The sequence below is a fragment of the Comamonas sp. SCN 65-56 genome (genome assembly GCF_001724135.1).
GTDB lineage: Bacteria > Pseudomonadota > Gammaproteobacteria > Burkholderiales > Burkholderiaceae_C > Comamonas_C.
The window spans coordinates 227,725-308,987 of the sequence record NZ_MEDS01000008.1; the positions used below are offsets into that span (position 1 = coordinate 227,725).

At 65.7% G+C, this 81,263-nt stretch carries 71 protein-coding genes, 2 tRNA genes, 3 pseudogenes and 1 riboswitch (1 of these 77 running past the window's edge); of the genes and pseudogenes, 32 read left to right on the forward strand and 44 right to left on the reverse strand.

The genetic code is table 11. The features are described 5' to 3' along the window. Nucleotides 1–18 carry the 5' portion of an alpha/beta hydrolase gene (locus ABS45_RS06335; protein ID WP_291554212.1) on the reverse strand. Its footprint begins 858 nt before the window's first position, so 18 of the gene's 876 nt are visible here — the first part of the coding sequence; it begins with the start codon at nucleotides 16–18; its stop codon lies off the left edge, out of view. Nucleotides 19–95: 77 nt separating this feature from the next. Between ABS45_RS06335 and ABS45_RS06340 the strand changes: the two genes are divergently transcribed. Together ABS45_RS06340 and ABS45_RS06345 are read left to right on the forward strand one after the other, a co-directional pair. Next, nucleotides 96–171 (forward strand) — tRNA-Lys (locus ABS45_RS06340). Nucleotides 172–324: 153 nt separating this feature from the next. Further along, entirely contained in the window at nucleotides 325–1,551 is a 1,227-nt protein-coding gene (locus ABS45_RS06345; protein WP_291554213.1) for a multidrug effflux MFS transporter, read from the forward strand. Nucleotides 1,552–1,563: 12 nt separating this feature from the next. Here ABS45_RS06345 and ABS45_RS06350 read toward each other — a convergent pair. The 3 genes and pseudogenes from ABS45_RS06350 to orn all read right to left on the reverse strand — a co-directional run bounded on the left by ABS45_RS06350 (nucleotide 1,564) and on the right by orn (nucleotide 5,448). Further along, nucleotides 1,564–2,933: pseudogene (locus ABS45_RS06350) on the reverse strand (GGDEF domain-containing protein). Between the two features lie 110 nt (nucleotides 2,934–3,043). Beyond that, complete coding sequence (locus tag ABS45_RS06355; RefSeq protein WP_291554216.1) at nucleotides 3,044–4,639, reverse strand: DEAD/DEAH box helicase; 1,596 nt, start codon at nucleotides 4,637–4,639, stop codon at nucleotides 3,044–3,046. A 230-nt stretch (nucleotides 4,640–4,869) separates the two neighbouring features. Then, nucleotides 4,870–5,448: an oligoribonuclease gene (gene orn / locus ABS45_RS06360; protein WP_291554218.1), complete on the reverse strand. Its 579-nt coding sequence runs from the start codon at nucleotides 5,446–5,448 to the stop codon at nucleotides 4,870–4,872. On the opposite strand from orn, the gene ABS45_RS06365 reads away from it, so the two are divergent. The 4 genes from ABS45_RS06365 to ABS45_RS06380 all read left to right on the forward strand — a co-directional run bounded on the left by ABS45_RS06365 (nucleotide 5,447) and on the right by ABS45_RS06380 (nucleotide 9,718). Then, nucleotides 5,447–6,769, forward strand: a complete 1,323-nt coding sequence (locus tag ABS45_RS06365) for a M48 family metallopeptidase (protein ID WP_291554220.1) — start codon at nucleotides 5,447–5,449, stop codon at nucleotides 6,767–6,769. The genes orn and ABS45_RS06365 overlap by 2 nt on opposite strands. An 8-nt stretch (nucleotides 6,770–6,777) precedes the next feature. Continuing rightward, the gene (locus tag ABS45_RS06370; RefSeq protein WP_291554222.1) at nucleotides 6,778–7,113 is read left to right on the forward strand and encodes a 4a-hydroxytetrahydrobiopterin dehydratase; all 336 of its coding nucleotides are present in this window, start codon (nucleotides 6,778–6,780) and stop codon (nucleotides 7,111–7,113) included. Then, the gene (gene rsgA / locus ABS45_RS06375; protein WP_291554224.1) at nucleotides 7,110–8,051 is read left to right on the forward strand and encodes a ribosome small subunit-dependent GTPase A; all 942 of its coding nucleotides are present in this window, start codon (nucleotides 7,110–7,112) and stop codon (nucleotides 8,049–8,051) included. The genes ABS45_RS06370 and rsgA overlap by 4 nt, the downstream gene beginning before the upstream one ends. Before the next feature lie 137 nt (nucleotides 8,052–8,188). Next, entirely contained in the window at nucleotides 8,189–9,718 is a 1,530-nt protein-coding gene (locus ABS45_RS06380; protein ID WP_291554225.1) for a catalase, read from the forward strand. Here ABS45_RS06380 and hisC read toward each other — a convergent pair. From hisC to rpsP, 7 genes are all read right to left on the reverse strand, one after another. Next, nucleotides 9,707–10,801, reverse strand: coding sequence for a histidinol-phosphate transaminase (gene hisC, locus ABS45_RS06385; RefSeq protein WP_291554226.1), 1,095 nt, complete (start codon nucleotides 10,799–10,801; stop codon nucleotides 9,707–9,709). The genes ABS45_RS06380 and hisC overlap by 12 nt on opposite strands. Before the next feature lie 69 nt (nucleotides 10,802–10,870). Beyond that, the gene (locus ABS45_RS06390; RefSeq protein WP_291554227.1) at nucleotides 10,871–11,851 is read right to left on the reverse strand and encodes a CobD/CbiB family protein; all 981 of its coding nucleotides are present in this window, start codon (nucleotides 11,849–11,851) and stop codon (nucleotides 10,871–10,873) included. A gap of 40 nt (nucleotides 11,852–11,891) precedes the next feature. Continuing rightward, nucleotides 11,892–12,584: a CoA pyrophosphatase gene (locus ABS45_RS06395; protein ID WP_291554228.1), complete on the reverse strand. Its 693-nt coding sequence runs from the start codon at nucleotides 12,582–12,584 to the stop codon at nucleotides 11,892–11,894. Nucleotides 12,585–12,672: 88 nt separating this feature from the next. Continuing rightward, nucleotides 12,673–13,059, reverse strand: a complete 387-nt coding sequence (gene rplS, locus ABS45_RS06400) for a 50S ribosomal protein L19 (protein WP_291554229.1) — start codon at nucleotides 13,057–13,059, stop codon at nucleotides 12,673–12,675. A 115-nt stretch (nucleotides 13,060–13,174) separates the two neighbouring features. Then, nucleotides 13,175–13,930, reverse strand: a complete 756-nt coding sequence (gene trmD / locus ABS45_RS06405) for a tRNA (guanosine(37)-N1)-methyltransferase TrmD (RefSeq protein ID WP_291554230.1) — start codon at nucleotides 13,928–13,930, stop codon at nucleotides 13,175–13,177. 10 nt (nucleotides 13,931–13,940) lie between these two features. After that, nucleotides 13,941–14,510, reverse strand: a complete 570-nt coding sequence (gene rimM / locus ABS45_RS06410) for a ribosome maturation factor RimM (RefSeq protein ID WP_291554324.1) — start codon at nucleotides 14,508–14,510, stop codon at nucleotides 13,941–13,943. A gap of 73 nt (nucleotides 14,511–14,583) precedes the next feature. Next, complete coding sequence (gene rpsP / locus ABS45_RS06415; protein ID WP_291554231.1) at nucleotides 14,584–14,835, reverse strand: 30S ribosomal protein S16; 252 nt, start codon at nucleotides 14,833–14,835, stop codon at nucleotides 14,584–14,586. 139 nt (nucleotides 14,836–14,974) lie between these two features. On the opposite strand from rpsP, the gene ABS45_RS06420 reads away from it, so the two are divergent. Further along, nucleotides 14,975–15,421, forward strand: a complete 447-nt coding sequence (locus tag ABS45_RS06420) for a hypothetical protein (RefSeq protein WP_291554232.1) — start codon at nucleotides 14,975–14,977, stop codon at nucleotides 15,419–15,421. A gap of 50 nt (nucleotides 15,422–15,471) precedes the next feature. On the opposite strand, the gene ABS45_RS06425 is transcribed toward ABS45_RS06420, so the two are convergent. Next, the gene (locus ABS45_RS06425; protein WP_291554233.1) at nucleotides 15,472–16,482 is read right to left on the reverse strand and encodes an inorganic phosphate transporter; all 1,011 of its coding nucleotides are present in this window, start codon (nucleotides 16,480–16,482) and stop codon (nucleotides 15,472–15,474) included. A 31-nt stretch (nucleotides 16,483–16,513) separates the two neighbouring features. Further along, on the reverse strand, nucleotides 16,514–17,161 hold the full coding sequence (locus ABS45_RS06430) for a DUF47 domain-containing protein (protein WP_291554234.1): 648 nt from the start codon (nucleotides 17,159–17,161) through the stop codon (nucleotides 16,514–16,516). A gap of 162 nt (nucleotides 17,162–17,323) precedes the next feature. Between ABS45_RS06430 and ABS45_RS06435 the strand changes: the two genes are divergently transcribed. From ABS45_RS06435 to ABS45_RS06450, 4 genes and pseudogenes are all read left to right on the forward strand, one after another. After that, entirely contained in the window at nucleotides 17,324–18,613 is a 1,290-nt protein-coding gene (locus tag ABS45_RS06435) for a patatin-like phospholipase family protein (RefSeq protein ID WP_291554235.1), read from the forward strand. Further along, on the forward strand, nucleotides 18,606–20,369 hold the full coding sequence (locus tag ABS45_RS06440; RefSeq protein ID WP_291554236.1) for a diguanylate cyclase: 1,764 nt from the start codon (nucleotides 18,606–18,608) through the stop codon (nucleotides 20,367–20,369). Before ABS45_RS06435 ends, ABS45_RS06440 begins: the two co-directional genes overlap by 8 nt. A 71-nt stretch (nucleotides 20,370–20,440) precedes the next feature. Next, a pseudogene (metG, locus tag ABS45_RS06445) lies at nucleotides 20,441–22,506 on the forward strand (methionine--tRNA ligase). A 59-nt stretch (nucleotides 22,507–22,565) separates the two neighbouring features. Continuing rightward, a complete protein-coding gene (locus ABS45_RS06450; RefSeq protein ID WP_291554237.1) occupies nucleotides 22,566–24,296 on the forward strand; it encodes a bifunctional metallophosphatase/5'-nucleotidase in 1,731 nt (576 codons plus the stop codon). Here ABS45_RS06450 and ABS45_RS06455 read toward each other — a convergent pair whose 3' ends face one another. Then, nucleotides 24,297–25,466, reverse strand: coding sequence for a pyridoxal phosphate-dependent aminotransferase (locus ABS45_RS06455; protein ID WP_291554238.1), 1,170 nt, complete (start codon nucleotides 25,464–25,466; stop codon nucleotides 24,297–24,299). 74 nt (nucleotides 25,467–25,540) lie between these two features. Between ABS45_RS06455 and rlmJ the strand changes: the two genes are divergently transcribed. Beyond that, on the forward strand, nucleotides 25,541–26,419 hold the full coding sequence (gene rlmJ / locus ABS45_RS06460; protein ID WP_291554239.1) for a 23S rRNA (adenine(2030)-N(6))-methyltransferase RlmJ: 879 nt from the start codon (nucleotides 25,541–25,543) through the stop codon (nucleotides 26,417–26,419). Between the two features lie 4 nt (nucleotides 26,420–26,423). On the opposite strand, the gene ABS45_RS06465 is transcribed toward rlmJ, so the two are convergent. From ABS45_RS06465 to ahcY, 3 genes are read right to left on the reverse strand one after another with little or no spacing between them, the layout of a single operon-like run. Next, nucleotides 26,424–27,122 carry a septal ring lytic transglycosylase RlpA family protein gene (locus ABS45_RS06465; RefSeq protein ID WP_291554240.1) on the reverse strand — a complete coding sequence of 233 codons (699 nt, stop codon included), beginning with the start codon at nucleotides 27,120–27,122 and terminating at the stop codon, nucleotides 26,424–26,426. Continuing rightward, nucleotides 27,122–27,958: a methylenetetrahydrofolate reductase [NAD(P)H] gene (gene metF, locus ABS45_RS06470; protein WP_291554241.1), complete on the reverse strand. Its 837-nt coding sequence runs from the start codon at nucleotides 27,956–27,958 to the stop codon at nucleotides 27,122–27,124. The genes ABS45_RS06465 and metF overlap by 1 nt, the downstream gene beginning before the upstream one ends. 11 nt (nucleotides 27,959–27,969) lie before the next feature. After that, on the reverse strand, nucleotides 27,970–29,397 hold the full coding sequence (gene ahcY / locus ABS45_RS06475; RefSeq protein WP_291554242.1) for an adenosylhomocysteinase: 1,428 nt from the start codon (nucleotides 29,395–29,397) through the stop codon (nucleotides 27,970–27,972). Between the two features lie 72 nt (nucleotides 29,398–29,469). Beyond that, nucleotides 29,470–29,551: riboswitch (S-adenosyl-L-homocysteine riboswitch) on the reverse strand. A 105-nt stretch (nucleotides 29,552–29,656) separates the two neighbouring features. On the opposite strand from ahcY, the gene ABS45_RS06480 reads away from it, so the two are divergent. Further along, nucleotides 29,657–31,312 carry a peptide chain release factor 3 gene (locus ABS45_RS06480; protein WP_291554243.1) on the forward strand — a complete coding sequence of 552 codons (1,656 nt, stop codon included), beginning with the start codon at nucleotides 29,657–29,659 and terminating at the stop codon, nucleotides 31,310–31,312. 3 nt (nucleotides 31,313–31,315) lie between these two features. Beyond that, nucleotides 31,316–32,140, forward strand: a complete 825-nt coding sequence (locus ABS45_RS06485) for an HAD-IIB family hydrolase (protein ID WP_291554244.1) — start codon at nucleotides 31,316–31,318, stop codon at nucleotides 32,138–32,140. A 42-nt stretch (nucleotides 32,141–32,182) separates the two neighbouring features. On the opposite strand, the gene ABS45_RS06490 is transcribed toward ABS45_RS06485, so the two are convergent. The 17 genes from ABS45_RS06490 to ABS45_RS06570 all read right to left on the reverse strand — a co-directional run bounded on the left by ABS45_RS06490 (nucleotide 32,183) and on the right by ABS45_RS06570 (nucleotide 51,537). After that, nucleotides 32,183–32,920, reverse strand: coding sequence for an amino acid ABC transporter ATP-binding protein (locus ABS45_RS06490; RefSeq protein ID WP_291554326.1), 738 nt, complete (start codon nucleotides 32,918–32,920; stop codon nucleotides 32,183–32,185). Nucleotides 32,921–32,942: 22 nt separating this feature from the next. Beyond that, nucleotides 32,943–33,611: an amino acid ABC transporter permease gene (locus ABS45_RS06495; protein WP_291554246.1), complete on the reverse strand. Its 669-nt coding sequence runs from the start codon at nucleotides 33,609–33,611 to the stop codon at nucleotides 32,943–32,945. Between the two features lies 1 nt (nucleotide 33,612). After that, the gene (locus ABS45_RS06500) at nucleotides 33,613–34,371 is read right to left on the reverse strand and encodes an amino acid ABC transporter permease (RefSeq protein WP_291554248.1); all 759 of its coding nucleotides are present in this window, start codon (nucleotides 34,369–34,371) and stop codon (nucleotides 33,613–33,615) included. A 113-nt stretch (nucleotides 34,372–34,484) separates the two neighbouring features. Beyond that, nucleotides 34,485–35,381 carry a transporter substrate-binding domain-containing protein gene (locus ABS45_RS06505; RefSeq protein WP_291554250.1) on the reverse strand — a complete coding sequence of 299 codons (897 nt, stop codon included), beginning with the start codon at nucleotides 35,379–35,381 and terminating at the stop codon, nucleotides 34,485–34,487. Nucleotides 35,382–35,554: 173 nt separating this feature from the next. Then, on the reverse strand, nucleotides 35,555–36,589 hold the full coding sequence (gene pyrC / locus ABS45_RS06510; RefSeq protein ID WP_291554252.1) for a dihydroorotase: 1,035 nt from the start codon (nucleotides 36,587–36,589) through the stop codon (nucleotides 35,555–35,557). Next, nucleotides 36,586–36,933 (reverse strand): arsenate reductase (glutaredoxin), encoded by a 348-nt coding sequence (gene arsC / locus ABS45_RS06515; protein ID WP_291554254.1) that lies wholly within the window; start codon nucleotides 36,931–36,933, stop codon nucleotides 36,586–36,588. Before arsC ends, pyrC begins: the two co-directional genes overlap by 4 nt. Nucleotides 36,934–36,966: 33 nt before the next feature. After that, nucleotides 36,967–38,259 (reverse strand): dihydroorotase, encoded by a 1,293-nt coding sequence (locus ABS45_RS06520; RefSeq protein ID WP_291554256.1) that lies wholly within the window; start codon nucleotides 38,257–38,259, stop codon nucleotides 36,967–36,969. A gap of 67 nt (nucleotides 38,260–38,326) precedes the next feature. Continuing rightward, nucleotides 38,327–39,289, reverse strand: a complete 963-nt coding sequence (locus ABS45_RS06525; RefSeq protein WP_291554258.1) for an aspartate carbamoyltransferase catalytic subunit — start codon at nucleotides 39,287–39,289, stop codon at nucleotides 38,327–38,329. Between the two features lie 2 nt (nucleotides 39,290–39,291). Then, on the reverse strand, nucleotides 39,292–39,801 hold the full coding sequence (gene pyrR / locus ABS45_RS06530) for a bifunctional pyr operon transcriptional regulator/uracil phosphoribosyltransferase PyrR (RefSeq protein ID WP_291554259.1): 510 nt from the start codon (nucleotides 39,799–39,801) through the stop codon (nucleotides 39,292–39,294). Next, a complete protein-coding gene (gene ruvX / locus ABS45_RS06535; protein WP_291554261.1) occupies nucleotides 39,798–40,211 on the reverse strand; it encodes a Holliday junction resolvase RuvX in 414 nt (137 codons plus the stop codon). The genes pyrR and ruvX overlap by 4 nt, the downstream gene beginning before the upstream one ends. Further along, the gene (locus ABS45_RS06540; RefSeq protein WP_291554263.1) at nucleotides 40,208–40,840 is read right to left on the reverse strand and encodes a YqgE/AlgH family protein; all 633 of its coding nucleotides are present in this window, start codon (nucleotides 40,838–40,840) and stop codon (nucleotides 40,208–40,210) included. Before ABS45_RS06540 ends, ruvX begins: the two co-directional genes overlap by 4 nt. A 72-nt stretch (nucleotides 40,841–40,912) precedes the next feature. Continuing rightward, nucleotides 40,913–42,079, reverse strand: a complete 1,167-nt coding sequence (locus tag ABS45_RS06545) for a PilT/PilU family type 4a pilus ATPase (RefSeq protein WP_291554265.1) — start codon at nucleotides 42,077–42,079, stop codon at nucleotides 40,913–40,915. Nucleotides 42,080–42,164: 85 nt separating this feature from the next. After that, entirely contained in the window at nucleotides 42,165–47,894 is a 5,730-nt protein-coding gene (locus ABS45_RS06550; protein ID WP_291554266.1) for an Hpt domain-containing protein, read from the reverse strand. A gap of 74 nt (nucleotides 47,895–47,968) precedes the next feature. Then, nucleotides 47,969–50,185, reverse strand: a complete 2,217-nt coding sequence (locus ABS45_RS06555; RefSeq protein ID WP_291554268.1) for a methyl-accepting chemotaxis protein — start codon at nucleotides 50,183–50,185, stop codon at nucleotides 47,969–47,971. 36 nt (nucleotides 50,186–50,221) lie between these two features. Then, on the reverse strand, nucleotides 50,222–50,749 hold the full coding sequence (locus ABS45_RS06560; RefSeq protein ID WP_291554269.1) for a chemotaxis protein CheW: 528 nt from the start codon (nucleotides 50,747–50,749) through the stop codon (nucleotides 50,222–50,224). 18 nt (nucleotides 50,750–50,767) lie between these two features. After that, nucleotides 50,768–51,133 (reverse strand): response regulator, encoded by a 366-nt coding sequence (locus ABS45_RS06565; protein ID WP_291554270.1) that lies wholly within the window; start codon nucleotides 51,131–51,133, stop codon nucleotides 50,768–50,770. Then, on the reverse strand, nucleotides 51,133–51,537 hold the full coding sequence (locus ABS45_RS06570; RefSeq protein WP_291554271.1) for a response regulator: 405 nt from the start codon (nucleotides 51,535–51,537) through the stop codon (nucleotides 51,133–51,135). Before ABS45_RS06570 ends, ABS45_RS06565 begins: the two co-directional genes overlap by 1 nt. Nucleotides 51,538–51,745: 208 nt before the next feature. Between ABS45_RS06570 and hemL the strand changes: the two genes are divergently transcribed. Next, a complete protein-coding gene (gene hemL / locus ABS45_RS06575) occupies nucleotides 51,746–53,053 on the forward strand; it encodes a glutamate-1-semialdehyde 2,1-aminomutase (protein WP_291554272.1) in 1,308 nt (435 codons plus the stop codon). A 2-nt stretch (nucleotides 53,054–53,055) separates the two neighbouring features. On the opposite strand, the gene ABS45_RS06580 is transcribed toward hemL, so the two are convergent. The 4 genes from ABS45_RS06580 to dusB all read right to left on the reverse strand — a co-directional run bounded on the left by ABS45_RS06580 (nucleotide 53,056) and on the right by dusB (nucleotide 56,955). Further along, the gene (locus ABS45_RS06580; RefSeq protein WP_291554328.1) at nucleotides 53,056–53,943 is read right to left on the reverse strand and encodes an EamA family transporter; all 888 of its coding nucleotides are present in this window, start codon (nucleotides 53,941–53,943) and stop codon (nucleotides 53,056–53,058) included. A 34-nt stretch (nucleotides 53,944–53,977) separates the two neighbouring features. After that, entirely contained in the window at nucleotides 53,978–55,579 is a 1,602-nt protein-coding gene (purH, locus tag ABS45_RS06585) for a bifunctional phosphoribosylaminoimidazolecarboxamide formyltransferase/IMP cyclohydrolase (RefSeq protein WP_291554273.1), read from the reverse strand. Between the two features lie 78 nt (nucleotides 55,580–55,657). After that, nucleotides 55,658–55,897, reverse strand: a complete 240-nt coding sequence (locus ABS45_RS06590) for a helix-turn-helix domain-containing protein (protein ID WP_291554274.1) — start codon at nucleotides 55,895–55,897, stop codon at nucleotides 55,658–55,660. Further along, on the reverse strand, nucleotides 55,894–56,955 hold the full coding sequence (gene dusB / locus ABS45_RS06595; protein ID WP_291554275.1) for a tRNA dihydrouridine synthase DusB: 1,062 nt from the start codon (nucleotides 56,953–56,955) through the stop codon (nucleotides 55,894–55,896). Before dusB ends, ABS45_RS06590 begins: the two co-directional genes overlap by 4 nt. A 99-nt stretch (nucleotides 56,956–57,054) precedes the next feature. On the opposite strand from dusB, the gene ABS45_RS06600 reads away from it, so the two are divergent. From ABS45_RS06600 to ABS45_RS06660, 13 genes are all read left to right on the forward strand, one after another. Continuing rightward, nucleotides 57,055–57,534 carry a YqaA family protein gene (locus ABS45_RS06600; RefSeq protein ID WP_291554276.1) on the forward strand — a complete coding sequence of 160 codons (480 nt, stop codon included), beginning with the start codon at nucleotides 57,055–57,057 and terminating at the stop codon, nucleotides 57,532–57,534. A gap of 143 nt (nucleotides 57,535–57,677) precedes the next feature. Beyond that, a complete protein-coding gene (locus ABS45_RS06605) occupies nucleotides 57,678–58,673 on the forward strand; it encodes a sulfate ABC transporter substrate-binding protein (protein ID WP_291554277.1) in 996 nt (331 codons plus the stop codon). Between the two features lie 2 nt (nucleotides 58,674–58,675). Next, nucleotides 58,676–59,548, forward strand: coding sequence for a sulfate ABC transporter permease subunit CysT (gene cysT, locus ABS45_RS06610; RefSeq protein ID WP_291554278.1), 873 nt, complete (start codon nucleotides 58,676–58,678; stop codon nucleotides 59,546–59,548). After that, a complete protein-coding gene (cysW, locus tag ABS45_RS06615) occupies nucleotides 59,545–60,417 on the forward strand; it encodes a sulfate ABC transporter permease subunit CysW (protein ID WP_291554279.1) in 873 nt (290 codons plus the stop codon). Before cysT ends, cysW begins: the two co-directional genes overlap by 4 nt. Beyond that, entirely contained in the window at nucleotides 60,414–61,496 is a 1,083-nt protein-coding gene (locus tag ABS45_RS06620; RefSeq protein ID WP_291554280.1) for a sulfate ABC transporter ATP-binding protein, read from the forward strand. Before cysW ends, ABS45_RS06620 begins: the two co-directional genes overlap by 4 nt. Before the next feature lie 151 nt (nucleotides 61,497–61,647). Continuing rightward, nucleotides 61,648–63,513 (forward strand): assimilatory sulfite reductase (NADPH) flavoprotein subunit, encoded by a 1,866-nt coding sequence (locus ABS45_RS06625; RefSeq protein ID WP_291554281.1) that lies wholly within the window; start codon nucleotides 61,648–61,650, stop codon nucleotides 63,511–63,513. Nucleotides 63,514–63,585: 72 nt separating this feature from the next. Further along, the gene (locus tag ABS45_RS06630) at nucleotides 63,586–65,301 is read left to right on the forward strand and encodes an NADPH-dependent assimilatory sulfite reductase hemoprotein subunit (protein WP_291554282.1); all 1,716 of its coding nucleotides are present in this window, start codon (nucleotides 63,586–63,588) and stop codon (nucleotides 65,299–65,301) included. 14 nt (nucleotides 65,302–65,315) lie between these two features. Beyond that, nucleotides 65,316–66,740: a siroheme synthase CysG gene (gene cysG, locus ABS45_RS06635; protein ID WP_291554283.1), complete on the forward strand. Its 1,425-nt coding sequence runs from the start codon at nucleotides 65,316–65,318 to the stop codon at nucleotides 66,738–66,740. A gap of 13 nt (nucleotides 66,741–66,753) precedes the next feature. After that, nucleotides 66,754–67,494 carry a phosphoadenylyl-sulfate reductase gene (locus ABS45_RS06640; RefSeq protein WP_291554285.1) on the forward strand — a complete coding sequence of 247 codons (741 nt, stop codon included), beginning with the start codon at nucleotides 66,754–66,756 and terminating at the stop codon, nucleotides 67,492–67,494. Nucleotides 67,495–67,496: 2 nt separating this feature from the next. Further along, a complete protein-coding gene (gene cysD, locus ABS45_RS06645) occupies nucleotides 67,497–68,414 on the forward strand; it encodes a sulfate adenylyltransferase subunit CysD (protein WP_291554287.1) in 918 nt (305 codons plus the stop codon). After that, nucleotides 68,414–69,718, forward strand: a complete 1,305-nt coding sequence (locus ABS45_RS06650; RefSeq protein ID WP_291554289.1) for a GTP-binding protein — start codon at nucleotides 68,414–68,416, stop codon at nucleotides 69,716–69,718. The genes cysD and ABS45_RS06650 overlap by 1 nt, the downstream gene beginning before the upstream one ends. A gap of 85 nt (nucleotides 69,719–69,803) precedes the next feature. Further along, nucleotides 69,804–70,043, forward strand: a complete 240-nt coding sequence (locus ABS45_RS06655) for a type II toxin-antitoxin system CcdA family antitoxin (RefSeq protein ID WP_291554290.1) — start codon at nucleotides 69,804–69,806, stop codon at nucleotides 70,041–70,043. Between the two features lie 3 nt (nucleotides 70,044–70,046). Continuing rightward, complete coding sequence (locus tag ABS45_RS06660; RefSeq protein ID WP_291554293.1) at nucleotides 70,047–70,361, forward strand: CcdB family protein; 315 nt, start codon at nucleotides 70,047–70,049, stop codon at nucleotides 70,359–70,361. Between the two features lie 421 nt (nucleotides 70,362–70,782). Here the strand turns inward: ABS45_RS06660 and ABS45_RS06665 are convergent. Next, nucleotides 70,783–70,859 (reverse strand) — tRNA-Met (locus ABS45_RS06665). Nucleotides 70,860–70,929: 70 nt separating this feature from the next. Here ABS45_RS06665 and ABS45_RS06670 point away from each other — a divergent pair. Continuing rightward, nucleotides 70,930–72,144: a low temperature requirement protein A gene (locus tag ABS45_RS06670; RefSeq protein ID WP_291554295.1), complete on the forward strand. Its 1,215-nt coding sequence runs from the start codon at nucleotides 70,930–70,932 to the stop codon at nucleotides 72,142–72,144. Between the two features lie 124 nt (nucleotides 72,145–72,268). Here ABS45_RS06670 and ABS45_RS06675 read toward each other — a convergent pair whose 3' ends face one another. From ABS45_RS06675 to ABS45_RS06690, 4 genes are all read right to left on the reverse strand, one after another. After that, entirely contained in the window at nucleotides 72,269–73,048 is a 780-nt protein-coding gene (locus ABS45_RS06675) for an enoyl-CoA hydratase (RefSeq protein ID WP_291554297.1), read from the reverse strand. Nucleotides 73,049–73,097: 49 nt separating this feature from the next. Beyond that, on the reverse strand, nucleotides 73,098–74,858 hold the full coding sequence (locus tag ABS45_RS06680; RefSeq protein WP_291554299.1) for a peptidase M61: 1,761 nt from the start codon (nucleotides 74,856–74,858) through the stop codon (nucleotides 73,098–73,100). 187 nt (nucleotides 74,859–75,045) lie between these two features. Next, the gene (locus tag ABS45_RS06685; RefSeq protein WP_291554301.1) at nucleotides 75,046–75,774 is read right to left on the reverse strand and encodes a DsbC family protein; all 729 of its coding nucleotides are present in this window, start codon (nucleotides 75,772–75,774) and stop codon (nucleotides 75,046–75,048) included. Nucleotides 75,775–75,809: 35 nt separating this feature from the next. Next, the gene (locus ABS45_RS06690) at nucleotides 75,810–76,934 is read right to left on the reverse strand and encodes an FAD-dependent monooxygenase (RefSeq protein ID WP_291554302.1); all 1,125 of its coding nucleotides are present in this window, start codon (nucleotides 76,932–76,934) and stop codon (nucleotides 75,810–75,812) included. Nucleotides 76,935–76,986: 52 nt separating this feature from the next. Between ABS45_RS06690 and ABS45_RS06695 the strand changes: the two genes are divergently transcribed. The 3 genes from ABS45_RS06695 to ychF all read left to right on the forward strand — a co-directional run bounded on the left by ABS45_RS06695 (nucleotide 76,987) and on the right by ychF (nucleotide 80,683). Beyond that, the gene (locus ABS45_RS06695) at nucleotides 76,987–77,856 is read left to right on the forward strand and encodes an MOSC N-terminal beta barrel domain-containing protein (protein WP_291554304.1); all 870 of its coding nucleotides are present in this window, start codon (nucleotides 76,987–76,989) and stop codon (nucleotides 77,854–77,856) included. A 65-nt stretch (nucleotides 77,857–77,921) separates the two neighbouring features. Beyond that, complete coding sequence (locus ABS45_RS06700) at nucleotides 77,922–79,526, forward strand: HDOD domain-containing protein (RefSeq protein ID WP_291554306.1); 1,605 nt, start codon at nucleotides 77,922–77,924, stop codon at nucleotides 79,524–79,526. Nucleotides 79,527–79,588: 62 nt separating this feature from the next. After that, nucleotides 79,589–80,683 carry a redox-regulated ATPase YchF gene (ychF, locus tag ABS45_RS06705; RefSeq protein ID WP_291554308.1) on the forward strand — a complete coding sequence of 365 codons (1,095 nt, stop codon included), beginning with the start codon at nucleotides 79,589–79,591 and terminating at the stop codon, nucleotides 80,681–80,683. Nucleotides 80,684–80,965: 282 nt separating this feature from the next. On the opposite strand, the pseudogene ABS45_RS06710 reads toward ychF, so the two are convergent. After that, nucleotides 80,966–81,263, reverse strand: a pseudogene (locus ABS45_RS06710) (alkene reductase); the annotation flags it as partial.

The following is an 81,263-nucleotide window of genomic DNA, read 5'->3' on the forward strand; positions in this document are numbered from 1 at the left end:
ATACCGTGGGTCCTGCATTGCGTGCCCCCTCTCTCTTCGTCGGGCATGCACCCGGAATTCGTGCATAATAGCGAGCTTCGCGTACATCCGTACTCGGGTTCTTAGCTCAGCTGGTAGAGCAGCGGACTCTTAATCCGTTGGTCGTAGGTTCGAATCCTACAGGACCCACCAGTTTCATCATCAAGCCCGCCAGGCAGCAGCTTGGGCGGGCTTTTTTGATCCGCATTTGCCGCCATCGGGGCAAACCGGCGCCAGTCAGCGGTTCAGAGTACAAACACATCCCGGACGTCCCGCGCCCATCCACCGCACAAGATCATGGCACCCATGCACCCTGACGCCCCCGTCGCCTGGCGCGGACCGCTCTGGGCCCTGTCCATCCTGCTCGCTTTGCTGGGCATGCTGGGGCCGTTTGCCATCGACACCTATCTGCCCGCATTCCCGGCGATTGCGGCTGGCCTGAACGCCACGCCGCTGCAGATGCAGCAGACGCTCTCGGCCTACCTGTTCGCCTTCGCCTTCATGGCGCTGTTTCACGGCTCGCTCTCCGACAGCTTCGGGCGCCGCCCCGTGGTGCTCTGGGGCCTTGGCATCTTCACTCTGGCCTCGGCCGGTTGCGCGCTGTCGCCGACGATAGGTTGGCTGGTGTTCTTCCGGGCGCTGCAAGGCCTGTCCGCCGGCGGCGGCATCGTCGTGGCGCGCGCCGTCATACGCGACCTGTTCCCTCAGGCACAGGCACAGAAGGTGATGAGTCAGGTGACGATCTTCTTCGGCATCGCACCGGCCATCGCACCGATGATGGGGGGCTGGGTTTCCGAGCACCTGCCGTGGCAGAGTGTGTTCTGGCTGCTGACGGTGATTGCCGCGCTGCTGCTGCTGACCAACTGGCGCCTGCTGCCCGAATCGCTGCCGCACGAGCGGCGCCAGCCGCTGCACCTGGGCCACCTGATGCGCGGCTACTGGCAGCTGGGCACCAATCCGCGCTTCGTGCTGCTGGCGCTGGCCAGCGGCGTGCCGTTCAATGGCATGTTCCTCTACGTGCTGGCGGCCCCGGCGTTTCTGGGTGAGCACCTGCATCTGCAGCCGGGCCAGTTCTTCTGGTTCTTCCTGCTGAACATTCTGGGCATCATGGGCGGTGCCTGGCTGAGCGGGCGCATGGCCGGCAAGGTGGCGCCCAAGCGCCAGATCCGCCACGGCTTCGTCATCATGCTGGCGATGGTGCTGCTGAACCTGGGGGCCAATCTGCTCTTCACGCCGCATGTCGCATGGGCGATGCTGCCAATCTGCATCTTCTCTTTCGGCTGGGCGCTGATGGTGCCGGTGATCACGCTGCTGGTGCTCGATCTGGTACCCACGCGACGCGGCATGGCGTCTTCGCTGCAGGCCTTCGTCGGCTCGACCGCCAACGGCTTTGTGGCCGGGGTGATTGCGCCGCTGGTGATGCATTCCACGGTAGCGATGGCTGCGGCATCGCTGCTCATGATGCTGATCGGGCTCGTGGCCTGGATCTGGCTGCACCACCGCTGGCCCGAAATCGGGCGCACCGTCACCTGACTGCCGTCGGGTTCAGCGCTGACGCCGGTCGGTTCCGTGCGATTCGTAGTAGCGCGCCTTGGCCTCGTACATGGCGATGTCGGCCTGGTGGACGGCGGCGCCGACGGCTGCTCCATCCCACGCCACGGCCACGCCCATCGCGAGGCTGAGCAGCTGCCCCGGATAGAACTGGTTGTTGAGCTCCTGCAGGCTCGTCACATGCTCCATCACCGCCTGCGCCGCACGCTCATCCGCACCCGACAGCAGAACCGCAAACTCATCGCCGCCGATACGGGCGGCGCAGCCGCTGCCGCCCACCGCCTTGGAGAGCACTTCGCCCGCCCGGCGCAGCAAGGCATCGCCCGCCACATGGCCGTGGTCATCGTTCACCGCCTTCAGGCCATTGAGATCGATAGCGATCACCGCCACCGGCCACGGCCCCTTGCGCGTCAGGCGATTGAGCTCTTCGACGTAATAGGCGCGATTGCGCAGGCCGGTCAGCACGTCGTGCTTGCCCAGATACTCCAGATAGGCCTCGGCAAGGGCTCGCCCGCCAGGGTGTAGTTCACCACCTCGCGCTGCTGCACCAACTTGCCGTCCCACAGATCCAGCAATTGATCGGCAAACGTCTCCAGCGCCTCGTCGCGGAACACCGCTGCCAGCTGCGTGTACAGCGCTTGCTTGTCTGCTGCGCCAAACAGGTGCAGCGTGGTGCGATTGACGTCCACGACACGGATTTCGTGCAGGCACTGTTCGACGAATTCCGGATGCACCTTCAGAAAGGTCTTCAGATCCGTGATGCCGCGCTCGCGCAGGTTGTCGAGCAGGCGCTTGATGGCGCTGAAATCCTCCACCCAGAGTGACACTGGCGAATGCTCGAACAGCAAGCGCGCATGGCGTTCGCTTTCCTGCAGCTGCACACGCGCACGCTCCTGCACCGTGTTGTCTTCCAGCGAGACCAGCACCCGATCCCAGCTGGCTTCATGCCCAGGCAGGATGCGCCCACGGATGAAAACATCCAGCCGCCTGCCATCAAGTGCATAGTTCACCGTCTGATTGGAAAACTCCAGCGCGCCGCCCCAGAGCTGGCGCAGTTCGGCAATCGCCGGCTCCAGCATGTCGTCGCGAAAAATGCGGTCCAGCGACGCCTCCAGCGACGCCTGGTCCGCAGCCGCGAACAGCGCCAGGGTTCTGCGGTTGACCTTGAGGATGCGGATCGCCGCACCGTACTCGCGCACCCGCTCGGGGTGCCCACGCAGGAACGCCTGCACATCGACCACGCCCTGGTTCTTCCAGCGCTGCAGCAGGGCCCGCACGCCGCTCCAGTCTTCCAGCCAGAGAGACACTGGAGCCAAGTCGAACATATGCTCAAAATCAGCGGCCGAAGACAAGGGGTTGGACATGCACGTTCTCCAGAAGCCCTGCATTATTGGCGAGAAGCCCTCGCTCCAGAACGGCAAAAGCCGGCCTGCCCCGATGGGGCAGGCCGGCTTTTTCTGATTTGCGTTGGGAATCAGCGCATGCCGCGTGAACGGGATGCACCGGCACGGCCACCGGTGCGTGGCCGTTCGCGGTTCTGCGATTCGCCGCGGCGGCCGGCCGGCGCAAACCGCCCTTCGCCAAAGGCCGCCTGCGGACCGCGTTGGTCGTCCCTACGATGGCTGAAACCTTCGCGGCGCTGGCCGCCGCCATACCCCGGCCGACCACCACCATGGCCCCGGCCTGCGCCTTCCGGCCGGCGAGCGTGCATCGGCTGCGGCGGGCGCTGCGTGGGCTCCAGCCCCGGCACCACGGCAGTTTCAAACGGCTGGCGGGTAAAGGCTTCGATATCGAAAATGCGGCGGCGATCGCGGAATTCAGCGAAGGTGACAGCCTGACCCTGGCGCCCGGCCCGGCCCGTGCGGCCGATGCGGTGCGTGTAGTCCTCGGCCTTCATCGGCAGGCCGAAATTAAAGACGTGGGTGATGGTGGGCACATCAATACCGCGTGCCGCGACGTCGGTGGCCACCAGAATCTGCACCTCGCCGCGGCGCAACGCCATCAGGCGGCGGTTGCGCAGACCCTGGCTGAGCGCACCGTGCAACGCGACAGCCGAAAAACCCGCCTGCTGCAAATCGCCAGCCAATGCGTCGCACTCGATCTGCGTGCTGGCAAAGACGATGGCCTGGTCCATCTGGGCATCGCGCAGCCAGTGATCGAGCAGCGCGCGCTTGTGCTGCGCGTTGTCCGCCCAGTAGAGCACCTGCTTGATGTTTTCGTGCTTTTCCTGCGGCGAGTCGATCTGCACGCGCTGCACGCCCGAGCCGCCGTCGTGCATCACGCGCATCGCCAGTTGCTGGATGCGCGGCGCAAAGGTGGCCGAGAACATCATGGTCTGATGGCGCTGCGCAGTGAGGCGGTGAACCTCGGCCAGATCATCGGAAAAGCCCAGATCGAGCATGCGGTCGGCCTCGTCGACGACGAGAAACTGCACCTCGTCCAGTTTGAGCTGGCCGGAGCGTTGCAGGTCCAGCAGGCGCCCGGGCGTGGCCACCACCAAGTTGGCATTCTGCAGTTGCGCAATCTGCCGCTGGTAGGGCATGCCGCCGACAACGCTGGCGATGCGCAGACCCTTGCAATGCTGCACCAGGTCAACCGCATCGTGCGCCACCTGCTGCGCCAGTTCGCGCGTGGGACACAGCACCAGCGCACCCGGCACAGCGGGCTCGAAATGGCGCGCCATCAGGGGATTCTTGCGCTTGGGGCGCTTGGGCAGCGGCTGGCCCTTGGCCTCGGCCTCGGCGCAGGCGCGTTCGAACGCGGCGCGCCCCTGGGCTGCTTTCTGCTCATGCTGCGCCAGCAGGGTATGGAGCACCGGCAGCAGGAAGGCGGCCGTCTTGCCGCTGCCCGTCTGGCTGGAAACCATGAGTTCAATGAAGCCATCCTGGCTGGCGCCCTGGCCCATGGCCAGCGGAATCACCTTGGCCTGCACGGCCGTGGGATCGGTAAAGCCAAGGCTGTTCACGGCCTGCAGCAGTTCGGGCGCAAGGCCCAGGGGAACGAAGCCGCTCGCGGCAACAGAAGGGGAAGCAGGCGCGTCAGCGCCCGCAAGGATTGCGGTGTCTGTCATGGTGATGGAGGCCGCGCGGATATTGCCCGCGCCAGCCGTCAGAGGGTCATGAAAAAACATCAACCATCTGACGGGAACCGAATGCTCGTCACGAGCGCCCGGATGGGCCGTTCATGCTGGCGGCTATGCCAGCGACCCGGTGTGAGAAGGGAGATGCACAAATTGCGCTGTTTCGCGCAAGCCGGCTATTGTCGCACGATCAGGGTTTACCCGCAAGTGCCAAACGCGGTTCAGGCCTGCAGAAAGTGCCTTCGGTAATGTTCCAGCTCGTCGATGGACTCATGCACATCCGCCAACGCGGTGTGCTTCTGCGCCTTCTTGAAGGACTCGGCAACGGCAGGCTTCCAGCGCTTGGCCAGTTCCTTGAGCGTGCTGACGTCGATGTTGCGGTAGTGAAAATACGCCTCCAGTTTGGGCATGTACTTCACCAGAAAACGCCGGTCCTGCCCTATGGTGCTGCCGCACATCGGGGTGCTGTTCTTGGGCACGTAGCGCTTGATGCATTGGAGTATCTCTTCCTCGGCTTGCGCTTCGGTGAGCGTGGAGGCGCGCACCTTGTCGATCAAACCACTCTTGCCATGCGTGCCTTTGTTCCAGGCGTCCATGGCGTTCAGCAGCGCATCGCTCTGGTGGATGACCAGCACCGGGCCCTCCACGCGGGGTGTGAGCTGCGGGCCGGTGATGATGATGGCAATCTCCAGCAGGCGCTCCTTTTCGGGCTCAAGGCCCGACATTTCGCAGTCCAGCCAGACCAGGTTCTGGTCGGATTTGGCCAATGCCGCTGATGCGGTCAAAGTGGGTTCAGTCATGGCCGCCATTGTCGCCCAAGGCATGCCCTACACTGGCACCCCCATGCCATCACTGCTCTCTCCTTCGCTGCTGTTCACCTACCTGTTTGCTGCGGCGCTCGTCGCCGGGCTGCTGCTCAAGGTCTGGCTGGCCAGTCGCCAGATACGATCGGTGGCGCAGCATCAGGGCGAAGTGCCGACCGCGTTCGCCGGCCACATCAGCCTTGCCGCCCACCAGCGCGCGGCGGGCTACACCATTGCCAAGACGCGCCTGGGCCTGCAGGAGCTGGCCGTCTCCAGCGCAGTGCTGCTGGGCTGGACGCTGCTGGGCGGCCTGAATGCGCTCAACCAGGCGCTACTCGGCTGGCTCGGCGGTGGCATGTGGCAGCAGCTGACGCTGCTCGCGTGCTTCGCCCTGATCGGCGGGCTCATCGACCTGCCCTTGGGCTGGTACAAGACCTTTGTGGTTGAGCAGCGCTGGGGTTTCAACCAGATGACCCCGGGACTGTGGCTTTCGGACCTCGCCAAATCGACGCTGGTGGGCGCGCTGATCGGCCTGCCGCTGGCCGCGCTGATCCTATGGCTCATGCAGGCGGCCGGCGCACTCTGGTGGCTCTGGGCCTGGGGCGTGCTGGTGGCCTTCAATCTGGTGATGATGGTGGTCTACCCGTTGTGGATCGCGCCGCTGTTCAACCGCTTCCAGCCGCTGGAAGATGAAAACCTCAAGAGCCGTATCGCGGCACTGATGCAGCGCTGCGGCTTCAAGGCCAGTGGTTTTTTCGTCATGGACGGCAGTCGGCGCAGTGCGCACGCCAATGCCTATTTCACGGGGCTGGGTCGCGCCAAGCGGGTAGTGTTCTTCGACACGCTGCTCAAGCAGCTCTCGCCCGACGAGGTGCAGGCAGTGCTGGCGCATGAGCTCGGCCACTTCAAGCACAAGCATGTGCTGCGCCGCATGGTCGGCCTGTTTGTCATCAGCCTGCTCGGCTTCGCGCTACTGGGTTGGCTTGCCACGCGTGGCTGGTTCTACACCGGCCTGGGCGTGCAGCCCAACCTCACGCTGGACGGCAGCGCACCGAACAACGCGCTGGCGCTGCTGCTGTTTATGCTGGCGCTGCCGGTGTTCACCGTCTTCGTCACGCCGCTGCTGGCCCAGCTCTCGCGCCGCGACGAGTTCCAGGCCGATGCCTATGCGTCAGCGCAGGCCAGCCGCAACGATCTGCGCAGCGCCCTGCTCAAGCTCTACCAGGACAACGCCTCCACGCTCACGCCCGACCCCGTGTACGCTTCGTTCTATTACTCCCACCCTCCGGCCAGCGAGCGCCTGGCGCATCTGGCCTGAGCCATACCATGACTTCTTCTTTCCCTAAAAAAGACTGGTCTACGCAGACCAGACGTGCGCTGACAGCTACGGAAGTCGTAACACAACTGGCGGACCTCAGCGGCTGGGCGCTGCAAGGCGACGGCGCGCAGGTGGCCATTGCCAAGACCTACCACTTCGCCAATTACTTTGAAACCATGGCCTTCGTCAATGCCGTAGCCTTCATCGCGCATGCGCAGGACCACCACCCTGACCTCTCTGTGCACTACAACCGCTGCGTCGTGAGCCTGAATACGCACGATGCAGGCGGCATCTCGGCGACTGACATCGAGTGCGCACGCAAGATGGACGCCTTGCTGGTGTGAGCGCCTCCACCGGCCTGGTGGTGGCCGCGCATGGCCGCCACTGCGTCGTCGAGACGCCCGACGGCAAGCGGCGCATCTGCCATCCGCGCGGCAAGAAAAGCCTGGCTGTCGTCGGCGATCAGGTGCTCTGGCAAAGCGCTCGCCACGGTGATGGCGAAGGCACGGTAGAGCAGGTGCTCGAACGCCGCAACCTGCTCTACCGCCAGGACGATGTCCGCAGCAAATCCTTCGCGGCCAACCTCGATCAGGTGCTGATCCTGCTGGCAGCCGAGCCCGTATTCTCCGAAGGCCTGCTGGCGCGCGCACTGATCGCCAGCGAGGCGGCCGGCGTCACCCCGTTGATCGCACTCAACAAAAGCGATCTGGTCACGCCATTCGCCACCGCCTGGGAACGGCTCTGGACCTACCGCCACATGGGAGGTGATGGCACAGGCGCGCACCATTACCGCGTGCTGCCGCTTTCGCTCACGCAGTCGGGCGCGGTCGATCGCAAGGCCCTGCTCGCGCTGCTCACGGGCAAGACCACGCTGGTGCTCGGCCCCTCGGGTGCGGGCAAGAGCACGCTGGTGAATCTGCTCGTGCCGGGTGCGGCGGCGCAAACGGGCGAGATCTCACAGGCCCTCGGCTCGGGCAAGCACACCACCACCACGACCACGTTGTACTGGCTGGATGGCGAGCGGCGCAGCGCGCTGATCGACTCGCCGGGCTTTCAGTCCTTCGGTCTTAACCACATCGCAGCCACGGATCTTGCGCGGCTGATGCCTGACATGGCCTTGCACCTGGGCGGCTGCCGCTTCTACAACTGCACCCACCTGCATGAGCCCGGCTGCGCGGTGCTGTCGCAAGTGGCCGAGGGGCGAACGCCAGGCCTCATCAGCCCGCTGCGCCATCGCATCTACCGCGAACTGTTCGCAGAGCTGGGCACCAGGCCCTATTGAGGGTAGTTCGCCGCACGCAAAGAGACTCTTGCCTATCGCAGCGATCAAGAATATTCAACCACCAGGCGCCCGCTTTTTCTTACGATGCTCCCATCGGTTTCGCCGATCTTTGCAAACCTTGTCTGTTGGAGCCACTCATGCAGGAAAAATCCCCCAAGTGCCCCGTCACCCACCTGACGACCGACTTTGGCGCCCCGGTGGCCAGCAACCGCGACAGCCTGACGGCAGGCAGCCGCGGCCCGCTGCTGGCGCAGGACGTCTGGCTGAATGAAAAACTGGCCAACTTCGTGCGCGAGGTCATCCCCGAGCGGCGCATGCATGCCAAGGGCTCGGGGGCTTTTGGCACCTTCACGGTGACCAAGGACATCACCCAGTACACCCGCGCCAAGATCTTCGAGAAGGTGGGCAAGCAGACCGAAATGTTCGCCCGCTTCACCACCGTGGCCGGCGAGCGCGGCGCGGCCGATGCCGAGCGCGACATCCGCGGCTTTGCCCTGAAGTTCTACACCGAGGAGGGCAACTGGGACATGGTGGGCAACAACACGCCGGTGTTCTTCATCCGCGACCCGCGCCAGTTCCCCGACCTGAACAAGGCCGTCAAGCGCGATCCGAAAACCAATCTGCGCAGCGCCACCAACAACTGGGACTACTGGACGCTGCTGCCCGAAGCGCTGCACCAGATCACCATCGTCATGAGCGAGCGCGGCATTCCGGCGAGCTACCGCCACATGCACGGCTTTGGCTCGCACACCTACAGCTTCTGGAACGCGGCCGGCGAGCGCTTCTGGGTCAAGTTCCACTTCAAGACGCAGCAGGGCATCAAGAATTTGACCGACGCCGAGGCCGAGGCGCTGATCGGCAAGGACCGCGAAAGCCACCAGCGCGACCTGTTCGACGCCATTGCCCGCGGCGACTTCCCCAAGTGGACGATGTACGTGCAGGTCATGCCCGAGGCTGATGCCGACAAGGTGGCCTACCACCCGTTCGACCTGACCAAGGTCTGGCCGCACGCCGACTACCCGCTGATCGAGGTCGGCGAGTTTGCGCTGAACAAGAACCCCGAGAACTTCTTCCTGGACGTGGAGCAGTCGGCGTTCTCGCCCAGCAACCTGGTGCCGGGCATCGGCGTCTCGCCAGACCGCATGCTGCAGGCGCGGCTGTTTAACTACGCCGATGCGCAGCGCTACCGCCTGGGCGTGAATCACCAGCGGATCCCGGTGAACAAGGCACGCTGCCCGGTGCACAGCAACCACCGCGACGGCAGCGGCCGGGTGGACGCCAACTATGGCGCAGCCCCGCACTACGAGCCCAACAGCTTTGGCCAGTGGCAGGCGCAGCCTGAATTTGCCGAGCCGCCTTTGCGCATCAGCGGCGACGCCCAGCATTGGAGCTTCCATGAGGACGACAGCAACTACTTCCAGCAGCCAGGCGACCTGTTCCGCCTGATGACTCATGCCCAAAAGCAGGCGCTGTTTGGCAACACTGGCCGGGGCATGGGCGACGCGCCCGAGTTCGTCAAGCACCGCCATATCCGCAACTGCCATGCCGCTGACCCGGCCTATGGCGCGGGCGTGGCCAAGGCGCTGGGGCTGGATCTGGCGCGCGCGCTGGCGTCGAAGAAGGACGACCCGATGTTTGGCAATTCGCTGGTAGCGCTACCGGTTTGACCCCAGAAGCGCCGTCAACGCCTGCACCAGCGCATCGCACTGCGTCGGCGTGCCGATGCTGATGCGCAGATAAGGTGCAATGCGCTGCGGCCGCGCGAAGTGGCGCACCAGCACCGCGCGCTCGCGCAGCTGCGCCGCCAGCTGCGCGCCATCGCACTCGGGGTGGCGCACGAAAAGGAAATTGGCCTGCGAAGGCAGCACCTCAAAGCCCAGGCGCGCAAGCGCCTGCGCCAATCCATCACGGCTGCGCATGACGGCATGGCGGGTTTCATCAAAATACGTCACGTCCTGCACCGCAGCGCGAGCGCCGGCCTGGGCCAGTCGGTCAAGTGGGTAGGAGTTGAAGCTGTCTTTCACGCGCGTGAGCGCATCGATCAGCGGCGACTGCCCGAAGGCTGCACCCACCCGCAGCCCGGCGAGCGAACGCGACTTGGACAGGGTGTGCACCACCAGCAGGTTCGGATGGCACGCCACCAGCCCGACCGCGCTCTCGCCGCCGAAATCCACATAGGCTTCGTCCACCAGCACCAAGCGCTGCGGGCAGGCAGCCAGCAGCCGCTCGATCTGCGCAAGCGGCAAACCCATCCCCGTGGGCGCGTTCGGGTTGGCCAGTGCGATGCCTGCGCATGGCCCTTGCGCGGCGCGCGCGGCCAAGGCGTCCACATCGACCGCCAGCCCGGCATCCAGGGGCTGCAGTTCAGCGCTGATACCCCACAGCCCGCAGTACACGCGGTAGAAGCTGTAGGTGATGTCCGGCATCAGAAGCGGCTCGCCTGCATGCTGGAAAAACGCGAAGAAGGCATGCGCCAGCACTTCGTCCGAGCCATTGCCCACGAAGACCTGATCCGTCTGCAACCCATGAGCGACTGCCAGCGCCTCGCGCAGCGCAAGCGATTGCGGATCGGGGTAGAGCTGCAGGCCCTCGCGTGCGGCTGCCTCGATGGCCGCAATGACACGCGGCGACGGCGGGTAGGGGTTTTCGTTGGTGTTGAGTTTCACCAGACCGGCGATGCGCGGCTGCTCGCCAGGAACGTAGGGCTCAAGCCGGCCAACGATAGGACTGCACAGTGATGGGATAGGCACGCAGATTATCCTGATTTGATAGCTATCAGCGCATGCTGCAAAAGCGCTGGTGGCGATTTTTACTTGTTTTCAGCCCAGCAGGCGCGCCAGCGTCAGCAAGGCCAGCAGCAGCATCCAGACCACGACCGATCGCCACACCAGGCCGACCACGCTGCGCAGATGTGCCGCCTGCGGCTCCTGCCCGGGCGTGGCATCGCTGTCGCCGAGCGCGCCGCCGGCCTCAAAGCCGGCGTCCGCCGCACCCCGCCCACGCAATGCGACGCCGCCCAGGCGCACGCCTATGGCACCAGCCGTTGCGGCCAGCACCACGCCATCGTTGTCCCCCGGAAAGCGCTGCGCGTGAAAGCGCCAGCCTTCGATCGCGTCCTCGAAACTGCCGACAACGGCGAAGCACAGCGCGGTCAGGCGCGCAGGCAGCCAGTCGATCACCGTCCATGCCCGCTCTGCCGCCTGCACCAGCGACTGGCTGGGCGGATGTTCCGGCAATGGCACGCCCGCGCCCCAATGGCGTGCCGCGAACTCCGCCATGCGATACAGCACCGCCCCGCTGGGACCCAGCCCCAGCGCCGCAAACCCGGCAAACCACGCCAACACGCCAAACACATGGCGATGCGCGGCGATCACCGAGTACTCGATGACGTGGCGCACGATCTCGCTGCGCGGCAGTTGATCCACTTCCACCTGCTTCCAGTGCGCGAGCGCTTGGCGCGCTCGCTGCACATCGCCTTCTTCAAGGGCATCACGGATCGCGGTGAAATGGTGGCTGAATTGGCGAAAACCCAGCGTGACGTAAAGCACGGCGACATTCCAGACCAGCGCCAGAGGCCAGCCCACCCAATGCAGCAGCGCCCAATACACCACCAGCGCCATCAGTGGCGGCACCGCCACCGCCAGCGTCCAGGTAATCCAGCCGTGCGACAGACTGCCGGCGTCGAAATTGCGCCGCGCCGACAGCGCCCATGCACGCAAGCCCTCGTGAATGGGATTGCTGCGCGCCAAGGGGCGCGCCTGCTCGATCAGCAGCGCCAGCAAGATGGCAAAAAAACTCATGCAGGCAATGATAGCGAGCCGCGCCCGCCGAACGCGCTCGTCAGGCGCTCATGAAACGGTAGAAGTTGCGCAGCATGCCCGCAGTGGCGCCCCAGATGAAGCGAGTCCTGCCGCCATCCTGGTAGGGCATCGCATACCACTCACGGCGCTGCCCCTGCCATTCAAATGCCTGACGCCGATGGTGCGCGGGGTCGAGCAGAAATTGCAGCGGTACCTCGAAGATATCCGCCACCTCGTCCGGATTGGCGTGCAGGCGCGCCCCGGGCCTTACCAGCGCCACGACCGGTGTCACGATGAAGGACGAGCCCGTCACATAGGCCGGCAAGCTGCCCAGCACCTCGACCCCGTCGCTGTCCAGCCCCACTTCTTCGTGCGCCTCGCGCAGCGCGGTTGCCGCGGCATCCCTGTCCTGCGGGTCACTGCGCCCGCCCGGGAAAGCCACCTGCCCCGAGTGCGTGGACAGATGCTGGGTGCGCTCCGTAAGCAACACCGTGGGGCGCGCGTGCAGCACGATGGGCACCAGCACCGCTGCATGGGCAGGCGCACGGTCCAGGAACTTGGGCTCGCGCTGAATTTCCGGCACCCAGTGCGGCGGGGCGGCAAAGCGCTGGCGCAGCGCGGCGACGGTCTGCGCCGCGTCAGCGACCGGTGGCAGCCCATCCGGTTCCCCCACGAACGGCAACGCGCGCGGATCAAAACGCGGAAGCGTGAAAGGAGCGGCGGACTTTTGCACGGAACCTCAAAAAACAAAAACCGCTACAGGCCTGCGCGCTGTAGCGGCTTCGGGTGCGCTGCCAGCATGATCGTGGCAGCCAAGCCCATCAGGCTTGAGTAGCGTCGCTGACCTTGACGCGCGAAGGCAGCTTTTCCTTGATGCGCGCCCGCTTGCCGCTCAGGCCGCGCAGGTAGTACAGTTTGGCGCGGCGCACATCGCCACGGCGCTTGACTTCAATCTTGGCGATCAACGGGCTGTAGGTCTGGAAGGTGCGCTCCACCCCTTCGCCATTGGAGATCTTGCGCACGATGAAGCTGCTGTTCAGGCCGCGATTGCGCTTGGCAATCACCACGCCTTCGTAGGCCTGCATGCGCTTGCGCGTGCCTTCGACCACGTTGACGCTGACGATCAGCGTATCCCCCGGGGCAAAATCCGGGATCTGGCGGTTCAGGCGGGCAATTTCCTCTTGCTCGAGGGTCTGGATCAGGTTCATGGTGTCATCCATCGATCATGCCCGCGCCAAAATTGGCAGCGGCGCCCCGATTGGCGCCTTTGGTAGGCCATGGCCATTGCCACGGCGGCCGGGTAGAGGATCGAAAAGCTGTTGATTATAGCAAGCGCAGCCGGGTTTCGTCATCCTCTGTCAGCCGCCCCTCGGCGCGCGCCGCGTCCAGCAGGTCGGGGCGCAGCTGGCGCGTCAGGCGCAGCTGCTGACCGCGGCGCCACTGCGCGATCTGCGCGTGGTTGCCAGAGAGCAGCACCGCCGGGACGTCGTGCCCCTGCCACGTTTCAGGCCGGGTGTAGTGCGGGCAATCGAGCAAACCATCGAGCTGCGGGCTGAAACTGTCCTGCCTGGCGCTGTCCTCATCGTGCAGCACACCCGGCTGCAGGCGGGCCACGGCGTCGAGCAGCGCCATGGCCGCGACCTCGCCACCAGAGAGGACGAAATCGCCCAAGCTGATCTGTTGCCGGACATGGGCATCGATGAAACGCTGATCGATGCCTTCGTAGCGGCCACACAGCAAAATCGCACCACTGCCGCCCGCCCAGTCCTGCACACCCGACTGACTGAGCCTCTGCCCCACGGGAGAAAACAGCACCAGGGGCGCCTGCATCTCAGGCGCTTCATTGCGATCGGCGCGAACGGCCGCCAGGCAACGTGCCAGCGGCTGCGCCATCATCACCATACCCGGGCCGCCGCCAAACGGTCGATCGTCGACACGGCGGTAGTTGCCCTCGGCATGATCGCGCGGATTCCACAGCCGCACCGCCACCTGCCCCGAGGCATAGGCGCGGCGCGTGACACCACTGGCAAGAAAAGGCGCGAACAGCTCGGGGAACAGCGTGATGAGGTCAAAGCGCACGCCGGGGCCTTCAATAATCGGGCTGCCAATCGACCGTGATGCGCCGACCCGCGAGATCCACCTGGTCGATGAAGGCTGAAACAAAGGGGATCAGGCGCTCGCAGGGCTTGCCACCGTGCTCGCCCGCCAACACCAGCGTGGTCTGCGGCCCCGAAGCGAGCAAATCCCGGACGCTGCCCAAGGTCACCCCTTCACGGTTGATCACCGCAAGGCCGATCAGGTCCACCCAGTAGTACTCGTCATCCTGCGTCCGCGGGAAGGCCGAGCGGGCAATGAAAATGCGCGCGCCGCGCAGCCGATCAGCCTGTGCCCGGTCCTGCACGCACTGCGCCTGCGCCACCACCGCATCGCCGTGCGGACGTGCCTGCTGCACCTCAAGGCTCACGCAACGCTCGAACGGGCTCTTCGCCCCGCGCTCTGCCGGCAGCAAAAACCACTGCGGCGCCGCCAGCAAAGCGTCGGGTGCGCTGCTGAAGGGCACCACCTTGAACCAGCCCTTGACACCCCATGCCTCGCCCACGCGACCGACCTCGATCGCGTCGTCCGGCAGTTCGGCAAAGGGCAGTTCAGGGAAATCCATCATGCGCGTTGAAAAGCAAAACGGGCCCGTCAGTGCAACCGACGAAGCCCGTGCTGGCTGGCGCCAGGAACGATCAGGCGGCCTGCTTGCCGGCCTGGCGGATCAGGCGATCCACGGTGGGGGACGCTTGCGCACCCACGCTCTTCCAGTAGGTAATGCGGTCTTGCACCAGACGCAGGCTTTCCTCGCCGCCCTTGGCGGAGGGGTTGTAAAAGCCCACGCGCTCGATGAAGCTGCCGTCACGGCGCACGCGCTTGTCGGCCACGACGATGTTGAAGAACGGACGGCCCTTGGCGCCGCCGCGGGAGAGTCGAATCACGACCATGGTTGAATCCTTTGGGTGGTTGCCGCTGACGTTGCGGCAGTTCTTGCTGCGCTTGAGACACGCGACTGACCACCCGGTCAGCGACACGCTGCAAAGCCCGGCATTATAGCGAAATCATTTCGGGGGAATAATCGCACCCATGAAAAACAAGACCCTCACCACCTGGCTTGCCTTCCTTGGCGGTCCGCTCGGCCTGCATCGCTTTTATCTGCGCGGCCTGGGCGACTGGCTCGGCTGGATGTTCCCCATCCCTACCGCCCTCGGAATCGTCGGCATCGAGCGCATCCAGCAGCTCGGCGTGGATGACCAGCTCAGCTGGGTGCTGATCCCGCTGCTGGGCCTGATCATCGCCGTCTGCGCGCTGACGGCCATCGTGTACGGCCTGATGCCGCAGGAGCAATGGAACGCACGCTTCAACCCGGGCGCAGCGCCGGAGCATCCGGCAGGACGCACCTATTGGCTCACGGTAATGGGCGTTGCCACCGCGCTGCTGGTGGGGGCGGGGGTATTGATGGCGACGATTGCCTTTGGCTTCGAGCATTTCTGGGAATACCAGCTCGAAGAGGCTCGAAAAATATCACAATAAACCCGGTTTTCACTTTCCAGCAAAGCGTGAACAGCTATCGTATTGATATCTCAATACATCTGCAGACTCACCCAGTAGGCAATGCCGGCGATGAATGCACTCGCCGGAATGGTGAGTATCCAGGCCCAGACGATATTGCCCGCCACCCCCCAGCGCACGGCGCTGGCGCGCTGGGTGGAGCCAACGCCGACGATGGCGCCGGTGATGGTGTGCGTGGTCGATACCGGAATGCCAAGCCAGGTGGCAAGGAACAGCGACAGCGCCCCGCCCGTCTCCGCGCAAAACCCGCCCACAGGCTTGAGCTTGGTGATCTTCTGCCCCATGGTCTTGACGATGCGCCAGCCGCCAAACATGGTGCCCAGGCCCATCGCGCTGTAGCAGGTCACAATGACCCAGATGGGCGGCTCGGCATCGCCGGCGGAGGCGTACCCGGTCGCGATCAGCAGCAGCCAGATGATGCCTATGGTTTTCTGCGCGTCGTTGCCGCCATGCCCCAGGCTGTAGGCGCCGGCCGAGATCAGCTGCAAGCGCCGAAACCAGCGGTCGATGCGCTGCGGACGCGCGCGCCGCAGAACCCAGGCCATGAGCACCATCATCATTGACCCGAGGATGAAGCCCAGCAGCGGCGAGATGAAGATGAACGCGACGATCTTGAAGATGCCGCTGGCCACCAGCGCGCTTGCGCCCGTCTTGGCAATCACCGCCCCGACGATGCCGCCGATCAGCGCGTGCGAGGAGCTGCTGGGGATGCCGTAATACCAGGTGATGATGTTCCAGACGATCGCGCCCACCAACGCGCCAAACACGATGTGTGTGTCAACCACGTGAATATCGACAATTCCCTTGCCGATGGTGGCTGCGACACTCAGGTGAAACACGAAGATCGCAACGACGTTGAAGAACGCCGCAAAAACCACGGCCTGCGACGGCTTGAGCACGCCGGTGGAGACAACGGTGGCAATCGAGTTGGCCGCGTCGTGAAAGCCGTTCATGAAATCGAACGCGACAGCCAGACCAACCAGCAGAATCACGACCCAGAGGGCGGCCTGAACGGTTTCCATGGTGCAGGGAAAGTGATGACGAAGCGATGCTTCAGGAGTTTTCGAGGATCACGCCCTCGATGTGGTTGGCCACATCCTCGCATTTGTCCGTCACCGTCTCCAGCAACTCGTAGATTTCCTTGAGCTTGATGATCTCGCGCGCATCCACCGCTTCGCGAAACAGCTTGCTCATGGCGCTGCGCAGCACGCGGTCGGCCTCGCCTTCGACACGATCAATTTCCTCGCAGACCTTGAGCGCACGCTCCGTTACTGCCGGCTCCGCGATGCGCCCCAGCATGCGCACCGCATCACGCACCAGGCCGCAGCAGGTGACGCACAGCTGCGTTAGGTGCCGGATTTCTTCGGTCACATGCTGCAAGTCATAGAGCGCCATGGCTTCGGCCGTGTCCTGCAGCAGGTCGGCCACGTCATCCATGGTGTTGATGAGTGAATGGATCTGCTCGCGATCGATGGGCGTGATGAAGGTGCGGTGCAAGGCCCGGTTCACCTCGTGCGTCACGCGATCGGCAGCGCGCTCGGCATCGTCAACCTCCTGCTGGTGGCGCTCGCGCTGGTGCGGGACAGCATAGTCCGTAACCAGTGAGGAAAACGCTTCCACGGCCTCCACGATGCGATCGGCATGCTGGTTGAACAACTCGAAAAAATTGCCCTCGCGGGGCAATAATTTTCCAAACAGCATGCAGGCTCCTCGTGGGAAGGACTTGTAAGGCAGCGGACCGCGCATGGTATGGCTCGGACCGCGAGAAGCTGCAATTTTACTCGGGGTAACCCCGGGGTTCGGCAAGTCCAAAATCTTCTATAACCGTCGCACCGTGACAGCACGGCGTCCGCGCCACCCTCCATGCCAGCCCAGCCACTTCCCGATCCCGGCGTCGCGCCGCCACTGACAGGTCTGGTGCTGACCGGCGGCGGTGCCCGGGCCGCCTACCAGGTCGGGGTGCTGCAGGCGATCTCGGATTTGCGCCGCCAATGCGAGCCGAACAACCACGCCAACCCGTTTCCCGTGATGACCGGCACCTCGGCCGGGGCGATCAACGCAGCCGCGCTGGCCTGCGGAGCGGACCAGTTCGATCGTTCGGTGCGGCGCCTGGCGCGCGTCTGGAGCCACTTTCACCCGCACAACGTCTACCGCTCGGACTCCATCAGCATGCTGCGCAGCGGCGCCAGCTGGCTGTCGCTGTTGTCGCTGGGCTGGGTGGTCGCGCGCTGGCATCGTTTGCGGCCGCGCTCGCTGCTGGACAACGGCCCGTTGCTGCAATTGCTGCAGCAGCTCGTGCCCCTCATCCGCCTGCCGCTGCTGATGCGCCAGGGCCATCTGCACGCGCTCGCCATCACCGCGTCCAGCTACAGCTCGGGCGAACACATCACCTTTTTTGAAGCCGGCGACCGGCTCGTGCCCTGGGTGCGCACCCAGCGGCGCTCAATACGCGACGAAATACGCCATGAGCACCTGCTGGCATCGTCCGCCATTCCGTTCATTTTTCCCGCCCAGGGCATAGACATCGACGGCGCCACCGAATATTTCGGCGACGGTTCGATGCGCCAATCCGCCCCGATCGCACCGGCAATCCATCTGGGCGCGGAGCGCATCCTGGTGATAGGCGCAGGGCGCATGCGCGAATCCGGCAGCGATCCAACGGCCGCGCCCTCGAGCGGCTACCCGTCGCTGGCGCAGATTGCCGGCCACGCGCTCTCCAACATCTTTCTCGACGCCCTCTGGGTGGATGTGGAGCGCATGCAACGCATCAACAAGACGCTGTCGCTGATCCCTGCGCAGGCGCGTACCAACAGCGCGCTGAAGCCCTTGGAGCTCTTGGTGATCGCGCCCTCTCAGCGCCTGGACGCCATCGCTACCCGCCATGTCGATCGGCTGCCAGTGGCATTGCGCACCCTGCTGGGAACCATAGGCGTATCGTCAAAAAAGCAGGAGGTCCGCAGCGCCGCACTGGCCAGCTATCTGCTGTTCGAGGAGCACTACACGCAGGAGCTGATGGCGCTGGGGCGGGCCGACGTGGCCGCGCGGCGCGACGAGGTCCTGGCCTTTTTTGGCTGGCGCCTGTCGCCAGATCGAAGTGGCGCGCCAAGTCAAATCCAACCCGACCACCTTGGAATGCCACCGCCCGATGAGTGAGATCCCAGCCCTCCAGAAAACCCGCTCCGCCCCCGCGCACCGCTACTCGACGCTGCGCCTGTCGCTGATCCTGCCCTTCATCGCACTGATCGCGATGCTCACCGGCGGGCTGGGGATGATGTGGTACTGGACCGGCACCCGTACCGTCTCGGCGCTGTCACAGCAGTTGATGCAGGAGATGGCCGAACGCATCGGCCAAGCGGTGCAAACACACCTGCAAAATTCCGGCGCCATGCTGCAGGCGGTCTACCCCGATGGCCTCACGGCGGGCGCCGACATCCGTCAGGATCTGGCGCCACTGCGCATGCGCCTGTGGGCCGCAACCTCACTCAGCGGTCACATGGGCGACTATGTGCACTACGGCAACCTGGCGGGGCAAAACATCGGGCTGCTGCGCCAGAAGCCTGCGCAGGCGCAACTGCGCCTCAAGCTCAACGCGCAGGATCACCGTGTCTACTACCAGCTGGACGGCATCACCGCCAAGCCGGTGGCGTTGTCCACCGAAAGCACGGTGTTCGACCCGCGCACCCGGCCCTGGTTTCAGGCCGCACAAAAGGCCTCGGGCGACCTCTGGACGCCGGTCTACATCGACTTCAACGCGCGCGACCTGGTGATGACGCGCGTGCACCGCGTGCTCTCGCCGACGGGCGAATTCCAAGGTGCGGTGGCGACCGACCTGTTCCTGAACGCGCTGCAACGCTTCATCTCCGAGCTGCCGATGGCCAAGGGTGGCCAGGCGATGCTGCTGGAGCCCGATGGCGCGCTGATTGCCATTTCCGGCAACGCCAACATCGCCACTGGCGCCGACGGCAAGCCCGAGCGCATCTACGCCGAGCGCAGCGGCAACGCGCTGCTCAAGGCCAGCTTCGCCGCCCTGCAATCGGCCTTCAAGACAGCCAGCGACGAGCCGCACCGCTCACTCGTGATCGACACTGCGGACGGCAAGGTGCAGGTGGCCTGGCAGCGCATCCGCGACGACGCAGGGTTGAACTGGCTGGCCATCGTCGCGCTGCCGCACAAGGAAATGCTGGCGGGTGTGCGGCGCGACATCTTCCTGCTGGGCGCCATCGGCCTGCTGGCGTTGGGCATCGCACTCATCATCGGGCTGCGCATCTTCGGCGGCGTTGCCAAGGACATGCGCACGCTCACGCATGCGGTGCGCCGCGTCGGCGATGGCGACATCGACGTACCGATTCAGGTGCAACGCAACGACGAAATTGCCGAGCTGGCGCACAACTTCCAGCACATGCGCCACAACCTGTTCACCGATCCGCTCACCGGCGTTGGCAACCGCAGTGCGCTCAACCACCTGCTGGCTACGCTGATACGCGAAAGCCCGACGGACGAGCCATTGATCCCGTTCGCCCTGCTTTTCATCGACCTGAACCGCTTCAAGCCGCTGAACGACCGCTGGGGGCACGAGAACGGCGACCTGGCGCTGATCGAGGTGGCGCAGCGCATGCGCGATCGTTTGCGCGGCGATGATTTCATCGCGCGCCTGGGCGGTGACGAATTCGTGATCGTCGCCCGCGCCATGGCCAGCGACGAACAGGCCCGCGCCGCAGGCGAGCAATTGCGCACCGCGATTCAAGCGCCGCTGCGCACGCTCAGGGACATTCCGGCCGGGGAAAGCGTGAGTGTGGGCGCGGCCATCGGACACGCGCTGTTCCCGCGCGATGGCATGAACCCGAGCGACTTGCTCAAGCACGCCGACGAGGCGATGTACCGCGACAAGCCCGCGCCGGGCGAGCGCTGAACCGACCGCCCAGGCAGGGCATGGCGGGCGTTTCCTACAATGACCGGTTTCGCCCTGTCTGCTCAAAACCCATGTCCGCGCGCAAGATCTTCGTCACCACCGCCCTGCCCTACGCCAACGGCAAATTCCACATCGGCCACATCATGGAGTACATCCAGGCCGACACCTGGGTGCGGGCGCAGCGCATGCAGGGTGCGCAGGTCAACTTCGTCGGCGCCGATGACGCGCATGGCGCACCCATCATGATCGCCGCCGAAAAGGCCGGCAAGACGCCGCAGCAGTTCGTCGCCGAGATTGCCGCCGGGCGCAAGGAATACCTGGACGGCTTTCACATCGCGTTTGACAACTGGCACAGCACCGACGCGCCGGAAAACCACGAACTGGCGCAGCAGATCTACCTCGATCTGAAACAGGCCGGCCTGATCGAAACCCGCACCATCGAGCAGTTCTACGACCCTGAAAAGGGCATGTTCCTGCCCGACCGCTTCATCAAGGGCGAATGCCCGCGCTGCCACGCCAAGGATCAGTACGGCGACAACTGCGAGGTCTGCGGCGCGGTCTATGCACCCACGGAGCTGATCGCCCCGTACTCGGCGCTCTCGGGTGCCCGACCCGAGCTGAAAACATCCGAGCACTTTTTCTTCAAGCTGTCGGATCCTCGCTGCGTCGAATTCCTGAAGGAATGGACGCAAAACGGCGAGCACGTGCAACCGGAAGTCGCGGCCAAGATCCGCGAGTGGTTTGGCACGCGCACCAACCCCGACCAGCAGCGGTCTGGATGACTGGGACATCTCGCGCGACGCGCCCTACTTCGGCATCGAAATCCCCGATGCGCCGGGCAAGTATTTCTATGTCTGGCTGGACGCGCCCATCGGCTACCTTGCGTCGCTCAAGAACCTGCTGGACCGACGCGGCGAGGATTACGAGGCCTACATGGCCGACCCACAGCTTGAACAGTACCACTTCATCGGCAAGGACATCATCACCTTCCACACGCTGTTCTGGCCCGCGACGCTGAAATTCAGCGGCAGAAAGACCCCCACCAGGATCTGCGTGCACGGCTTCATGACCGTGAACAACGGCGAGAAGATGAGCAAGAGCCGGGGCACGGGGCTGGACCCGCTCAAGTACCTGGCTCTGGGCATGCATCCGGAGTGGCTGCGCTACTACCTGGGCGCCAAGCTCAACGGCCGCAATGAAGACATCGACTTCAACCCCGACGATTTCATGGCGCGCGTCAACGCCGATCTGATCGGCAAGTACGTGAACATCGCGTCGCGCGCCGCAGGCTTCATCACCAAGCGCTTTGGCGGCAAGCTGGGCCGCGCGGGCGATGACGGCCAAGCGCTGCTGACGGCGCTGCGCGCGCAGGCGGGCGCCATCGTGGCCGCCTATGAAGAGCGCAACACCGCCCACGCCGCGCGCGAGATCATGCTGCTGTGCGACAAGGTGAACAGCTACGTGGACGCCAACAAGCCCTGGGAGCTGGCCAAGCAGGAGGGCCAGGACGCGCGCCTGCACGAGGTGTGCAGCACCTGCATCGAGGCCTTCCGGCTGCTGACGATTTACCTCAAACCCATGCTGCCGTCCGTCGCCGCGCAGGTCGAGACCTTTCTGCAAGTGGCACCACTGGCGTTTGCCGATGCGCAAACGCTGCTTGGCGTCGCTGCTTGGCGTCGGCCACGCGATCGGCCCATATCAGCATCTGATGCAGCGCGTGACGGTGGAGCAGCTCGATGCGCTTTTCGCCCTGCCCGAGCCCGAGCTGGTCTTGCCCGGCGGTGAAGCCATCGCCCCCGAGATCAAGATCGACGACTTCGCCAAAGTCGATCTGCGCATCGCCAAAATCGTCGAATGCAAGGCGGTGGAAGGCTCGACCAAGCTGCTGCAGCTCACGCTGGACGCGGGCGAAGGCCGGATGCGCAACGTGTTCTCTGGCATCTCCAGCATGTACCGGCCCGAGCAGCTTCAGGGCAAGCTCACTGTGCTGGTGGCCAACCTCGCGCCGCGCAAGATGAAGTTCGGCGTGTCTGAGGGCATGGTGCTCGCCGCCAGCCACGCTGATGAGAAAACGCACCCCGGCATCTACGTGCTGGAACCCTTCCCCGGCGCCGAGCCGGGGATGCGCATCCATTGAAAACCATAGCTGCTCGCGCTTGATGGGCGGACGCCAGAGCCCTGTTTTATTCAAATTTTATGCCACTGCCCCAGCGACCACATCGCCCCACACGGTCACGCGCCTGGCGCCTGGCCTGCGCTGGTGTGCTGCTGGGACTGCTCGCGGCTTGCGGCAGCTCGCACGACGCGAGGCAGCCCGGGCAGATGCAGATCACGCTACTGGGGCTGAACGACTTTCACGGCAACCTCGCAGCGGCGGGCGAGGCGCCCCGGCCCGTACCTGCGGGCGGCGCGGCCACGCTCGCGACACTGGTGGCGCGGCTCAAAGCCGAGCATCCGAACACCGCCGTGGTGGCGGCGGGCGATCTGATCGGCGCCTCGCCCCTGGTCTCCTCGCAGTTTCTGGATGAGCCGACGATAGAAGCGCTGAACCTCGTCGGGCTCGATTTCGCATCGACCGGCAACCACGAATACGACCAGGGTTGGCAGGAGCTCACGCGCATGCAGGAGGGCGGCTGCGAGCGCTACACGAGCAAAGTGCCGTGCCGCCTCGGCCACCGCTTCGAAGGCGCGCGCTTTCGTTACCTGGCGGCGAATACGCGGCGCGATGATGGCTCGACGCTGTTCACACCGACAGCCGTCAAATTTTTCGAGCACGGCGGCGCGCGCATCGGCGTCGGCTTCATCGGCCTGACGCTGAAAGAGACCCCGCGCATGGTGCGTCCCAGCGGCGTGCAGGGTCTTGCCTTCACCGACGAAGCCGACGCCGCCAACGCACAAATCCCTGCGCTGCGCGCGCAGGGCGCCGACGTGATCGTGGCGCTGATCCACCAGGGCGGCGAGAGCCGCGCGGCGCTGCAAGACACGAGCTGCAAAGGCCTCACGGGCGACATCCTGCCGATCGTGCAGCGCCTCTCCAGCGCCGTGGATGTCGTCATCTCCGGCCACACGCACCAGGCCTATCTGTGCGACTACACGCGCATCGACCCGGCCCGGCCGCTGCTGCTCACCAGCGCGGGGCTGTACGGCACGCTGCTGACCGAAATCGATCTGACGGTGGACACCGCCAGCGGCCGGGTCATCACACACGCCGCGCGTCAGCACATCGTGCATGCGGGCGCGGACGGCGACGCGCCCGACCCGGCGGTGCAGGCGCTGATCGAGCGCTACGCCGCCGCCGCACCGCTGGCCAGCGCCCCGGCCGGGCGCCTGGCGGCCAGCGCCTCGCGCGCCCTGCTGCCCAATGGCGAGAGCGTGCTGGGGCGCATCGTCGCCGACGCCCTGCTCACGGCCACGCGGGCGCCCGAGGCGGGCGGCGCACAGATCGCCTTCATGAATTCGGGCGGCGTGCGCGCCGATCTCGTTCCCGGCGCGGGGAGCCAGGTGAGCTATGGCCAGGTCTATGCCGTGCAGCCCTTCGGCAATACCCTGATGACGCTCACGCTCAGCGGCGCGCAGTTGCAGGCGCTGCTCGAACAGCAATGGAACAGCGGCAGCAACACCCTCGACCACCCGCGCATCCTGCAAGTTTCCAGCGGCTTCAGCTACGTCTGGAATCGCGCGGCCCCGGCCGGTCAGCGCGCGAGCGATCTGCGGCTCGATGGCCAGCCCATCGTGGCCGAGCGCGACTACCGCATCGGCGTGCAAAGCTATCTGGGCACGGGTGGCGACAACTTCAGCGTCTTCACGCAGGGGCGCGATGTCGTCGGCGGCGGGCTGGACGTGGATGCGCTCGCCGACTGGCTGCGCCTGGAAAGCGCCAGCGCACCGATGGCGCTGCCCTTGCAAGCGCGCATCACGGTGCGCTGATTACCGCGTCGTGCGGCCCAGCCAATCGGCCAGCCGCCGCACCCCAAGCGTCAGCCGCTCGGGATCGCGCGAGGCAAAGCACCAGCGCAGCCAGCCTTCGCCCTCGGGCGAGAACGCCGCGCCCGGCGCCAGCCCCAACCCGGCTTCGAGCACCAGACGCTTGGCCAAGGCCAGCGAATCGGCAAACCCATCGACGCGCACGAAGGCGTACATGCCGCCGGGAGCACGGCTCGCATGCACGCCGGGCAACGCCTGCAACGCAGGCACCAGCGCATCGCGGCAAGCGCGCATGTGCGTGACGATGCGTGGCGTGATCTCGGCCACCTGCGCGAGTGCCGCCAGCGCCGCGCGCTGCACGAACACCGGCGCGCACGAGGTGTTGAATTCGATCACCTTGCCCATCTGTTTGGCCATCTCGGGCGGCAGCACCAGCCAGCCCAGGCGCCAGCCCGTCATCAGGAAGGCCTTGGAAAAGCTCTGCACCACCACCAGCCTGTCTTCGGGTTCGGCCAGATCGAGAAAGGACGGCGCAGCGCCGCTGGCCGTGTCATCGCGGTAGTACAGACGCTCGTACACCTCGTCGGCCAGGATCCAGGTGCCGGTGGTGCGGCAGTGCGCCAGGATGGCCTGCTGCTCGCCCTGCGTCAGCGTCCAGCCCGTGGGGTTGTTGGGCGAGTTGAGCACCAGCAGCCGGGTGCGCGGCGTGATCGCGGCCAGCAGCGCGCCCAGATCGAGCTGCCAGGCACCATCGGCCTGCGGCTTGAGCGCGACACAGCGCACGTCTGCGCCCATGATGCGCGGCTGCCCGGTGAGGTTGGGCCAGACGGGCGTCACCACCACCACCTCGTCACCCGCATCGATCAGTACCTGCATCGCCAGCATCAGCGCGTTCACCCCGCCCGAGGTCACGGCGATGCGCGCCGCCGCCACCGAGCGATGCAGCGCGCTGGTGTAGCCCGCGATCGCCTCGCGCAGCTCGGGGATGCCCATGTTGTGCGCGTAAAACGTCTCGCCCGCTTGCAGCGACGCGATCGCCGCCGCGCGGATGACTTCGGGCGTCGCCTCGTCGCTTTCGCCGAACCAGAACGGCAGCACGTCGGCGCGGCCCATGCCGACATTGGCGACCTCGCGGATTTTGGAGGCTTCGAGTTCAAGGATGGCAGATCGCATGGGTCGCTCAAGAATGACGATGACCGAGCATGGCACGAATCACATGCCCGCGCGAGCGACTACCATTGCCGCCCATGTTCAGTTACCGCCACGCCTTTCACGCCGGCAACCACGGCGACGTGCTCAAGCACACCGTGCTCATCGCCTGCCTGCGCCACCTCACGCAAAAAGACACCGGGCTCACCGTGATCGACACGCACGCAGGCGCGGGCCTATACCGGCTTGATGGCGACTACGCGCGCACCAGCGGCGAGGCGGCCGAGGGCATCCAGCGCCTGGCCGGAACCAGCGCGCTCACGCCCATGCTGCAAGACTATCTTGACCTGGTGCGCTCCTTCAACGGCAAGGGCGGCCTGCGCATCTACCCGGGCTCGCCCTTCATCACCCAGCGTCTGCTGCGCCCGCAAGACCGCCTGCGGCTGTTTGAAATCCACCCCAGCGACTTGCCCACGCTGGTGCGCAACGTGACGCAGCTGGAGGCGGACAAGCAGATTGCGGTGCTTTCTGAAGACGGCTTCGAGGGCATCAAGAAGTTATTGCCTCCGCAGCCCCGCCGAGCCCTGCTGTTGTGCGACCCCAGCTATGAATTGAAGAGTGACTACGTCCGCGTGCACGCGATGCTGCAAGAGGCGCTCAAGCGCTTTGCCACCGGCTGCTACGCCATCTGGTACCCGGTGATCGCCCGCCCCGAAGCGCACGAGCTGCCCCGGCGTCTGAAGGCCCTGACCACGCGTGCAGGCAAGCCTTGGCTGCACGCCACGCTGACGGTGAAATCGGCGCGCACGCGCAAGCGTGAAGATGGCAGCGAACAGCGCGCAGGGTTGCCCGGCAGCGGCATGTTCCTCGTCAACCCGCCGTATCTTTTGCAGGCACAGTTGCAGGAGGCGCTGCCGCAGATGGCGCAACTGCTGGCGCAGGACGATCACGCGGGCCACACGCTGGAAGTCGGCTGACCCGCTACTTGCTCTTGCGCTTGAGCCCGAGGCTGGTGGCCTTGAGCCCCAACGGGGCCGTGCCCGAGGCAGCGGGCGCTGCCGCCGCCCCCACAGGCTGATGGCCAGTGACCAGCAGAGGGCGGTCACCGCCCAGCGCAGGCACGCAATCCTCGCCATCGTCGTTCACCTGCCACAGCTCCACGGGCTTGATGCCAAGCCCGATCATGCCCAGCTCCTGCGCCGCCGCCTGGCTCAGATCGACCACGCGATCGCCCGCGCCGGCAAACGGCCCGCGATCATTGATGCGCACCATCACCGTCTTGCCAGTGACCAGGCTGCGCACGCACACTTTGGTGCCAAACGGCAGGGTGCGGTGCGCCGCGGTGAAACCCATGCGATCGAAGCGCTCGCCGCTGGCCGTGCGCCGCCCGTGCAGGCCAGGGCCGTACCACGAGGCCAACCCCTGGTCGAGCAATTGGTATTCAGGCTTGGCCGGCTCTGCCTCGGGCGACGCAACCGGTGCGGGCATCTGTGCCGCTTCAGGCGCTGGCGGCGGGAAAGGCTGCCGCACAGGCGGCGCCGGCTGCGCCACTGGCTCGGGTAGCGGCAGCACGCTACGCGGCGCATCCGGCACCCCATCGGTACGCTCCGGCGCCGGCAGCGCACAGGCCACCAGCAGCAAAACCGGCGCACAGACAGTGGCCAGGCGCGGCGCGCGCATCACGCAGGCCCCGCCCCCAAGCGCTGGCACAACTCCAGCGTGGCTGCGCTCTGGTTCATGGTGTAGAAGTGCAACGCAGGTGCTCCGCCGGCCACAAGCTGTTCGCACAAGCGCCCAACCACATCAAGGCCGAAGGCGCGTATGCTGGCCACATCGTCACCCAAGCCTTGCAGGCGCAGGCGCAACCAGCGCGGCACCTCGGCGCCACAGGCATCGGAAAAGCGCAGCAACTGGGTTGAGCCCAGGATGGGCATGATGCCCGGCACCACCGGCACCGTGAGGCCGGTCTTGCGCGCCTCATTCACAAACCGGAAATAGGCGTCGGCATTGAAGAAATACTGCGTGATCGCCGAATCCGCGCCGGCGTGCACCTTGGCTGCAAAGGCCTTCAGATCGGCCTCGGGTGAGCGCGCCTGCGGGTGCATTTCTGGGTAGGCCGCGACCTCGATGTGAAAATGCGCGCCGGTTTCTTCGCGAATGAAGGCGACAAGATCGCTGGCGTACTGGAACTCCCCGCCCATGCCGTAGCCGCTGGGCAAATCGCCGCGCAGCGCCACGAGGCGCCTGACACCCATCGCACGCAATTCGCCAAGCTGCGCACGCACCTTCTCCCGCGTAGCGCCTATGCAGGAAAAGTGCGAGGCTGCAGGCACTCCCTCGGCAAGGATTTCCTGCACGGCCGCAAACGTGCCCGCCTGCGTGGATCCGCCCGCGCCGTAGGTCACCGAGCAGAACTCGGGCGCCAGCGCATACAACTGCTGGCGCACCCCACGCAGCTTGGCCACGCCTTCCGGAGTCTTGGGTGGAAAGAATTCGAAACTGACCGGAACCCCCATGAAGTGCTCCTTCAATAACGGTAGCTGTCGGCCTTGTACGGGCCCGCGACCGGCACATTGATGTAGGCCGCCTGCTCCGCCGTGAGTTCGGTCAACTGCACGCTGAGTTTTTTCAGTTGCAGGCGCGCCACTTTTTCATCAAGCAGCTTGGGCAACACGTAGACCTTGCCCGCCTCATATTCGCCCGGCTTGGTGAACAGCTCGATCTGCGCCAGCGTCTGGTTGGCAAAACTGCTGCTCATCACGTAGCTCGGATGGCCGGTGGCGCAGCCCAGGTTCACCAGCCGCCCCTTGGCCAGCAGCGTGATGCGGTGGCCATCGGGGAAGATGATGTGATCAACCTGCGGCTTGACCTCTTCCCACTGGTATTTTTCGAGCGAAGCGACGTCGATCTCATTGTCAAAGTGGCCGATGTTGCAGACGATGGCTTCGTTCTTCATCGCCGCCATGTGCTCGTGGCGGATCACGTCGCGGTTGCCGGTCGTCGTCACGAAGATGTCGGCCTTTTCGGCGGCGTACTCCATGGTGACGACCTTGTAGCCTTCCATCGCTGCCTGCAGCGCGTTGATCGGGTCAATCTCGGTCACCCAGACCTGCGCGCGCAACGCCGACAGCGCCTGCGCGCAGCCCTTGCCCACGTCGCCATAGCCGGCCACCAGCGCCACCTTGCCGGCGATCATCACGTCGGTCGCGCGCTTGATACCGTCCACCAGCGATTCGCGGCAGCCGTAAAGGTTGTCGAATTTGCTCTTGGTGACCGAATCGTTGACATTGATCGCCCTGAACAGCAGCTCGCCCGTCGCGGACATGTGGTTCAGGCGATGCACGCCGGTCGTCGTCTCTTCCGTCACGCCGATGATCTCCGCGCTCTTGCGCGTGTACCAGGTGGCGTCTTGCGCCAGCTTGGCCTTGATCGCGGCATACAGAATGCGCTCTTCCTCGCTCTTGGGGTGGGCGAGTACCGAGGCGTCCTTCTCGGCGCGCTGGCCCAGGTGCATCAAGAGCGTGGCGTCGCCGCCATCGTCCAGGATCATGTTCGGGCCTTCGCCCTTGGCGCCCTTGGTGCCGAACTCGAAGATGCGGTGGGTGTAATCCCAGTAGTCGGCCAGGCTCTCGCCCTTGACCGCGAACACCGGCGTGCCGCCTTCGGCAATCGCCGCGGCCGCATGGTCCTGCGTCGAAAAGATGTTGCACGAGGCCCAGCGCACCTCGGCGCCCAGCGCCTTCAAGGTCTCGATCAGCACGGCGGTCTGGATCGTCATGTGCAGGCTGCCGGTGATGCGCGCGCCCTTCAGGGGCTGGCTGGCTGCGTATTCCTCGCGGATCGCCATCAGGCCGGGCATTTCGGTTTCGGCGATGGCAATCTCGCGCCGGCCCCAGCCGGCCAGGCTGATATCGGCAATCACATGCTCGGGGGAAGTGGAGAGAACAGCGCTCATGGTGTGGTCCTTCAAAAAGAAACGGAACCACGCAGGCAGGCGCCTGAAACACGAATCACCGCACCGGCACAGCGTGGGTGAGCGTCGTTGCAGGAAAGAGATTCCGAGCCTCGCGCCCCGCCATGCTGGGGGCGCTGCAACGCTCCTCGGAAAGGGGGAAATTATACGGAACGCCGTAAAATCGGCCACTTACCGCGCACCGCCGCGCCCGCCACCGCTTTGCCGCCGCGCGCACCCGCGCGGCCTCGTACCCAAGATCGTGTCTTACGCCAAAGAAACCCGGCGCCGCCGCACCTTTGCCATCATCTCCCACCCCGACGCCGGCAAGACCACGCTGACGGAGAAGCTCCTGCTGTTCTCGGGCGCGATCCAGATCGCCGGCGCCGTCAAGGGCCGCAAGGCCAGCCGCCACGCCACCAGCGACTGGATGGAGATCGAGAAGCAGCGCGGCATCTCGGTGGCGTCCAGCGTGATGCAGATGAGCTACCGCGACCACGTCATCAACCTGCTGGACACGCCCGGCCACAAGGATTTCTCCGAGGACACCTACCGCGTGCTCACGGCCGTGGACTCGGCGCTGATGGTGATCGACGCCGCCAACGGCGTGGAGGCGCAAACGCGCCGCCTGATCGAGGTCTGCCGCCAGCGCGACACGCCCATCATCACCTTCGTCAACAAGATGGACCGCGAGGTGCGCGACGCGCTCGACATCCTGGACGAAGTGGAGCGCGAACTCGGCATGCCCTGCTGCCCCATCACCTGGCCTGTGGGCCACGGCAAGACCTTCGGCGGCATCATCGACCTGCGCACGCGCAGCATGACAGTGTTTCAGGCCGGCAGCGACAAGCGCCCGCAGGACTTCGAGGTCATCCCCCTCACCGAAACCGAGCGGCTGCGCGCGCGCTTCGGCAGCGCCTTCGACGAGGCACTGGAGAGCATGGAACTGGCCGACGAGGCACTGGAGAGCATGGAACTGGCGGTGGGCGCGTCGGCCGAATGGAACCACGAGCAGTTTCTGGCCGCCAAGCTCACCCCGGTGTTCTTCGGCTCGGGCGTGAACAACTTCGGCGTGCAGGAGGTGCTCAATGCCGTGGTGGACATGTCGCCCCCTCCGGGCCCACGCCTGGCCTACCGGGAAGTGAACCACCAGCGCGAGGAGGTCACCATCCGCCCCGAAGACCCCGGTTTCGCCGGCGTGGTCTTCAAGGTGCAGGCCAACATGGACGCCAACCACCGCGACCGCATCGCCTTCGTGCGCATCGCCTCGGGCAAGTACACGCCGGGCATGAAGATGCGCGTGCAGCGCACCGGCAAGGAGCTGCGCCCCACCAGCGTCGTCACCTTCATGAGCCAGCGCCGCGAGGCGGTGCAAGAGGCCTACGCGGGCGACATCATCGGCTTTACCATCCACGGCGGCGTGCAGCTGGGCGACTCCATCACCGACGGCCCGGCGCTGCAGTTCACCGGCCTGCCCTTCTTTGCTCCGGAGATGTTCATGACCGTGGTGCTCAAGAACCCGCTGCGCACCAAACAGCTGCAGCAGGGCCTGATGCAGCTGGGCGAGGAAGGTGCGATCCAGGTCTTCAAGCCCGACGCCGGCGGCAACATGCTGCTGGGCGCCGTCGGCCAGCTGCAATTCGAGGTAGTGCAGCACCGCCTGAAGACCGAGTACGACTGCGACGTGCGCCTGGAGGGCTGCCAGTACACCGGCGCGCGCTGGATCACGGCCGACACCCCCGCCGAGCTGCGCCAGTTCGAGGACGCCTACCCCCTGCGCATGGCCCGCGACGCGGCCGACGCGCTGGCCTACCTGTGCACCAGCCCGTATGACGTGCGCCTGGCGCAGGAGCGGTTTCCGAAGATCCACTTTCACCCGCTGCGTGAGCATGCGGGGTTGGCGTTGGGTTCCTCCTGAGCCATGCAAGACGTGACCCACTGGTCCCCGCCTGGCGGACTTGCCGGCATTTTCACCGACATCGACGACACGCTGACCACGGACGGCGCGATCACCGCCGACGCCCTGGCCGCGCTGGGCGATCTGAAGGCCGCGGGGCTGCATCTGATCGCGATCACCGGGCGGCCCGTGGGCTGGAGCGCGCCCTTTGCCGCCGCCTGGCCGGTGGATGCGATCGTGGCCGAGAATGGCGCCGTGGCGCTCCTGCCTGAGAATAAGGACAAAAATGGCCTTAACCGCCCGCGGGGCGCGCGCCGGCAGCTACGAAAAACATACCAACAAGACGCCGCCACGCGCGCACGTCAGTACGCGCGCATGCAAGAGGTTCTGGCGGCGATAGAGGCTCAGGTGCCGGGCGCGCACCGGGCGCAGGACTCCGACGGGCGCGAGTGCGACATCGCCATCGATCACGGTGAATTCACGCACCTGCCCCAAAACGCGATCAACGCCTGTGTCGCGATCATGCGCGCGGCGGGCATGAACGCCACCGTCAGCAGCATCCATATCAACGGCTGGTATGGCGATCACGACAAGCTGCAAGGCGCACGCTGGATCGTGCGCGAGCTGCTGGGACGTGAACTGGATGCCGAGATCGAGCGCTGGGTCTACGTCGGCGATTCGACCAACGACGAGCGCATGTTCGAGCACTTCCCGCTGAGCGTGGGCGTGGCCAACATCGCGCGCTTCCTGCCGCAGCTCCAGCCCCCGCCGTGCTACGTGACGCAGGGTGAGCGCGGTGCGGGGTTTGCCGAGTTGGTCAGCAAAATTTTAAGCAAAAACAGGGCCTAACCCTTACCCATCAAGCGTCAGATGCTCTTTTTTAGAGAGCATTCAACCCTGCAAAATTTTGCTCAGGAAATCCTTGGTGCGTGGCTGGCGGTTTTCGGGGTGGCCGAAGAATTCTTCTTTTGAACAGTCCTCCAGGATGTGGCCACCGACATCGATGAAGATCACGCGGCTGGCGACCTTTCGGGCGAAGCCCATCTCGTGCGTGACCACCATCATCGTCATGCCTTCGCTCGCGAGCGTAACCATCACGTCGAGCACCTCGCCGACCATCTCGGGGTCGAGCGCGCTGGTGGGTTCGTCGAACAGCATCACGATCGGGTCCATCGAGAGGGCCCGCGCGATCGCCACGCGCTGCTGCTGACCGCCCGAGAGCTGGCCGGGGAATTTGTCCTTGTGCGCCATCAGGCCGACGCGATCGAGCATCTTCAGCCCGCGCGTCTTGGCATCGCCCTGCGTGCGCCCCAGCACCTTGACCTGCGCAATGGTCAGGTTCTCGGTCACCGACAGGTGCGGGAACAGCTCGAAGTGCTGAAACACCATGCCGACCTGGCTGCGCAGCTTGGGCAGATTGGTCTTGGCATCGGTCACGCGCGTGCCGTTGACGATGATCTCGCCCTTTTGAACCGGCTCCAGTGCGTTGATGGTCTTGATGAGCGTGGACTTGCCCGAGCCCGAGGGCCCGCAGACGACGACCACGTCGCCCTTGTCCACGTTCAAATTGCAGTCATTGAGCACCTGCACCGCCCCATACCACTTGGAGACGTTGTTCATCTGGATCATGTTCTCGGCCATGGCGGATTCCCTAGCGAATGATGGCGATCTTCCTGTGGATGCGTTTGACCACCGAAGACAGCGAATAGCTGATGATGAAATAGACCACGGTGGCCATCAGATAGGTCTCAATCGGGCGTCCGTAGTTCTTGCCTGCGGTTTCAAACCCCTTGAGCAAGTCATAGGCACCGATGGCGTACACCAGCGAGGTGTCCTGAAACAGGATGATGGTCTGCGTGAGCAGCACCGGGATCATGTTGCGAAACGCCTGCGGCAGGATCACGAGCTTCATGTTCTGCGCGTAACTCATGCCCATCGCCTGCCCGGCAAACACCTGGCCGCGCGGGATCGACTGGATGCCGGCGCGCATGATCTCGCTGAAGTAGGCCGCCTCGAACGCGATGAAGGTGATAAAGGCCGAATATTCGGCGCCCACGGGCCGCCCGATCAACAGCGGCACCAGCAGGAAGAACCACAAAATCACCATCACCAACGGCACCGAGCGCATCACGTTGACGTAGAACGCCGCCGGCAGGATCAGCCACTTTTGGCCGGAAAGGCGCATCAACGCCAGCAGCGTGCCAAAGAAGATGCCACCCACCGTGGCGACCGCCGTCAGGATGATGGAAAACCACAGGCCCTTGAGGATGAAACCCTGAATGAAGGTCCAGTTGACGAAGGAAAAATCAAGGTTGAGCATCTCAATGCCCCCCCGCGCCCGTACCGGCAGCGACAAAGCCCGGCACCTGTGAGCGCTTCTCGATGAAGGCAAAAATGCGGTTGATCACGAAGGCCGAAATCGCATAGAGAATCGTCACCGCGATATACACCTCGATCGGCCGCGAGGTCTCCTCGCCCACCTGCAGCGCGTACTGCGTGAGTTCGGGAATCGACACCGCGAAGGCCACTGCCGAATTCTTGAAAATGTTCATCGATTCGCTCGTGAGCGGCGGGATGATGATGCGGTACGCCATCGGCAGCAGCACATAGCGGTAGTACTGCGCCGTCGTGAAGCCCATCGCCATGCCGGCATAGCGCTGGCCCTTGGGCAGCGCCTGGATGCCGGCGCGCACCTGTTCGGCAATGCGCGCCGAAGTAAACAGGCCCAGCGCCAGCACCACGAGCACGAAGGGCGGCAGATCCTTCATCGGCGGCACCAGCGCCGGGACGACGAAGTACCACAAGAAAATTTGCACCAGCAGCGGAATGTTGCGAAACAGTTCGACCCAGGCATTCCCCAAACGCGTGAGCCAGGGGCTGTCCGGCAACGTGCGAATCACGCCGATGATGGAGCCGACGATCAAGGCCACCGCCAGTGCCGTCAACGAGACCGATACCGTCCAGCCCCAGGCGGTGAACAGCCAGTCGAGGTAGGAGATGTCACGCCCGCTGCCAAAGCAGCTGGGCATCACATCCCCGGTCAAAGTGTCCTTGCAGAACACCATCCAATCCATCGCCATCGCCGTTCTCCTGCCGTTGCCAACCACCGCCTGCGCAGCGCTCAAACCACAAACGCCCACTTGGGACCAAGTGGGCGCCGTGAAATGTCACGCCACGAACGCGCCGGGCATGCTTACTTGTTGCCGTAGTCTTCCATCGGCTTGTCGTTGGGATGCGCCCATGCGTTCTTGGTACCTTCCGAAGCAGGCATGTTCAGATTGACGTTGTTGGGCGGAATCGGGCTCATGAACCACTTGTCGTAGAGCTTGGCCAGCGAGCCATCCTTGATCTGGCGCACGATGGAATCATCCAGCGCCTTCTTCAGTTTCTCGTCGCCCTTGGGCAGCATGCAGGCAATGGGTTCAACGCTCAGCACTTCACCGACGATTTCGAAATCCTTGGGATTCTTGGCCTTGGCGATGTTGGCCGCGAGAATGGAGCCGTCCATCACGAAGGCATCAGCACGGCCCGATTCCAGCAGGAGGAAGCTGTCGGCATGGTCCTTGCCCTGCACGGTCTTGAAGTCTATGCCCTGGGCGCGCTCGTTCTTGCGCAGGGTCTGCACCGAGGTCGTGCCGGTGGTCGTGGCCACGGTCTTGCCGTTCAGGTCCTTGATCGACTTGATGCCCGACTTGGCGTTGACCGCCATGCGCACTTCTTCCACGTAGGTGGTGTAGGCGAAATCCACATCCTTGGCGCGCGCCTTGTTGTTGGTGGTCGAGCCGCACTCAAAGTCGATGGTGCCGTTCTGAATCAGCGGGATGCGGTTTTGCGAGGTGATGACCTGGTAGTTGATCTTCAGCGGCTTGCCCAGCTGCTTGCTGATGTCGTCCACGATGCGCTCGGCCATCTCCGTGTGGAAACCCACGTACTTGCCCCCGCCCAGCGTATAGGCCAGGCCCGAGGAATCGCGTACCCCGAGGTTCACGGCGCCGCGCTCGCTGATTTTGGCCAGCGTATCGGTCGCCTGCGCGAATGCGGCGCCGGTGGCCAGAAAGGAGACAGCGGCCGCAAGCAACAGTTTTTTCATAAGCAAACTCCAGTAATTTCAACAGAGGGGTACCGGCATATCCAGCAGAAGAATCTCGTGGATTCGAGCATGGGACCAGTTGGGACGATTGTGCACGCTGCAGCCGCGACGGCTAGCCTGTTGACTTGGGGGTTTCCCCGCAGTCAGACAAACAAAGTCGCCCTGAATGTCGCCTATGCGACAACACGCCAAGGCAGTTGCTCTCCTGCACGCAGCGGTTTGAGCTCACCCTCGCCAAAGGCAAAGTGCTCGGGCACGGTCCAGGCTTCGCGGCGCAGGGTGATGGTTTCACGGTTGGCCGGCAAGCCGTAAAACGCGGGGCCATGCAGGCTGGCAAAACCCTCCAGCCGGTCCAGCGCTCCGGCGGCATCGAACGCCTCGGCATAGAGCTCGATCGCGGCATGCGCGGTGTAACAGCCCGCGCAGCCGCTGGCGTGCTCCTTGAGTACGGCGGGGTGCGGTGCGCTGTCGGTGCCGAGGAAAAACTTGCCGCTGCCGCTCGTTGCCGCCTGCATCAGCGCCTGCCGGTGCACTTCACGCTTCAGAACCGGAAGACAGTAGTAATGTGGGCGGATACCGCCGGTAAACAGAGCATTGCGGTTGTACAGCAGGTGGTGCGCGGTGACCGTGGCGGCGGTATGCGCATCGCTGCCGGCCACGTACTGCGCCGCCTCGCGCGTGGTGATGTGTTCGAAGACGATCTTGAGCTGCGGAAAGCGCGACCGCAGCGGGATCAGCTGGCGCTCGATGAATATCGCCTCGCGGTCGAAGATGTCGATCTCCGGGTCCGTCACCTCGCCATGCACCAGCAGCAGCAGGCCCGCCTTCTGCATGGCTTCAAGCACCGGCTCGATCTTGCGGATATCGGTCACGCCTGCGTCGCTGTTGGTCGTCGCGCCCGCAGGATAAAGCTTGCAGGCGACGATGCCCGCGGCCTTGGCACGGGCGATTTCATCGACCGGCAAGTTGTCGGTGAGATACAGCGTCATCAACGGCTCAAAGTCCATGCCGGCAGGGACGGCCGCCTGGATGCGTTGCTTGTACGACAGCGCCTGAGCGGTGGTGGTGACCGGCGGGCGCAAGTTGGGCATGATGATGGCGCGGCCAAACTGGGCTGCGCTGTGCGGCACGACGGCGGCCAGTTGCGCGCCATCGCGCACATGCAAATGCCAGTCGTCCGGTCGGCGCAGGGTGATTTCGTCGATCACAGCAGCTCCAGCACGCGCTCAGGAGGGCGGCACAGCAATGCGCCCTTGGGCGTCACGACGATGGGGCGATTCAGCAGCATCGGATGGGCTGCCACTGCGGCGTACAGCGCCGCTTCGGTGCGCGCCGGATTGCCCAGGTCGAGCTCGGCATATACCGCTTCCTTGGGGCGCAGCAGCTCGTGCAGCGGCACGCCCATGCGCTGCACCAGCGCCTTGAGTTGCGCGACGTCCAGCGGGTGCTCAAGGTAGTCGATGACCTCAAGCTCGATGCCGCGCTCGCGCAGCAAAGCCAGCGCGCGGCGCGAGTTGCTGCAACGGGGGTTGTGGTAAATGGTGACGTTCATGGCAGGTGAAAAACTGGAACCAACACTGCGCCATCAGCGCTCGAATGCGATCTGCCCGCCGACGAGGGTGCAGCGCACCTGGCCCGGCAGCACCTGGCCTTCAAAGGGCGTGTACTTGCCCTGGCTGACCAGGCAAGCGCGCGTGACCTCCAGCGTCGCGTCGGGCTGCACGATGCAGAGATCGCCGACGCCGCCTTCGACGATACGGCCAAGGCTTGCCTGCAGGGTGCCCAGCGCGGGACCCAGCACACCGGCCGCACCTGCGGTGATGGCGGCCAGCGCGCGCCGCAGCGAGACACGCTCCCGGTCTGCCCAGGCCAAGGCCACGGGCAGCAGCAGCTCCAGCCCGGTGGCGCCCGGCTCGGCCTCGCCAAACGGCAGCATCTTGGCGTCTTCGTCCACCGGCGTATGGTCGGACACCAGTGCGTCAATGGTGCCGTCGGCCAGCGCGGCCGACAGCGCGGCGCGGTCGCGTTCCTGGCGCAGCGGCGGCGCAAGGCGCGCGCGGCTGTCGAAATAGCCGATCGCATCATCGGTCAGCATCAGCGCGTTGATGCTGACATCGGCGGTGACATGCAGCCCCTCTGCCTTGGCAGCACGCAGCAGCTCCACGCCCGCGCTGCTGGAGAGTCGGCACAAATGCACATGGGCGCCAGTGGCGCGCACCAGGTCGAAAATGGTGTGCAGCGCAATCGTTTCGGCCGCCACCGGCACGCCCGACAGGCCCAGCCGCATGGCGATGGCACCGCTGGCCGCCACACCGCCGCCAAGGTACATGTCCACCGGGCGCAGCCAGGCGGTGTAGCCAAACGTGGCGGCGTATTGCAGCGCACGCTGCAGCACCTGGGTGTGCGCCATCGGCACCTCGGCCTGACCAAAGCCGATACAACCTGACTCGGTGAGCTCCACCATCTCGGTCAGCACCTCGCCCTTGAGCCCGCGCGTCAGCGCCCCGAGCGGGAAGAGCCGCGCCTGATGCAGCTTCCCGGCACGAAATTTCAGCATCTCCACCAGGCCAGGCTCATCGAGCACCGGATCGGTATCGGGTGGGCAGACCAGGCTGGTCACGCCGCCAGCCACAGCCGCCGCCATCTCCGAGGCCAGCATGCCTTCGTGCTCATAGCCCGGTTCGCGCAGGCGTGCGGCAAGATCCACCAGGCCGGGCAAGACCAGACAGCCGCTCGCATCGATCACGCGCGCGGGCGCGAAGCCTTCAGGCACCCGATCCAGCGCAATGATGCGACCGGCTGCCAGCGCAATGCTGCAGACCTTGTCCAGACCAGTGGCCGGATCCGTCACCCGACCGTTCTGAATGAGCATCTTCATGGTTTTAGAAAAAATAGGCCGCTAGCGCTTGTGTGGCATGCGCTAACAGCTATCAATACAGGAATATTCATGCCTCGTTCCCGGCAACGATGGCCATTACCGCCATGCGCACGGCGATGCCGAAGCTGACCTGCGAGAGGATCACCGCCTGGGGGCCGTCGGCCACGGCGGAATCGATCTCCACGCCGCGGTTGATCGGCCCCGGGTGCATGACGATGGCATCCGGCCTGGCGACGCGCAGCCGCTGCGGCGTGAGGCCGAAGGTCTTGAAATATTCCTGACTTGAGGGCAGCAGAGCACCGCTCATGCGTTCGTTCTGCAGCCGCAGCATGATGATCACATCGGCATCGCGTATGCCGTCTTCCAGGTGGTGGAACACGCGTGCGCCCATCGCGGCGAAGTCACCCGGCACCAGGGTGCGCGGCCCGACCACGCGCACGTCAGGGCAGCCCAGCACCTTGAGCGCGTGGATGTCCGAGCGCGCCACGCGCGAGTGCAGCACGTCGCCGACGATCGCTACCGCCAGGCTGGAAAAATCCTTTTTGTAGTGGCGGATGGTGTACATGTCCAGCAGGCCCTGCGTCGGGTGCGAGTGCCGTCCATCGCCTGCGTTGACCACATGCACATGCGGCGCCACATGCTGGGCAATCAGATAGGGGGCGCCCGACTGGCTGTGGCGCACGACGAAGATGTCGGCCGCCATGGCCGAAAGGTTGTCCACGGTATCGAGCAGCGTCTCGCCCTTGGAGGTGGACGAGCGCCCGATATCCAGCGTGAACACGTCGGCCGACAGGCGCTTGGCCGCGATGTCGAAGGTGGTGCGCGTGCGCGTGCTGTTCTCGAAGAACAGGTTGAACACGCTCTTGCCGCGCAGCAGCGGCACCTTCTTGACCTCGCGGTCGTTCATGCTGACGAAATTCGTCGCCGTATCCAGGATATGCGCAACGATCTCGCGCGGCAGCTGGTCGAGCGACAGCAGATGGACGAGCTCGCCATTCTTGTTGAGCTGGGGATTGCGAACGCCAGGCACGCTCAAACCTCTTTCACGTCGAAATGGAACAGGCCCGCATCGCTGCGGGCCAAAGCCAGATGCTGGCTGACCGGCAGCGCAACGCGCGCTGCAGCGAATTCGGCTGCCACCGGCAGCTCCCGCCCGCCACGATCGACCAGCACCGCCAGGCGCACACAGGCCGGACGACCGTAATCGAACAGTTCATTGATCACCGCACGAATGGTGCGGCCGGTGTAGAGCACGTCATCGAGCACCAGAATGTCGGCGCCATTGACGTCAAACGGCAGCTGCGTCTGCGCACTGCTGGCGAGCCCGCGCTGGGCGAAGTCGTCGCGGTGCATGACCGAGGACAGCACGCCGGCGCTGCCCGGCAGGTTCAGGTCGCGCTGCAGCCGCTCGGCCAGCCAGGCGCCACCCGAGGCAATGCCCGCCAGGCGCGTGTCCGGGCGCAGCACCGGTCGCACACCCGCGAGCAATTGCGCATACAGCGCCTCGGCATCCAGTGCTAGATGGCCGGTGGCATGGTTCATTCAAGGCTCCTCAGGAATTGCTCCAGGATGATGCAGGCGGACGCGGCATCGGCATCGCGCGCGCCGCTGGCCAATGCCTCGGTGGTGCTGTAGCGTTCATCCACTTCAAACACCGGCAGGCCGAAGCGCCCCTGCAGCTGGCGCGCAAAGCGGCGCGCGCGCAGGGTGTTTTCGTGCTCGGCGCCGTCGGGGTGAAACGGCACGCCGACCACCAGCGCGTCCGGCTGCCACTCGCGGATGCGCTCGGCCACCTGCGCGAAACGCGCCTTGCCTTCGGCGTGGATGCTCTTTTGCGGTGACGCCGTACCCAGCAGACGCGTGCCCACCGCCACGCCGGTGCGCTTGAGCCCGTAGTCGAACGCCAGAAACGACTGGCAGTTCGCCGCCGCCGGCGCAATGGTGGCCATCATGCGCGCCCGGCTTGCGGCGACAGCAGCCAGGCGTGCACCCCCAGCAGGGCCAGGGCGCGGTCGTAACGCTGCTCGATCGGTGTATCAAAGATGACGTCCGGATCGGCCGCAACAGTCAGCCAGGCGTTGCCGGCCAGCTCCGATTCCAGCTGTCCTCCGGCCCAGGCGGCATAGCCCAGCATCACCTGGATGCGGCGCGGGCCCGCACCCTGCGCCAGCGCCTCGAGCACATCGCGCGAGGTGGTCATCTCCAGCCCCCCGGGGATCGCCAGCGTGGAGGCGTAGGGCGTCGGCGCTTCGGTCACCCCCGGCTCTCTCTTGACGGCGTCCGCCGGCTCGAATTCTTCCGTCGGCATCACGTCGTGCAGCACAAAGCCGCGCTCCACCTGTATCGGCCCGCCATGGAACACGGGCTGATGCGCCAGATCCGCGCGTCCCAGCGACAGGTCGACGCGCGCAAACAAGTCGCCCATGTCCAGGTCGCTCGGCTTGTTGATGACCAGCCCGAGGGCGCCATCTTCGCCATGCTCGCACAGGTAAACCACACTGTGGGCGAAAGTCGCATCGCGCATACCCGGCATGGCGATCAGAAAGTGATTCGTGAGGTCGGTGAACGCTGCGTCGGGCATGCCGGGCATTTTACGGTTTGCACCACGCGCGCAGGCACCGCTTGCCTCTGGCACCGCGCAAGCGCCCGGCAGCTACGCTCCTTTTTGCCCCTGCTCGGCCGACCATCCCGCCAGCAGCCCGGTGTCGCCCGGCAGGCTGGCACCCGGGTCATGGCCCTGCGACAAGCGGATGCGTACCGTCATGTCGGTGCGACTGTCCGCATGGGCCACCGCATCCTGCTCGGCAATCACCCCCTGTCGATAGAGTTCGAACAGGGATTGGTCAAAACTTCCCATGCCGGGTTCGCCGCCGCGGCTGATGGCGCTGCGCAACTCATCGATCTCGCCATTGCGGATCAGGTCGGCGATACGCGCCGTTTGCAGCATGACCTCGGTCGCGGGCACCAGCGTGCCTGCGGCGCTGCGAATGAGGCGCAGCGCGATGATGGCGCGCACGTTCAGCGACAGATCCATCAGCACCTGCCGATGCGCCGAATCGGGGAAAAAATTCAGAATGCGATGGATCGCCTGGCTGGCGTTGGCGGCGTGCAGCGTCGAGAGGCACAGATGACCGGATTCGGCATAGTGCATCGCGTGCTGCAGCGAGTTGCGATCGCGGATCTCGCCGATCATGATGGTGTTGGGCGCTTCGCGCATCGCATGGCGCAGCGCTTCGTCGTAGGAGTGCGTGTCGGTGCCCACCTCGCGCTGCGATACCAGCGATTGGCGATGCTCATGCAGGTATTCGATCGGGTCTTCGATGGTGAGGATGTGGCCCGTCGCCGTTCGGTTGCGCTGATCGATCATGCTGGCCAGCGTCGTCGTCTTGCCCGAGCCCGCAGCGCCCACGGCCAGCACCAACCCGCTCTTGTGCTGCACGATCTGGCCCAGCACCGGCGGCAGCTTGAGCGTCTGCAGTGGCGCTACCGTGGCCGGCACATACCGCGCCACCAGGCCCACGGTGCCGCGTTGAAACAGCAAATTGACTCGAAAGCGCCCGACACCCGGCGCCTCCAGTGCCAGATCACGCTCCTGTTTGAGCTCGAACTCCTGGCGCTGTGTGGGCGTGAGCAGCGACAGCGCGAGTTCACGGACTTGCTGCGCCTGCAGCGGCTGCGCGCTCAAGGGGTGAAATTCCCCCCGGTTCTTGACGGTCGGCGGCGCGCCGGCCAGCAAGAAGAGATCGGACGCCCCGCTTTGCGCAGTCATCGCGAGCCAACTCAAAAGCCGTGCATCAGGCACCGCTGCAAGATCTGCCATGGTTACCCCCTCTCGTTAAGCCCCATGCCGCTTGTCAGCCAGCGCTCAAGGGTGTGTCCAGCATTGCGAAGCCGGGCGCAGTACCTCAGGGCACGGTCTGCACCTCCGCATAGCGGCGCACCAGCCCGAGCAGCTCTTCTTCTGCGTAAGGCTTGCCCAGATAGTGGCTGACCCCCAGTTCCACCGCGTGCTCCCGGTGCTTCTCCGCCATGCGGGAGGTGATCATGACGATGGGCAGATCCGCCAGCGCGCTATCGGCCCGGATGGCCCGCGCCAGATCAAACCCGTCCATGCGCGGCATCTCGATGTCCGAGAGCACCACCACCGGGCGCTCCTCGCGCAGTCGCTGCAGTGCCTGCAAGCCATCGGCCGCCAGCGCGACGCGATAGCCCTCGCGCTGCAGCAGGCGCTGCGTCACGCGGCGCACGGTGATCGAATCGTCCACCACCAGCACCAGCGGCACGGCCAGCGTGGACTGCAGCGCCGCCGACTGGGACGGTCCTGCCGAGGCTGCGGCGGCGCCCGGGGCCTGCATGCTGGTGCGTGCCTGCTCCCCGTAGACATTGGCCAGCGCCACCGGGTTGTAGATCAGCACCACGGCGCCCGATGCCAGAACGGTCATGCCAGTCAGGCCTGGCAGACCGGAGAGCTGCGGCCCCAGACTCTTGACCACCACTTCCTGGTTGCCCAGTACCTCGTCGACATGCAAGGCCAGGCGCTGTGATGCGCTGCGGGCGATGATGACGGGACGCGTCTTGTCCGTCGCCTCGGCACTGCCGGTCGAGGTCTGCAGCAAGGCGCCGGCCCAGTACAACGGCGCATCCTGGTAGTGACCTGAAGCGTAGGCGGCTGCCAGTTCTGCCGCAGGCGCGCGGCGCACGACCTCGATGACGTTGGCCGGGATGCCCAGGGACATGTTTCCCACGCGCACCATCACCACCTGAGTAACCGCGGTGGTGAGCGGCAGCACCATGCGAAACGATGAACCCTGCCCCGGCGTGGTCGTGGTTTCAATCCGCCCGCCCAGCCCCTGGATTTCGGCGCGCACCACGTCCATGCCTATGCCCCGGCCCGACAGCCCGGTCAACTCCGTCGCGGTGGAGAACCCCGGCAGGTAAATCAACTCGGCCGCGCGCGAGGCATCAACGGCATCTTCCGGGCCGATCAGACCCTGGGTCAACGCACGCTCGCGGATGCGCTCGAGATCCAGGCCGGCGCCGTCGTCCCGGAACTCCACCGATACGTCATTGCCTTCATAGCCAACGGTAATGGCTATGGCACCCGTCGCTGGCTTGCCCGCCGTCTCGCGCACCGCACTTGCCTCGATCCCATGCGCCACGCAATTGCGCAGCAAATGCTCGAATGCCGGCACCATGCGTTCGAGCACGCCGCGGTCCAGCTCCAGGGTGCCGCCGACGATATCGAGCCGGACCTGCTTGCCGGTTTCGCGCGCCGCCTGCCGCACCACGGCGTACAGCCGCTCGGCCACGGAATCGAACTCGACCATGCGGGTACGCAGCAACTCACGCTGCAGCTCACGTGCCTGCCTGCCCTGGGCGATCAGGTCATCCTCCGCACCTTCAATCGAACGCTGCAGTGCGCGCTGTACCGTGGCCACGTCGTTAACCGACTCGGCCATCATGCGCGTGAGCTCCTGCATGCGCGTGAAGCGGTCGAACTCCAGTGGATCGAACCCAGCCGTGCTGTCGCGCGCCTGTGCCTGGCGCGATTGCATTTGCGATTCGGCCTGCAATTCCACATCGCGCAACTGGGCGCGCATGCGTTCCAGATTGCCGCCCAGATCGTCCAGGGAAGCTCGCATCTGCTCGATGCGCGTGGAAAGCCTGGAGCGCGCAATCAATACCTCACCCACGTCGTTCACCATGCGATCCAGCAGCTGCGAGCGCACGCGCACTTGCTGACCGGCCGCGGCCCGTGCAACGCCGCGCACCAGCTCGACCGGCCGAACGACAGCCACCGGCGCCACCAGCGGCGCCACCACCACGGGCGCGTCGCCCTGCACGGACACCGGTCCCGACTCGGCTGGCGCTGCAGCAGACCCCTCGGCGGACACCTCGTCCGCAGCAGGCTCGGGCTGCCCCTGCGCACCGATGACGCGCAAGGCATCGAACGTCGTCTGCAGCGCATCAAAGCGCGCCATCAAGGGCTCCACATCCGCCGCCGTCGCGGTTTCGAAGTCAATGGCTTCGACCGCCGACTCCATGCGGTGCGCCATTTCACCCAGGCGCAGCGCGCCCGCAAGACGGGCGCTGCCCTTGAGCGTATGCAGTGCGCGCAGCAACTCGCGCCGCGCGTCGAGATCGTCGACCTGGCCAGACCACTGGCGCAAGGCGGCACTGAGTTGTGGCAGCAGTTCCTGCGCCTCTTCCTCGAAGATCGGGAAAAGGTCCGGATCGATGGTGTCGATCAGGTCAATGTCGTCCTCGTCGGCATCGGCCGCAATGGCCTGTGCGATCGCATCGTCGATCGCCTGTTCCTGCAGGAAGGCATCGGTCTGCGCGTCGGTGTCGGCGTCCGCCGTCGGCACAGGCAATGCAAGGGCCGGCTCGGCGGCCAACGGCTCAGGCTCAGGCGCCGGTTCTGCCGGCGGTGATGATTCGTTGTTCTGCGAGTCGCGCCACTCCTGCAAGCGGCTGATCAGCGAGGCTTCGAATTCGGGGTCGTCCTGCACGGAGTCCACGCCCAGAGGCTGCCCGCCACTGGAGAGATCCATGCCGAGCACGGCCTCGAGCTGTTCCACGACCGGCGGATGGGCATCCTTGAGAAATCCCGCGGCAAACTGGTGCAGCAGGCGGCGAATTTCATCCGCCGCCCCCGTCATGACCCGTACCTGTTCAGGCTGTCCACCGCCAAGCAGCTGCAGATGTTGCAGCGCGTGCTCCATCATGCGCGCCAGTTGCGACAAGGCCATGAAGCCCACGGTTGCCGAGCTGCCGGCAAGCGAATGGGTCAATGCCACCGCGTCTTCCGGCACCGGGGACGTCGGCGCCTCCGCCCAGTCCTGGACGCAGGACAGCAGCCGCGCTGACCAGCCATCGGCCTCGTTCAGATAGACGTTGTACAGCGCCGTCGGAACGCGCAATTCGCCAATCTGCCGAATGTCGTTTTCGAGCACAGCAGGCGGCGCATCCTGCTCCAGGAATGCGTGCAGCTCATCGGATGCCTCTGGCTCTGACGCCGCGTCAGCAGAGTGCGCCGGAGTGGACTGCTGCTGCGTGGCAGCAGGCGCGAACGCGTCCTCGGGCAGCAATGGCTGGTTGGACGGCGACTCAAACGGCTGCGCATGCGTGACATCGACCACGCTGGACGCCAGGTCCTCATCAATCACGGTGTCGGCAAAACCAAACCCGGAGTCGACTGCCACCGGCTCGGTCGGCGCCGGCACTGGTGCCTGCTGCTGCGGCATTGCGCGCGACCACGGCACCAGCACACCCTCGGTGCGCATCGTGTCCGCTGCCATGCGAAAGCCTTCGGCGCTCCAGCCGCCCGCGGTGCCTGCGGACAGATCCTGCACCCAGTCGCCAAAGGCGGTCAGCGTGTCGTGCGACAAGGCAAGCAGGGGCGCCGATGCCGGCTTTTCATGCACCAGCCAATCGTTGAATACCTCCTCCATGGCCCAGGCGGCCTCGCCGAACGCGGTCAGCCCGACCATGCGCGAGCTGCCCTTGAGCGTGTGGTAGGCACGCCGCAGCGCCGCCTGCGCGTCGATGTCGCCCGGCTCCTGCTGCAAGGTTTGCACCGCCTCCAGACCGTTGGCGACGACCTCGCGCGCTTCCTCGATGAAAATTTCCAGCAGCTCCGGATCCGGGGCCTCTGCGGCTGGCGCTTGTGAGACCACGCCCGCTGCGCTTGCCTCATCGGCGGTCTCCGCCGAGGGCGCCTCGGCCTGGGCTGCAGCATCCGGCTCAGGCACGGTGGGCTCAGTCACAGGGGCAGCAGGTGCTTCGGGCTGCATGGGCACGGCAGCCTCGACCGCCGGCGCAGCCTCCTCGGGCGCTCGCGCGGCCAGCAGGTCCGGTACCTCGTCCGGCTCATCCTCCACGCGGGTGCGCGGTCCGGTTCCGCCTACAAAGCGGAATTCACCCAGCGCCTCGTCGTAGACGAACAGCTTGGCGGCCATGGCACGCTGGTAGCCCAGCATATCCACCAGAAAACCCAGCGCTCCAAGGCTGTTGCCCAGGCGCTCGAACACGCCCGGTCGGTCTGCCTCTTCGACCCCGCCGGTCAACAGCCGCTCGACCACATCGCGCATGCGCAACACGGCGGTGGACGCCTGGTCCAGCCCCAGCACCGACAACACGCCACGCATCTGCTGCATGCCACCCGGCACCGGGTTCAGCAGCGCCGTCTCGGACGGATTGCGGAAAAATTCATCCAGTGATTTCTCCACGTCCGCCAACGTGACGCGCAGTTCGCCGACCACGCTGCCCATGGTCTGATAGTCGCTCACCCGGCGGTAGAGCTCTTCCATCCACGGCTCCAGCGGCTGGGATTCGCCACCCAGCACGACCCCATCCAACCGAGCCGCCAGGCGGCTGGCGCGATCGGCCATGTGCTCGCGGGCCGCATCCAGCTCTTCGAAGGAGGCTTGCAGATACAGCACGGCCGTCGCCACCTCCATCCCCAGTGGCGCAGGTGGCGGCTGCGTTGAATGCAGCGGCACCGCCACCGCCCGCAGGAGCGCGGCAGCCAGCGGCTCACTGTCGAGTTGCAATTTGCGCAGTGAATCGCAAACCAGGCTGAACTGATCCACCGCCGGCTTGATCTTGTGGGTATCTCCACCCGCCAGCGCCGACCAGGTTTCGGTGGCTGCCGCGATGCGCTTGCGCGCCTGGGCCAGCAAGGTCGGGTCAAACAGCCCGAAGCGCGCAGATTCGTAATCCACCGCCGCCTGGCGCTGCATGGCCCAGGCGCTGCGCACCGAGCGCAAGGCGGTCACGCCTGCGGCATCGTCGGGCATGCGGGCCTGGGCGCAAAAAAACAGCAACTCCTGCTGCAACCGCTCGTCTACCGCCGAGCCACCGCGGGCCAGCGTCGCGTACTGCATCAGCACGCGGGAGGTGGTGCGCTTGGCATAGGTATCCATGCCCAGCCAGCCGCGACCGAGCGCCTCGAAAAACCCGGCACAGACCTTCCAGAAAATGCGTTGCGGCGTCTCCTGCTGCGCGGCCGCAAGCCCCATGCTCAGGTGTTGCATCTCCACCGCTGCCGCCGCATCGCCGTTCTTCACGATGCGCAGCACCGCCGCATCCAGGCGCGATCGCACTTGCGTGCCGTAGGGCAGCGGCAGGACGCTGCCCGGAAACACCGGCTCGCGCGCGCGCCGCTCCGCCGGCCACAGATCCATGGGGTGCACGTTGGCGGTGCCAGCCAGCGCCTGCACCTGGCGATACTGCGGAAACAGCGCGACCGGGGAAATCACCTTCCCGGCGAGGATGCTGTCCAGATATTCGATGACCGCAAAGCTGGTGCTTTCGAGCACGGCGACCGCCGCGCCGTTGCAACGCTCAGGCTCCTGCACGAATCGGTGCACGGCCGCTTCCATCGCCTGCAGCACCACCGCCGTCTGCGCCATGCCGACCATGACCAACGCGCCGGCGCACTGGTGCAGCATCTGGCGCACGGTGCGCAAAGCCGCCGGATCGGAGGCCGCGAGATCGGATTGCCCCGCGCTGTCGAGCTCGTGCGCGAAATGCTGCAGCTGCTTGACGGCGTTGTCCAGCGTCTTGCGCAGCTCCGCATGCACCCACGCCAGCGGCCCGAGATCCAGTTCTTCGTGATGAACGTCGCGCACCGGCATGTTGCTTGTCCCCGTGGGTGGCATCGCTGGCCCTCCGAGTAGATTGGTCTGAGGCGGATCAGGTGGCTTCAGGCAATCCTGAAACGCGCCACCGACTGGTGCAATTCTTCGGCCATCCGGGACAGTTCCCTGACCTGATGGGCCGTGGTGCGCGTGCCCTCGCCGGTCTGCTCGGTCACGGCGAAGATGTGCTGGATGTTCTCGGCCACGCCGTTGGCCAGCTTGGCCTCTTTCAGTGTTGCAGCAGAAATGCTCTCGATCAGCTCAGCCAGCTTGCGCGAGACTCTATCAATTTCAGTCAAGGCGGTGCCTGCGCTGTCCGACAGGCGCGCGCCCTCGACCACGCCGCGCGTCGAGCGCTCCATGGCCGCCACCGCGTCCTGGGTGTCGGTCTGAATCGCCTTCACCAGCGCCGCGATCTGCCGCGTCGCATCGCCCGAGCGCTCGGCCAGACGCTGCACCTCCTCCGCCACCACGGAAAAGCCGCGCCCCGCCTCACCTGCGGACGCCGCCTGGATGGCGGCATTGAGTGCCAGCAGGTTGGTCTGCTCGGTAATGTCGGAGATCAGCTCGGTGATTTCACCAATCTCCTGCGACGACTCACCAAGACGCTTGATGCGCTTGGAGGTGTCCTGGATCTGGTCGCGGATGGTGTTCATGCCGCCGATGGCGTTCTGCACCGCTTTCAGGCCCTGGTCCGCCGCCTGCAGGGACTGGTGCGCCACAGCCGCCGACTGCTGCGCCTGACCGGACACGCCGTTGATGCGTGCCGCCATGTCCAGCACCGACTGGCCGGTTTCCCGGATCTCGCGCAGCTGCTCGCTCGACGCTGCCAGAAGCTCGGTAGACGTGCCTTCCACGTCGGTGGTCGTCTGCACCACGCTCGCGGCGGTGTTCTGAACGCTGCCCACGAGCACGCGCAGCTCCTCGATCGTGTAATTGACCGAATCCGCAATCGCGCCGGTAATGTCCTCGGTCACGGTGGCTTCCTGCGTGAGATCGCCCTCGGCCACCGTCTGCAGTTCGTTCATGAGGCGCAGGATCGCCGCCTGGTTGGCGTCGTTGATGCGCTTGGCCTCCTGCTCGCGCTGACGCGCCGCTTCCTGCTCGGCTTCGGCCCGTTGTTGCCGCTGGCGGCCACTCAGCACCTGCACATACGCGATGCCGACACCGCAGGCCAGCACGAACAGCGCCAGCACCAACAGCAGCGCCAATTCACTCGGGCCATAGCCCGATTGCGCGGCCAGCCGGGTCTGCAGGGTCTGCAGGCGCTCGCGCGCGGGCTCGCTGTCACGCGCCATCACCGCATGTGCCGCGCGCGACGCCGAGAGCACGTCAGCGCTCTTGAGCAACTGCAGCACCCTTGGCTCATTGGCCTCATAGAGCTGCGTCAGCGTCCGGCCCGGGCCGCTGGACAGCTCGGGCACGCGCTGCAGCAGCGCCTTGAAATCGATCACATCCTGCTCCAGCTGGGCTTGCAGACCAACGCCGGCGCCGCCGTACACCAGGTTGGCATCCAGGGCGGTGCGCTGAGTCAGCACGGCCAGGCGATTGGCGGTCTCCAGCCCGCTGGCATCGCTGCCCTGCTGCGCACGCGCGACCACGGCGCGTGCGGCGCGCAGCCAATCGCCGCTGTCGCCATTGAGGGCTGTGACGGCATTGCGAGCCTCGACCAGCGTCGCGGCCTGTCCCTGGATCGCCGCCACATAGCGCTCTACCCGTTCGACCACCGGCCGCAGATCGTCCAGCTCACCGCGAAAGCTCGCGCCCAATGGTTTGATGTCGGCCTGCGTATCGCCACTGGAAAGCGCCTGGACATTGCTCGAAAACACCTTGGCGCTGTCGGTCAGTTCTGCAAACGCCGTTTGCTGGCCCAGCAGGGCCGCATCAAAGGCCTTGACCATGCGCTGTGACTGCATCAAGGCCTCCCCCACTGCCGTGAGCTGGCGTGCCGAGGTTTGCGCACGCTGCGCCAGCCAGCCACCGAAGATCGCCAGAACCAACACCCCCAGCCCGAGCAGGACCAGCAGGCGTCGCTGGTGCACAACCACCGAGGCCCGGCCCAGCAGCGGGAGGGCGATCTCGTCGTCCTGTACCGGCTGCACTGGCGCGCCGGCAGCGGGCAGTTGTTCGCCCTGAACGCTCTCGACGCCATCCGCCTGGAACACCATGGACAGCCCCTCGCCGTGCTGCGGATCAACCCCCAGGTCAATGCGGCTGGGCTGGGCCTCCGCCTCTGCAGGCGCCCGTCGCATCCACCGGTTCAACGCATCTACCAAGGCCATAGTATGTCTTTCAGTCAAGCAAAAAGGACCCGAAATTCAGGCGCCGATGTTCAAAAACGCGGCATCGCGCGCCAGGGTCTGCAAATCGATAATCTGCCAGCGCGCCCCCTGCGCATCGAGTCGGCTCGCACCGACCCAGTCGGCGGAGCCCGGCGCCGGCGCTTCGTCCTCGGTGAAGTCTTGCGCGCCGCGCAGGCCGATGAAACGGTCCACCAGCAACGCGGCATTCACCTCCAGCAGCGCGCTCAAGGTCAGCAGCGCACAACCTGCCAGTGCCTGCTCGGTGCGTGCTTGCGGCGAGCCCAGCAAGACGGCCAAATCGATGACCCCATTGAGCACGCCGCGCAGGTTGGCCACACCAAGAAACCACGGCTGCGTGTGCGGCACCGGCTGCACGCCGGACCATGAAAAAATCTCCCCGGCCTGTGCCAGCGGCAACAGCAGCCGCTGGCCCGCGCACTCCACCGCCAGCCAGGACGCCACCGCCACATCCGCCCCCTCCGCGGCGCGCAAACGCGCCAGCAGCCGCATCTGGACTTCTCTGAGTGTTTCTCGTTCAGCCATGTCGGGTGCCGCGGCGCGTCAATTGAGCGCGCCGATCTTTTCGCGCAATTCCGCCGCATTCACCGGCTTGGTGATGTAGCCGCGCGCGCCCTGGCGCATGCCCCAGACGCGGTCGGTTTCCTGGTTCTTGCTGGTGCACATGAGAATGGGAATGTCAGCATAGAGCGGGTCACGCGTCAGCGCCCGGGTGAGCTGGAAGCCATTCTTGCCCGGCATCACCACATCCATCAGGATGAGATCGGGCTTGTCCTGGGCCAGGCGCTGGTAGGCCTCGTCGGCGTTCTCCGCCGTCTGCACCTGCATGCCTTCCTTTTGCAGCAGGTCGGTCAGAAACATCAGTTCGGTCTTGGAGTCATCCACGACCAATACTTTCTTGATTGCCATCATTGCACTCCTGATTGCGCACGGCCAAACTGCTGCACCGCCTGCAGCAGCTGGTCCTTGGTAAAGGGTTTGGTGAGGTACTCCTGGCAGCCCACCATGCGCCCGCGCGCCTTATCGAACACGCCATCCTTGGAAGACAGCATGACCACCGGCGTATCGGCAAAGCGCGGGTTGCGCTTGATGATGGCCACCGTCTGGTAGCCATCGAGCTTGGGCATCAGGATGTCGCAGAAGATGAGCTGCGGCTGGTAGTCGTTCACCTTGGACAGCGCGTCAAACCCGTCCTCGGCAAGCAGCACCTCATGCCCACCCTGCTTGAGAAAAATCTCGGCGCTGCGCCGGATCGTGTTGCTGTCGTCCACCACGAGCACCTTGATCGTGGGACCGGTAGTCGCTGTCGCCAATTTGTCCCGCTCCTGTAGTGTTGTGCTGCGCGCATCTTTCAAAAGCTGCGCCAAGTCCCTGTCCGGGCAAGCTTATAGGCGCTTTGCGCCGAATGCAACGATTCTATGGAGCAGACGTCGCAAAAATGGGAGCACGCTTGGTCTGCGCAACAGTTTTCAGCCCTGCGACGCAGCCGTTGGCGCGCCAATACCGTTCAAAATGCAGGCCATGACCGATACCACCGACCACAACCTCTCGCTCTTTCACCATGCCCAGGCACTGATCCCCGGCGGCGTGAACTCACCCGTGCGCGCTTTCCGGGCCGTCGGCGGCACGCCGTCCTTCATCACCCGCGGCCAGGGTGCCTACATCTGGGATGCCGACGGACGCAGGCTCATCGACTACATCGGCTCCTGGGGGCCGATGATCCTGGGCCATGGCCATCCGGCGGTGCTGGCCGCCGTACACCAGGCGGTGGATCAGGGCCTGTCGTTCGGCGCACCGACCGAGCGCGAGAGCGAGCTGGCTGAAGAAATCATGCGCCATGTGCCCTCGATCGAGATGCTGCGCCTGGTCAGCTCGGGCACAGAAGCGGGCATGAGCGCGATCCGCCTGGCACGCGGCGCCACCGGGCGCAGCAAGATCATCAAATTCAATGGCTGCTACCACGGTCATGCGGATGCGCTGCTGGTCAAGGCCGGTTCGGGCCTGGCAACCTTCGGCCACGCCACCAGCGCCGGCGTGCCCGAGGCGGTGGTGCAGGACACGCTGGTGCTGGAATACAACGACGTGGCGCAGCTTGAAGAGGCCTTCACGCTGCACGGCGAAAGAATCGCCTGCGTGATCATGGAGCCGATCGCGGGCAACATGAATTTCGTGCGCGCCAGCGTGCCCTTCATGCGCGCAGCGCGCGAGCTGTGCACGAAGCACGGCGCGCTGCTCATCATCGACGAGGTGATGACGGGCTTTCGCGTGGCGCTCGGCGGCGCGCAAAGCCTGTACGCCAAGGCCATCCCCGGCTTCAAGCCGGATCTCACGATGCTGGGCAAGGTGGTGGGCGGCGGCATGCCGCTGGCGGCCTTTGGCGGGCGCAAGGATGTGATGGAACAACTCGCGCCGCTGGGCCCGGTGTACCAGGCCGGCACGCTCTCGGGCAACCCGGTGGCCACCGCGTGTGGCCTGGCGACGCTGCGCGAGGTGGCGAAACCGGGTTTCCATGAACACCTGGCCGAGCGCACCCGCTCGCTGATCGCGGGCCTGACGCAGGCCGCGCACGCCGAAGGTGTGGGTTTCTGCGGCGACAGCGAGGGTGGGATGATGGGCTACTTCCTGCTGCCCGCACTGCCGACAAATTACGTTGAAGTACTCAAAAGCGACGGCGAGCGCTTCAACCGGCTGTTTCACGGCCTGCTCGATCGCGGCGTCTACACCGCACCCGCGCTCTACGAGGCGGGCTTCGTGAGCAGCGCGCACAGCGCGGCCGACATCGAGGAGACGGTGGCAGCGGCGCGTGAAGTGTTTCACATGCTCGCTTAACGCTACTTTTTCGATAGCTGCAAGCGCTTGCGCAGTCTGGGCCAGAGCACGTTCAGGCTCAAGCCCGCCATCACCAGCAGCATCGCACTGCCCTTCCACGCCGGGAAGGGCTCGCCCAAGAGCGCGACCGAGCTCGCCATGCCGAACACCGGCACCAAGAGCGCCAGCGGCGTGACGGTGGCCGCGTCGTAGCGCACCAGCAGCCAGGCCCAAAGGCCATAGCCAAGGATGGTGTTGGCCATCGACTGCCAGAGGATGGCACCCCAGGCCAGCAGCGGCGCGGCCTGGATCGTGTGCCAGAGCCTGGCCGGGCTGCCTTCGGTCAGGAGCGTCAGCACGACGAGCGGGGGCACCGAAAACGCGCTGGTCCAGACCATGTAGGCGACCATGTTCACGCGCCCGGCATGGCGCCCGACCAGGTTTCCGAGCGCCCAGCACAGGCCCGAGCCCAGCACCATCACGATGCCCAGCCAGGTCGTGCTTCCATCGGTGTGCAGGCCGATCACCGCGAAGCCTGCGACCGCCAAAGCGGCGGCGACGAGCTGGAACAGCCGCACGCGCTCGCCTTCGAGCAGCACCGCCAGCCCGACGGTGAACAGCACCTGCGCCTGCACCACCAGCGACGCCAGGCCCGGCGAGATCTGCGACCGCATCGCCAGATACAGCAGGCTGAATTGCCCGCCGCCGATCAAGAGGCCGTAGCCCGCCAGGTTGCGCCAGGGCACCGGCGGGCGCTTGAAGAAAAAAATGGCGGGCAGCGTGGCCGTGGCAAAGCGCAGCGCCGCCATCAAGAGCGGCGGAAACGAATCCAATGCCACCTTGATGACGACGAAGTTGCTGCCCCAGATGGCCACCACGAGGATGCCCAGCAGCAAATGATTGAGCGTGATGACCTGCCGCACCGGGGCAGCGGCGGGCGGCGCTTCAGTGGCGGAAATGGCGCACTCCGGTGAAGACCATGGCCACGCCGCGCTCGTTGGCAGCGTCTATCACCTCCTGGTCACGCATCGAGCCACCGGGCTGCGCGATGCAGGTGGCGCCATGATCGACCACCACGTCCAGGCCGTCGCGGAAGGGGAAGAAGGCGTCGCTCGCGACCACCGTGTCCTTGAGCGACAGGCCCGCCGCCTCGGCCTTGATGCTGGCGATGCGCGCCGAATCCAGGCGCGACATCTGCCCCGCACCCACGCCCATCGTCATGCCGCCCTTGCAGAACACGATGGCGTTGCTCTTGACGAATTTGGCGACCTTCCAGGCGAACATCAGGTCTTGCAACTGCTCTTGCGTCGGCTGGCGCGTGGTGACGATCTTCAGATCCGCCAGTTGCAGCTCATGGTTGTCGGCGGTTTGGAGCAACAGGCCCGAGCCCACGCGCTTGGCATCCATCGCGTTGCGCCCTTGCGCCCAGGCGGTGGCGCCGCCGGCCGCGGGAATGGCGATCTTCATCAGTCGCACATTGGCCTTGGCCTTGAAGATCTCGCGCGCCTCGGGCGTGAAATCGGGCGCCATCAGCACTTCGACGAACTGCTTGACCACCTGCGCGGCCGCCGCGCCATCGACGGGGCGGTTGAACGCGATGATGCCGCCAAAGGCACTCGTGGGGTCGGTCTGGAAGGCCTTGGCGTAGGCCTCGCGCGCGCTCGTGCCCACGGCCACGCCACAGGGGTTGGCATGCTTGACGATGACGCAGGCGGGCAGCTTGAAGCTCTTGACGCATTCCCAGGCAGCGTCGGCGTCGGCGATGTTGTTGTAGGACAGCTCCTTGCCCTGCAATTGCTCGCCGGTCACGATCGATCCGGGCGCGGGGTACAAATCGCGGTACAGCGCCGCGCTCTGGTGGCTGTTCTCGCCGTAGCGCAGGTCTTGCACCTTGGTGAAGATGCCGTTGCTTTGCCCGGCGAACAGCTGGCGCTCGGGTACATAGCTCTCTGCCAGTTTTTCCGGCTCGAAGGTGACCGACGAGAGATAGTCGCTGATCGCCCCGGCGTACTGCGCGATGCGGTTGAACGCCGCCACCGCGAGCCTGAAGCGCAGCGCATCCGAGAGCCGGCCCGCGCTCTTGAGCTCGGCCAGCACCTCGGGGTATTGCGCGGCGTCGGTCACCACGCCCACGTCCTTCCAGTTCTTGGCGGCGCTCCTGACCATCGCCGGGCCACCGATGTCGATGTTCTCGATCGCATCGGCCAGCGTGCAACCGGCTTTGGCCACCGTCGCTTCAAAGGGGTAGAGGTTGACCACCAGCAGGTCGATGGTGTCGATGCCGTGCGCGGCCAGCGCTGCCATGTGCTCAGGCACGTCGCGGCGCGCCAGCAGACCGCCATGCACCTTGGGGTGCAGGGTCTTGACGCGGCCATCGAGCATTTCAGGAAAACCGGTGACCTCGGCCACCTCGGTGACCGGCAGGCCTTCTTGCGCCAGCAGCTTGGCGGTGCCGCCGGTGGAGATCAGCGTGATGCCCAGCGCGTGCAGCGCACGGGCGAATTCAACGATGCCGCTCTTGTCGGAGACGGATAGCAAGGCGTTCATGGTACTTCCCGGAGTTTCAAATCAAATCGGCCTCCAGCGCTTGCCAGTCAAGCGCCAGCAGCTATCAATACAGAGGTTTCAGATCAAGCGGTGATCGACCAGCTTTTTGCGCAGCGTGTTGCGGTTCAGGCCCAGCCACTCGGCCGCGCGCGACTGGTTGTGGCCGGCGTGGTGCATCACCACTTCGAGCAAAGGCTTTTCCACCAGCCGCAGCAGCATCTCGTACATGTCCTCGGGCGCTTCGCCGCCCAGGTCCTCGAAGTAGCGCAGCAGGCTGTCGCGCACGCAGGCTTCAATGTTGGTATTTGCCGGGCTCATGCGTGCGCACCCTCGGGGTTTTCTCGTTCTGACACGGGTTTCATCTCGTCTGCCTGCGGCAGGCGCTCCATCTCTTGCTCCAGCCGCTCGAAATACACGCGCACCGCCTCCCACTGCACCCGGCTGTCCTGCACGGTGTTGATGTGGCGGCGCAAATCGTCGCCCCCCGGCAGGCCGTGCACATACCAGGCGATGTGCTTGCGCGCACTGCGCATGCCGGTGGCTTCGCCATAGAGGCTGTAGTGCTCTTGCAGGTGTTCCAGCAGCAGACGCCGTACCTCGGCCACCAGCGGCGGCGCGAGTTCTTCGCCGGTATCCAGGAAGTGCAGCACCTCGCGAAAAATCCACGGCCTGCCCTGCGCCGCGCGGCCGATCATCAGCGCATCGGCGCCGGTGGCCGCGAGCACGTCCCGCGCCTTGCGCGCATCGGTGATGTCGCCATTGGCCACCACGGGAATCCGCACCGCGCGCTTGACCGCGGCGATCGTGTCGTACTCAGCTTCGCCGCGGTAACCCTGCTCGCGCGTGCGGCCATGCACCGTGAGCATCTGGATGCCCGCACCTTCAAACTGACACGCCAAGGCCACGGCGTTCTTGTGCGCCTCGCTCCAGCCGGTGCGCATCTTGAGCGTCACCGGCACGCCGTGCGGCTCGCACACCGCCACCACGGCCTCAGCGATCTCCAGCGCCAGCGCCTCGTTTTGCATCAGCGCCGAACCCGCCCACTTGTTGCACACCTTCTTGGCCGGGCAGCCCATGTTGATGTCGATGAGCTGCGCGCCGCGATCGATGTTGTAGGCGGCGGCCTCGGCCATCATCGCCGCATCGGTGCCGGCGATCTGCACCGCGATGGTGCCGGGCTCCCCTTCGTGATTGGCGCGGCGCGAGGTCTTGAGGCTGGCCCAGAGTTCCTTGCGCGAGGTCACCATCTCGCTGACCGCATGGCCCGCGCCCAGTTCGCGGCACAGGCGCCGGAAGGGCCGGTCCGTCACACCCGCCATGGGCGCGACGAAAACGCGATTGGGCAGCGTAACGGGACCGATGACGAGGGCAGGCATGGATGCAGGGCAGCGGACCAGACGGCCCGCGAAAGGGGTGATTGTAATTGCCCGTTTTTTGGGCAGGCGCGCCCCCGCCCCACCTACACTTCACGCCCCATGGCACCTTGGATGATCGACCTCGCCCACTGGCTGGCGCTGCCGCACAACGGCTTGGCGACCGTCTTCATCGTGGCCTTGGTTTCGGCCACCTTGCTGCCGCTGGGCTCCGAGCCCGCGGTGTTTGCCCTGGTGCAGCTCAATCCCCAGCTGTTCTGGCCCGCCATCCTGGTTGCCACGCTGGGCAACACCCTGGGCGGCGCCATCAGCTGGTGGATGGGACTGGGCACGCACAGCGCCGTGGACCGCTGGCGTGGCAAGCCGAGCGAAGTCAAGGCGCTGGCCTGGCTGCAGCGCTTTGGCGCGCGCGCCTGCCTGCTGAGCTGGCTGCCCATCGTCGGCGATCCGCTGTGCGCCGTGGCTGGCTGGCTGCGTCTGCCGTTCTGGCCTTGCGTGGCCTACATGGCTGTGGGGAAATTCGCACGCTATCTGACGATGACGGCGGCCTTGGTCTATCTCTGGCCACAGAGCACGATCTGACGCCGGGCCGCGCCGGGCGGTGCGCTTAGCCATATAGCCAGATGGCCTAAGGCCTCAGGTGCATATGGTTCAAGCAAACGCGTCGTTCGCTTTGCAGGCGACGCTGCCTAAGCTCGCGGACATTCACCCCACCCGATCCGTGCATGCTGCGTCGCCATTGGCTCTCTTTGCCGCTCACCCTTGCGCCCTTCACTGGCGCGCTGGCGGCTGAGCGCACGCTGCTCAACGCCGCCTACGACGCGACGCGTGAGTTCCACGCCGACTTCAACGCCGCCTTCGCACGCCACTGGCGGGCGCTGTCGGGCGAGGACGTCGCCCTCTACCAGTCGCACGGTGGCTCGGGCGCGCAGGCACGCTCGGTGCTCGATGGCCTGCGTGCGGACCTGGTCTCGCTCGCGCTACCGCCGGACATCGACCGCCTCGCGCGTGCCGGGCTGGTCGACACTCGCTGGCGTGAGGCGCTGCCGCGGCAGGCCTGCCCCATGGCTTCGACCATCGTCTTTCTGGTGCGCAAGGGCAACCCGCACGGCATTCGCGGCTGGGACGACCTGCTGCAACCCCGGCTCGCGCTCGTCACCCCCAACCCCAGGATTTCCGGCGGCGCACGCTGGAACTGGTTTGCCGCCTGGGGCCACGCACTGCGCGCCAGCGGCAGCGAGCGGGCGGCCTTCGATTTCATGCGCCAGCTCTTTGCCCGCGTGCCGGTGCTCGATACCGGCGCACGCTCGGCGGCGATGAGCTTCATCGTGCGCGGCATGGGCGACGTGCTGCTGGCGTGGGAAAGCGAAGCCCATCTGGCGCTGCAGGCCTTTGGCACCCAGGCGATCGAGCTCGTCACGCCGCCCGACAGCATCCTGGCGCTGCTGCCCGTGGCGCAGGTCGAGCGGGTCACGCAGCGGCGCGGCAGCGCCGGGCTTGCGCGTGCCTATCTGGACTATCTCTACAGCGCGGATGCGCAGCAACTCGCAAGGCGCCACTTCTTTCGCCCCGCACAGCTCCCGGCGACTGAACTTCCAGCGGTGGATACCTTCACGCTTGAAGCGGTGGCAGGCGACTGGCGCGAGGCGCAACAGCGGCACTTTGCCGAAGGCGGCCTGTTCGACCAGATCTGGCAGCCGGCGGCGCGGCGAGCGTCGTGACCATGACCGCCCTCGCCCTGCCCCGTCTGTCGCGCCGCAGCCGCCGTGCGCCTGCCGTGCTGCCCGGGCGCGCGCTCACGCTCGGGCTCACCATCACCTGGCTCAGCCTGGTGGTGCTGCTGCCGCTTTCGGCCGTCGTTCTGAGCGCGGCAAGCCCGGGCTGGGAAGCGCTGTGGCACGGCATCTCCAGCCCAAGGGTGCGCGCATCCCTCTTGCTCTCGTTTGGCAGCGCCTTCGTGGCCGCACTGGTGAATCTGCTGTTTGGCGGTCTCACCGCCTGGGTGCTGGTGCGCTACCCCTTCCCGGCCAGGAAACTGGTGGATGCGCTGGTGGACCTGCCCTTTGCGCTGCCCACCGCCGTCGCGGGCATTGCGCTGGCAACGCTCCATGCACCGCAGGGCTGGATCGGCCGCTGGCTGGCGCCGCTGGGCCTGCAGGTGGCATTTGCACCCGCGGGCATCGTGGTCGCACTCATCTTCATCGGCCTGCCGTTTGTCGTGCGCACGGTGCAGCCGGTGCTGGAAGATCTGGCGCCGGAATATGAAGAAGCCGCGCGCAGCCTCGGCGCCAGCCGCGCGCAGGTGTTCGTGCATGTGGTGCTGCCCGCCATGCTGCCCGCGCTGCTCACCGGCTTTGCGCTCGCGTTTGCACGGGCAGCGGGCGAGTACGGCTCGGTGATCTTCATCGCGGGCAACATGCCCATGGTGTCGGAAATCGCGCCACTGCTGATCGTCACCCGTCTGGAACAGTACGACGTGGCCGGCGCGACGGCGATCGCGGTCGCGATGCTGGCGCTCTCGTTCACGCTGCTGCTGGCGATCAACCTGCTGCAGGGCGCCAGCCGCACGCACGCCACCGGCCGGAGGGCGGCATGAGCACCTGGCCGGGGGGGCGGATGAACACGCGTCACGGCAAGCCCGGCGCCTGGCTGCGCTGGACACTGATGGCCGTCACCGCAGGCTTTTTGCTGCTCTTTCTCTTTCTGCCGCTCGCTGCGGTGTTTTACGAGGCGCTGGCCCAAGGCTGGGACGCAAGTCTTGCCGCGATCACCGAGCCCGATGCGCTCGCCGCCATCCGGCTCACGCTCACCGCCAGCCTGATTGCGGTGCCACTGAACCTGGTGCTCGGCACCTGCGCTGCCTGGGCGATTGCGCGCTTTGACTTTGCCGGCAAAGGCTTGCTCACGACGCTGATCGACCTGCCGTTCTCGGTCTCGCCGGTGATCGCGGGCCTGGCCTGGGTGCTGCTGTTTGGCAGCGCGGGCTGGTTCGGCGCCTGGCTCGATCGCCACGATTTGCAGATTCTGTTTGCCGTGCCCGGCATCGTGCTGGCCACGGTGTTCGTCACCTTCCCCTACGTCGCGCGCGAACTGATCGCGCTCATGCAATCGCAGGGCAGCGAGGAGGAAGAAGCCGCCATCGTGCTCGGCGCCAGCGGCTGGCGCGTGTTCTGGCATGTGACGCTGCCCAACATCCGCTGGGGGCTGTTCTACGGCGTGGTGCTGTGCAACGCACGCGCCATGGGTGAATTTGGCGCCGTCTCCATCGTCTCGGGCCACATCCGGGGCCTTACCAACACGCTGCCGCTGCATGTGGAAATCCTCTACAACGAATACAACAGCGCCGCCGCCTTCTCCGTGGCGGCGCTGCTGGCGCTGCTGGCGCTGGCCACGCTGGCTCTCAAAACCCTGGCCGAATGGCGCTTGCGCGCCCAGGCCAACGCTCTCCGGAAGGCATTGCCATGAGCATGGAAGTACGCTCCATCCACAAACGTTTTGGCAGCTTCACGGCGCTGCGCGATGTCTCCCTCGCCTTTCCCGACGGGCACCTCACCGCGCTGCTCGGCCCCTCGGGCTGCGGCAAGACCACGCTCTTGCGCATCATCGCCGGGCTGGAAGCGCCCGACAGCGGCCAGGTGCTGCTCGGCGGCGAGGACGCCTCGCACGCCGACGTGCGCGAGCGCCAGGTCGGCTTCGTGTTTCAGCACTACGCGCTCTTCAGGCACATGACGGTGTTTGACAACGTGGCGTTTGGCCTGCGCATGAAGCCCCGGCGCGAGCGTTTGAGCGAAGCCGCGATTCGCACCAAAGTGATGGATCTGCTGCAACTGGTGCAGCTCGATTGGCTGGCCGACCGGCGCCCGGCCGCGCTTTCGGGCGGGCAGCGTCAGCGCATCGCCCTGGCGCGTGCGCTGGCGGTGCAGCCGCGCGTGCTGCTGCTCGACGAGCCGTTTGGCGCGCTGGACGCCAAGGTGCGCAAGGAACTGCGCCGCTGGCTGCGCAAGCTGCACGACGAGCTGCACGTGACCAGCATCTTCGTCACGCACGACCAGGAAGAGGCGCTGGAAGTGGCGGACGAAATCGTCATCATGAACCGTGGCCAGGTCGAGCAGCGCGGCAGCCCGCAGGCGGTGTACGAGGAGCCCGCCACGGCCTTTGTCTGCGGCTTTCTCGGCCACATGAACCGGTTTCATGGCCGTGTGCAAGGCGGGCAGCTGCGCTCGGGCAATGTGCACTTCGCACTGCCGGACGACCCGGCCGCTCACAACGCCGCCGGCACCGCCTACGTGCGCCCGCACGAAATCCAGATCGAGCCCTGCGAGCCGCAATACCGCCCGGCGCACGCCAGCGAACTGCGGGTGAACCTGCTGCGCGCGCAGGCCCTGGGGCCACTGGCACAGCTGGAGCTGACACGCGAAGACACGCAGGAAGTCATCGAGGTGGTGATGCCCAGCCAGGAGTTCGATCGCCTGCGCGCACGCGGCTGCCAGCACTTCATTGCACGGCCCTCAAGAGCAAGGGTGTTTTTGGGCTCTCGCGCTTGATGGACAAGCGCTGGCAGCTCACCATTTTTCTTTATTCGCTTCCCTGCTTAGGTTATGAAAAATCAATTCTTCCCATCCCGAGGCTGCTTGCCTACATTTGCCGAAACGCCTGCGCTGCAGGCTGTACCGGCTTGAATCAGAGAGGGATTGCATGACACAGATTGCCGACGTCCTGCCCGACGTGCTGCCGATCTCGCGCGAGAAAGCGCAAACCGCCGCCGACCTGGTGCAGGGGCTCGACAGCCCGGCGCTGGAATGGCTGGCGGGCTTCATGGCCGGCGCTGCCGCGCGAGGGCGCCTGAGCGCGGCGCAGACGCCGCCGCAGACCTCCACGCCCACAGCGCTTGCCACCAGCGCTGCCGTGCAGCAACAGCTCACCATCGTCTACGGCAGCCAGACCGGCAACGCCAAACGCGTGGCCGAAAGGCTGGCGGGCGAGGTGCAGGCCGCGGGCCTGCCGGTGCGCCTGGTGCGCGCCGACGCCTACCGCACCAGCGACCTGAAGAAGGAAAAATTCCTCTACCTCATCATCAGCACCCACAGCGAAGGCGACGCGGTGGAGCCACCGGACGACTCGCGCGGCTTCTACGAATTCCTGATGGGCAAGCGCGCGCCCCAGTTGCCGGAGCTCTCCTACAGCGTGCTCGCGCTGGGCGATTCGAGCTACGTCGATTTCTGCGGCATTGGTCGGCGCATCGACGAGCGTCTGGCCGAGCTCGGTGCCCGACGCGTGCTGGAGCGCGCCGATGCCGACGTGGATCTGGACTACGTCGTCACGCCCTGGACGGGCAGCGCAACGCAACAGGCCAAGCGCCTGCTGGCACCCCAGCCGGCCGCCATCCGGACAGCCGCCGCGCCAACGCCCGGCGCCGAGGTGCTCACGCTGCGTCCCGGCCATGCATCCTGGTCACGCGAGCGCCCCTTCCTCGCCGAGGTCCTCGTGAACCAGCGCATCGTCGGCAGTGGCAGCGACAAGGACGTGCGCCACATCGAACTCTCGCTGGCGGGAAGCAGCCTGCACTACCAACCCGGCGATGCGCTTGGCGTCTGGCCCACGCAAGCACCTGAGCTGGTGCATCGCGTGCTCGATCTGCTGCAGCTCGATGGCAGCACCGCCGTGACGCAGGGTGAGGAAACCCTGCCGCTGACCGATTGGCTGACCCACCGGCGTGAACTCACGGTGCTCACCCGTCCCTTCGTCGCCACGCTGGCCGAGCGCGGTGGACATGAGGCGCTCAAGGCGCTGCTGCAACCTGAAGGCAGCGCAGACCTGGCCAAGCTGCTCAACACCTCGCAATTGATCGACCTACTGCGCGCCTACCCTGCCGAATGGGACGCCAACGCGATCGTCACGGCGCTGCGGCCACTGGCGCCGCGCATGTACTCCATCGCCAGCAGCCAGGCCCAGGTGGATGAAGAGGTGCATCTCACGGTCGCGCTGGTGCAGTTCGAGAAGGACGAGGAAGCCCGCTGGGGCGCCAGCAGCCACTATCTGTGCAACGCGCAGGAAGGCGCGCAGGTGCCGGTGTTCATCGAGGCCAACGAGCGCTTTCGCCTGCCGGCGGACGGTGCCCGTGACGTCATCATGGTGGGCCCCGGCACCGGCGTCGCGCCGTTTCGCGCCTTCGTGCAGCAGCGCCAGGCCGACGGCGCCACGGGGCGCAACTGGCTGTTCTTCGGCAATCCGCACCGGCACAGCGACTTCCTCTACCAAACGGAATGGCTGCAGGCCGTGAAGGAAGGCGCGCTCACGCATCTGGATGTGGCGTTCTCGCGCGACCAGGCCGAGAAGGTCTATGTACAGCATCGCCTGATCGAGCACGGCAGCGAAGTCTGGCAATGGTTGCAGGGCGGCGCGCACTTCTACGTCTGCGGCGACGCCGAGCGCATGGCCGGCGACGTGCAGCGCGCGCTAGCCGAGATCGCGGTGACGCACGGTGGCAAAACACCCGAGGACGCGGCCGACTGGGTCAAGACCCTGCTGCTGGAAGGCCGCTACGCCCGCGACGTGTACTGAGCACCAGCCCCTTTTCTGAAACTGCCACGCGAAGTCGCACCGCGCATTCGCGAGGATTCGCGCACCCTTTTCATGACCGATACCCTGACCATCACCAAGAACAAGAAGCTCTCTGCCCTTGAGCACATCAAGGAGCAAAGCCGCTACCTGCGCGGCACCATAGACCTCGGGCTGGCCGACCGCACCACTGGCGCAATCAGCGAGCCAGACACCAAGCTGCTGAAATTCCACGGCAGCTACATGCAGGACAACCGCGACGTGCGCGACGAGCGCCGGCGCCAAAAGCTCGAACCCGACTACGGTTTCATGGTGCGCGTGCGCCTGCCCGGCGGCGTGCTCACGCCCAGTCAGTGGCTGGAGCTGGACGCACTCACACAGCACACCAAGGGCGGGCTGCGCATCACCACGCGCCAGACCTTCCAGTTCCACGAGATCAAGAAGGAAAAGCTGCGCGACGTGATGGGCGCCATCAACGCCGCCGGCCTCTCGACGTTGGCCGCCTGCGGCGACGACGTGCGCAACGTGATCGCCTCGGTCAACCCGCAGATCGCCGCGACGCACGCCGAGGTGTATGACTGGGCCGTCAAGCTGATGCACTACGTCAAACCCCAGACCACCGCCTACCAGGAGCTGTGGATCGACAAAAAAGAGCGCACGAGTGACGGCGCGCACGACGAAGAGCCGCTGCTGGGCAAAACCTATCTGCCGCGCAAATTCAAGTTCGGCATTGCGATCCCGCCGTACAACGACATCGACGTGTTCGCGCAAGACATGGGCCTGATCGCCATCTTCGACAAGAAGAATGCGCTGCAGGGCTTCAACCTCGCGCCCGGCGGCAGCATGGGCGCGACGGCGGGCGATGCCAAGACCTACCCGCGGCTGGCCGACCTCATCGGCTACGTGCCCAAGGAGCACCTGCTGGAGGCCTGCTGGCACGCGGTGGCGGTGCAGCGCGACTTTGGCGACCGCAGTGAGCGCAAGCACGCACGCCTGAAGTACACCATCGACGACCGCGGCCTGCAGTGGTATCGCGACGAGCTGCAATCGCGCCTGCCCTTCCTCATCGAGCCGCCGCGGCCCTACCAGTTCGAGCACAACGGCGACCGCTTCGGCTGGGTGGAGGCGGGCAAGGGCCTGTGGAACCTGACGCTGCGCATCCCCAGCGGTCGCCTGCTGGATGTGCCAGGCCACCCGCGCCAGAGCGGCATGCGCGCCATTGCGCGCATCCACCAGGGCGAACTGCGCATGACCTGCGACCAGAACGTGGTCATCGCCGGCGTTGCCACCAGGGACAAGGCGAAGATCGACGCGCTGGTGAAGGAATACGGGCTCGACGACCATGTGGGCGCGAGTGGTCTGCGGCTGAACGCGATTGCGTGCGTCGCGCTGCCGACCTGCGGGCTGGCGATGGCCGAGGCCGAACGCTATCTACCGACCATCGTCACCAAGATGGAAGCCCTGCTGGAGCGGCACGGCCTGCTTGATGAGCCCATCCACTTTCGCATGTCCGGTTGCCCCAACGGGTGCTCGCGCCCCTACATGGGCGAGATCGCGCTCGTGGGGCGCGCCATCGGCAAATACGACCTGCGCCTGGGTGCCGACCATCTGGGCGAGCGCCTGAACGCCACCTACAAGGAAAACGTCGGCGAAGAGGTCATCCTCGCCGCGCTCGACGCGCTCTTTGCCCGCTTCGCCAGGGAACGCAACGCCGGCGAGCACTTTGGCGATTTCATCGCCCGCGCCGGGATCGTGGAGCCACCCTCGCGGCGCCCCGCCATCCAGTACTGAAAGAGGCAGCAAGCATGGAACACTTTCCGCTGTTTCTCCATCTGCGCGCCCGCAAGGTGCTGGTGGTCGGCGCCGGGCTGATTGCCGAGCGCAAGATCGCGCTGCTGCTGGCCGCCGGCGCCGAGGTCTGCGTCGTCGCCCGTGCCGCGCACAGCCGCGTGCAGGAACGCGCAACCACCGGCCAGGTCAGGCTGCAGCTGCAGGATTTCACGCCAGAGTGCCTGCAAGGCGCGTGGCTGGTCATTGCCGCCACCAACGACTCACGGCTCAACGAAGCCGTGGCACAGGCCGCCAGCCGGCGCCAGCTCTGGTGCAACGTGGTGGACGATGCGGCGCGCTCCAGCGCGCAGGTGCCGGCCATCGTCGACCGCGCGCCGCTCACCATCGCGATCTCGTCCGGCGGCGCGGCGCCCGTGATCGCGCGGCGCCTGCGTGAGCGCATCGAAGCGCTCGTCGAGCCTTCCGTCGGCTGGCTCACGGCGCTGGCCCGGCGCCAGCGCACTGCCATCCGCAAGGCGCGCCCTGACCTGATTGCACGGCGACGCTTCTACCACTGGCTGCTGGACGGCCCGGTACACGATGCGTTGCGTGCGGCGCAGCCCGATCAGGCCGACGCACTGCTGCAACTGGCCCTTGCCGAAGGGGAGAAGCCCACCCACGGCAAAGTCCTGCTCGTGGGTGCCGGCCCCGGCGACCCCGGCCTGCTCACGCTGCGTGGCCTGCGTGCGCTCAATGAGGCCGACGTGATCCTGCACGACCGGCTGGTGAGCGCCGAGGTGCTGCAGCTGGCGCGGCGCGATGCGCTGCTCATCAGCGTGGGCAAGACGCCCGGCGAAGACCACGAGGCAACGCAGCGGCGCATTCACGCCCTCATGGTGCAGCACGCACGCCAGGGCCGGACCGTGGTGCGCCTCAAGGGCGGCGACCCCTTCGTGTTCGGGCGCGGCGCCGAGGAACTGCTGGCGCTGAAGCAGCACGGCATCGCCTACGAGGTAGTGCCCGGCATCACCGCGGCGCTCGCCTGCGGCGCCTACGCCGGCATCCCGCTGACGCACCGGGGCGCCGCCGACAGCCTCACGCTCGCCACCGCGCAGCGCCAGGACCAGGCCGAACGCGAGGGCGCGCCGCACCAGCAGACCCAGGTGGTCTACATGGGCGTGGAGCGCCTTGCCAGCCACAGCGCGCAGCTGATGGCCCAGGGGCTGGCGCCTGATACGCCTTGCGCACTGGTGGAAAACGGCTCACGGCCAACGCAGCGCACGCTGCACGCGACGCTTGCCAACGTGGCGCAGCAGGCACGACACCACCGCATTGCGGCCCCCGCGCTCTTCATCGTCGGCGAAGTCACGCGGCTCGGCCAGCAGCTGGCCTGGTTCGGCGAAACGATCACGCCCGTCACGGCACACACCGAGCAGGCTGAGGCCGTGCTCGCGGCATAACAAGGAAACCACCATGGGCACAGCCCTCAGCACCCCCTTGGCCCAGCGCTGGAATGCGCTGCTCGATTTGCTGGAAGGCATTGCGCAGGAGCACCCGGACGCGCTGCTGGCTTCCTCCATGGGCGTGGAAGACACGCTGCTCATCCACGCCCTGATGCAATTGCCCAGGCGCCTTGGCATCTTCATGCTCGACACCGGCCGCCTGCACCCGGAAACACTGGCTTTGGCAAGCGCCATGGAGCAGCGCTACGGCATCACCATCCAGCTCATGCGCCCGGATCCTGCCGCCGTGCGCGACTACGTGAACACGCATGGCCTGAACGCCTTCTACGACAGCGTGGAACTACGCCAGCGCTGCTGCGGCATCCGCAAGGTCGAACCGCTGCGACGCGCGCTCGCCGGCCATTCCGCCTGGATCACCGGCCAGCGGCGTGAGCAATCGGCCACGCGCGCCGAGCTGCCCGAGGCGCAGTGGGACGACGCCTTCGGCCTGCACAAGTACAACCCGCTCGCGAGCTGGAGCACCGAAGAGGTCTGGGCCGTCGTGCGCGCGCTGGACATCCCCTACAACCCCTTGCACGACCAGGGCTACCCCTCGATCGGCTGCGAACCCTGCACCCGCGCCATCCGCCCAGGCGAAGACATCCGCGCCGGCCGCTGGTGGTGGGAGCAGAGGAGCAGCCTGGAATGCGGCCTGCACACCAGCGTCAACGCCAGCCACCACGACCATACCGCCCCCACCCCCGCCGCCTGACCATGAACGCATCCGCGACTACCCTGAACCGTACCCACCTCGACTGGCTTGAATCCGAAGCCATCCACATCCTGCGCGAGGTCGCCGCCGAGTGCGAACGCCCGGTGCTGCTGTTCTCCGGCGGCAAGGATTCCTGCGTGCTGCTGCGCCTGGCCGAAAAGGCCTTTCGCCCGGGTAAATTCCCCTTTCCGTTGCTGCACGTCGATACCGGCCACAACTTCCCCGAGGTGATCGCGTTTCGCGACCAGCGCGCGGTCGAACTCGGTGAACAACTCATCGTGCGCAGCGTCGAGGATTCCATCGCACGCGGCACCGTGGTGCTGCGCCATGAAAACGAGTCGCGCAACGCCGCGCAGGCCACGACGCTGCTGGAAGCCATCGCCGAGTTCCGCTTCGACGCCTGCATCGGCGGCGCGCGCCGTGACGAGGAAAAGGCGCGCGCCAAGGAGCGCATCTGCTCGTTTCGCGACGAGTTCGGCCAGTGGGACCCGAAGAACCAGCGCCCCGAGCTCTGGAACCTCTACAACACCCGCGTGCACCCGGGCGAGAACATCCGCGTGTTCCCGATCTCCAACTGGACCGAGCTTGACATCTGGCAGTACATCGCACGCGAAGAACTCGCGCTGCCTCTCATCTATTACAGCCACGTGCGCCCCGTCGTGCGTCGCCAGGGGTTGCTCGCGCCCGTCACGCCGCTCACCCCGGCGCGTGAGGGCGAGGTGGTGGAAGACGTGCGCGTGCGCTTTCGCACCGTGGGCGATGTCTCGTGCACCTGCCCGGTCGAATCCGATGCCGCCACGCCGGTGGACATCATCGCCGAGACGGCGGTGACCACCATCACCGAGCGCGGCGCGACGCGCATGGACGACAAGCTCAACGAGGCGTCGATGGAACGGCGCAAGAAAATGGGGTATTTCTGATGAACGCCGTGAACGATCTCTGGCCCGAAGCGCGCAACAAGGGCGTGCTGCGTCTGGTCACCGCCGGCTCGGTTGACGATGGCAAATCCACGCTGATCGGGCGCCTGCTGCTGGACAGCAAGGGCGTGTTTGCCGACCAGCTTGCCGCCATCTCGGGCTCGCGCTACTCGCGTGCACCGGCGGATGCGCTCGACCTGGCGCTGCTCACCGACGGTCTGGAAGCCGAGCGCGAGCAGGGCATCACCATCGACGTCGCCTACCGCTACTTCGCCACGCCGGCTCGCAAGTTCATCATCGCCGACGCGCCGGGGCATGAGCAGTACACGCGCAACATGGTCACCGGCGCCTCCACGGCGGACGCTGCCGTCATCCTGATCGACGCCGCACGCGCGCAAGGCGGCGAGCTGCTGCCCCAGACCAAGCGCCACGCGACACTCGCCCAGCTGCTGGGCCTGCGCCACATCCTCATCGCCATCAACAAGATGGATCAGGTGGGCTGGAGCCAGGCGGTATTCGAGCGCATCCAGACCAGCGTGAACACGCTGGCCGAGCGCTTGGGCATCCCCGCCCTCACCTGCGTGCCACTGTCGGCGTTGACCGGCGACAACGTGGTCGATCCCAGCGCGCACATGCCGTGGTACCAGGGCCTGCCGCTGCTGCCGCTGCTCGAATCGCTGCCGCTGGAAAAACCGGTGCAGGAAGAACGCCCTCGCCTGTTCGTGCAATGGGTTATCCGCCACGAAGGCAGCAGCACGCAGGCCTTTCGCGGCTACGCCGGGCAGTTGCAAGGCGGCGTGCTGCGCGTGGGCGATGAGGTGGCGGTGCTGCCCAGCGGCGAAGCGGCGCGGGTGCAAGCGCTCTACCAGGGCAACACACCACTTGAAGCCGCCGCAGCGGGCGACAGCGTCACGCTGGTGCTCGATCGCGAGATCGACGTCTCGCGCGGCGACCTGCTGGTGAGCGGCGCCAAAGCGCCCCAGGTGGCGCGCGAGTTCGACGCTGACCTGTGCTGGCTTGACCGCCAGACGCTCAACCCGGCGCGCTGGTACTGGCTCAAGCAGGGCACACGGCTGACACAAGCGCGCATCACGGCGGTCACAAGCAAACGCGACATCAGCGAACTCACAACGGTGGACTGGAGCGGGCCGCTCGCGAGCAACGACATCGGCCGCGTGCGCATCCGCACGCGCGACGCGCTGGCGCTCGATGATTACGACGAGGCGCGTAGCACCGGCGCCTTCATCCTGATCGACGACGCCAGCCACCAGACGGCGGCGGCGGGCATGGTGCGGCTGGGGAACTGAACGCGCCAGGTGCCCCGCAGAGCGAAATCGCCATCGGCATTCATGCGCATAAAATATGCGCATGAATGCTGATGGGAATGCTGCCATGCTTCGCTTCGACAACGCGTCCAAGAAGTCCACCAACCTCTCGCTCAACAGCAAGGTGCTGGAAGCAGCGCGGGAGATGGGCATGAACGTTTCACAGACGGTCGATGAACTGCTGGCGGCCGAAGTCCGGCGCCGCTACTGGGAACGTTGGAACAGCGCCAACCAGGAGGCCATTGCCGCCTACAACGCCCGCATCGAGAGAGAGGGCCTGCCGCTGGCGCCATACCGCAGTTTCTGAGCCATGGCGCGTTTCGACGTTTACCAGCACCCCGACGCTGCACTGCGCGCCACCACGCCATTTCTGCTTGACGTGCAAAACGAGTACATCAGCGGCTTGCAGACACGCGTCGTCATCCCCCTGCGCAGCGCGCGCTGTGTGCCGCTGCCGCTGCACGACCTCAACCCTGCGCTGCAAGTCAATGGCGCCGCCGTCATTCTGGACACAGCCGCCTTGGGCGCGCTGCCCCTGTCCGCCCTGAAAAATCCCGTAGCCAACCTGAAGGCGCAAGCCGGGCTGATCGCCAATGCCATGGACGCGCTGTTTGGCGGGTATTGAGCCCGGGCAGCCCCGCGCTTCGGACTCACGACGGCCCCAAAGAATGGCCCGTACGTCCTTCGCACGTCGGTGATCGTGCAGATCGGTATGGGGCGCAAGGCTCTTTTTTGCCACCTGTAGCGGTGGCTACGGGCAACAAAGGCGCTGTGTCTGTGCTGATCACGTTCACTGCCGCATAGGCAGCTCAGAAAATCGGCTTGTATGCGGTTCTTGTTCATCGGCTCACGATTTACGCTCCGCGCTTCCTCTCTACATTCGTTCGCCCTCATGCAGTTGCGCTTCGCTTTGCTCACTGTGACCAGCTCGTAGCGGGGCTTGCACCCGCAGGTGTGCGCTCATGCTGGGCGCACGCAAACAAAAACCCGCTCCCTGTGACAGGAGCGGGTTTTGATGTGTCATGGGGCTTTGTGAGCCCCTTGTTTGGTGGTGGTACCGGGACTTGAACCTGGGACATCAGCATTATGAATGCTGCGCTCTAACCAACTGAGCTATACCACCGAAGCGGGGCATTCTAGCCGAAAAAGCCCGGTTTCCGATCACCATCGGGCATCCTTTACGATTTCGCACCATGGCCCTCCCTCCACTTGCAGGCTCGCCGCGCCGCGGCCGCGACATTCACGAAGCGCACCGCGCAGCCACGCCGCTGGAGCTGCTGTTTGACCTGACTTTCGTCGTCGCCGTGGCGCTGGCCGCCGCGCAACTGCACCACGCCGAGGGCGCGGGGCACACGCTGGCGGCCCTGCCCGGCTATCTGCTGGCATTTTTCGCCATCTGGTGGGCGTGGATGAACTACACGTGGTTCGGCTCGGCCTACGACAACGACGACGCCACCTACCGCGTGCTCACCCTGCTGCAAATGGCGGGCGTGCTGGTGTTTGCCACTGGCGTCCCGGGGTTGTTCGAGGGGCGCACCGCGCTGGCGGTGGCAGGCTATGCGGCGATGCGGCTGCCGCTGTGCGTCCAGTGGCTGCGTGCGGCGCAGGGCGACCCGCTGCGGCGCGGCACCTGTCTGCGTTATGCCGCAGGCGTGGCCTGCGTGCAGGTGCTGTGGATCGCGCAGTTCTTCTCGGCAAGCGCCGGTCTGCTGCCGCAAGGCCTGATCTGGCCCAGCCTGATCGCGCTGGTGCTGCTGGAACTGGCCGTGCCGCTGTGGGCCGAAACGGTGGGCCCGCCCACGCCCTGGCATGCGCACCACATCGCCGAGCGCTACAGCGGCTTCGTCATCATGATTCTGGGCGAGAGCATTCTGGGTGCGACCAATGCCGTGAGCAATCTGGTGCAAGCCAGCGGGTTGACGGCAGAGCTGGCGCTGCTGGGTCTGGCAGGCGCACTGCTGGCGTTTTGCCTGTGGTGGATGTACTTCCTGCTGCCCTCGGGGGAGTCACTGCACCAGCACCGCGAGCGCGCGTTTCTCTGGGGCTATGGGCACTACGTGACGTTTGCCGCACTCGCCGCCGTGGGCAGCGGGCTGGAAGTGGTGGCCGATGCGGTCAAGCAGGACAGCGCCAATTCCGCGTTGCAGGCGATCACCATGGTGGCTGCGGCGCAGGCCATTTACATCGCCTCCATCTGGGCGCTGCACCGCCACGCCACGCGCTCATCGCACCGGCAACTGGTCCTGGTGCTGGTAGTGCTGGCCTGCGTGGGGCTGGCACCGCTGGCCGTGGCGCAAGGGCTGCCGCTGGTCTGGGGACTGTTGCTGCTGTCGCTGGGGCCGCTGGTCTCCATCGTCTACAACGAGCGCGGCCGCACGCATTGCGCGGCGGATTTTGTGGTGCGTTGAACGGCACCCATCCGCCGGGCGGATGGGCCATGGTGCCGTCAGCCTTTAGACGAGGTTTATCAAAAAATTAGTAGCTGCCAGCGCTTGCCCACAAAGCGCTAGAGCCATATTTGACTGATATTTTTCAGCGATTGCTGAATTGCGCTGCACGCTTGTTCACGAAGGCGTCCATGCCTTCCTTCTGGTCCTGGGTGGCGAACAGCGCGTGAAACAGGCGGCGCTCGAACATCACGCCATCCGAGAGGCCGCTCTCGAACGCGCGGTTGACCGATTCCTTGGCCGCCATCACCGCGATCTGCGAGAAGCCGGCGATGGTCAGGGCCGCGCCCAGGGTTTCTTCCATGAGCTTGTCCAGCGGCACCACGCGGCTGACCAGCCCGGCGCGCTCGGCCTCGGTGGCGTCCATCATGCGAGCGGTGAGTGCCAGGTCCATGGCCTTGGCCTTGCCGACGGCGCGCGGCAGGCGCTGGGTGCCGCCGGCACCGGGGATCACGCCAAGCTTGATCTCGGGCTGGCCGAACCTGGCGTTGTCGGCGGCGATGATGAAGTCGCACATCATCGCCAGTTCGCAGCCGCCGCCCAGCGCGTAGCCGCTGACTGCGGCGATCACCGGCTTGCGCACGCTGCGGATGCGCTCCCAGTTGCGGGTGATGTAGTCGCCCTTGTAGACGTCGGCGAAGGTGTAGCTGGCCATCATGCCGATGTCGGCGCCTGCGGCAAACGCCTTCTCGCTGCCGGTGACGATCATGCAGCCGATCTTCTCGTCCGCATCAAACGCGGCCAGCGCCTCGCCCAGCTCGTTCATCAGCTGGTCGTTGAGTGCGTTGAGCTGCTTGGGGCGGTTGAGCGTGACGACGCCGATTTTTTCCGCTTCGGTGCGGACGGTGATGCATTCGTAGACCATGGGATGCTCCTGCAATGGGTGAGTCAAACCGTTGAATATAGCGGGCAGTTCAGGGGTTTCCCAGCCAGGCATCGGCCACCGCGGGATCACGCACGCCGAGGACCAGGTTCTCGCCCCCTGCATCGGCTGCAGGCAGAACCAGCGGCAAACGCAACAGGCGTGCATCGCGCGCCACCAGCGCCGTCATGTGCGCATCCGGCGCCGCGTAGAGCGGCAGATCGTCCAGCTTGGTCAGGCGCCAGCCCTCGCCTGCCACTTCCACGCCCAGCCACTCGTCGCCCGCCATCATCCCGGCACGCTCGGCCGCGCTTCCCGGCAGCACGATCTTGATCTGCACGCTGGCGCTCTCTGTCACGCGCAGGCCCAGGCGCTGGGCGATCTGCGCGGTATCGCTCTTGCATTCCACGCCAATGGCGGCCAGCAGCTCAGCTACCGGCAGCTCGCCGGTGCCATGCACCCATGCGTCGATCTCGGCGTCCCAACTGCGGCCCGAGCACTGGCGCAGCACGCGGCGGATGTCCTGCTCGCTGACAGGCCCGCCGTTGCTGTGCTGCCACAGCGCCCGCATCACGTCGTCCAGCGTGCAGCGGCCCGAGCGGCGCAGCGCAAGATCCAGACACAACGCCACCAGCGCGCCCTTGGTGTAGTAGCTCACCGTGGTGCCGGGCGTGTTTTCATCGGGCCGGTAATAGCGGATCCAGGCATCAAAGCTGGCCTGCGCCACGCTCTGCACCTGGCGGCCGGGCGTCTGCAGCACCTGGTTGATGGTTTTGGTGAGCAGCTTGAGGTACGCGTCCTGGGCTATCAGGCCCGCGCGGCGCAGCAGCAAATCGTCGTAATAGCTGGTGAACCCCTCGAAGAACCAAAGCAGTTCGGTGTAGTTTTCCTGCGTGTAGTCGTAGCGCGCCAGCTCCTGGGGGCGCATGCGCTTGACGTTCCAGGCGTGGAAATATTCGTGGCTGAACAGACCCAGCAGGGTGGTGTAACCCTCGGGAGCTTTGACCCCGCCCAGGCGCGGCAGGTCGCGCCGGCCGCAGATGAGGGCGGTGCTGGTGCGGTGCTCCAGCCCGCCATAGCCGCCATCGACCACATTGAGCAAAAAGACATAGCGCTCAAACGGCGCCTTGCGCTCCGGGCTCCAGAAGCGAATTGCCTCTTCGCAGATACGCTGTACATCGCGCAGCAGTCGGGCACTGTCGAATGATGCGGCAGCACCACTCACGACCAAGCGATGCACCACGCCGCAGGCGGTGAATTTGAAATTTTGAAATGCCCCCATTTCCACCGGGCAATCCGCCAGCTCGTCGTAATGCGCGGCGCGGTAGCTGCCAAAGCCGTGGCGCGCAGCCTTGAGCGGCATGAGCGCTGTGGCCAGTTGCCAGTCGGGGCAGGTCGGCGGGCGCAGCACTTGCAACACGTGCGGCACGTCCTCCTGACCATGCACACGCAGGCACAGACTGGTGGCATTGAAAAAACCGCGCGTTGCGTCCAGCCAGGCCGTGCGCACGGAGCGATCACTGGCCACTATTTCATAGCGCAGCACGAGCTCCTCACCGCGTTTGCAGGCGATTTGCCATGCACATTTGCTGGTCTGTCGCAGCGCCACTGCCTTGCCTCCCTGCTCTGCCCGCAGGTGGATGAGGTTGCGTGCGAACTCGCGCACCAGGTAGCTGCCCGGAATCCAGACCGGCAAGGAGACGGTCTGGCGGGCCGCCGGTCGGGCGATCGTCAGCGTGAGGTGGTAGCGGTGGCTGCGCGGGTCAGGAGACTCGACGCGGAAATGGATGGCTGGTGTGGATTCAGGTGGCATGCCCCTATTACACCAGTGCCGGCAAACCGTTGCCTTGGGCCGGATCAAGCCCCCGGAATCACTCCGAGGCCGGCAGACACCAGGAAGGCACAGAAAAAGCACCTGTCCCCGGCATTTGCCAAAAATACCATCAAACTAAGCTCTAGCGCTTATCCAGCAAGCGTTGACAGCTCACAAATTATTGAGATCACTTCTTGGCAACTGCCAGCTCATTCATTCTGCGCTCCACCTCGGTCGCCGCAATCGCACCCGGTACGCGCGAGCCATCGGCAAAGATGATCGTAGGCGTGCCGGTGATCTTGTGCTTGCGTCCCAGCTGCAGGTTGCGCTCCAGCGCCTTCACGTCACAGCTGGCGGCGGCGGGCGTCACATCCTTGAGCATGTGGTCCTGCCATGCGACAGCGCGGTCCTTGGCGCACCAGATGTTGCGCGACTTCTCTGCCGAATCGGGGCTCAGGATGGGGTAGAGGAAGACGTGCATGGTGACGTTGTCCACCTTCTGCATGTCTTTTTCAAAGCGCTTGCAATAGCCGCAATTGGGGTCTTCGAAGATGGCGATCTGGCGCTCGCCCTTGCCGTGCACCACCTTGAAGGCATCGTTGAACGGCAGCGACTTGAAATCGATCGCCGTGAGTTTGTTGACGCGGTCCTCGGTCAGGTTGCGCCGTGCCTTGGTGTCTATGAGTTCACCCTGGATAAGGTAGTTGCCGCCCGCGTCGGTGTAGTACAGGTCGGTACCGATGCGCACCTCATAAAGCCCCTGCATCGGGGTGGCTGTGACCTCGTCGATCTGCGCCAGCTGGGGGATGCGCTCGGCCAGCGCCTTGCGAATCTGCGCATCCTGCGCGTTGGCCGCCTGGGCGCCCAGCAGCAGGACGGCACACGCCAGGGAAAGGAATCGGAGAGAAAGTTTCATGGTGGTTCAGCTGGGCCGCGGCCCGGTTGGAAAAATCAGGCCACGCCCATGGCGTGGCGGCTCACCCAGCCCTTGAGAGGTACCAGGCGATCAAACACATTCATGCCGTGCCTGCGCAGCGGCTGCAAGGCCGCATCGCCGCGCGTGAACAGCTGCTGCAGCCCGTCCATGGCCAGCATGGCAGTGGCCACCTCGGTCTTGCGCGCACGCTCGTAGCGGCGCAGCAGGCGCTGGTCCGCCAGCGCACGCCAGCCCTCGCGCTGGCTCAGCACCCGCACCAGGGCCGCGACATCGGCAAGACCCAGGTTCAACCCCTGGCCCGCCAGCGGATGCACCGCATGCGCGGCGTCCCCGGCGAGCACCCAGGCTTGCCCCGGCGCCCCTGCAACCGTGCCGCACCAGCGCCGGGCACGTGCCTGCACCAGCAGCCAGGCAGCACGCGGCGCGATCACCGCAAGCGCTCCAAGCGCGCCGCGGCTGGCTTCGCGCAGCGCGCCAGCCAGCTCAACCCCATCTGCCTGCAGCCAATGTTGCGATTGCCCATGGGCAACAGACCACACCACGGCCACCGAGTTCCCGTCGTCGCCTCCCAGGGGAAGAAACGCGAGGATGCTGCCATCCGCACCGAACCACTGGCGCGCCACCGCGCCATGCGGGCGTTCGCAGTCCAGCCGGGTGGCGATCGCATCCTGCGCATAGGGGACAAGATCGAATTCCACGCCCCATTCGGCGCGGGTGCGGCTGGCGCGGCCTTCGCACACCATGGTCAGCGGCGCAGGCACCGGCTGCGCCACCATCTCCACCAATGGTTGAAAGCCGATTGCGTCCTGCAGCCGCTGCTCCAGCGCCGGCACATCCACCACCCAGGCGAGTGCCGGCACGCGCTCGGCCACCGCGTCAAATGCGACTGCCCCGCCCGTATCGGACCATATCTGCATCTGCTGCACGGCGGTGGCGTGCTGCGCCTCGGGCCAGGCACGCACGGATTCCAGCAGGCTGCGCGACGCGGCATTGAGCGCATAGGCACGCACATCCGCCTGCCCGCTGGATGCGGGCGGCGCCACCAGCGCCACACGCAGCCCGGCGCGCGCCAGCAGCAGCGCCGCCGCGCGCCCGACGACACCGGCGCCGCGGATGCAAATATCAAAGGCCTGACCCATGCCGCGGATTGTAGGAGGCGCACAATGACCCGTTTTGCCCTCTTTCAACGCCATGCCCAGCCTTGATGAACCGCAGCGCATCCGCATCGCCCGCCTGTTTGTCTATCCCGTCAAATCCTGCGCCGGCGTACAGCTGCACGAGGCGCTGCTGGCCGAGACCGGCCTTGACCTGGATCGCAGCTGGATGGTGGTGGACGCCGAAGGCGTATTTCTGACTCAGCGCGAATGGCCGCGCATGGCCCTGGTGCAGCCCCAAATCAAAAGCACGGAGGTACTGCTGCGCGCGCCCGGCATGCTGACGCTGCACCTGCCCACGGACCAGGCGGCAGGCCGCACCCGGGTGCGCGTCTGGAAAGATACCGTGGACGCCTGGGACATGGGCGACGTGGCGGCGCAGTGGTTCAGCGATTTTCTCGGCCAGCCCGGGCTGCGGCTGGCGCGCTTTGATCCCGAGGTACGGCGCCTGTCCGACCTCAGCTGGACCCAGGGCGTGGAAGCGGTCAACCAATTCGTCGATGGCTACCCGCTGCTGGTCACCAGCGAGGCGTCGCTGGCCGAACTCAACCAGCGCCTGACGCAGGCGGGGCACGCAGCGATAGGCATCGAACGGCTGCGGCCGAATATCGTGCTGTCCGGCATCGAGGCGCACGACGAAGATCGCTTCAGCGAGATCCGGATCGCCAACGGCGACGGCCAGGTGCGGCTGCAGCCCGTCAAGCCCTGCGCGCGCTGCCCCATCCCGAACATCAACCCCACAACCGCCGAGCGCAGCCCCGAAGTGCTGGCCACCCTCAGCCGTTACCGCGCCGATCCGCGCCTGGAGAACAAGCCCACCTTCGGCATGAACGCCATCATTCACGCCGGCATTGGCCACAGCCTGCGCACCGGCGACAGCGTGCAAGCAGACTGGAACTTTGGCTGAAAGCCGCACCGCAAGCCTCGGCAAACGTGGCACCATTGCAGACACGCCACGCCCACCAGCCTGCCATGCCAGACACCGCGTCCGCACCTGACACCAGCAGCGCCGAAGCACGTGCGCTTGAGTCGGCAGGCAGCCCGACGCTGGATTTTTTGCTGCTGCGCATGCGGCGCAAAAGCGACTTCCCCGCACTCTCGGACACCGTCATGCGAATCCAGCGCGTGGCCATGTCCGAAGACGATAGCGTGGGCGACCTGACGCGCGAAATCCTCAAGGACGTGGCACTCACCCACAAGCTGCTGCGCCTGGTGAACAGCCCGCTTTTTGCCCACGCCAGCCGCGGCGGCGTGAGCACCGTCTCGCGCGCCGTCACGCTGGTGGGCTTCAATGCCGTGCGCACCATGGCGCTGAGCCTGGTGCTGCTGGAGCACATGCAAGACCGTGCCCAGGCCGAGCAGATGCGCGAGGAGTTTCTGCGCGCCATGATGGCCGGCGCGCTGGCCACCGAGCTGGGCGGGCGGGCACTCGCGGAATCTGCCTTCATCAGCGCCATGTTCCAGAACCTGGGGCGCATGCTGGGCTCCTACTATTTCCCCGAGGAAGCGGCGCAGATGCGCGCGCTGCTGGCCAATGGCGCCACCGAGGACGCCGCCGCGATGCAGGTGCTGGGGCTGACGCTGGAAGACCTGGGGGTGGGCGTGGCACGCGCCTGGGGTTTGCCCGATGGCTTGCAACGCAGCATGCGCACGCCCCTGGGTGCGCCGCCCCTGCGCGCGCCCCAGCAGGGCGACGAGCAGTTGCGCTGGATTGGCCGCGCTGCCAACGAGGTGGCCGCAACCCTGCTGCAGACCGCACCAGACAAGCTCACCGCACGCCTGCAGCAACTGGCGGACAGCTGGCGTCGCACGCTGCAGATCAGCCCCGAACGATTCGCCGAGGCGGTGCAGCGGGCGCGCCAGCAGCTCGTGGATATTGCCAGCGCGCTGGAGCTGCGTGTCACCGCCGGCAGCGCCGCAGAACGCCTGCTCAAGCCGCCAGCACCTGCTCCGGACACGGCGCTTGCGCCCGACCCGATCGCCGCCCACGCACTGCACGCGCCAACCGCCGCCCCTGCGACCAGCGAGCCTCCTGCCGCCGCAACCCTGGTCACGCAGCATGCGGCACAGGTGCTGGGTGCGGGCATCCAGGACATCGCCGATGCACTAGTCCAAGACGACTTCCGGCTCAACGACGTGCTGCGCATGATCCTAGAAACCATGCTGCGCGCCCTCGGCGCCCGGCGCATCCTCTTTGCCTTGCGCGACCCGCGCACCGACACGTTGCGCGGGCGCCTCAGGCTGGGAGAAAGCACGGACGCCGATCTGGCCGCACTGCGGGTGCCGCTGGCCGATGACGGCGACCTGTTTGCCACCGTCTGCCAGCGCGGCGCCGACACCCTGATTGCCGACACCCGACAGGGCGGCCTGCATGAACGCTTGCCGGCATGGTTTCGCCAGGGGCTGAACGCACCGACCTTCCTGCTGCTGCCGCTGCAGCTCAAGGGCAAGCCGTTTGCACTGATCTACGCCGACCACGACTTGCCGGGCGCACTGGCAGTGGACGAAACGCTGCTCGGCATGCTGCGCACCCTGCGCAACCAGGCCATCATGGCCTTTCGTCAGCGCGGCGGCTGACAGGCTGCGCAGCCCGAGCCCTCTAAAATCAGGGCATTCCCCGAATCTGAAAGAAACCCGCCATGAGCCTCCAATGCGGCATCGTGGGGCTGCCCAACGTCGGCAAGTCCACCCTGTTCAACGCCCTCACCAAGGCTGGCATTGCCGCCGAGAACTATCCTTTTTGTACCATCGAACCCAATACCGGCGTTGTGGAAGTGCCAGATCCGCGCCTGAAACAACTGGCCGAGATCGTGAAGCCCGATCGCATCGTTCCCGCCATCGTCGAATTCGTTGACATCGCCGGACTGGTGGTGGGCGCGAGCAAGGGCGAAGGCCTGGGCAACCAGTTTCTCGCGCATATCCGCGAAACCGACGCCATCGTCAACGTCGTGCGCTGCTTTGAAGACCCGAACGTCATCCACGTGGCGGGCAAGGTCGATCCGATTGCCGATATTGAAGTCATCCAGACCGAGCTGTGCCTGGCGGACCTTGCCACCGTGGAGAAAGCACTCAACCGCTACGGCAAAGCCGCCAAGAGCGGCAACGACAAGGAAGCGGCCAAGCTCGTCGCCCTGCTGACCCCACTGCAAGCCGCGCTCAACGAAGGCCAACCCGCGCGTAGCGTGCCGGTGAGCAAAGAGGATGCACCGCTGCTCAAGCCCTTGTGCCTGATCACCGCCAAGCCCGCGATGTTCATCGCCAACGTTGCCGAGGACGGCTTCGAGGCCAACCCGATGCTGGACAAACTTGCGGCCTATGCAAAGGCACAACACGCTCCGGTCGTTGCCATTTGCGCCAAGATAGAAGCCGAAATGGCAGAAATGAGCGATGAAGATCGCACGATGTTCCTCGAAGAAATGGGCCTGCACGAACCCGGCCTGAACCGCCTGATTCGCGCCGGATACGAATTGCTCGGTCTGCAGACCTATTTCACCGCCGGCGTCAAGGAAGTGCGCGCCTGGACCATCCACAAGGGCGACACCGCGCCCCAGGCGGCCGGCGTGATCCACGGCGACTTCGAGCGCGGCTTCATCCGCGCCCAGACCATCGCCTTTGACGATTTCCTCCAGTTCAAGGGCGAAGCCGGCGCCAAGGAAGCCGGCAAGATGCGTGCAGAAGGCAAGGAATACATCGTCAAAGATGGCGACGTGATGAATTTCCTGTTCAACGTCTAACTTCGGACTGTTGCCTCGCGGGATATCGTGAGGTTTCAAATAACCCTGCAAGTCATTGATTTGCGGGGTTTTTTTATTGTTTTTGCATCGTTTTTTCTCACTGTTGTTGATTTCCACCCAGAACTGACCCACCCGCACGGGTAATTTCCATCCAAATCTGACCCACGTAAGAACCCCAACCTGCTGCTTTTAGGGACGCCATCGATTCACAGCTTCGCAAGATCGAAGGGCAGAGCCTTGGGTATAAAGTGGCTCGTTTCTTCGGTCTTCTGGGGCGGTGATTTACGCGACCTGCAGTGTCGGATAGTCTGTATAGCCCTTGGCGCCACCTGCGTAGAGCGTGTTGGAGTCAGGGGCGTTCAGCGGTGTCTTGGCCCTGATGCGTGCGGGCAGGTCCGGGTTAGCCAGGAAGGCGGTGCCAAAGGCCACAGCGTCAAGCTTGCCTGCGGCGATGGCCGCCTCTGCCTCATCAGCGCTGTAGCCCATATTGCCCACCAACACACCCTTGTACTTTTCACGCGCTACGGGCATGACATCGGCCTTCTGCACGCCGAAGAAATCGGCGCGCATCACGTGCAGG

What these genes read in the sequence shown, in the direction of transcription:
- ABS45_RS06345 (WP_291554213.1), top strand. Translation starts at nt 325, where the DNA reads ATGCACCCTGACGCCCCCGTCGCCTGGCGCGGACCGCTCTGGGCCCTG.
- ABS45_RS06355 (WP_291554216.1), bottom strand. Translation starts at nt 4,639, where the DNA reads ATGACAGACACCGCAATCCTTGCGGGCGCTGACGCGCCTGCTTCCCCT.
- ABS45_RS06365 (WP_291554220.1), top strand. Translation starts at nt 5,447, where the DNA reads ATGGCCGCCATTGTCGCCCAAGGCATGCCCTACACTGGCACCCCCATG.
- orn (WP_291554218.1), bottom strand. Translation starts at nt 5,448, where the DNA reads ATGACTGAACCCACTTTGACCGCATCAGCGGCATTGGCCAAATCCGAC.
- ABS45_RS06370 (WP_291554222.1), top strand. Translation starts at nt 6,778, where the DNA reads ATGACTTCTTCTTTCCCTAAAAAAGACTGGTCTACGCAGACCAGACGT.
- ABS45_RS06380 (WP_291554225.1), top strand. Translation starts at nt 8,189, where the DNA reads ATGCAGGAAAAATCCCCCAAGTGCCCCGTCACCCACCTGACGACCGAC.
- ABS45_RS06390 (WP_291554227.1), bottom strand. Translation starts at nt 11,851, where the DNA reads ATGAGTTTTTTTGCCATCTTGCTGGCGCTGCTGATCGAGCAGGCGCGC.
- rplS (WP_291554229.1), bottom strand. Translation starts at nt 13,059, where the DNA reads ATGAACCTGATCCAGACCCTCGAGCAAGAGGAAATTGCCCGCCTGAAC.
- rimM (WP_291554324.1), bottom strand. Translation starts at nt 14,510, where the DNA reads ATGGATTTCCCTGAACTGCCCTTTGCCGAACTGCCGGACGACGCGATC.
- rpsP (WP_291554231.1), bottom strand. Translation starts at nt 14,835, where the DNA reads ATGGTCGTGATTCGACTCTCCCGCGGCGGCGCCAAGGGCCGTCCGTTC.
- ABS45_RS06420 (WP_291554232.1), top strand. Translation starts at nt 14,975, where the DNA reads ATGAAAAACAAGACCCTCACCACCTGGCTTGCCTTCCTTGGCGGTCCG.
- ABS45_RS06425 (WP_291554233.1), bottom strand. Translation starts at nt 16,482, where the DNA reads ATGGAAACCGTTCAGGCCGCCCTCTGGGTCGTGATTCTGCTGGTTGGT.
- ABS45_RS06430 (WP_291554234.1), bottom strand. Translation starts at nt 17,161, where the DNA reads ATGCTGTTTGGAAAATTATTGCCCCGCGAGGGCAATTTTTTCGAGTTG.
- ABS45_RS06435 (WP_291554235.1), top strand. Translation starts at nt 17,324, where the DNA reads ATGCCAGCCCAGCCACTTCCCGATCCCGGCGTCGCGCCGCCACTGACA.
- ABS45_RS06440 (WP_291554236.1), top strand. Translation starts at nt 18,606, where the DNA reads ATGAGTGAGATCCCAGCCCTCCAGAAAACCCGCTCCGCCCCCGCGCAC.
- ABS45_RS06450 (WP_291554237.1), top strand. Translation starts at nt 22,566, where the DNA reads ATGCCACTGCCCCAGCGACCACATCGCCCCACACGGTCACGCGCCTGG.
- ABS45_RS06455 (WP_291554238.1), bottom strand. Translation starts at nt 25,466, where the DNA reads ATGCGATCTGCCATCCTTGAACTCGAAGCCTCCAAAATCCGCGAGGTC.
- rlmJ (WP_291554239.1), top strand. Translation starts at nt 25,541, where the DNA reads ATGTTCAGTTACCGCCACGCCTTTCACGCCGGCAACCACGGCGACGTG.
- ABS45_RS06465 (WP_291554240.1), bottom strand. Translation starts at nt 27,122, where the DNA reads ATGCGCGCGCCGCGCCTGGCCACTGTCTGTGCGCCGGTTTTGCTGCTG.
- metF (WP_291554241.1), bottom strand. Translation starts at nt 27,958, where the DNA reads ATGGGGGTTCCGGTCAGTTTCGAATTCTTTCCACCCAAGACTCCGGAA.
- ahcY (WP_291554242.1), bottom strand. Translation starts at nt 29,397, where the DNA reads ATGAGCGCTGTTCTCTCCACTTCCCCCGAGCATGTGATTGCCGATATC.
- ABS45_RS06485 (WP_291554244.1), top strand. Translation starts at nt 31,316, where the DNA reads ATGCAAGACGTGACCCACTGGTCCCCGCCTGGCGGACTTGCCGGCATT.
- ABS45_RS06490 (WP_291554326.1), bottom strand. Translation starts at nt 32,920, where the DNA reads ATGATCCAGATGAACAACGTCTCCAAGTGGTATGGGGCGGTGCAGGTG.
- ABS45_RS06495 (WP_291554246.1), bottom strand. Translation starts at nt 33,611, where the DNA reads ATGCTCAACCTTGATTTTTCCTTCGTCAACTGGACCTTCATTCAGGGT.
- ABS45_RS06500 (WP_291554248.1), bottom strand. Translation starts at nt 34,371, where the DNA reads ATGGCGATGGATTGGATGGTGTTCTGCAAGGACACTTTGACCGGGGAT.
- ABS45_RS06505 (WP_291554250.1), bottom strand. Translation starts at nt 35,381, where the DNA reads ATGAAAAAACTGTTGCTTGCGGCCGCTGTCTCCTTTCTGGCCACCGGC.
- arsC (WP_291554254.1), bottom strand. Translation starts at nt 36,933, where the DNA reads ATGAACGTCACCATTTACCACAACCCCCGTTGCAGCAACTCGCGCCGC.
- ABS45_RS06520 (WP_291554256.1), bottom strand. Translation starts at nt 38,259, where the DNA reads ATGAAGATGCTCATTCAGAACGGTCGGGTGACGGATCCGGCCACTGGT.
- pyrR (WP_291554259.1), bottom strand. Translation starts at nt 39,801, where the DNA reads ATGAACCATGCCACCGGCCATCTAGCACTGGATGCCGAGGCGCTGTAT.
- ruvX (WP_291554261.1), bottom strand. Translation starts at nt 40,211, where the DNA reads ATGATGGCCACCATTGCGCCGGCGGCGGCGAACTGCCAGTCGTTTCTG.
- ABS45_RS06540 (WP_291554263.1), bottom strand. Translation starts at nt 40,840, where the DNA reads ATGCCCGACGCAGCGTTCACCGACCTCACGAATCACTTTCTGATCGCC.
- ABS45_RS06545 (WP_291554265.1), bottom strand. Translation starts at nt 42,079, where the DNA reads ATGGCAGATCTTGCAGCGGTGCCTGATGCACGGCTTTTGAGTTGGCTC.
- ABS45_RS06555 (WP_291554268.1), bottom strand. Translation starts at nt 50,185, where the DNA reads ATGGCCTTGGTAGATGCGTTGAACCGGTGGATGCGACGGGCGCCTGCA.
- ABS45_RS06560 (WP_291554269.1), bottom strand. Translation starts at nt 50,749, where the DNA reads ATGGCTGAACGAGAAACACTCAGAGAAGTCCAGATGCGGCTGCTGGCG.
- ABS45_RS06565 (WP_291554270.1), bottom strand. Translation starts at nt 51,133, where the DNA reads ATGGCAATCAAGAAAGTATTGGTCGTGGATGACTCCAAGACCGAACTG.
- hemL (WP_291554272.1), top strand. Translation starts at nt 51,746, where the DNA reads ATGACCGATACCACCGACCACAACCTCTCGCTCTTTCACCATGCCCAG.
- purH (WP_291554273.1), bottom strand. Translation starts at nt 55,579, where the DNA reads ATGAACGCCTTGCTATCCGTCTCCGACAAGAGCGGCATCGTTGAATTC.
- ABS45_RS06590 (WP_291554274.1), bottom strand. Translation starts at nt 55,897, where the DNA reads ATGAGCCCGGCAAATACCAACATTGAAGCCTGCGTGCGCGACAGCCTG.
- dusB (WP_291554275.1), bottom strand. Translation starts at nt 56,955, where the DNA reads ATGCCTGCCCTCGTCATCGGTCCCGTTACGCTGCCCAATCGCGTTTTC.
- ABS45_RS06600 (WP_291554276.1), top strand. Translation starts at nt 57,055, where the DNA reads ATGGCACCTTGGATGATCGACCTCGCCCACTGGCTGGCGCTGCCGCAC.
- ABS45_RS06605 (WP_291554277.1), top strand. Translation starts at nt 57,678, where the DNA reads ATGCTGCGTCGCCATTGGCTCTCTTTGCCGCTCACCCTTGCGCCCTTC.
- cysT (WP_291554278.1), top strand. Translation starts at nt 58,676, where the DNA reads ATGACCGCCCTCGCCCTGCCCCGTCTGTCGCGCCGCAGCCGCCGTGCG.
- cysW (WP_291554279.1), top strand. Translation starts at nt 59,545, where the DNA reads ATGAGCACCTGGCCGGGGGGGCGGATGAACACGCGTCACGGCAAGCCC.
- ABS45_RS06620 (WP_291554280.1), top strand. Translation starts at nt 60,414, where the DNA reads ATGAGCATGGAAGTACGCTCCATCCACAAACGTTTTGGCAGCTTCACG.
- ABS45_RS06625 (WP_291554281.1), top strand. Translation starts at nt 61,648, where the DNA reads ATGACACAGATTGCCGACGTCCTGCCCGACGTGCTGCCGATCTCGCGC.
- ABS45_RS06630 (WP_291554282.1), top strand. Translation starts at nt 63,586, where the DNA reads ATGACCGATACCCTGACCATCACCAAGAACAAGAAGCTCTCTGCCCTT.
- cysG (WP_291554283.1), top strand. Translation starts at nt 65,316, where the DNA reads ATGGAACACTTTCCGCTGTTTCTCCATCTGCGCGCCCGCAAGGTGCTG.
- ABS45_RS06640 (WP_291554285.1), top strand. Translation starts at nt 66,754, where the DNA reads ATGGGCACAGCCCTCAGCACCCCCTTGGCCCAGCGCTGGAATGCGCTG.
- cysD (WP_291554287.1), top strand. Translation starts at nt 67,497, where the DNA reads ATGAACGCATCCGCGACTACCCTGAACCGTACCCACCTCGACTGGCTT.
- ABS45_RS06650 (WP_291554289.1), top strand. Translation starts at nt 68,414, where the DNA reads ATGAACGCCGTGAACGATCTCTGGCCCGAAGCGCGCAACAAGGGCGTG.
- ABS45_RS06655 (WP_291554290.1), top strand. Translation starts at nt 69,804, where the DNA reads ATGCTTCGCTTCGACAACGCGTCCAAGAAGTCCACCAACCTCTCGCTC.
- ABS45_RS06660 (WP_291554293.1), top strand. Translation starts at nt 70,047, where the DNA reads ATGGCGCGTTTCGACGTTTACCAGCACCCCGACGCTGCACTGCGCGCC.
- ABS45_RS06670 (WP_291554295.1), top strand. Translation starts at nt 70,930, where the DNA reads ATGGCCCTCCCTCCACTTGCAGGCTCGCCGCGCCGCGGCCGCGACATT.
- ABS45_RS06675 (WP_291554297.1), bottom strand. Translation starts at nt 73,048, where the DNA reads ATGGTCTACGAATGCATCACCGTCCGCACCGAAGCGGAAAAAATCGGC.
- ABS45_RS06680 (WP_291554299.1), bottom strand. Translation starts at nt 74,858, where the DNA reads ATGCCACCTGAATCCACACCAGCCATCCATTTCCGCGTCGAGTCTCCT.
- ABS45_RS06685 (WP_291554301.1), bottom strand. Translation starts at nt 75,774, where the DNA reads ATGAAACTTTCTCTCCGATTCCTTTCCCTGGCGTGTGCCGTCCTGCTG.
- ABS45_RS06690 (WP_291554302.1), bottom strand. Translation starts at nt 76,934, where the DNA reads ATGGGTCAGGCCTTTGATATTTGCATCCGCGGCGCCGGTGTCGTCGGG.
- ABS45_RS06695 (WP_291554304.1), top strand. Translation starts at nt 76,987, where the DNA reads ATGCCCAGCCTTGATGAACCGCAGCGCATCCGCATCGCCCGCCTGTTT.
- ABS45_RS06700 (WP_291554306.1), top strand. Translation starts at nt 77,922, where the DNA reads ATGCCAGACACCGCGTCCGCACCTGACACCAGCAGCGCCGAAGCACGT.
- ychF (WP_291554308.1), top strand. Translation starts at nt 79,589, where the DNA reads ATGAGCCTCCAATGCGGCATCGTGGGGCTGCCCAACGTCGGCAAGTCC.